The 115343-nt window shown below is 42.3% G+C and carries 92 protein-coding genes and 1 tRNA gene (1 of these 93 running past the window's edge); 32 read left to right on the top strand and 61 right to left on the bottom strand.

The window, feature by feature from the left end:
• The 4 genes from purU to rbfA form a co-directional block, all read right to left on the bottom strand.
• Window positions 1-393: the start of a formyltetrahydrofolate deformylase gene (gene purU, locus G9Q97_RS00475; protein ID WP_166142067.1), read on the bottom strand. The gene continues 462 nt to the left of window position 1, outside the view; the window shows 393 of its 855 coding nt (coding positions 1-393); it begins with the start codon at window positions 391-393; the stop codon falls past the left edge of the window.
• 45 nt (window positions 394-438) lie between these two features.
• On the bottom strand, window positions 439-3375 hold the full coding sequence (locus G9Q97_RS00470) for a DEAD/DEAH box helicase (RefSeq protein WP_166142065.1): 2937 nt from the start codon (window positions 3373-3375) through the stop codon (window positions 439-441).
• Between the two features lie 110 nt (window positions 3376-3485).
• Window positions 3486-4709 (bottom strand): FtsX-like permease family protein, encoded by a 1224-nt coding sequence (locus tag G9Q97_RS00465; RefSeq protein ID WP_166142063.1) that lies wholly within the window; start codon window positions 4707-4709, stop codon window positions 3486-3488.
• An 11-nt stretch (window positions 4710-4720) separates the two neighbouring features.
• Window positions 4721-5110, bottom strand: a complete 390-nt coding sequence (rbfA, locus tag G9Q97_RS00460; protein ID WP_166142061.1) for a 30S ribosome-binding factor RbfA — start codon at window positions 5108-5110, stop codon at window positions 4721-4723.
• A gap of 121 nt (window positions 5111-5231) precedes the next feature.
• Here rbfA and G9Q97_RS00455 point away from each other — a divergent pair, with 121 nt between their 5' ends.
• The gene (locus tag G9Q97_RS00455) at window positions 5232-6596 is read left to right on the top strand and encodes a hypothetical protein (RefSeq protein WP_166142059.1); all 1365 of its coding nucleotides are present in this window, start codon (window positions 5232-5234) and stop codon (window positions 6594-6596) included.
• Window positions 6597-6635: 39 nt separating this feature from the next.
• Here the strand turns inward: G9Q97_RS00455 and rpiB are convergent, their stop codons facing one another.
• From rpiB to G9Q97_RS00430, 5 genes are all read right to left on the bottom strand, one after another.
• Window positions 6636-7070, bottom strand: a complete 435-nt coding sequence (gene rpiB, locus G9Q97_RS00450) for a ribose 5-phosphate isomerase B (RefSeq protein ID WP_166142057.1) — start codon at window positions 7068-7070, stop codon at window positions 6636-6638.
• Between the two features lie 10 nt (window positions 7071-7080).
• Complete coding sequence (gene tatC, locus G9Q97_RS00445) at window positions 7081-7926, bottom strand: twin-arginine translocase subunit TatC (protein ID WP_166142055.1); 846 nt, start codon at window positions 7924-7926, stop codon at window positions 7081-7083.
• A gap of 11 nt (window positions 7927-7937) precedes the next feature.
• Window positions 7938-9206, bottom strand: a complete 1269-nt coding sequence (locus G9Q97_RS00440) for a serine hydroxymethyltransferase (RefSeq protein ID WP_166142053.1) — start codon at window positions 9204-9206, stop codon at window positions 7938-7940.
• Between the two features lie 223 nt (window positions 9207-9429).
• Complete coding sequence (locus G9Q97_RS00435) at window positions 9430-11700, bottom strand: TonB-dependent receptor (RefSeq protein ID WP_166142051.1); 2271 nt, start codon at window positions 11698-11700, stop codon at window positions 9430-9432.
• A gap of 98 nt (window positions 11701-11798) precedes the next feature.
• Window positions 11799-12176 (bottom strand): hypothetical protein, encoded by a 378-nt coding sequence (locus G9Q97_RS00430; RefSeq protein ID WP_166142049.1) that lies wholly within the window; start codon window positions 12174-12176, stop codon window positions 11799-11801.
• A gap of 157 nt (window positions 12177-12333) precedes the next feature.
• Between G9Q97_RS00430 and G9Q97_RS00425 the strand changes: the two genes are divergently transcribed.
• Both G9Q97_RS00425 and G9Q97_RS00420 read left to right on the top strand, forming a co-directional pair.
• Complete coding sequence (locus G9Q97_RS00425) at window positions 12334-12705, top strand: UDP-glucuronosyltransferase (protein ID WP_166142047.1); 372 nt, start codon at window positions 12334-12336, stop codon at window positions 12703-12705.
• A 72-nt stretch (window positions 12706-12777) separates the two neighbouring features.
• A complete protein-coding gene (locus G9Q97_RS00420; protein WP_166142045.1) occupies window positions 12778-13701 on the top strand; it encodes an AEC family transporter in 924 nt (307 codons plus the stop codon).
• Window positions 13702-13703: 2 nt separating this feature from the next.
• Here G9Q97_RS00420 and G9Q97_RS00415 read toward each other — a convergent pair whose 3' ends face one another.
• The 13 genes from G9Q97_RS00415 to G9Q97_RS00355 form a co-directional block, all read right to left on the bottom strand.
• On the bottom strand, window positions 13704-16706 hold the full coding sequence (locus tag G9Q97_RS00415) for an AsmA-like C-terminal region-containing protein (RefSeq protein ID WP_166142043.1): 3003 nt from the start codon (window positions 16704-16706) through the stop codon (window positions 13704-13706).
• Between the two features lie 155 nt (window positions 16707-16861).
• Window positions 16862-17470, bottom strand: coding sequence for an NADPH-dependent F420 reductase (locus tag G9Q97_RS00410; protein WP_166142040.1), 609 nt, complete (start codon window positions 17468-17470; stop codon window positions 16862-16864).
• Window positions 17471-17692: 222 nt separating this feature from the next.
• Window positions 17693-18487, bottom strand: a complete 795-nt coding sequence (locus G9Q97_RS00405; RefSeq protein ID WP_166142038.1) for an inositol monophosphatase family protein — start codon at window positions 18485-18487, stop codon at window positions 17693-17695.
• Window positions 18488-18489: 2 nt separating this feature from the next.
• The gene (rsmI, locus tag G9Q97_RS00400) at window positions 18490-19176 is read right to left on the bottom strand and encodes a 16S rRNA (cytidine(1402)-2'-O)-methyltransferase (RefSeq protein WP_166142036.1); all 687 of its coding nucleotides are present in this window, start codon (window positions 19174-19176) and stop codon (window positions 18490-18492) included.
• On the bottom strand, window positions 19176-19406 hold the full coding sequence (locus G9Q97_RS00395) for a 4a-hydroxytetrahydrobiopterin dehydratase (RefSeq protein WP_166142035.1): 231 nt from the start codon (window positions 19404-19406) through the stop codon (window positions 19176-19178). The genes rsmI and G9Q97_RS00395 overlap by 1 nt, the downstream gene beginning before the upstream one ends.
• Window positions 19407-19418: 12 nt before the next feature.
• A complete protein-coding gene (locus G9Q97_RS00390) occupies window positions 19419-19685 on the bottom strand; it encodes a DUF493 family protein (RefSeq protein ID WP_166142033.1) in 267 nt (88 codons plus the stop codon).
• 100 nt (window positions 19686-19785) lie between these two features.
• The gene (locus tag G9Q97_RS00385) at window positions 19786-21900 is read right to left on the bottom strand and encodes a SurA N-terminal domain-containing protein (RefSeq protein WP_166142031.1); all 2115 of its coding nucleotides are present in this window, start codon (window positions 21898-21900) and stop codon (window positions 19786-19788) included.
• A 94-nt stretch (window positions 21901-21994) separates the two neighbouring features.
• On the bottom strand, window positions 21995-23254 hold the full coding sequence (locus G9Q97_RS00380; protein ID WP_166142029.1) for a hemolysin family protein: 1260 nt from the start codon (window positions 23252-23254) through the stop codon (window positions 21995-21997).
• Window positions 23254-23466 carry a hypothetical protein gene (locus G9Q97_RS00375; RefSeq protein WP_166142027.1) on the bottom strand — a complete coding sequence of 71 codons (213 nt, stop codon included), beginning with the start codon at window positions 23464-23466 and terminating at the stop codon, window positions 23254-23256. Before G9Q97_RS00375 ends, G9Q97_RS00380 begins: the two co-directional genes overlap by 1 nt.
• 9 nt (window positions 23467-23475) lie before the next feature.
• The gene (lptC, locus tag G9Q97_RS00370; RefSeq protein WP_166142025.1) at window positions 23476-24042 is read right to left on the bottom strand and encodes an LPS export ABC transporter periplasmic protein LptC; all 567 of its coding nucleotides are present in this window, start codon (window positions 24040-24042) and stop codon (window positions 23476-23478) included.
• 238 nt (window positions 24043-24280) lie between these two features.
• Entirely contained in the window at window positions 24281-25585 is a 1305-nt protein-coding gene (locus G9Q97_RS00365; protein WP_166142023.1) for a hypothetical protein, read from the bottom strand.
• An 11-nt stretch (window positions 25586-25596) separates the two neighbouring features.
• Window positions 25597-26886, bottom strand: a complete 1290-nt coding sequence (locus tag G9Q97_RS00360) for a hypothetical protein (protein WP_166142021.1) — start codon at window positions 26884-26886, stop codon at window positions 25597-25599.
• A complete protein-coding gene (locus G9Q97_RS00355; protein WP_166142019.1) occupies window positions 26873-27607 on the bottom strand; it encodes a type III pantothenate kinase in 735 nt (244 codons plus the stop codon). The genes G9Q97_RS00360 and G9Q97_RS00355 overlap by 14 nt, the downstream gene beginning before the upstream one ends.
• Before the next feature lie 103 nt (window positions 27608-27710).
• Between G9Q97_RS00355 and G9Q97_RS00350 the strand changes: the two genes are divergently transcribed.
• The 3 genes from G9Q97_RS00350 to G9Q97_RS00340 all read left to right on the top strand — a co-directional run bounded on the left by G9Q97_RS00350 (window position 27711) and on the right by G9Q97_RS00340 (window position 31758).
• Entirely contained in the window at window positions 27711-28799 is a 1089-nt protein-coding gene (locus G9Q97_RS00350; RefSeq protein ID WP_166142017.1) for an anhydro-N-acetylmuramic acid kinase, read from the top strand.
• Window positions 28800-28824: 25 nt separating this feature from the next.
• A complete protein-coding gene (locus G9Q97_RS00345) occupies window positions 28825-30051 on the top strand; it encodes a Glu/Leu/Phe/Val dehydrogenase (protein WP_166142015.1) in 1227 nt (408 codons plus the stop codon).
• Window positions 30052-30231: 180 nt separating this feature from the next.
• Entirely contained in the window at window positions 30232-31758 is a 1527-nt protein-coding gene (locus G9Q97_RS00340) for a sodium:proton antiporter (protein ID WP_166142013.1), read from the top strand.
• A 97-nt stretch (window positions 31759-31855) separates the two neighbouring features.
• Here the strand turns inward: G9Q97_RS00340 and G9Q97_RS00335 are convergent, their stop codons facing one another.
• Both G9Q97_RS00335 and gpmI read right to left on the bottom strand, forming a co-directional pair.
• Window positions 31856-32428: a carbon storage regulator gene (locus G9Q97_RS00335; RefSeq protein ID WP_166142011.1), complete on the bottom strand. Its 573-nt coding sequence runs from the start codon at window positions 32426-32428 to the stop codon at window positions 31856-31858.
• 5 nt (window positions 32429-32433) lie between these two features.
• Window positions 32434-33960, bottom strand: a complete 1527-nt coding sequence (gpmI, locus tag G9Q97_RS00330) for a 2,3-bisphosphoglycerate-independent phosphoglycerate mutase (RefSeq protein ID WP_166142009.1) — start codon at window positions 33958-33960, stop codon at window positions 32434-32436.
• 244 nt (window positions 33961-34204) lie between these two features.
• Here gpmI and G9Q97_RS00325 point away from each other — a divergent pair, with 244 nt between their 5' ends.
• Complete coding sequence (locus tag G9Q97_RS00325) at window positions 34205-34606, top strand: DUF4783 domain-containing protein (protein WP_166142007.1); 402 nt, start codon at window positions 34205-34207, stop codon at window positions 34604-34606.
• 43 nt (window positions 34607-34649) lie between these two features.
• Window positions 34650-35528 (top strand): carboxylating nicotinate-nucleotide diphosphorylase, encoded by an 879-nt coding sequence (gene nadC, locus G9Q97_RS00320; RefSeq protein WP_166142005.1) that lies wholly within the window; start codon window positions 34650-34652, stop codon window positions 35526-35528.
• Here nadC and G9Q97_RS00315 read toward each other — a convergent pair.
• From G9Q97_RS00315 to G9Q97_RS00270, 8 genes are all read right to left on the bottom strand, one after another.
• Window positions 35485-37296 carry an ABC transporter ATP-binding protein gene (locus G9Q97_RS00315; protein WP_166142003.1) on the bottom strand — a complete coding sequence of 604 codons (1812 nt, stop codon included), beginning with the start codon at window positions 37294-37296 and terminating at the stop codon, window positions 35485-35487. The two genes, nadC and G9Q97_RS00315, sit on opposite strands and share 44 nt — an antisense overlap.
• A 38-nt stretch (window positions 37297-37334) precedes the next feature.
• Entirely contained in the window at window positions 37335-37670 is a 336-nt protein-coding gene (locus tag G9Q97_RS00310) for a DUF6787 family protein (protein WP_166142001.1), read from the bottom strand.
• A gap of 4 nt (window positions 37671-37674) precedes the next feature.
• Window positions 37675-39000: an aspartate kinase gene (locus G9Q97_RS00305; protein WP_166141999.1), complete on the bottom strand. Its 1326-nt coding sequence runs from the start codon at window positions 38998-39000 to the stop codon at window positions 37675-37677.
• 45 nt (window positions 39001-39045) lie between these two features.
• Window positions 39046-39522, bottom strand: a complete 477-nt coding sequence (ribH, locus tag G9Q97_RS00300) for a 6,7-dimethyl-8-ribityllumazine synthase (RefSeq protein WP_166141997.1) — start codon at window positions 39520-39522, stop codon at window positions 39046-39048.
• A gap of 75 nt (window positions 39523-39597) precedes the next feature.
• A complete protein-coding gene (locus G9Q97_RS00295; protein ID WP_166143418.1) occupies window positions 39598-40317 on the bottom strand; it encodes a tetratricopeptide repeat protein in 720 nt (239 codons plus the stop codon).
• 458 nt (window positions 40318-40775) lie between these two features.
• Window positions 40776-41174: a hypothetical protein gene (locus tag G9Q97_RS00290; RefSeq protein ID WP_166141995.1), complete on the bottom strand. Its 399-nt coding sequence runs from the start codon at window positions 41172-41174 to the stop codon at window positions 40776-40778.
• Entirely contained in the window at window positions 41164-45432 is a 4269-nt protein-coding gene (locus G9Q97_RS24920; protein WP_187357692.1) for a DUF7149 domain-containing protein, read from the bottom strand. Before G9Q97_RS24920 ends, G9Q97_RS00290 begins: the two co-directional genes overlap by 11 nt.
• Window positions 45433-45670: 238 nt before the next feature.
• Window positions 45671-47074 carry an alkaline phosphatase PhoX gene (locus tag G9Q97_RS00270; protein ID WP_166141993.1) on the bottom strand — a complete coding sequence of 468 codons (1404 nt, stop codon included), beginning with the start codon at window positions 47072-47074 and terminating at the stop codon, window positions 45671-45673.
• A gap of 748 nt (window positions 47075-47822) precedes the next feature.
• Here G9Q97_RS00270 and G9Q97_RS00265 point away from each other — a divergent pair.
• Together G9Q97_RS00265 and G9Q97_RS00260 are read left to right on the top strand one after the other, a co-directional pair.
• A complete protein-coding gene (locus tag G9Q97_RS00265; protein WP_166141991.1) occupies window positions 47823-48107 on the top strand; it encodes a hypothetical protein in 285 nt (94 codons plus the stop codon).
• Window positions 48108-48178: 71 nt separating this feature from the next.
• Entirely contained in the window at window positions 48179-48445 is a 267-nt protein-coding gene (locus tag G9Q97_RS00260; protein WP_073092592.1) for a hypothetical protein, read from the top strand.
• Between the two features lie 323 nt (window positions 48446-48768).
• Here the strand turns inward: G9Q97_RS00260 and G9Q97_RS00255 are convergent, their stop codons facing one another.
• Window positions 48769-49608 (bottom strand): endonuclease/exonuclease/phosphatase family protein, encoded by an 840-nt coding sequence (locus G9Q97_RS00255; RefSeq protein ID WP_166141989.1) that lies wholly within the window; start codon window positions 49606-49608, stop codon window positions 48769-48771.
• A 284-nt stretch (window positions 49609-49892) separates the two neighbouring features.
• Between G9Q97_RS00255 and G9Q97_RS00250 the strand changes: the two genes are divergently transcribed.
• Window positions 49893-51215 (top strand): ion transporter, encoded by a 1323-nt coding sequence (locus tag G9Q97_RS00250; protein ID WP_166141987.1) that lies wholly within the window; start codon window positions 49893-49895, stop codon window positions 51213-51215.
• Window positions 51216-51266: 51 nt separating this feature from the next.
• A complete protein-coding gene (locus tag G9Q97_RS00245; protein ID WP_166141985.1) occupies window positions 51267-52193 on the top strand; it encodes an SGNH/GDSL hydrolase family protein in 927 nt (308 codons plus the stop codon).
• A 44-nt stretch (window positions 52194-52237) separates the two neighbouring features.
• Here G9Q97_RS00245 and selD read toward each other — a convergent pair whose 3' ends face one another.
• The 11 genes from selD to G9Q97_RS00190 form a co-directional block, all read right to left on the bottom strand.
• Entirely contained in the window at window positions 52238-53272 is a 1035-nt protein-coding gene (gene selD, locus G9Q97_RS00240) for a selenide, water dikinase SelD (protein ID WP_166143414.1), read from the bottom strand.
• A 16-nt stretch (window positions 53273-53288) separates the two neighbouring features.
• Window positions 53289-54299 carry a tRNA 2-selenouridine(34) synthase MnmH gene (gene mnmH / locus G9Q97_RS00235; RefSeq protein WP_166141983.1) on the bottom strand — a complete coding sequence of 337 codons (1011 nt, stop codon included), beginning with the start codon at window positions 54297-54299 and terminating at the stop codon, window positions 53289-53291.
• 175 nt (window positions 54300-54474) lie between these two features.
• Window positions 54475-55350 carry an ATP synthase F1 subunit gamma gene (gene atpG, locus G9Q97_RS00230; protein ID WP_166141981.1) on the bottom strand — a complete coding sequence of 292 codons (876 nt, stop codon included), beginning with the start codon at window positions 55348-55350 and terminating at the stop codon, window positions 54475-54477.
• Between the two features lie 45 nt (window positions 55351-55395).
• On the bottom strand, window positions 55396-56976 hold the full coding sequence (gene atpA / locus G9Q97_RS00225) for a F0F1 ATP synthase subunit alpha (protein WP_166141979.1): 1581 nt from the start codon (window positions 56974-56976) through the stop codon (window positions 55396-55398).
• A gap of 36 nt (window positions 56977-57012) precedes the next feature.
• Window positions 57013-57573 carry an ATP synthase F1 subunit delta gene (atpH, locus tag G9Q97_RS00220; RefSeq protein ID WP_166141977.1) on the bottom strand — a complete coding sequence of 187 codons (561 nt, stop codon included), beginning with the start codon at window positions 57571-57573 and terminating at the stop codon, window positions 57013-57015.
• A 10-nt stretch (window positions 57574-57583) separates the two neighbouring features.
• A complete protein-coding gene (locus G9Q97_RS00215; RefSeq protein WP_166141976.1) occupies window positions 57584-58078 on the bottom strand; it encodes a F0F1 ATP synthase subunit B in 495 nt (164 codons plus the stop codon).
• Between the two features lie 82 nt (window positions 58079-58160).
• Window positions 58161-58418 (bottom strand): ATP synthase F0 subunit C, encoded by a 258-nt coding sequence (gene atpE / locus G9Q97_RS00210; protein WP_010854327.1) that lies wholly within the window; start codon window positions 58416-58418, stop codon window positions 58161-58163.
• A 42-nt stretch (window positions 58419-58460) separates the two neighbouring features.
• The gene (atpB, locus tag G9Q97_RS00205) at window positions 58461-59483 is read right to left on the bottom strand and encodes a F0F1 ATP synthase subunit A (protein WP_166141974.1); all 1023 of its coding nucleotides are present in this window, start codon (window positions 59481-59483) and stop codon (window positions 58461-58463) included.
• Between the two features lie 448 nt (window positions 59484-59931).
• Window positions 59932-60165: an AtpZ/AtpI family protein gene (locus G9Q97_RS00200; protein ID WP_166141972.1), complete on the bottom strand. Its 234-nt coding sequence runs from the start codon at window positions 60163-60165 to the stop codon at window positions 59932-59934.
• A complete protein-coding gene (locus G9Q97_RS00195; RefSeq protein WP_073092631.1) occupies window positions 60131-60550 on the bottom strand; it encodes a bactofilin family protein in 420 nt (139 codons plus the stop codon). The genes G9Q97_RS00200 and G9Q97_RS00195 overlap by 35 nt, the downstream gene beginning before the upstream one ends.
• Before the next feature lie 2 nt (window positions 60551-60552).
• Complete coding sequence (locus G9Q97_RS00190; RefSeq protein ID WP_166141970.1) at window positions 60553-61431, bottom strand: M23 family metallopeptidase; 879 nt, start codon at window positions 61429-61431, stop codon at window positions 60553-60555.
• Window positions 61432-61541: 110 nt separating this feature from the next.
• On the opposite strand from G9Q97_RS00190, the gene porW reads away from it, so the two are divergent.
• The 3 genes from porW to uvrC all read left to right on the top strand — a co-directional run bounded on the left by porW (window position 61542) and on the right by uvrC (window position 68360).
• A complete protein-coding gene (gene porW / locus G9Q97_RS00185) occupies window positions 61542-64181 on the top strand; it encodes a type IX secretion system periplasmic lipoprotein PorW/SprE (protein ID WP_166141968.1) in 2640 nt (879 codons plus the stop codon).
• 8 nt (window positions 64182-64189) lie between these two features.
• Window positions 64190-66502, top strand: coding sequence for a penicillin-binding protein 1A (locus G9Q97_RS00180; RefSeq protein ID WP_166141966.1), 2313 nt, complete (start codon window positions 64190-64192; stop codon window positions 66500-66502).
• Between the two features lie 64 nt (window positions 66503-66566).
• On the top strand, window positions 66567-68360 hold the full coding sequence (gene uvrC / locus G9Q97_RS00175; protein ID WP_166143412.1) for an excinuclease ABC subunit UvrC: 1794 nt from the start codon (window positions 66567-66569) through the stop codon (window positions 68358-68360).
• A gap of 54 nt (window positions 68361-68414) precedes the next feature.
• Here the strand turns inward: uvrC and porN are convergent, their stop codons facing one another.
• From porN to G9Q97_RS00130, 9 genes are all read right to left on the bottom strand, one after another.
• Window positions 68415-69239 (bottom strand): type IX secretion system ring subunit PorN/GldN, encoded by an 825-nt coding sequence (gene porN, locus G9Q97_RS00170; RefSeq protein ID WP_166141964.1) that lies wholly within the window; start codon window positions 69237-69239, stop codon window positions 68415-68417.
• Window positions 69240-69285: 46 nt separating this feature from the next.
• Entirely contained in the window at window positions 69286-70887 is a 1602-nt protein-coding gene (gene porM, locus G9Q97_RS00165; RefSeq protein WP_166141962.1) for a type IX secretion system motor protein PorM/GldM, read from the bottom strand.
• A gap of 53 nt (window positions 70888-70940) precedes the next feature.
• A complete protein-coding gene (gene porL / locus G9Q97_RS00160; protein WP_166141960.1) occupies window positions 70941-71744 on the bottom strand; it encodes a type IX secretion system motor protein PorL/GldL in 804 nt (267 codons plus the stop codon).
• 61 nt (window positions 71745-71805) lie between these two features.
• A complete protein-coding gene (porK, locus tag G9Q97_RS00155) occupies window positions 71806-72900 on the bottom strand; it encodes a T9SS ring complex lipoprotein PorK/GldK (protein ID WP_166141958.1) in 1095 nt (364 codons plus the stop codon).
• A gap of 114 nt (window positions 72901-73014) precedes the next feature.
• Window positions 73015-73989 (bottom strand): PorP/SprF family type IX secretion system membrane protein, encoded by a 975-nt coding sequence (locus tag G9Q97_RS00150; protein WP_166141956.1) that lies wholly within the window; start codon window positions 73987-73989, stop codon window positions 73015-73017.
• A gap of 77 nt (window positions 73990-74066) precedes the next feature.
• Entirely contained in the window at window positions 74067-74840 is a 774-nt protein-coding gene (locus G9Q97_RS00145) for a uroporphyrinogen-III synthase (RefSeq protein ID WP_166141954.1), read from the bottom strand.
• Between the two features lie 16 nt (window positions 74841-74856).
• The gene (locus G9Q97_RS00140) at window positions 74857-75972 is read right to left on the bottom strand and encodes a DUF4271 domain-containing protein (protein WP_166141952.1); all 1116 of its coding nucleotides are present in this window, start codon (window positions 75970-75972) and stop codon (window positions 74857-74859) included.
• Window positions 75972-77621: a BamA/TamA family outer membrane protein gene (locus tag G9Q97_RS00135; protein WP_317168714.1), complete on the bottom strand. Its 1650-nt coding sequence runs from the start codon at window positions 77619-77621 to the stop codon at window positions 75972-75974. Before G9Q97_RS00135 ends, G9Q97_RS00140 begins: the two co-directional genes overlap by 1 nt.
• A gap of 83 nt (window positions 77622-77704) precedes the next feature.
• Window positions 77705-78616: an SMP-30/gluconolactonase/LRE family protein gene (locus G9Q97_RS00130; protein WP_394352957.1), complete on the bottom strand. Its 912-nt coding sequence runs from the start codon at window positions 78614-78616 to the stop codon at window positions 77705-77707.
• A 141-nt stretch (window positions 78617-78757) separates the two neighbouring features.
• Between G9Q97_RS00130 and hemW the strand changes: the two genes are divergently transcribed.
• Together hemW and G9Q97_RS00120 are read left to right on the top strand one after the other, a co-directional pair.
• Window positions 78758-79882, top strand: a complete 1125-nt coding sequence (hemW, locus tag G9Q97_RS00125) for a radical SAM family heme chaperone HemW (protein ID WP_166141950.1) — start codon at window positions 78758-78760, stop codon at window positions 79880-79882.
• 19 nt (window positions 79883-79901) lie between these two features.
• Window positions 79902-80219 carry a DUF721 domain-containing protein gene (locus tag G9Q97_RS00120; RefSeq protein WP_317168710.1) on the top strand — a complete coding sequence of 106 codons (318 nt, stop codon included), beginning with the start codon at window positions 79902-79904 and terminating at the stop codon, window positions 80217-80219.
• Between the two features lie 82 nt (window positions 80220-80301).
• Here the strand turns inward: G9Q97_RS00120 and G9Q97_RS00115 are convergent, their stop codons facing one another.
• On the bottom strand, window positions 80302-81753 hold the full coding sequence (locus G9Q97_RS00115; protein WP_166141948.1) for an aldehyde dehydrogenase (NADP(+)): 1452 nt from the start codon (window positions 81751-81753) through the stop codon (window positions 80302-80304).
• A gap of 229 nt (window positions 81754-81982) precedes the next feature.
• On the opposite strand from G9Q97_RS00115, the gene G9Q97_RS00110 reads away from it, so the two are divergent.
• The 6 genes from G9Q97_RS00110 (at window position 81983) to G9Q97_RS00085 (ending at window position 92039) form a co-directional block, all read left to right on the top strand.
• Complete coding sequence (locus tag G9Q97_RS00110) at window positions 81983-82513, top strand: GNAT family N-acetyltransferase (protein WP_166141947.1); 531 nt, start codon at window positions 81983-81985, stop codon at window positions 82511-82513.
• A gap of 544 nt (window positions 82514-83057) precedes the next feature.
• Window positions 83058-86324: a SusC/RagA family TonB-linked outer membrane protein gene (locus G9Q97_RS00105; RefSeq protein ID WP_166141945.1), complete on the top strand. Its 3267-nt coding sequence runs from the start codon at window positions 83058-83060 to the stop codon at window positions 86322-86324.
• Between the two features lie 45 nt (window positions 86325-86369).
• A complete protein-coding gene (locus G9Q97_RS00100; protein ID WP_166141944.1) occupies window positions 86370-88391 on the top strand; it encodes a RagB/SusD family nutrient uptake outer membrane protein in 2022 nt (673 codons plus the stop codon).
• A 98-nt stretch (window positions 88392-88489) separates the two neighbouring features.
• Window positions 88490-89833 (top strand): Gfo/Idh/MocA family protein, encoded by a 1344-nt coding sequence (locus G9Q97_RS00095; protein WP_166141942.1) that lies wholly within the window; start codon window positions 88490-88492, stop codon window positions 89831-89833.
• Between the two features lie 258 nt (window positions 89834-90091).
• On the top strand, window positions 90092-91135 hold the full coding sequence (locus G9Q97_RS00090; RefSeq protein WP_166141940.1) for a DUF6807 domain-containing protein: 1044 nt from the start codon (window positions 90092-90094) through the stop codon (window positions 91133-91135).
• Window positions 91136-91160: 25 nt separating this feature from the next.
• A complete protein-coding gene (locus tag G9Q97_RS00085; protein WP_166141938.1) occupies window positions 91161-92039 on the top strand; it encodes a sugar phosphate isomerase/epimerase family protein in 879 nt (292 codons plus the stop codon).
• A 121-nt stretch (window positions 92040-92160) separates the two neighbouring features.
• Here the strand turns inward: G9Q97_RS00085 and G9Q97_RS00080 are convergent, their stop codons facing one another.
• A complete protein-coding gene (locus tag G9Q97_RS00080; protein ID WP_166141936.1) occupies window positions 92161-93417 on the bottom strand; it encodes a dipeptidase in 1257 nt (418 codons plus the stop codon).
• A gap of 166 nt (window positions 93418-93583) precedes the next feature.
• Here G9Q97_RS00080 and G9Q97_RS00075 point away from each other — a divergent pair, with 166 nt between their 5' ends.
• Both G9Q97_RS00075 and G9Q97_RS00070 read left to right on the top strand, forming a co-directional pair.
• Entirely contained in the window at window positions 93584-94489 is a 906-nt protein-coding gene (locus tag G9Q97_RS00075) for a YncE family protein (protein WP_166141934.1), read from the top strand.
• Between the two features lie 189 nt (window positions 94490-94678).
• Window positions 94679-95680: an acyl-ACP desaturase gene (locus G9Q97_RS00070; protein WP_166141932.1), complete on the top strand. Its 1002-nt coding sequence runs from the start codon at window positions 94679-94681 to the stop codon at window positions 95678-95680.
• A 384-nt stretch (window positions 95681-96064) separates the two neighbouring features.
• Here the strand turns inward: G9Q97_RS00070 and recQ are convergent, their stop codons facing one another.
• The 4 genes from recQ to rho form a co-directional block, all read right to left on the bottom strand.
• Complete coding sequence (recQ, locus tag G9Q97_RS00065; protein ID WP_246255300.1) at window positions 96065-98224, bottom strand: DNA helicase RecQ; 2160 nt, start codon at window positions 98222-98224, stop codon at window positions 96065-96067.
• A gap of 53 nt (window positions 98225-98277) precedes the next feature.
• Complete coding sequence (locus tag G9Q97_RS00060; protein WP_166141928.1) at window positions 98278-99744, bottom strand: T9SS type A sorting domain-containing protein; 1467 nt, start codon at window positions 99742-99744, stop codon at window positions 98278-98280.
• A gap of 246 nt (window positions 99745-99990) precedes the next feature.
• On the bottom strand, window positions 99991-101706 hold the full coding sequence (locus G9Q97_RS00055) for a fibronectin type III domain-containing protein (RefSeq protein ID WP_166141926.1): 1716 nt from the start codon (window positions 101704-101706) through the stop codon (window positions 99991-99993).
• A 220-nt stretch (window positions 101707-101926) separates the two neighbouring features.
• On the bottom strand, window positions 101927-103726 hold the full coding sequence (gene rho, locus G9Q97_RS00050) for a transcription termination factor Rho (RefSeq protein WP_166141924.1): 1800 nt from the start codon (window positions 103724-103726) through the stop codon (window positions 101927-101929).
• A gap of 275 nt (window positions 103727-104001) precedes the next feature.
• On the opposite strand from rho, the gene G9Q97_RS00045 reads away from it, so the two are divergent.
• Window positions 104002-105096, top strand: a complete 1095-nt coding sequence (locus tag G9Q97_RS00045; RefSeq protein WP_166141922.1) for an AI-2E family transporter — start codon at window positions 104002-104004, stop codon at window positions 105094-105096.
• Window positions 105097-105100: 4 nt separating this feature from the next.
• Here G9Q97_RS00045 and G9Q97_RS00040 read toward each other — a convergent pair.
• A tRNA-Leu gene (locus tag G9Q97_RS00040) sits at window positions 105101-105182 on the bottom strand.
• Between the two features lie 462 nt (window positions 105183-105644).
• On the bottom strand, window positions 105645-106607 hold the full coding sequence (locus G9Q97_RS00035; RefSeq protein WP_166141920.1) for a glycoside hydrolase family 43 protein: 963 nt from the start codon (window positions 106605-106607) through the stop codon (window positions 105645-105647).
• A 325-nt stretch (window positions 106608-106932) separates the two neighbouring features.
• On the opposite strand from G9Q97_RS00035, the gene G9Q97_RS00030 reads away from it, so the two are divergent.
• From G9Q97_RS00030 to G9Q97_RS00005, 6 genes are all read left to right on the top strand, one after another.
• Window positions 106933-110034 (top strand): SusC/RagA family TonB-linked outer membrane protein, encoded by a 3102-nt coding sequence (locus G9Q97_RS00030; protein WP_166141918.1) that lies wholly within the window; start codon window positions 106933-106935, stop codon window positions 110032-110034.
• Between the two features lie 28 nt (window positions 110035-110062).
• Window positions 110063-111568 (top strand): RagB/SusD family nutrient uptake outer membrane protein, encoded by a 1506-nt coding sequence (locus G9Q97_RS00025; protein ID WP_166141915.1) that lies wholly within the window; start codon window positions 110063-110065, stop codon window positions 111566-111568.
• Window positions 111569-111724: 156 nt separating this feature from the next.
• A complete protein-coding gene (locus G9Q97_RS00020; protein ID WP_166141913.1) occupies window positions 111725-112765 on the top strand; it encodes a ThuA domain-containing protein in 1041 nt (346 codons plus the stop codon).
• A gap of 44 nt (window positions 112766-112809) precedes the next feature.
• Complete coding sequence (locus tag G9Q97_RS00015; protein ID WP_166141911.1) at window positions 112810-113661, top strand: sugar phosphate isomerase/epimerase family protein; 852 nt, start codon at window positions 112810-112812, stop codon at window positions 113659-113661.
• A 47-nt stretch (window positions 113662-113708) separates the two neighbouring features.
• Window positions 113709-114533, top strand: coding sequence for a sugar phosphate isomerase/epimerase family protein (locus G9Q97_RS00010; RefSeq protein ID WP_246255298.1), 825 nt, complete (start codon window positions 113709-113711; stop codon window positions 114531-114533).
• A 3-nt stretch (window positions 114534-114536) separates the two neighbouring features.
• On the top strand, window positions 114537-115340 hold the full coding sequence (locus G9Q97_RS00005; RefSeq protein ID WP_166141909.1) for an alpha/beta fold hydrolase: 804 nt from the start codon (window positions 114537-114539) through the stop codon (window positions 115338-115340).
• Window positions 115341-115343 lie beyond the last annotated feature (3 nt).

Below are 115343 nucleotides of genomic sequence, written 5' to 3'. Positions count from 1 at the left end.
GACTATAGGTTCAAGGTCTGCATGATTTGATATGACGAGTGGTATCTCCACATCAAATTGTCCGGAATAATACCTGCTCAGGATATCAAACAGACAGTGTGACAATTTGGAAACAAACAATGCCATCCTCGGCTTTGGGAAATTAAAGAATAGGGAATAATCCATTTCAAACCTTTCACCCACCTGTCTGCCAAAAACATCAAGGATATGATCCTTTGGAATATCAAAGGAATCAAGCTCCCATTCGGCCCGCATAAAAAAATCTCCCAGTTCCTCATCGATGTACTGGTCTATAGCCAGAATATTTCCATTGTTTTCGTAGAGAAATTGGGAAACGGCTGCAACAATGCCTTTACTGTCTTTGCATTGTATGATAAGAATAGCTGTATGCATGCGTTAACTTACTTCGATTGTGAACTAATTACCTGAAAACTTCTATCAGGCAAGCAGGGCAGAAATGTCTTCCTGACTGAGACTTTTGATAAAGCTTTCTTCTGTGCTGATCAGTTCCCCTGCCAATGCCATTTTCCTCTCCTGTAGTGCCATGATCTTTTCTTCCACAGTATTTCTGGTAATGAATTTGTAAATGATTACTTTATTTTGCTGGCCAATCCGGTGTGCCCTGTCTATGGCTTGTGTTTCTACTGCAGGATTCCACCAGGGATCCAGCAGAAATACATATTCTGCCTGTGTCAGGTTAAGACCTACCCCACCTGCTTTTAAAGAGATGAGGAAAACCTGAATGGAGGGATCCTCCTGAAAAGCATTGACCTGAGCCTGCCGGTCTTTGGTAGCCCCATCCAGATAGGCAAATGGAATTTGTTCCTCCTGTAAAAATGATTTTACTATACCCAAATGCCTGACAAACTGGCTAAAAATCAAGACTTTGTGCCCTTCACTAACAGTGGACTTTATCATATGGGTGATGTCTTCCAATTTTCCGGAATCGCCAGAATAATTTTCATCAGCCATTTTTGGATGATTGGCCATTTGCCTAAGTTGCATCAAACCCCTTAGTAGGGTCAGTGATTTTTGTGACATTCCCGGCAGGGCCATTTCATTCATGATTTTTTCCCGGTAATAGCCTTTGACTTCCTCATAGGCCGTTTCCTGGGCATCAGTCATGGTGGAATACTGCACATTGATCACCTTTTCAGGAAGATCTGTAGCTACCTGAGACTTTAACCTCCTTAAAATAAAGGGTTTGATCAATACATTCAATTTAAGGATTTTATCCTTATCGTTTTTCTTTTCTATTGGCAATAAAAACTGTTTCTTAAAAGCTGCTTGTCCACCCAAAAGCCCCCTGTTGATAAAATTCATTTGTGACCAGAGATCCATTGTGCCATTTTCAACAGGAGTACCTGTAAGGATCAGTTTATGCTTGCTTTTCAGCTGTACGACTGCCTTTGAAATAATGCTATCGGGATTTTTGATGGCCTGGGATTCATCCAGTATAATGTAGTTGAAATAAAATTCTTTCAATACATCAATATCCAGACGGGTTATGCCGTACGAAGTCAAAATCAGGTCATATTGTCCAAATTGTGTGCAATCTTTTACCCTTTGTGTACCTGTATAAATTAAAATTTTAAGCTTTGGCGTAAATTTCCTGGCTTCAAGTTCCCAATTATAAATCAATGAAGTAGGCATTACCAACAGCGAAGTAGTCCCTTCGGATCTTTCTTTCTCCATGGCAAGCAATGCCAGTGTCTGCACCGTCTTTCCCAGACCCATGTCATCTGCCAGACAACCTCCGAAATTGTATTCATTCAAAAACCGCATCCAATTGTACCCTGCCTTTTGGTAGGGCCTGAGTTTTCCCTTGAAATAATCGGATAATTGGTAGTCATCAATAGTAGAAAAATCCTTTAGTTTCTGTAACCTTTCACTTAAGGATAGTTGAATCAGATTGCCCTTTTCAAGTTCCTGAGCCAGGGCAATGTGGTGCTTCTTCAGCTTAAAATTACCAATCTCCGACTCGCCTTCTTCCATAAAGGAAAATATCTCTCCATAATTGACAAACCAGGATTTGGGAATGATGGCAATTTCATGGTTTGGAAGCTCAATCTCGGTTTTACCTTTCATGAGCATTTTCCTGAATTTTAAAAAAGGAATTTCAACATCACCAAACATGACAGTAGCCTCAACATCAAACCAATCGATCTTTTCCTTGATGCTAACATTAATCTTGGCAGCACCGATGAAATATTTTTTACCCTTTTCATTGCTGGTCTGTTGAATCCTGACTCCAAGATCATCCAATTCCGGCCTGTGGTTGATGATCCAGTCGTAGGCGTCCCTTTTTTTCATGGAATGCCTGCCATACTTTACAGGTAACCCGTTGTTCTTCAGCAAATCCCCGTAAAACCGCTCTTTGGGCAAGTCTCTAACCACCTTGTAAAAAGTATAGTCATCCCCATTTTTTTCCAGTTCAACATTGCTCGGTCTGGCCTGATCGGCACGGAAGGTAAAATCTCCATAATTAAACCGGAGGTCAAAAACCATTTTTTCCTCTTCCTCATCTGCGATCTCTTTTCCAAACATATCCACCGTGGGATTACCCGGTAAATCTCCCAAAAAAAGTACAGGTTGTGGGTTTGATCGCTCTACTTTTATTTCAAAGCCCTTGGCAAAAACATCAAAGGATGCCACAAGCTGGGTAACAAATTTCTTGTAATACGATTCCTCAACTTTTTTGGGTATTACTATGAATTTTTTATTCAGGAAAGGCATTAATTTTTTTCCATCCACATCTTTCTCAAAGCTAAAAAGACGTGACTCTACAACCAACCAGGCTGGTTGATGACAAATCAAATAACTGCCTTTGTACTGCCATTCCAGCTTTTCATTCTGGTATTTTAAGGTGGGGAAATAATGGGTATTTTCCTCATTTCTTCGAAAATGAAACAACACTGAAGCCTTTTCGGGCATAATGGAGATTTCCTTCCAAACAGGATTACCATCATTACCCATTTCAAAAAGTCTTTTGTGCTTGATTTTTTCCAAAATTTGAGACCTGGTCAGTTCAAGTCGGCCTTCTATGAGTTTTTGGATTTCCTTATTGGCCTGTGTAGGATTTGCATCATCAAACACCTTCCTCAAAAATTCCTTGGGCTTATGATTTTTAGTATTAAACTTTTTGACAACAGCCTCTTGCTGCATACTGTCCATCAGCCGGATCAATTCAAAATCCGTTTCGTCTATCTTTTCCTTAAATTCGCCCGCATTTTGATAAGAAATATTTTGGTAGGCAAATGACAACCTTCCTTTTTCATCCAATTGAATAGCAAAAGATTCAAAAAGAATGCCCAAAAACTCATGACTAAACAAGGAGTATACGATTTCAAATGGCTTATCAGAAGCTACTTTCATTTAAACATTTTTTGAACAAAGTCGAAATTATTGTTTGCTGTTTTTGAAATTGGCAGTTTGCAAATTACAGAAATATTTAAAAAAAATAAACAAATCCTACACTTATTCCCCTATAAATGCATGGTAGTTTTCACCTTTGAAGCAATTAAGGCTGGTCTGTAAGAGGCAATGAGGGTGATGACTACCACACTTAGACTGGTATAAAGAAAATCCGTCCAACGCATTTTTACAGGATAGGCATCTACAATAGAAGAAGTAACACCCAATGAAACCAATCCGTAACTGTCCTGTACCCAACAGATAAGAAATCCCAGCAACAAGCCTATTAAAGCACCGGAAAATGCGATAATTGCGCCTTCTTTTAAATAAATGGATCTGATAAACTTTTGGGTCCCCCCCATGGCCATTAGCACTGCTATGTCTTTCTTCTTTTCGATAGCCAGCATGCTCAAAGAAAAAAATATATTAAAAGAGGCAACCGCCAAAATAAAAGTTAGGGTAAGAAATACAAATAATTTTTCCAACCTGATGGTCATCAGCAGACTTGCATGTTGCTCGTTGCTGTCATTGACCAAAAATTCTTCTCCCAAATGATTCCGGAGATTTGATTTTACGTTATCGATGGAAAATCCATCGGCTACTTTTATTTCAAGGGCCGATCTCTTGTTACCATACTCTAATAGGTCCGCCGCAAAATCCAGAGGAACAATCAGGTATTCATCATCATATTGTTTTTCTATGCTGAAAATGCCAGCAGGTTGAATGACACTTCTATTGTACATGCTGCTGGGATCAATACTTCCGGCTCTTGGTTCTTTTGGATAAAAAACCTGCATCAATTCAAAATCATCATCCAAATCCAGTAACAAAAAATAAGAAAGGCCGCGACCTAAAATAGCCTGGGGACGATCCCCCTCTCCCAAACTCATGTCACCGGAAAAATATCCTTTTTCAAAACGATTCTGCTCAAGGAAATTCTCAGAAACCCCTTTTAAGGTGGCTACTACCTGATGCTCCCCATACCTCACCAAGGCATTGTCCTCGATCACTTCTGTCAAAATCTCAACACCATCCATACTGCTTATCTCAGACAGAAAATCATCATTGACCTCAAATGATTTTCCCATGACTGGCATTACCTTTAGGTCCGCATCAAATGAAGCATATAAGCCCTTGATAAGGCCTTCAAGACCATTAAAAACCGATAATACCACCACCAATGCCATGGTGCCTACTGCCACCCCAACCATCGAGATTCTGGATAGAACAGTAATGAAGTTTTTTTTCTCTTTACTTCTAAAGTATCTGGTCGCTATGAAATAAGAAAGGTTCAAATGATTTTTAACTAGTCATTAATCTCATCATCGGATTCATCCTCATCCGCATCTTCCGGAATATCCAATTTGGAAATCACTTCATCCATATGCTGGGCATAGGCGGCAGATTCATCCAGGTAAAAAACCAGCTCAGGAATAATCCTCACAGATTTACCAATCCTATTTCCCAGAAACTTCCTAATCTGTCCCTTGTTGTCATTGATCCTGGAAAAAAGTGCATCGTTATCGGCCAATAAAAAACTGAGGTTTACCTTGGCTACCCCCAGATCAGGGCTTATCAAAACCCTGGTCACGGTTACCATAGCCTTACCTACCAATGGCTTTCCTTCGCGTTGAAATATTTCCCCCAACTCTTTTTGAATCAATTTGGAATATTTTTGCTGTCTCTTACTTTCCATTTTAAAATATTTATTACTAGCAAATTTAGTGAAATATCCGGGTAACCTTTAATTTCGTATATTGAGTTTTAAACAAATACTAATCTTGCTGGAATTTTTCAAATTAAATGATCCATTGCGGATGATCGGAATCTTTTTCCTTTTCATTTTATTCCGCATTCCTTATTACCTGATGGATATTCCCATCACCCAACCTGAACTGCTTTGGCAATTATTGGGAGAAAGGCTCGCCGCCGGGAATTTGCATTTTGTTGATACCATTGACAGTACCGGTCCCTTTTCTGCTTGGATCTACGGATTAAACCATATATTATTCGGTAATTCTCTCACTTCATTTTCCATCATCTCCTTTTTGCTCATTTTGTTTCAGGTCTTTTATATCAATGAATTGCTGATCAGAATCAATGCCTATGAAGAGGCCAACTACCTTCCTGCCTTTATCATGGTCATTCTGTACCAGCTGTCCTTCGATTTCATGACCTTATCCCCCGCATTGATGGGAAACACCTTTATCCTATTGGCACTAGGGCAACTGCTCCGGCTGACTGCCATTAATGCTAACCCTGTTCCTTCTATTTTGTTGATGGGAATTTGGGGAGGAGTTGCTTTCTGTTTTCATTTTTCTTACCTGGCACTGCTTCCTTTCCTCATCCTGACAGGCCTATTGGTAAACGGTTTTTCTTTTCAGCAATTGAATCTTTTGCTGGCCTCATACCTTTTGCCAATCGCTTTTTGTGCTGTTTATTATTTTTGGAAAGATAGTTTATCCGAATTTTTCCACTTGTATGTTATTTTGGGACTGAAGATAGACCGACTTTATCATGTGGAGATAAAAGACCTGCTATACATTTTTTCGCTACCATTGGCCCTGGCACTGATCGGTTATTTTTCAAATAACCTGACACACCGCATGAATGTGAACCAACAAAAACAAAATCAATTGTTTTTGTTCTTTTTGCTTTTCAATATAAGTGCATTTTTCCTAATGGAAAGGATCAGCCCCTACCAGTTTATTACCATTATTCCGGCGATTACATACTTCACCACACACCTGTTTACCATTAGCAGCAAGCGAATGGTCCGGCAGACAATAGCTTATGGTTTTCTTTTGATTATTCCTTTTATTGGCTATAGCTGGGTTTTTTACCAAAAAAACGAGACTTCCTTTAAACGATACAAAATCGATCTATCTGAAAGCCCTTCCATTCCGGAAGAAACCGCAGTGATGGTTCTGGGAAACAATCAAAACATATATTATCAATCCAAAGTAGCAAGTCCCTATCTGAATTTCAGGCTAACCCGCATATATTTTGACGGAATGAGCGAAATGGAAAGAAAAGTAAGGATTTATCAGGACCTCAAAAAAGAATCACCCGAACTGATCATAGACGAAGAAAAGCTCTTCGAGCAATGGATCAGAGACATTCCCTTTTTCGAATCCCATTACCAGCAGGATGGTCCCGGACATTACAGAAAAATCAGGTAAATCAGGTACAGTAATCATCAGAAACCAGAGATCGGGAGCTCAACAAGGTATTTTGTTGACCCTCCTGGCATGCCTGCCACCCTCAAAAGCAGTGTCCAGGAAAATGCCGGCCATTTTTTCTGCCAATTCAAAGGACACAAACCTTGCGGGAATGGCGATCAGGTTGGCATCATTGTGTTGCCTGGCCAATGCCGCAAGTTCTTCGTTCCAACAAATCGCCGCCCGGATTTCCTGATGCTTATTCGCAGTAATGGCCACACCGTTGCCACTGCCACAAATGATTATTCCCCGAAAAAATTCACCGGAAACTACAGCCTGGCATAATGGGTGTACATAATCGGGATAATCTACCGATTCATCGGTAAAAGGCCCGAAATCCTTGACCTCATATCCTTTACCTTCCAATATTTTAATCAGATCCTGTTTGTAGGCAAACCCTGCGTGGTCTCCCCCGATGGCTATTTTCTTTGACATCACTTATGCATTAAAATCCGTTCTCTAAATCTTCTTTTCTACGCTTTTTCTCCAATCTTTTGGCAATGATGATTCCTGCCTCATAGAGCACCAATATGGGCATGGCTATAAGAATCTGGCTGATTACATCTGGAGGGGTAATCAATGCCGACAAAACCAGAATCACCACTATAGCATGTCTTCTGTAAGTCTTCAGCATCAACGAGGAAACCAAACCTGCCTGAGTAAGAAAATAGATGACAATGGGCAACTGAAACATCACCGCTGATGCCAAAACCAACATGGCCAAAGTGGACACATAGGAGGTAATGTCAAATTCATTGGCAATGGAGGGATCCAATTGGTAATTGGACAGGAAATTAATAGAAAGGGGAGAAAGTATATAATAACCGAACGCTGCTCCAAGAAAAAACAAAAGACTGACAAAAAAAACAGCGCCGCGAGCAGCATTTTTTTCCTTGTCATACAGGCCCGGACTGATAAACCGCCATACTTCCCAAAAAACGTAGGGAAAAGCTGCAATCAATCCCACCACCAGACTAGAGGTGATGTGCATGGAAAACTGACCTGTCATCTGACGGCTTTGGATAATAAAAGGCAATTTTTCAATACAAAGTGCCGGCAGGGAGAAAAAATCCGAGACCTGACACAACACCCTGTAGGTGATGAAGTCGATTTTGGAGGGACCCAGGATTACCTGGCCAAAAACGAAGCTCTTGGAAAGAAATGCCAAAACCATGAATACAAGTATGGCAGAAATGGAACGCAGTAAATGCCAGCGAAGTTGTTCCAAATGGTCCAAAAAGGACATTCCGTTATCTTCTTCCTCTTCTTCTTTGTATTGATCAAGTGCCACTTAATTCTTATTTAGTATAAAGGAAATTGAACCATCCACTCATTAACCGATGCTTTGACATCCTTCAAAGCAGCATCATCTTCATGATGCATTAACGATTGATCTATCAATTCCACAATTTTTTTCATATCGGCTTCCTTCAACCCTCTGGTTGTCACAGCCGCTGTGCCTATCCGCATGCCTGAAGTTACGAAGGGAGATTTGGTATCAAAAGGTACCATGTTTTTGTTAATGGTAATATCCACTTTACCCAAGGTCTCCTCCGCAATTTTACCTGTCAGGTTTTTATTTCTTAGGTCAATCAACATCAGATGGTTATCTGTTCCTCCTGATATCAACTGATACCCTTTTTGTACGAAAGCCTCAGCCATTTCAGCGGCATTTTTCTTCACCTGCAATACATATTGCATGTATTCATCAGAAAGTGCTTCCTGAAAGGCAATGGCCTTTGCAGCAATGATGTGCTCCAGTGGCCCTCCCTGTGTGCCCGGAAATACTCCTGAGTCCAGAATAGATGACATTTTCCTTAACTCTCCTTTTGGGGTTTTGATGCCAAATGGGTTGGGAAAATCCTCCCGCATCAATATCAATCCTCCACGGGGGCCCCTTAATGTCTTATGCGTGGTAGTTGTGACTACATGACAATACTCCAGAGGATCATTCAATAAGCCCCTGGCTATCAATCCAGATGGGTGAGAGATATCAGCCAATAAAATCGCTCCAACCTGATCTGCCACTGACCGAAGCCTTTCATAGTCCCAGTCTCTACTGTAAGCAGAAGCACCACAGATGATTAATTTGGGTTTGACTTCCAGGGCTTTTTTCTCAACTTTATCATAGTCTATAAGCCCGGTTGATTCTTCCACGCCATAAAAGTGTGGTTCATATAATTTTCCGGAAAAATTTACTGGAGAACCATGGGTAAGGTGTCCGCCGTGCGAAAGGTCAAATCCCAAAATAGCATCACCTGCATTCAGACAGGCTAAAAACACGGCAGCATTGGCCTGAGCTCCAGAATGGGGCTGTACATTGGCCCATGTGGCCCCAAAAAGCTCTTTTGCCCTGTCTATGGCTATTTGCTCAATGCTATCAACTACCTCGCAGCCTCCGTAATACCTTTTTCCCGGAAGTCCTTCGGCATACTTATTGGTCAGCACACTGCCAGCTGCCTCCATTACTTGTTTACTTGTGAAATTTTCTGAGGCGATCAGCTCTATTCCTCTCTTTTGGCGGTCTTCTTCCTTTGCGATCAGGTCAAATATCAGTTGATCTCTTTTCATGTAATGATCTTGTCATTTTAGCGCTGCAAACCTCAGCCAAATGCGGTAAGGTCTGGCATATGCAAACAGGTTTAATTCAAATTCGAATGCCAAAATTACTTCTAAACTATCTATAATCCAATTGTCTTTTCATTTTGATTGGTATTAAAATCAATAATTATATTCCTCCCCCATTAGATGGAAGGAGAATTGAAATTTAGCTTATGCTTCCCTAATTTTCAGGTCAAAATTTAAACTGAAGGTTCAAAGAGATGTTTCTGCCTATTTGATTTATACCGAAGGGTCTGTATAAGGACATATGGTCCAGATAGTTGGTGTTCAATACATTATTTGCTGATACAAATACATTCATCTCCTGTTGCCAAATTTGGAAGCCACTTCCCAAATGAACACCCATAAGGTAATACCCAGGGGTGGCATCCTCCAGTGGCGCAGGACGGTTTTGATCCAATACCAAACTTCCTGTCAGGTTTATATAGGGATTCAATAACTTCCCTATGCTATTTAAACTTACATTCAGGTCCTGATTCCAGCGAAAAGCTGGTATATAGGGCAGGTAAGACTGATCAGACTGCCTCCTGCCTATGACGATACTGTAAGAAGTGTTTCCGGTAAGCCAGGGAACTGCCGCAGGATGAAGTTCCAGAAAAGCCTCTCCCCCAAACAGTCTGGCATTGTCCTGCTCAAAACTCCAAACGGTCAAGTCCCCCACTTTTTCGTTGGTGGGAGCAAAATAAATATAATTGTTAACCACATTGTAAAAACCCTCCAATGACAAGGAGAAATCGTCAGACCTGTACCTGATTCCCAGATCGGATTGTATGTTCTGCTCCCGTTCAAAACCTGCACTTCCCCGCTCAAATCTTGCTGTCCCGGGATGGGGGCCATTGGAATAAAGCTCCGCCAAATCAGGAGCCCGGAAGCCTGAAGCTACATTTAACCTAAACCTCCATTTATCAGAGGGCCTGAAAGTAGCGCCTCCACTTGCCGTCAATCCATCAAAAGACCTGCTGAGCATCCGATCCTCTGGTAAACCAGGCAGTTCAAAACCATAATCAATAAAATTGGCTCCGCTGGCATCGGCAGTGACCTTGCGGTAATCATACCGGATACCACCCTGCAAAACCCATTTGGCATTGGCATAATTGATCAGGGCATAGGCCGAACGGTCATCTTTTGTCGCATCAGGAATCAATATTTCTGCAGCATTTACATCATTATTGGTATTCAGGTAAAATCCCTGTATGCCGAATATGGTTTCGGTATCCTGATTAAGGGACTTATAGTACTTGATATCGTACATGAAATTGGTCTGCCTGAGCCCCAGGTCTACCTGGTCAAAATCCTCCTCTGTCTCCTCCCTGAAATTCCAATGGTATCCAAAAGTCGCCTTTATTTTATCTTCTCCCAGAAATAAATTGGTTTCCGAATTGAGGAAGTGATCAGCAACCTGCTGAAATGGCAATTGAGGACTTCTGTCATTGCGGCTGGTAACCAATATTTCCTGGTTGTTTTCGTCCAAAATACCCAATTCCTGTTTCAGATAAGTGTACCTCAACCGGGTATCTCCCCAATTTTTTCGAATTCCCAAACCTGCTTTGATGTTTTCGGTGTTGAATCGGGTATTTCCTACCGTCTTCCCTGAGCCATCCAAATAGTCTGCATGGGACTCGGCTGCTCCTCTGACAGACCAGAAAAACCCTTTTTCTCCTGCTCCTTTAACTCCTGTCTCGAGGCGTCGGCCCAGGGAATTGCCATACATGCGGAGATTCACATCTCCGGCTATTTCGCCTGAAGCCGCATCAGGGTCTTCTATAAGGTTAACTACTCCAGCCATGGCTCCTGAACCGTAAATGATGGATGCCGGCCCTTTGATGATTTCTACACCAGAAAGACCAGTCTCCGTCAGTCCCAAGCCATGGTCTGCTCCCCATTGCTGGTTTTCGAACCTGGCTCCCTGGTAAACAGACAAAACCCGGCTAAAGGACAATCCCCTTATAACCGGTTTGCTGATACCTGGACCTAAAGATACCTCGCTAACTCCAGGTGTTTTGGCCAAAGCTGTCATCAGACTGGGTGCAGGATTCTTTAAAATAGCTCCCCTGTTAACTTTTTCAATTGAAATAGGGGAACTTTCTCTACCCATCACATACACTCCGGACACCACCACTTCATCTACAGTGGTCGTTGCAGACTCCATAGCCATTACAAGGGGATCCTCTTGCCTGGAAGGATTTACCTTGGACAATTCGGTAGCATATCCCAGGAAGGAAAACTGAAAAGTAAGGCTCCTGGACGGAAGATTACCCACCGAAAACCAGCCCTGTTCATCAGAAACGGTCCCCCTGCTTAATTCTGGAATAAAAACGGTAACCCCGGGTAAAGGCAAATTGGTTTCAGCATCCTTGATAGTACCGGAAACGGCATTATTTTGCCCCTGAACAGTGGAAAGGCCAATGGAAAGGCCTACCATCAGGGATAGTATAATTTTCATGTTTTTTGTTTTGTGAATTAAAGAATGAACCACCCCCAAAATCGCTTTCCGCTAGGGATAGCCTTTAAAAGGTGAGTCCTGACATGCCCTAACCAATATCAGGGCATAGAAGAAATGGAAAAAAACAATGGAGGACCTCTAAGAGATAACTTTTCCCTGATCTGAAGACCAGGACTTTCAAGAAGGATAAACGGACTGGGAACCTCAAATACCCCGCTTACTTCAGCAATAAAACCCCAGATTTCCGGAACAAAGAATTGGGCATGGGTAAGCATGTCCAACAGGATGAGCTCATTTTCTGAATGCTCCCTGTTTTGCTCCTCTTCTTCAGATAAAAAAGGATGTGCATGCCTGATGGTTTCCCCGGTTTCCAGATCATGCTCGTGGTAAAAAACCACACTATTGAGAAGCATCAGATGAACCAGGACCAATAGTCCAAAGCTTACAGGGGGCAATATTTTTCTGATAAATCTCAATGTATCCAGTGCTAATGCCCAAATTTAAACAATATTACCTGACTGAACAACAAAAATGAAAGATATGTCTTATATTTTATTTAGTCTTGACTAACTTTTAACTTGAAATGATTTTTCATTTCGGATTAGCTGGTAAATCTCCTATATTTGTCACAAGATGAATTTCGATTACAAACCGGAAACATACTTTAACGGAACAGGAGCAAGTTCACTTTTGGTCAAACTAACCTACCCGGAAAGTCAATGGGGAGAAGAAATCTGTATTTTTGCCACTGCACTAGATGGTGAAATTTTCTTCGAAATCATTGACTTTTACGGAAATGAATACAAAACCAAGCCAGAATACAGCGATGGACCCCTTCCCCTTCAAGAACTTATTTTGCTGGTAGAGTCCCTTGAAGTAGATCCTGAATCAGAAATGGGCAATATCAATCAAACATTGAAGGGAATCCCTGTTGCCGAAAGCAAATTGTATCCTGAACTGAAGGCTTATTTCAATCAAAAAAGAGCTCATTTTGGATACATCTGATTTTCCAGCCTTTTTTAACCTGTAGTGGGTATTTCCTGCGCATTCATCTAATTTTGGAACCTATATCTACCCATGGCCAACATACTACTTGTTATCATTTCTATTTTGGTGGGCATCTCACTGCAAAGGATCCGGGAGTTTCCCACTGATGCCCCCAAAGCCCTTAATGCTTACTTGATTTATGTGGTGCTGCCTGCCGTTTCCCTGCTCCATATTTCCAAACTGGAGCTCAGCTTTTCCCTACTTTTGCCCATTTCTGTAGCCTGGATTGTTTTTTCCCTAAGCTGGTTACTTTTTGGTTACCTGGGAAAAAAATTTGACTGGAAAAGAAATACCATTGGTTGCCTGATCATATGTGGGGGCCTATCCAATACAGGATTTGTTGGTTATCCTATCATAGAAGCAATTTATGGCATTGAGGGCTTGAAAATTGCTGTTTTGGTAGATCAGCCGGGATCATTTCTGGTGGTTAGCAGTCTGGCCATCATTGTGGCTTCCATCTATGGTGAAGAAAAAATGCGTAAAAGAGATATTTCTAAGAAAATGCTGCTTTTCCCACCCTTCTTATTTTTTATTTTGGCCTTGTTGCTCAACCTGCTTCAAGTGGAGATCAGGGGAATAGTAGAACATGTTCTGAGGAGTTTTTCTGCTACCCTTACACCGATAGCATTGATCGCTGTAGGGCTGCAAATCAAAATCAGGCCTCAAGATATCAGAGACAATTTCCTTTGGTTTGGTTTAGCGCATAAACTGTTTCTGATTCCCCTGGTGATTTTTCTGATCTATTTCTGGATACTTGGGGGTACTCCTGGGCAAAACCTTATTTTTAAGGTAAGTGTCATGGAAGCTGGCATGGCTTCCATGATTACCTCATCCATCATCGCAACTAACTTTAACCTCAGGCCAAAACTTGCTTCGCTCCTGGTAGGCATAGGCATACCCCTGTCATTTTTTACTTTGGCAGGCTGGTATTACCTATTGGAATATCTTCGATAAGATTATTCCGGGTTTGATTTTTCTGGTTCAGCTGTTTTCTTCCTGTTGGTAAACCCTTTTAACAAGTTTTTAACTTCATCCACTGCTTTTTCCTTAGATGATTCAATTAGTTTTTCCGCTTCCTTTTCCACACTATCCCTGGCCACACGAGCCTTCTCACTGATTTCCTGTTTCAGGCTATCTTCCTTGGCTTTAAATTCAGCAGCAATTTGTTCCTGAACATTTTCCTTTTCATTGGTCAACCTGTTTTTCAAGGTATTTGCAAGGTAGCTTTCCAAATTATCAGCAGAGGCCAGGCTTACCTGAGGTTTATTGTAACTACCCCCAACATTGAAAGCCAGTGGAATGGTTGTATTGGAAAGGTCTGTTCCTAAAGCTCCAGATACAAGGTTGTTGATTTGCGAACCGAATTTATTGGCTGGAACATCTACTGCCACCAGATAGTTGATTCTACCATCGAAACCGGTACTTCCCTGAATCCTTGTAGGGTAATCCCAAAGTTGTAACTCAAAGGGGGCGATATTCAACATCCCATCGACGATTTCAGCGCTGATATTCAAGGGTTTCAATCGCAGGGTGGCAGCATCGTTCAGTTTGGTAATGCTGGTAATCCCCTGAATAAGAGGACTATCCCTGATGGCTGTTTCGGCAAGTCGAATGAGGCCTTTTCCATCCAGGCTAGACAATACCGGCATCATATCCTGACCCAATAACCCGGAAAATGAAAACTTCGTTGAAAAATTACCGGTAACATGTTGTGCAATGGGCGCGAATGCCCGAACCGTTACAAATGACTGGAAAGCCTCCTGAACCCCCAGGCTGCTAATGTCCAGTGTCATATCAAAGGAAGGGTGCAGGATATCTCTGGTAGTGTAAGAACCATCAAAAGCAAGAGATCCACCAAGAGTTTTTGTCTTGAATCCTTCCAATCGCAGTACAGCATCTTTAAGGTGCATGCTCCCGCTGGCATCTTCAAGGGTAAGGTTGTCATAGGTAATACGATCCGCTTCTACTTTCATCCTAAAATCAATATTGGCTGGTAATGCCACCAATTCCAGGGATGTAGTATCTGCATCAGCATCTTCCGAATCCGTCATCCACTCATTGACATTGAAATTGCTGGAATAAAGGTTGAGATCACCTTTCAATTCCTGTCCGGCTTCACCCAGAAGGTAAGCCATGTAATTGGACAAGGTCCCATTGGCCTGGACCGGGCTTTTCCCAAATCTGGCATCCATGGAAGAAAGCTGGATGGCCTGTGGACCAAACTCAGTACTGGCTTCATGAATGCGTATTCCCTGGGGATACTCCGGATCTGCAAAGTAAAAATCACTTACTTTCAATTCACCACTTGTGGCCAATTGATTAAACCGTTTCTTTTCAATCGCCTCATAACTTCCACTTGCGTCTATATCAGCCTGGATTCTTCCCTCCAAAACCATTTCCTCCAGAGGTAAAATAGAAGCAATCTTTCCCAAATCTAAAGCACCATGAATAGAAAAATCATAATTCAATGCTTCCAAATTATCGATTAAAAGTTTCCCTGTTATGGTCTCCTCCTCCAATTCAAATCCAAAAGAAGACACATTCACTGTCAGATCCTTCATCTGACCGGTTTTATTCAAGGCCATGGCCTTCACATTTATATTATTCAGGGGTGCTGGATAGGCATTGCTTTTGATAAATCCATCACTAAGAGAAACTTCAGCATCTATTTTTGGAATTTCCCCCGAAAGGGTATCATACCTCCCAGCTGCATCAACATCAATGGCCAACCTACCTTTTAACTCCATGTCTTCCAAAGGAAAAATAGCTGTCATCTCTAACAGGTCCAATGTTCCCTTAAGCTTGGCATCCATCTCATAGTTGACAAGGTCTTTGAGCATAAAACTACCAATGAAAGGCTGGTTTCCAAATTCCAGGGAAAATTTAGAGAGATTAATAGATGTATAATCCAGATTACCTGATTCATTGAGTACCGTCAAATCCATGTTGACATGCTGCACGGGTCTGGGAAGTTCCGGGTATTGAAACATGCCATCATCGATGTTAAGGTTAAACTGGAAGGCCGGAAAGGAACTCTCGTTGTACACTCCCTTGACCATTCCGGAAAAATCCATTTCTCCCGAAGTATTTAAATCCTGAAAAGATTCGGAGTAAATCCCAGGGACCAAAGACAGCACACTCCTGAAATCATTGTTATCGCCATTAAAACGAACGTCTACTTCTATATCGTCAGCGGGCATGGCCAAAAATCCATCCACTCCAAAACCAAATTCATTGAGAGTAAGATTAGCATCCTTGGCTGCAAACCGCATCTCATTCAAGTCCACATTGATTTTCGAATCAATGGTCATCTTCTTCTTTGTGAGGTATTCAATACCTTCGTAGCTGAGGTTGACAATATTTCCCCCACCGCTCAGGTCCAGGTCGTAGACATCTGTGGTGAGCTCACCACTACCCTCCAGGTTCATCTCTGACAAAACCATTATATAATCCAGGCTGCGGTCATCATAGATAAAATTCAGGTTGCGGACCTCAATCAAATCAATACCCAACTGAAAAGCGGAAGGAGTGGGTTCCTCTACTTCCTCCTCTTCAGTTTCAAACATGATGTCATAATTGGCCATTCCGTCTTCCAGCACCTTGACATAAATTTCACCATCCAGCAGGTGAAGGCCTTTCAGACTGGGGTTGTCATCAAAAATCACAGACCAGATATCCAGGTCAACCTGCATTCTTCCCAGATGGACCAGTGTGTCATTTTGGAATGGCGGGTTCCCTTTGATTCCAAATTCACCCATACCGGCTGTCAATTGCGGGAAATTCTTAAAAACACTCAGACTGAGCATATCACGATCATAATAGACCTGTGCGTTTACAGTCTTCGCCAGTTCCTGGTCCAATTTGTTAAAAATCTCATCCTTAAATAAATAAGGAACTGCCGCCAGTACCACCATCAGAATGGCAAATACGGCAATAACGATAAACAAAAGCTTTTTCATAAATGGAGAATTTTCTAAAAATTACAATACGTAATCACTTTGATATATACGCATTTCTACCAATAAGGTATACGGAATTATTTATCACAAAAACGATACCGATCACATGCAGGAAATTGGTACAGGCTAAAAAATTACGATAAAATTCAATAATATCAAACTGACATCAGTCTAAAATGGCAGTCCCCGGATTTGGCCATCGAAATTTCCTTACTGAGGTGGTAAACCGCCTCGAGGAGACAGGCATTTTTAATCATTCCCGCATCAATGGCTTTAAAACCTATCAGCTCAATGAGCTTCTTTAACAGTTGCTTGTCATTGGTGTTATCCCCACAAAAATAAGTTTCCTTAATCAATTCTAAAGGATCTGATTTAGGGTAATCTAATCCTAAATTATTAAAAGCTTTAAAAATTCTTTGATATCCTGTTTTTTCCCTGATATAGGTAGTATTACATTCCAGACTTTCATCATGCACCCCATTGGTACTGTCAATGTACAACTTATCCGGGGAACCGTATTGTTTCAGGTAATCACAAACAACGGGTAAAAACTCATTCTCACAGCAAATGATCACCACATCGGAAGCTGATATGGCATCCGCATAATTCAAAACATAGTGGTTTTGCATCTTGAGTATTTTCCACTCCACTTTTCTGGTACTAAAACCTTCTCTCACACCAAAAACCACATCCATTCCTCTGCCGATAAATTTATTACCCAAATTGGTCGCCAGGTTCGTACCACCTAAAATTCCTATATTCATCTTGATATATTGTTAAACTGATAAGCAGCAATCAACAATTTCTTTCAGTCTTAGCTGGGATAGACCTGGGTGATCAGCTTGTTAAATTGTCTGCTCTTATAAGTAAATGAAAGCTAATCAATTATAGTGAAAATACAAATTATTTTTTCACAGGCGAAATATTTTTTTTCAAATTACCTTTTTTGCATTTAATCACAATATTATATAGTCAAATATTTCTTCCTAAAATGCAAAATGCTCATGAACGGCATCCAGCAGCTCTTTATGAACTTTTCCGTTGCTCGCCAGTATTTGTCGTCCGAAAATAAAATCACTACCTCCCTTTAAATCCGTTACTTTTCCTCCGGCCTGTTGGACGATCAGGGTCCCTGCAGCAACATCATAGGATTGTAAATTGTATTCCAGATAGCCTTCCACCCTACCACAGGCTACATAGCAAAGATCAACTGCAGCCGAACCCAGCCGCCTTAATCCATGGCTGTTTTGAAGGAAAAACTTTAGTAAGTCTAAATACTTGTCGGTTTTCCCTCCAGCATCATAGGGGAATCCGGTAGCCACCAGGCTATTACCCAGGTGAACTGACTTACTAACCCCGATGGGTCTACCATTACAAGTGGAAACGGATCCTTTGTACGCGACAAAACACTCGTCAAGATTGATCTCGTAAACCACTCCCACCAGAATTTCGTTGCGATTTGCCAGCGCAATGGAAACTGCATACACAGGAATACCATGTACAAAATTGGTGGTGCCATCCAGGGGATCTACAATCCAGGTCAGTTCTTTGCCAGAATCAGTCTTAGTGCCTTCCTCGGTAATGAAACCAGCATGTGGTAAAATTTTACTTAACCCCCGAACTATCAATTCTTCAGCCCCTTTATCTACGTAGGAGACCAAATCGTTAAAGCCTTTTTGCTCCACTTTATCCCTATTGAAAGTCGCTCCCTCTTCCCGAATAAAAGCTCCGGCTTGCCGGGCAAGTTCCGCAACATTTTGACTGATCTTTTCTAAATCCATATTTATTCTTTTCCGGCAACAGTAAGTACTATCTCCCCTTTTAAAGTGTGCTCCTGATAGTAATTTAACAACTCAATAAGACTTCCCCTGACATTTTCTTCATGCAATTTTGTGATTTCTCGGCTCACACAGGCCTGCCTTTCGGGACCAAAGGCTTCTGATAGCTGTTGCAGGGTTTTCAACAGGCGATAAGGGGATTCATAAAAGACCATGGTCCGGCTTTCCGATATCAAAGATTCAATTCTGGTTTTTCTGCCTTTTTTATGCGGCAAAAAACCCTCAAATACAAATCGATCGTTTGGTAGACCGGAATTGACGAGTGCAGGGATAATGGCTGTGGCCCCGGGTAAACTACAAATTCCGAAACCAGCAGCAATACTTTCTCTTACGAGTAAAAACCCGGGATCTGAAATACCAGGTGTGCCTGCATCGGTTACCAATGCGAAAACCATACCGTCCGACATCCTATCCAAAATACGGGAAACATTTTTATGTTCGTTATGGATGTGATAGCTTTCCAATGGACGCCTGATGTCAAAATGTTTGAGCAATTTTCCTGAAGTCCTGGTATCTTCCGCCAATATGACATCTGCTTCTTTCAATACATCCAGGGCCCGTAAAGTAATGTCTTTCAGGTTTCCTATTGGAGTGGGAACCAAATACAAACTAATGGAGGAAACCTCATCCATCAATTCAACTCTTCAATGGCTTTTGCCAATTTCCTGTCCTTCTCGGTGATGGTATTCCCCTTATCGTGCGTGGTCAATTCAATGTCTACTTTATTGTACACATTGCTCCAATTAGGGTGATGACCATGGGCTTCTGCCAAAAAGGCTACCCTTGTCATAAAGGCAAATGCCTCTGTAAAATCTTTAAATTCAAAAGTTTGCTTCAATTTATTATTCTCTTCTTTCCACATAAATAGGTATTTTTAAAGTGATATGACACCTTCAATTTTTGCTGCCTTTTCGTACACATCAATGATGGATTGACTATCAGGCATCATGGCCTTGATGGTGGCACTGACGTAATTACCTTTAGATGAAGTCTTTATCTTCATTTCATTATTGGGCAGCAATGCGGCAATTTCACTTTCCTTGCCATTGGGCACAATAAATTTAAACATGTACAAAGCAGGAAAACTATTTTGATCTTCCAGCCTTTCTTTAAATGCCACGGTGTCAAAGTTCTTTTCCATATATTTTTTAACCAAAATTTAGTAAAATTAAATCCCTGAAAACGAAAAAATCCCATTCTTTATAAGAATGGGATTCCATTAAGGGCATATTAAGGGCAGATCAAAAGAATTTATATCGGTAATCCTTAACACCTGCAAGTTCTTCCATCGCCATCATGATCATGTATGAAGTTCTCTGAGAAGCATTGTTGGTAATTTCGTTTTGATAACGGGTGTAATCTGCAATTTCAGGGGCTGGAATAATACTGTTGAGTTCGGCTACAATCACTCCTATATCCTCCTGAATGGGCTTTGTCATTTCACCTGATTCCTGCAGGCCAAAAATGGCTCCAACAGCTTTGGGTGCAAACCCTACTCCTGGCAATGTGCTGGCATTCAGCCGCAAATCTGCTGTGGAACCGATGGAAGCATCAGGAAATGCTTCCTGCATGGCCTCTAATGTTTCCATGCCTTCAATTTTTTCTTTTATGTAGGCAGCTTTTTTGTCGTTTTTAAGTTCTTGGGTAGCCTGGGCCTTGATGTCAGGATTATTGATGCTGCCATCACCTTCCTCTGTCTTATTGGATAACAAAGCTACCACATAGGCATCCTCGAGTTCAAAAACCCTGGAAACCTTTCCAACAGATGCGTCATTAAATGCCCAACGTACAATTTCCCTTGCCCCGCTAAGGTTGTTCAGGGTTCTGGATGTAGGTCCTACATTACTTGCCGATAAAATAGTATAGCCTTCTTTTTCGGCATTTGCCTCAAATGTAGATGGGTTGGAGGAGTTTGCCGCAAAATAATCAGCATTTCTAAATACATCATTCCTGGTTATATCACTGGCAATTAATTCCAATTCAAGTATGGCAACTTTTTGCGTTAGCGTCTGCTGAAGCTCGGTCACTTTAATGATATGGTATCCATACTCTGTTTCTACCAATCTGTTGATAACCCCGGTGGAATTGGCAGAAAAAACAGCATCCGCAAATTCTGTCACAAAATCATCCTTAAAAAACCAACCCAAATCACCGCCACGCTGGGAAGTAGCATCCTGCCCATATTGCGCTGCTGCCACCTCGAAGTTGCCGGTCTCATTGACTTCTGCCAGGACATCCAGGGCCTGTTGCCTTACCTGTTCCTTGTCTTCATCCGTCATACCTTCTGTGCTTAACAAAATATGACTTGCCCGCATACGGGGATCCCCCTCAAATTTATCCGTTATCTTATAAGCCACATAACTGGACGAATTGCTTAAAAAAGGACCATACACCACCCCTTCTTCAGGTTCATCTACATTGTTGGTGAAATTCTGTGGAAGTGGGTCTCCTGGATTTACAGTAATAAAGGGGTTCAGGGCTTCGGAGTTTCTTACAACGAAAGAAGAATCGCTATTGGTCTCCTTAAGCTCCGCAATCAACCCGTTGATCTGGTCCAATGCAGCTGCAGAATCCTCCGCACTGGGGTGAAGTGGAAACCGCACATACCTCAACCCTCTGCTCTCAGTAACTTTGAACTTTTCTTGGTTTTTGCTGATATAAGTCCTGATTTCAGCATCATTTATCTGAACCAGCGAATCGGATACCGAGTAGTAAGGTATGTGAATATGCCTGACATCAGCTATGGTATTTGCGCTTTTATGTTGAAGTTTTGCTTCTGCATTTGTAGCATATTCTGAAACAGCCAACATATTGTCGTATTTGATCCTGAGCCTGGAGTCAGCAAACATTTTTTCCTGCTGGGCCCAAAAGGCCTGTTGCTGGGGATCTGCGTTTTCCAGGGACTGCAGAAAGGTAATCAACTGCTCCCGGTCAAATTCTCCTGTCTGGGGATTGGTCAGCTGACGTCTCAGTTCTCCAATGATGTTTTTACCCTGGACCATATCCACCAGCTCATCATCTGACACCTGCATACCCAGTTCTTCGTACTGTGTCGCAAAGATCTTTTCAACGATAAGGGCCTGCCAGGCCTGGTCCCTGATACTAGACAAATCGCTTTCTGACGGATTTCTCCCTGTATTCTGCTGAAACCTCATTTTGGTTTGTTCAATTCGCTGAACATATTCATCATAGGATATGTCTTCACCGGCAATTTCTCCCACAGTGGTCCGGTCGGATCCCAAAATCATGGAATTCGGACCCAGAATATCTCCTCCTACTAAAAAGAAAATCAGTCCTACTGCAATAACACCGATCGCAAGACCTGTCCTTTGTCTAATTTGTTTTATTAATGCCATTCTCCTGTTTTTTGAAGTGTCGCAAAATAATTACATATAGCGGTAAATTCAAAATATTACCGCATCTATAAATCAAGTATTTCCACAACACGGGTTAATCTATGTTAATTTTGATGGTATCTATCCGGTGATCCTGCTTGGACACCACGGTAAAAGTAAAAGGCCCATAACTTACAGACTCCCCTTTTTGGGGAATACTCTCCGTGAGCGACAAAATAAACCCGGCCAAAGTCTCAAATTCTCCTTCCGGCAAATTCCATTCATATTTTTCGTTGATATAATCAATTTCATGCCTGGCACTTAACAGGTATTCATTATTTGATACCTTTTGTTCAATCAGATCATCATTATCGTACTCATCCTCGATTTCACCAAAGATCTCCTCAATGATGTCTTCCATGCTTACTATGCCGCTTGTGCCTCCAAATTCATCCACTACCAAGGCAAGACTTTTTCTTTCCTTAATGAACTGGACCAACAGCTCATTGGCAAGTGCAGATTCAGGTACGATGATTATTGGCGTAAGGATATCCTCAATGGTTTTAGGCTTTTTAAAAAGCTCAAGGTGGTGACAATATCCAATAACATCATCAATCGTCTCTTTGTAAATGATGATTTTGGAATGGCCGCTCTCCACAAAAACCTCTTTTAGTTCTGGGATGTTATCCTCCACTTCCACTGCGACAATGTCCGTTCGGGGCACCATACATTCCCTGACTTTAACTTTTTTAAAGTCTACCGCATTGTCAAAAATCTTTGCATCAATGTCCACGTCTTCCCCTTTGGGGTCAAGGTAATTCTGAATGAAACGGTTTAAATCCGTAATGGTAAAAGCTGGCTTCTCCTCATTGTATTCCAATTTGAGTACCTTTACAATGACAAATTTGGAAAGACCCACTACTACCCAAACAATGGGGTACAGGATATAATAAATCACCGCAAAAGGGAACGAAAAAAAGGCAAGCAGACTGTTAGGGTTGAGGATGAAAATACTTTTGGGAATAAATTCAGCGGTAATAAGTACCACAAGGGTAGACACCACGGTTTGTACAATCATTACCCCTGCCTCGGTATTCAATGAATCCGGCAGCAAAAACCCGATAGGAGGACCCAGTAAATAGGCCATAAAAATCCCGTAAAGTACCAGGCTGATGGTATTTCCCATCAAAGTGGTTCCAATGAACTGACCTGGATTCTGGATAAAATTGGATAATATTTTACCGGAAATTTTACCTTGCTTGCTTTGCAATTCTATGTGCAGCCTATTCGCTGAAACAAAGGCTATTTCCATTCCGGAAAAAAGTGCCGAAAAGAACAAACTGACCAACACCATCAATAAATATTGATCTCCCATCAGTTCTTATTCCTTTTTTTACTTCCGGATTTTTGTTGATTTTTGGCTGATTCTTCCACCTTGTTTTTACGGTACATGTGCCAAAACAGCAAGACGACTGCAAACATAAACAGAGGATAGGAGGCCATGATACCAGCTTTCATGGTAAGGTGCGCCCCAATGACCACTAAAGCTGCCGCCAAAGCCAATAAAATGGTACTCGTGATTTTCATAAATCTGAATTAAAGGACATTTTCAATTCTTCCTGTCACCTTTTTAAATTTATAATCATTAAAACCCTCATCTGCTTCCATTCCTGTACCTTTGATGGTTCTGTCGGGTTCTTCCACGGTTACAAATTTATCGGTATAAATTTTTTTCTTTGCGCGATCCCAAAAGAGTTCTTCGGAAGACAATTTTTGCTCCTTCAATATATTGTGGACCTGCACATCTCCCTCACCCCGGTAGAGGTTGTTTTTACGGTCATAATAGCCTCTGTCGGCCCGTATCGTCGTGCTTAGGGTGCCATCCTTCTCAAAGAAATGAATCACAATCCCCTCTGGAAATTCATTATCACCATTCCTGAATTCAAGTTGCTTATCTGCCATCAATTTTGTCCTTACCAGAGCAGAGTCGCTGTGAAGCAATTCCATTTGGTGGCTGGTCCTTATAGGACCTTCATAGGTTTCCAACTGGCTTTTATCCACGTCTTCCCTACAGGAAACTATTCCAGCCAAAATCAAAGGCAATAACAATCCATAGTACCCCCTAAAGAAAAAACTGAAGGAATATGAAAATTTAATTTTCATATTTCCGATAATGCGGTTCAAAATACGCGATACCATAATCTTGATACAAAGGTAAGTACAATTTTTATAGTAATGCCTTCTTTAACCAAGCAATACTGTATCAATTGACGAATGATGGGCAATAAGGTTTGTTTTCTATCCCAAAAACCCTTTTGGATTCCGTTATTCGGAAACAAAAAAGGCGGTAAATCTACCGCCTTTCTTTTAGTGTACCCTGATCAGTCAGGCTTTCATCGTATCAATCTCTTGTAGCCAGTGTAACAGTCTGTCCAACCCAACAACCTGTGTTGATGGTATCACCTACCTGATATCCCTCGGTAAACAATTCCTCTTTAGATGGGAACCTGGCTTTTGCATTAGCCATACCTTCATTGTTACCTGCTCTGGCATATTCGTTGTATGCGGCAATGTATATGGAATAATCCTTCACCCGACTTTCACCACCTTTACATTCATTGGAAGAGGACATGATCAATCCTGCGATAAAGGAATGTGCGTCTGCCTCGCGCTCCCCATTCATCTCTGCAGCTTTCAAAGCAGAGGAACGGGCCTGGCTTTTTCTGCCTAGGTTTGCGTGTACTTTGGCCATGTCCCAATGAATTTCAGCTTTCTGCTCATCGGTTTCTGCAAGGGTAAGTGCTTTTTCGAAAAGCTCTCCTGCCTTGGCATATTCTGAATTTTGCATATAACGCATTCCCCTGACCTGAGAAGTGCTGAAAGTAGGACTGTCATTATCGATGGTCTCCAGGGCGGCCAGAAAAATATCACTGCTGGTACATTTCTCCTTAATGGAATACTGGAAAATTTGTTTTGCCAATTTCAAATTGGTGGGGTCTGCCTTTAGCTTGGGCCCCATATTATTTTCTATAAAATCACAGTCGATAATTTCCATGGCAGCAAGCAACTGCTCCAATGTAGATTTGGATCTGGATACATCTGTTCCTGCAGCCTCATCTTCATCCAATTTGCTGGTGATAAATTCGTATTTTTCGATGATTTCTTCAGGAGTGTAGGCTTTATTGTAAGCAAAATTTCTGTAAACCGCATCAAAATAAGCTGCATTGAGCGAAGATGGCTCCAATTTACCATGAATATCGATGGTTCTTTCAAAAAGATCTACCGCAATGTTTACTTTGTCTTTGTTACCTTTGTAATACTTGTAGGCATAATAAGCTTTATTGGCAATCCAATTGGCCTCATTGTCATACAATTCTTTCCTCAAATCATAAATCGTCAATACAGAATCCTGATAGACACTTATTTTGGCTTCATCGGATGCTTTTTCGGCAGCTCCTTCGTAGACTTTTACACCATTGATGTAAAGCGCCTCATTTAAATCCGGAGCGTTGACCAACAGCCAATGTAAAGGTCCTTTGGCTTTCAAAAACTCTTCAGCTTTTAAATAGTCATTGTAGGCTGCATTGTACTCTCTGGCTTTGGCTTCCATTTCTGTGTCTGCAGGCCAATTCCAACCTTCCTGTGCCTGTACCAATCCTACAAGTAGGAAGGACAAACATCCGATAATTGCCGATTTAATTTTCATGTTTGTCAACATCATTCAAATACTTTTTTGTAAAACCAACTGTTGTCATTTATTGATATCCCTAAAGAAACTTTAAAATAATTTTCTCTAACTAATCCATCGTTTACTGTTCCTCTTGTTCCTACCTTAACTGCCAAATTCAATAACGATAAACTATATATCGGAAGAGAAGTACCAAAATTAATGCCAATATCATCAATCTGGTTTTGGTTCAGCAGATAGGGCAATCTTTCATATTCAATTCCAGCCCTAAAGGTAGACCTGCTCAGCATACTCTCCAAAGAGAAGGCGTCGGGAATGTATTGCCCTCCCAATGATAGTTTGTAGGCATTTCCAAGGTTGCTTTGACTGGCATTAAAACCCCTGTAATCAGAAAAGTCCTGAAACTGCGCTTCAACACCTATAGCAAATTTATTAATTTTTTCATAAGTTACACCATAACCTATCTTATTAGGCAAGAAAATACTTCCGGAAACGTCATCCGAAATCACATCCCCGGGTGAATTGGGAATGCTAGCTTGGCCCGATTCTCCCATTTTTGCAAATTCTTTTCCACTAATATCACCAAAAATATGATAAATGGCACCTAAATTAAGGTATTTCTGTTCGCCAAGTTGCTGGGCATAGTAAATACTTCCCTTAAAGGTAACATCACTGAAGGTCAGTCTTTCATAATATTCAGATGAAATGCCTATGCCGTTTAAGTCCTCATCAAGTAAATCCAGTTGATTGGTTCTGATCGTTGAGCCGAAGGTATATGCACCCTCTACACCCAGACTCAAATTTTTGTATACCTGAAATCCACCCTGAAGATACACCTGGCTCAACCCCCCTTTCCCTTCTATCCTATTTTGGGAGACCAGGGAGGTATTGGTTACCGGTGAATTGACGGTAATGTTATAATCTACTCCAGTAAGTTGATTTAAGCCCAATCCCAGAGTAAACTTCCTTGGAATGACGGGAAAGGACATGGCAACATAGCTGAGACCCCCTCCGTCCAATACTTCTGAATTGGACTCGGTGGCTGCAGACAGTTGGTTGTAATTGAAGGCTGCCTGAAAACTGTAAGCGCCATTTTTAACAGAAATGGCTGGGTTCACATGGTTTACACTATAACTGTTCCCAAAACTTATGCCCATTCCTCCCATACCCTGATTCTGGGTGAGGCCGGAATTATTGAAAACACCTACCCCCAGGGAACTGTAGGTTGATGAAGTGAATTGAGCAAAACTATGGGTAGAAATGGCAATAAAACCCAGGAACAACCCGAGTGTGGCCAAAATTAATTTATTTTTCGACATTGTATGTTAATATTCTGTCCAATCCGTACAGGACCAAATTGGGGATTACAAATATGTGGTCTTTTATTAAGCTTTCAAAGATTTCGGCATCTCCTCCACAAATAAAGACATAAACTTGGCCGAAAGCTTCCTGGTAATACCTGATGTATGCGCTCATTTCTCCCGCCACACCGTGGAAAATACCGGACTGCATGCAGCTTACAGTATCCCTCCCTGTAATTGGAATATTTTCTCCAGTTGTCAGGTGCACCAGGGGCAGCCTGGCCGTAAACTCATGCATGGATCTGGCTCTTAAAGATACTCCTGGAGATATTGCCCCTCCCTGATACTTGTTTTCTCCATCCAGAAAATCATAAGTGATGCAGGTTCCAAGATCTATACATAAAACCGGTCCCTTGTTTTTCAAGGCCCTACCGCCTACTACCGCCGCCAGCCTGTCCAGGCCCAGGCTCCCGGGACTGGCATACGCATTGAAAATGGGCAAAGGTGTATTATGGTCGAAAAAAAGAAAAGGAATGTTGAATATTTCTTTCAGCTCATTTTCATTCCATTTTACAGAGACCATGATCACCTGCTCACCTACTTTTGGTCTAAAATATGCCTGGAAAGACAATAAATCAGTAAAGGATTTGGTTTCCAACAATTTACCATTGAGGAATACACCGCTTTTGATCCTGGTATTTCCGATGTCTATTGCCCAATGCCTTAAATTCTTTTCCATTTCTTTTCAAAAACCACTTCAAAATTAGTCAATTTACCTTGGAGGCTGCTGAATGAAATGTTATTTTTAAGTTTAGAAAGACCTTTTTAACAAACTTTAACCCATGGATGAACCAAAGTGGTATGAAGTGGTCGGGCTCATGTCCGGTACTTCAGGTGACGGGCTGGATCTTGCTTTCTGTAAGTTTTGGAAAAATGACGCCTGGTCTTTTGAGATCCAAAAAGCAACGACCATCCCTTTTCCGGAAAAGCTTGAGCAATCCCTCAAGTCGGCACACCTTTTGGATGCAGCTTCCCTTGAAATTTTAGACATTGAATTTGGTACCTGGATGGGGAATAAGGTGAAAGTTGTATGTGATTCCAGTGGCCTTCAGCCATCAGCTATTGCTTCCCATGGACATACCGTGTTTCACCAACCCAGTAAGGGAATGACCAAACAAATCGGAGATGGTTTTGCTTTGTGGCAATCATCGGGAATTCCTGTGATTAACGATTTTAGAAAATTGGACGTGATCCTTGGGGGCCAGGGAGCGCCTTTGGTGCCCGTAGGGGATGAATTGCTTTTCCCAAATTATGATTATGCACTCAATTTGGGAGGCATAGCCAATATTTCTATGGAGGTTGACAAGCAAAGAAAAGCCTTTGACACCTGCCCCTTCAATCTTTTGTTCAATTATTTTGCCCAAAAGGCCGGCAAAGCTTTTGATGCCAATGGAGACCTTGCCAGAACGGGAAAGGTCAGTGCTGAGCTGCTTGCTGCACTGGAAAAGCTCCCCTACTACAGGCTTTCAGGGGCAAGATCATTGGGAAGAGAGGACATAGAAAAAGATTTTATACCTACCCTCGAAAGTGTGGATACCTCAGTTCCTGATACCCTGGCGACCTTGTCGGAACATTTTGCAAGATGCATATCGGAAATCCTGTTGCAACAAAAAAACACAGGCGATCAAAAAAAATTGCTCGTAACCGGGGGTGGGGCATATAATACTTTTTTCATTGAAAACCTTTCTGCAAAAATCCAGCCTCGGATCGAGGTAAGCCTTCCTGAAAACCAAATCATAGACTTTAAAGAAGCACTCGTATTTGCATTTCTGGGGGTATTGAGATGGAGAGGAGAAAACAATTGCCTGGCTTCGGTTACTGCTGCTTCCAGAGACAGCAGCGGAGGCACCATGTACGGGTTTTTTTCCTGAATAATAAATCTAAACCAATAAATTTATGAGAGAACTGCTTAAAAAATTTGAAAATCAGCAGCCCGAAATTGTTTTTGAATGGAGTGATAGCGAATCGGAGGCGGAAGGATGGCTGGTGATCAATTCGCTTAGAGGGGGTGCCGCCGGAGGGGACACCCGCATGAAAAAAGGGTTGGAAAAAAAGGATGTCATCCAACTCGCCAAAAATACAGCCATAAAATATACTATTTCTGGCCCCCAAATCGGAGGGGCAAAGGCAGGCATTAACTTCGACCCGGAAGACCCCAGGAAAGAGGAAGTGCTCAAAAGGTGGTTCAAAGTCGTTTCGCCCATCTTAAAAAGCTATTTCGGAACCAGTGCAGGCATAAATATCGATGAAGACCAAGAATTGATTCCCTTGACCGAAAGTTTTGGCCTTTGGCATCCACAGGAGGGCGTTGTTGATGCGCATTTCAAAGCCGAAGAACCCAAAAAAATCAGGAAAATTGGGCAGTTGAGATATGGCTTATCTAAAATCATTGAAAACCCCGAATTTTCTCCTTCGCCTACCTTCAGGATTCGCACCAGCCTTATGATCACCGGATATGGACTTGCCCAGACAGTCATCCATTATTACAAACTTTGGGGTGGTTCTCTGGAAGGAAAAAAAGCCATCATTCAGGGCTGGGGCAATGTCGGATCGGCTGCGGCTTTTTTTCTTTCCAGGGCCGGCGTGAAAATTGTCGGCATCATTTCCCTGGAAGGAGGCATTATAGACAAAAATGGCCTTGATCCTGATGACATCATTAAATTGTATGTGAACAAGGACAAAAACAAGTTAATTAGTAGAAAACTCATTCCATTTGAAACCGCCAACAAAACCATTTGGGATTTATCTGCAGATATTTTCGTGCCAGCAGCCAAATCCAGGCTAATCACCAAGCCTCAATTGGAAACAATGATTGCCGGAGGATTGGAATTGATTGCCAGCGGCGCTAATTTCCCCTTTGCCGAAAATGATATTTTCATGGGACCTGTCAGTACAATGGCTGATGATCAGCTATCTTTGATTCCAGATTTTATTTCCAATGTAGGTATTGCGAGAATGGCTGCCTACCTGATGTCAGAAAAAGCACAGTTGACCGATGAGGCTATTTTTCAGGATGTGAGTAAAACCATTTTCAAGGCACTAAAAAAATGTCACGAAACCAATCCAAATAAGACCCAAATTGCCCGAACAGCATTGGAATTAGCCCTTGCAAAGCTGCAATAAATACCTATATGACATAAAGCGGTCAAAAAATCAGGATATTTTTTGACCGCTCCCAAGAATTTATTTGGTACCTAATACACAAAATAGCTAGTTTAGGGGAATTTTATTTCAACCAACTGTTTTTTCAACACACTTGAAAAGACCTGACTTAATCATTCTTCGAACAATAATATCAAGTGAATGAAGAAATATTTTGCTTCATGGCTCCTTATATTAGGCCTGCTAACAACCGGAGCCATAAGCTTCACTCATGCCCAGTCATTTACCTCTCAAGGATTTATAGCTCAGACAGACGAACAGGTAGAACCTTCCCGGGAAACAGAAGATTCGCCTCAATCTGTACTTGAACCGGCACATGAAGATACACATGGCCATGCTCCGGGATGGTTGGTTATACCATTTGTAGTCCTGCTATTAATGATAGCCACCGGGCCATTGTTTTACGAGCATTTCTGGCACCACAACTATCCAAAAATAGCTGTCAGTCTGGCGATAATAGTGGTGCTATACTATCTTTTTGTACTGCATAATGTACACAATCCGGTGCATGCACTGGCCGAATACATACAGTTCATTGCCCTGCTCGCATCCTTGTTTATCGCTTCCGGAGGAATATTGATCCAGGTGGATAAAAAATCAACACCCATAGCCAATGTACTCCTCCTGCTGATCGGGGCGCTTATATCCAACCTTATCGGTACCACCGGCGCATCCATGTTGCTGATCAGGCCCTTTATCCGATTGAATAAGAACAACATACAGCCCTATCACATCATTTTCTTTATTTTTATGGTCAGTAATGTAGGTGGCTCCTTAACACCCATTGGAGACCCCCCCCTTTTCCTGGGTTTTCTTAAGGGTGTTCCCTTTTTCTGGACCCTTGAGCACAACTGGCCTGCCTGGATCCTTGCACTGACCATCTTATCTGTGATATTTTATTTTGTCGACAGAAAATTTGGTAAAAACGGTGCACAAGAAGCACTGGAGGAAGAAAATCATTTCACCAATAAAATTTCTCTTACCGGCACCAAAAATTTCTTTTGGTTACTGCTGATCATCATATCTGTATTTTTGGACCCCAATGTACTGGAATGGGTTCCTGCCATTCATTATGATGGTCAGAAATTCAGTTTTATAAGAGAAACGATCATGTTTTCAGTTGCCTATTTCTCTTTTAGGTTTGCGGACAAAAAAGCCCTTCAGGGAAATGAATTCAATTTTGAGCCAATTAGGGAGGTTGCCTTTATCTTTATTGGCATATTTGGTACCATGATGCCTGCGCTTGAGCTTGTAGGTACCTTCGCCCAATCCGAGGAAGGAGCGGCCATGATCACTTATAATAGCCTCTACTGGGGAACCGGATTACTGTCAGGATTCCTGGACAATGCTCCAACTTATTTGAATTTTCTGGCAGCAGCCATGGCCTCTCAGGGTGCCGACATCAATATTATTCAACATGTGAAGGATTTTGCCCTGGACAATTATGTGGAGTCTTCCTTTGAGCTGATGGCCATCTCCATCGCTTCGGTGTTTTTTGGGGCCATGACTTATATTGGAAATGGTCCAAATTTTATGGTGAAGTCCATTGCTGAGCAGAGTGGGATCAAGATGCCTTCCTTCTTTGGATATATCCTGAGATTTTCCATTCCTATTTTACTTCCCATTCTATTGATCACCTGGCTGGTCTTTTTTGCCTTTGCCGGGTAGCTTGGTCTGTTCGGAATTTGCTATATGATCTTATGCATTCAGCATCCGGGAAATCGGTGTACATTCAGTCCAACACGGCAGTTTAAACACCAATCGTTTACTCTGCTATATCAGCTTGAACTTCCAGGCTGGTTCCCGCTAAAAACCAGACCTTTTGAATGCCTTCCATGCTGTAAGAAGAAAGGTTCTCATTTTCATCAAATGCCAACTCCCCATACACTTCTGAGTGGTAAAAAAGGTTGTCCTTGATCGCTACAACACCAATTTCACTAACCTTTCCACCTTTTTTGACAACTTTGATCTCCCGGATATTATTTTTCTCTCCGGGTTTCAGGGAATGAATCAGCATTTGACCTTCTTCTTTGGTCAGGTAGGCTGATGCCAAGGCCGCCTTATTGATGTCAGCCTGAAAAAAGAAATCCAATTCCTTCCTCCAGGTTGCGGTATCGGGAATAAATTTTACCCGCTCTTCTTCTTCATTAAACCGAATCGTTTTGATCACCTCATCTCCAGAACTGTTTTCAATCTTTTGCTCCAGAAAATCTGTTAAAGGAAAATAGGCATCGATCTGAGTAGGGTTGGAAAAGGGCACCTGCTCTTCCTTGTTACAGGAAACACCTGAACAAATTGCCACGAAAACCCAAAAAAAACCTTTCAGAGCGCTTTTCATGGTGCTCAACTTTTCAGTAGCACATCCCCGGTCATTTCTGAAGGCTTATCTATACCAATCAACTGAAGAATAGTTGGTGCCAAATCTCCCAATTTACCATCATTTACCTCAAGTCTGTCATGTTTGTCCACCATGATACAAGGTACCAGATTAGTGGTATGTGCAGTATTGGGCGTGCCATCGGGGTTGATCATGCAGTCACTGTTTCCGTGATCGGCAATGACAATAATGGTATAATCATTCTCCAAAGCCTTCTCTATGACAGAGGAGGCGCATTCATCCACTGCCTCACAGGCTTTTACTGCCGCTTCAAAAACACCGGTATGTCCTACCATATCCGCATTGGCAAAGTTAAGACAAATAAAATCCGCCTCCTTTTTGGGTAGTTCCTGGTTGATTTTTTTGGCTATTTCATGAGCAGACATTTCTGGTTGCAAATCGTAGGTAGCCACTTTCGGAGAATTGCAAAGTATCCTGTTTTCTCCTTCAAAAGGCTTTTCCCTGCCCCCTGAAAAAAAGAAAGTCACATGGGGATATTTTTCCGTCTCGGCGATCCTGATTTGTTTTTTACCATGCTTTTCCAATATCTCGCCCAAGGTATTTCTCAAATTGTCTTTTTCGAAAACAACAGCGATATCCTTGAAATTTTCATCATAAAGTGAAAAAGTAATGTAGTTTAGCTTCAGCTTTTTCATGTTATAATCCGGAAAATCCTTTTGGGTAAGCACTTCGGTGATTTCCCTTCCACGGTCCGTCCTGAAATTAAAACAAATCACCGTGTCTCCCTCAGCTATGGTGGCGAGGGGTTTCCCTTCATCGTCCACCTGAATTATGGGGCGGATAAACTCGTCTGTAACTCCATTTGCATAGGATTTTCTTAAAGCCGATAGCATGTCCTTGGATTTCTCGCCCTCTCCATTTACCATGGCATCGTAAGCCAATTTTACTCTTTCCCATCTCTTATCCCTGTCCATGGCATAATACCTACCCACGATGGAAGCTAATTTTCCGACGGAACCTTCGCAATGGTTTTTTAAGTCTTCCAAAAATCTTACCCCACTTTTGGGGTCGGTATCCCTTCCATCAGTAAAAGCGTGGATAAAAACATCTTCCATTCCGTTGGCTTTCGCAGCATCACAAAGGCCTTTTAGGTGGTAAAGATGCGCATGAACACCTCCATCAGATACCAGGCCTATCAAATGGACTTTTTTGCCATCCCGCAAGGCATCGGCAAAAGCTTTTTTCAGCACAGGGTGTTGGTTCAGATCACCTTCCTTTACGGCTTTATTTATTTTAACCAAATCCTGGTAAACAACCCTTCCTGCACCGATATTCATGTGCCCAACTTCAGAATTCCCCATTTGACCCTCTGGCAGCCCAACAGCCAGACCTGATGCATCCAACCGTGAATGGGGATATTTTTCATACAGGCTGTCGATAAATGGGGTTTTGGCTTTATCAATCGCAGAAACTTCGGGGGTTTGGGCAATACCCCATCCATCGAGTATCATTAATAAAACTTTTTTATTCATGGCTTTCTATATTGGTTACAATCAAACAAAAATTCCGGTAGCTTCCTGAACATTGGTTCCGGTCATCCTCATGGAATAAACATCCCTTGGATTTCATTGCCCCGCAAATATAAGATAATAATACTTAGGGCTTGGTAAATTAAGCAATAATCTCCGCTGTAGGACTGCCCAATGGTATCCTGAAAGACGCTCTACTATTACCATAAAAATATATATTTGGCCTGAAATTTGTAAGCTCCAGGATATGTTGCGTTTAATCCCCATTTTTATATTGTTTCTGACGTTTTTTTCCTTCGTAGCTTCAGAGAGTATGGCCCAGAAGGAAAATTCCGTCCTTAAAACAGCCTTCCAGGAGGGTTCTTTCAAAGATATATCCAGATTCTTTGATGATAGGGTAGAAATAAGTCTTGACAATGACAAAGGGGACTATTCCAGGAGCCAGGCAGAAATTGTTCTCAGAGATTTTTTTAGAAATAATCCAGTAGAAAATTTTGAACTGCAGCAAGAGGGGCAAACAGCCAATCACTTGTCCTACCTGATTGGTACTTACCATTCTTTAAAAATGTCTTACAGGGTACTCATCAGGGGTAAAATAATGGACAATACCGATTTCTTAATTTATAGTTTGGGCTTTATCCGGCAGTAAAATTTTCTAACCTCTTGAGAATATTTCTTACTTTTGGGGTACCATGCAAGACTATATTAACCAAGAAAGTTTACAAAAATTCTTACAGGCATCTTTTCTCGAAGATATTGGAGAAGGAGACCATACCACCCTGGCAGCAGTGCCTGCCGGACAGCTGGGGTCAGCGAATCTTTTAATCAAAGAAGCAGGGGTAATTGCCGGCCTTGAGTTGGCCAAAACAATATTTCATTACCACGATCCGGACCTTCAGGTTCGCTTGTTCCTAAAAGATGGTCAATCTGTAAAAGCAGGTGATATTGGTCTGCTGGTTTCCGGTAAAGCCGCTTCTATTTTGACAACAGAGCGGTTGGTCCTGAATTGCATGCAACGCATGAGTGGGATTGCCACCAAGACAAAGGAATTGAATGATCTCATCGCACATACAGGTGCCAAGCTATTGGATACCCGAAAAACCACTCCTAATTTCCGCATGTTGGAAAAATGGGCCGTGGCAATAGGTGGAGGAAAAAACCATCGGTTTGCATTGTATGATATGATCATGCTCAAGGACAACCACATTGATTTTGCGGGAGGCATTTCCAAGGCCATAAAATCCACCCATGCCTATTTAAAAAAGAAAGGGCTCCATTTGAAAATTGAGATCGAAACCCGGAGTTTGGAAGAGGTTCAGGAAGTATTGGATACCGGAGGGGTGGATATCATCATGCTCGACAATATGGATCCTCAAACCATGGAAAAAGCGGTTAAAATGATCGCCGGTCAGTATGATACCGAAGCCTCCGGAGGAATTGATGAAACCAACATTGTGTCTGTGGCAGAATCAGGGGTTGATTATATTTCTGTAGGGGCTCTTACCCATCAGGTGAAAAGCATGGATATCAGTCTAAAGGCTTTGAGGAAGCATCCGCAAACTGCAAGTTGACCAGATTGGCATAATGCCCATCAGGCAGGGCAGAAAGTTCTTCATGATTGCCTTCCTCTATAATTTTCCCAGCTTTGAGCACATATATGCGATCGACCTTTCTAATGGTGGCCAATCGGTGGGCAATGATAATGGTGGTTCGCCCTTTCATTAATTGGTCCAGGGCTTCCTGAACCAGGGCTTCTGAAGCAGCATCCAATGATGAAGTGGCTTCATCCAACACCAAAATGGCGGGATCCTTTAATATTGCCCTGGCAATAGCGATTCTTTGTCGCTGGCCACCTGAAAGTTTGATCCCTCTTTCTCCCACAAGTGTATCCAATCCTTCAGGAAAACTTTGGATAAACTCCCATGCATTGGCCTGGGTAGCTGCTGCGATAATCTCATCTTCACTGGCACCTGGTTTGGCATAGCGGATATTTTCCCTGATACTTCCTCCGAAAAGCAAAACCTCCTGAGGGACAATGCCAATGTTTTTCCTAAGTTTTTGCGGATCCCAATGACTGATGGATTGGCCATCCAGTAAAATATCCCCTTTGCTTAACGCATAAAACTTGAGCAATAATTGGATGATCGTAGATTTTCCTGCACCACTGTGACCTGCCAGGGCCACCTTTTCACCGGGAGCGATAGAAAAATTTATCCCATCCAAAACCCGGTATTCAGGACGTGTGGGATAGTGAAAAACGACTTCCTCAAAAGAAATGGCACCTGCCACATTCCGCTCCTCCTGAGAGGATTCATATTCCTCCGTTTCCTCATCCAGGATTTCCAGCACCCTCTCAGAGGAACCTATGGCTTTCTGGACCTGCCCATAGATATCACCTAAGCCGGCAATCGAACCACCTATAAACGTCGTATACAAAACAAAGGATACCAGATCCCCAACACTCATTTCCCCTGCACTGACCAAAGTGGCACCATACCAGATAACCGCCACAATGCCTCCAAAAAGTGCAAAAATGATAAAAGAGATAAAAGCACCTCTGAAACCGGCCGCCTTTAAGGCCACCTCTACCACTTTGTTCAGGCGGGAGCGATAACGCCTGGATTCGTATGCTTCTCCTGTAAAGGATTTGACCGTGACTATGGATTGAAGAGTTTCTTCCACGATCACATTGGCCGCAGCCAATTCATCCTGGGTAGTCTTGGATAACTTACGTATAAACCTGCCAAAAACCATGGCTATGATCACCAGCACCGGAATGGTAATCAGCATAAATAATGTAAGCCGTGGCGTGGTATAAAAAAGGAATGCAATACCCACCAAAAGCGTGATGACCTGTCGCAACAATTCTGCCAGGGTAATGGAAAAAGTGTCCTGAAGCATGGACACATCCGAAGTGATCCTGCTGATCAGTTCCCCCGTTCTCCTTTTATCAAAAAAAGTCATTGGCAACTGCAGCAGTCGCTCGTACAGTGCTACCCTGATATCCCGCATGGACCTCTCGCTGACCTGGGCAAATAGCCACACGCGAAAAAATGAAAATATACTTTGTACCAGCAGGATGCCCAAAAGGATGAAAGCAATACCGTTGATATCATTGAGAATCCACTCTTTACCTGAAGCTGCATCGATGAGCTTTCCCGCTACATAAGGGAAAGTCAATAACATCAGACTGGAAAAAAACAGAAAAACCATTCCCGCAATAAATGATACCTTGTAGGGAAGGGCAAACCTGAAAATACCTGATAATTTAGCCAGGTTTTTTTTATTCAATTTTCTTTTTTCCGACTCATCCAGGGGTAAACCTCTTTGTTTGGCCATGTTTTGCTTTGCATTCAAAAGGTGAACAACCGTATGCTTTATTTCTTCGCTTTTTGCGAGAACAATCTCCCCATACGGCGAATAAATTGTTTTTCTTTTTCCCAAAAGAAAGAAAACTGCCCGAAAAGAAATCCGTAGACCAGCAGAAATATTTGGTACAATGGGAGTACCAGCAATAAATAAATGACTGTTTTTATAAAACCTCCCCCAGTGGTATCTACTCCCAGGAAATCAAATATGGGCTTCTTTACGAACAGTATTGTAAATCCGGTACAGGAAAAAACCAGCAATACCAGCACAACCTGCCACAGGCTCTTAAGCTTCCATTTGACCTTAAGCCGTTCCAGAAATCCGGGCTTACTTTCCTTTGGCATTTGCTTATTCAAAATCGAATAATCTCTGATTCAGACTTTGCAATACCCTTTCCTTCTGCTTTCCATCAATAAGCAAAGAAACATTGTGCCTGCTCCCTCCATAAGAAACCATGCGCAAGGGAATCTGTTCCAAACTGTCCATTATTTTATTCAAAACCCCTTTTTCCTCCATGATGTTATTCCCCACGATACAAATGATGGACAGGTGATGGTCTACTTCCACTTTTCCCAATTTCTGCAATTCAGCGGTGATTTCCTTTAAATGGGAAACATCATCCATGGTCAGGGAAATGGCCACCTCAGAGGTAGTTATCATGTCTATGGCCGTGCGGTACTTTTCAAATATTTCAAACACCTTTCTCAGAAAGCCATAGGCCAGAAGCATCCTGCTGGATTTGATTTTTAAAGCCGTAATACCATCCTTGCCAGCGATTGCTTTTACCCCAACCGTTCCATCTCCGCCACCGGTGATGGTAGTACCAGGAGCATCGGGTTCCATGGTATTGAGGAGTTTTACAGGAACATTGTGCAATTGGGCAGGCCAAATAGATGCTGGATGGAGGATTTTTGCACCAAAATAAGCCAGTTCGGCTGCTTCATCAAATGACAAATGGGCGATGGCCCGGGTCTGTTCCACAATTCGGGGATCATTGTTATGCATGCCGTCAATATCTGTCCAGATTTCCACCACGCTTGCTGAGGTGGCAGCCCCTATCAAAGAAGCGGTATAATCACTCCCGCCTCTTTTAAGATTATCTACTTCATTTCGGTGGTTCTTACAAATATATCCCTGAGTGATAAAAATACTATCTTCAGGATATCTGGTCAAAATGGCCTCCAGCCTTTGCCTGATTTTGGAAAGTTCAGGCTCATCATTTTCATCAATGCTCATAAATTCGAGTGCAGGAAGGAAAACGGCTGGAATCTCCAGTTCCTGCAACAAGGTATAAAACAGCTTGGTGGACAATAATTCCCCCTGAGCCAGGATATCCTTGTTGATGGCCTCATTAAAAGAAATCTTTAAAATAATGGTCAAAAATTCGAAATGCTCCTTGATGATCTGGGCAGCTTTGGCTCTTCCCGCTTTCGATGTCAGCAATTCCAGGTAAAAATTATTGTAATGCTCATTGAGGGCATCAATTTTTTGTTTGGCCAGTTCCTTTTTTCCCTCAGCCAAAGCTTCCCCTATACCTACAAGGGCATTGGTCGTTCCGGACAGTGCCGACAATACCACAATTTTCTTGTCATCATCAGCAGTAATCAATTCCTTGACCTGATGCATTCTTTCCGGTCTTCCTACGGAAGTACCTCCGAATTTCATGATTTTCATAAGAAAAAACAGTTTAAAATTTCTTGATGGATGGGATATTCCCGCTTAAAATCCAAGCATTTTGATGGCCGTAATGGCCGCTTCATCTCCTTTATTCCCATGCTTTCCTCCAGCCCTGTCCAAAGCCTGCTGTTGGTTTTCCGGAGTCAATACCCCAAATATTACCGGTTTGTCGTATTTCAAACCTACCTGTGTAATGCCATGGGCAACGGCATCACATATAAAATCGAAATGGCGCGTTTCGCCCTGTATCACACATCCCAGGCAGATCACAGCATCTATCTGCTCCATCTTGGCCAGCCACTGAGCACCTAATGGCAATTCAAAGGAACCAGGAACGTTTTTTCTGTAAATGTTTTTCTCTTTGGCACCATACCGCAGCAATGTTTCCAGGGCAGCACCATACAGGGATTCGGTAATTTCATCATTCCACTCAGATACTACCAAGGCAAATTTCTTGTCGCTGATATCCTGTATGTTATTTTCCGAATGTTGACTGAGGTTTTTTAAGGATGTAGCCATATTTACAAAATTTTCATAAAAAAAGAGTAAAACCAAAATCGGCCTTACTCTTCTTTATCAATGATCAGATTCATATCAATTAGAAGCGAGGCCTTCCAGCCTTGCCTTATGTTTCCGCGCTTCGGTGTATTCGTAGGAGTCCGGGTACTTGGATTCAATTTCCCCATAGGTGGCTATGGCTTCTTGCAGGTTTCCAGCTTCTTCGTAGGCAATGGCCAATTTAAACAAATACTTCGGTGTGAAATATTTATTTGTCTTGTAGTCTGAGGCTCTCTGGTAAGACCTGATGGCCTCTTCCTGATTACCCAATTCCATGTAAGCATCCCCTGTAAGTGAGTATGCCTGAGCCTGAACAAAGAAATCCGATGCGGAAAAATTTTCGAGGTGATCCAGGGCGTTTTGGTATTCTCCTTGAGAAAGGTAGATTGATCCGGTGTAAAAATGGGACAGGTTGGCGGCGGCAGTTCCTCCGTATTCGTCAATTATATCCAGAAAACCGGGCTGTACGCCATCTCCGTTAAGCGCAAAATCCAGACTATCCTGTTCATAATAATAAACGGCCTGAAACATTTCCCCCTGGGCCTTTTCATTCTGGTTGGCCTTATGTATTTGGTAACCGACGATACCGGCAATGATCAATATCATCAGGCCAATGATGCCTCCTACCAATTTGGTGTTTTCCTTTACAAACGCTTCTCCTCTTCCCAAACGGGTAGCTATCGCCTCCGGATTTTCCAGAAGTTCGTTTGATGTATCAGGTGCTGCTTTTCCCTTTCTGGTCTTTTGCTTCGCCATCATTTTAAAATTTGAGTGGCAAATATAGATGATGTTTTAATCAATAACAAAAGTATTCTGTAATCAAAAGCGGAAAAGCATAACTTTAACAAACAGAAACTCAGGGAATGGAATTGGACAAATCATTTGCCATTCTGAATCAAAAATAATCAGTGCTCTAGTATCATGTAGGCAAAGCAAGTTTTACTCCGGGTTTATCATAGTTCTTGATGAAGTCCAATTGTGCTAAATTCGCTACCATTTGTACAACTTCAACAGGCAATACCTTGACCCCTGTAATGACCCAAACTTGTTTACAAGTCTCGTTAACGGAAAAAGCCCTTTCTCAAAAACTTTTCACCTGATTTTTCGCTGTCCTCATTATTTTAATTTCCTCTTCTTTCAAATCAAATAGTATGTCAATCATTATTCTATTCATTTACAATTTGCAAGAAGATTCGGTTAGTACTTTTTGGCTTTTACCTGATTTGCACCGGTAAATACTTCTGAAATAGTTTTTTCAGTTGGGGTTTCCTGGCTCTCTTTTCCAAATCAGCAATACTTTTTACATCGGTAAAGGTTGAAAACAATAAGAGTATGGGTTTTAATTCGTACCAATTGTACTCATTTTGCCAATCATAAAAATGATCCACCTGCTGGTTAAATAGACCATTGAGAAAATATCGGATTTTAGGATCTGAGACATTGAAACTATACCTGGCAAGTTTTACTTTAAAACTGATGTTGGTTATAGAAGAATCATCCCATTTGCCTGACCTTAAATAGCTCAACTCCTCTTTAAAGCGATTTTTAAAGTAGGGGTAATACTCCGGAAACAAAAGTTTTTCCAAATCCGATAAGATTATTTTATGTTCCATCACCTTCAATCATTTTAATTTCTTCTTCTGTTAAATTGTAAAGCTGGTAGACTAAATGGTCTATTTGGTTTTCTAAATCAGTAGTGTCTGCTGCTTGATTCCGTTCTTTTAGGTGGATAATTTCTGAGACATTTGATATGATTTGATTTGATAATAAAATCTCAAATTCACTTTGTGGAACTACAATCGGAAAGGCTTTCAAATCTCCTACACAAACCCTAGGAAAAGATTTTGATTGAATTTTATTCGAACTGTTACTGAAAATGAATGACAATAGAGTTGAATTTAGAATTCCGCAAAGTAGTTTCATCGAATATTCTACATCTGCTTTTGGACTTACATTTAGAATTGTTTTATAGTTACAGAATGTTTCCTCCAAATATGAGGCTTGAATTTGATATGGCTTCTTACCTGTAACTTCCCTGATCAGTATACGACCACCCGTTAACCAATCCATACTTCGATAATCATGGAGCCAGCTTCCATATTTAATCCATTTACCTTTAATTCTTTCGAAATGATATCTACCAACATCACTTCCTGCGAGTTCTTCTAAATATTCATCACTAAGTTTTTCTTCTGCATGAAATACTCTGTTTTTAATCTGTTCTGGGCTATGTTTACTACTATTATATGCTTGACAACCTAAAGATGCCCGAGCAATTTCTTCCAACTTCGGGTATTGAGTTTTAATCTTCGAAATAAATTTCCCAACAGGAGTTAAACTTCTTATGTCTATTATAAAATTCTCTTTAGAAAGGAAAACTTCTTGCTTTCCGTATAAAGGTTCAATTTCAAAATTTTGATCAAAGTCCGATACTCTATTGAATTTTATAGAATGAGAACCGCTTAGATTTTGCTTCGATGCGGTTAGAATCTGAGTGTAAACATCAGCCTCATCAAAAACTGGAAAATCAAAATGTATAACTCTCTGAATTAAATAATATTCTAGAACAAATTTTCTAAGATTTTCCGTGAATTTTTGTGTCATCCATGTACTCGGAATAATGAATGAAAACTCAGAATTATCTTTCAAAAGAGAAAAAGATTTTTCTAAAAATAGATGAAACAAATCAGGTTTGTACTGTGAAACTTTAAAATTGGTAGAATAGTAGCTTCGATCTGACTCTGAAAAGCTATTTAGATCAACTAACTTGTATGGCGGATTCCCAATAACCACATCAAAGCCCACAAAATCTCCATCATCATTCAGCACTTCGGGAAATTCAAAACGCCATTCAAAGGCATTATCAAATATTTTGTTGTTTTCAATCTCTTCTAATTCTTTAGAAAGCTTGTTTATTTCATCTTCAATTTTCCGGATTCTCTCCTTCCTGATTTTATTGAGCTTTTTGTCCTTACTATATTCCTCATCCGGTTCAAACAGCATTAAGCCAAAGCCACCTCTCCCTTTTCCTGTAAGCAGAAAAAGCTCATGTCCTAATTTTGTAAGTTTTTTTTTGATGGGATGATTTTTGGCTATTTCACTTTTGAAATCAAATTTGATATCAGCGATCAGCCGTTCCATTTCTCTTTTCTGCTCCTTGTTTTCCGCATTTCGATAGGTGTCAACCGCTATTCGGTAGCTATCTATCGTCCACTTACTTTTCTTCAAAGCCTGCTTCATGTCGGCATCAATGTCAAAACGACTGACCAAAGAGTTGCCGCACTTGATGTTGATGTCAATATTGGGAAGCGTTTCGAGGGCTCTTAGACCTGTCAGGTTTTGAAAACCTGACAGGTCTTCTCTTTTATAATAAGCACTTTTTAAAAGCTCAATCCACAAACGCAAACGGCAAATTTTTACGGAATTCGGGTTAATGTCCACACCGAAAAGGCAACGTTCAATAATGGTTTGTTTTTCGTGAAAGAGTGTTTCTTGTATTCGCTGGCTTTCCTTGCTATTGGGATTGTAGTCAAAAAGTTCTCCTTCTTCGTCCGTGACAATGAGTTCGTCATTGACCACCTCCACCTGATATTCTTTAAGGCGTTTGCCTTCCCGGTCCTGCAGGATTTTCAAATCATTCTTTACTGCAATCATTTCATTGAGGGCGGAAACCAAAAAGTGTCCTGAACCCACAGCAGGGTCGCAAATTTTCAGACTGTTTACAATATCATTGGCTTCCTTGTAGGAAAAAATCCCACCAGGTCCAATGAGGTCATATACATCATCCAGGTTTTCCACCCTCACCCCAAAATCCCCTCTCCCAGAGGGCGAGGGGACTTTCTCCACCTGGCTATTGCTATTGGCGATGGGACGCTTTAGGTTGGAAGTTGTATCCAAAATTTTCTGTATTACCTTTTCTGTCTCAAAAAGAACCTCCTGATTTGAAAATCTTAGGACAGTGAGCCCCAATTCACTTAATTCGTAAGTCCTGCCTTCGTCATATTCTTTTTGATCTTCATCATCGTGATGATCCACATCAATTTCGACTACCAACCTTTTTTCTGCACAATAAAAATCCAATATAAACTTATCATCAACGGGATGCTGCCTCCTAAACTTCAGTCCACTCAACTTTCTATTTCTTAGAATTTCCCAAAGAAAAGCCTCTGCTTGGGTAGCCTCTTTTCGATTGCTCCTCGCAAACTCCAAAATCTTCGGATCTACCTTTTTCCCCTGTAGTTCAATTTTACCTTCCCCCCTCTTACTATTGGGAGATGGATTTGCGCTGAGGTTTTTTTGACCTGAATGGAAGGAACCAACTGCCTCTTTGAATTTGTGGACGACCGCTCTGCGAATGGTTTCACGGCACATATACATGGTGATGAAACCCGGCGTAAAAAACGAACCGTCTTTGTACCCGTTGATTTTCTCGAAAATCAACCCGAGAACAGCGGCATTGATGAGTGATTTGTTTTCTTCCTGAATTTCTTCTGAGCCTTCACTGCTGAAATCGTAAGCATTCAGAAATTCAAAAAGGTATTGAAGGGTGGTTAAACTTCCCGTTCTTTTCTTCCCTTGCTCGTTTTTCAGCACGGTTGACGAAAGGATAGGAATGGTTTTATCATCCCTCAGGTTGCTGATAAAAATGGTGTCCTGCTCAATTTCGGTTGGCTCAAAGAGAGAAGAGTTGAGATAGGGAACTTTCTCAAAAACCTTGATCACATCCTCATTTCTCTCCTCATACTTCCGTGCCAATACCTGAAAAAACAAGCTGTTCAGGTCGTCATAGTTTTTGATTTTGTCAAGGTTGAGAAACGAATACGATTTATCTCCTTTGTGATAGCTGATGAGTTGGGCTTCCATCAATTTTAAGAAGAGGATTCTGTTGATCCAGGTGATGGATAATTCGAGCCCTACATTAAAAAGCTTTTCCTGTTGGGTGTTTCCAAATTGGCTTTGTCGTTCCAAACGGCTGATTTTATCCAAACTGTCAAGTTGAATAATGGCGTTTTCAAGGATAGTTCCCGTGTGTCGTTCATCTGGTTTGCTCCTTTCAATTAGCTTCTTACCGCCTACTTTTGTTTCAGTCAATCCGATTATATGCAGCAACTCGCTGTAAAAACGCTTGTCAAGGCTGTTGCTATCGTTGGTAAATGGAAGTTTTAAAAGATGTTCCGGTGATAAAAGTTTGAATAAAGCAATCAATTTATTGTCGTCCGCCTTATCATCGTTTCGAAGCGGCTTTTGATATTCCTGCAAATTGAAGTAGGTATATTCAATTTCAATTTTGATTTCTGCGATAAATGGCTCGGCAATTTGCTTGTAGAAAAAGTCGGTTTTGGTGTCCGCTAATCGACCGCCTTCAAAGTCGTTGAATTGTTTTACAAGCTTTTTGTTCTGAGCAAAAAGTCTGTCAAAAGTAGTTGCGTCAAAAATGAACCATTCATTGATGTTTGTGATAATCAAATGCCTGGTTTCAAGATTGTTTTGTGTAATTCTTTCTCTTAGATAATAAAGCACCAATTCCTGAAAGGCCTTCGCATTTAGCTTTTCAGTTGTCACCATCTCGCTTTTATTGGTCGGCTTCTTCGCTTCAATGATAACTCCAACTGTGCTTTTTGCCTTGTCTCCGTTATGAATTACAAGGTCGTTTCGTCCTTTGGTATTAATGAAATGGTTCTGCTTGTAATAGGTATCCTTTAAAAAGTCTGAAACCAGGTTCTTATGAAACTCTTCCGATTCTGTATCATTGATCCTGTCGAGTAGCTGGATAAGATTTGTTTTGAAACCTTCGATTTCAGTCCTGTTGGGTTTTACTTTCAAAAAGGCTTTGTTCAGTGCCTTCCTTGGTTTCAGCCTGTTTAATTCCATTTAACGCTACGTCTTTTTTCCTATCGGTTAATTTACCTTTTTCTGTTCATTATTCCGTCCACAGGTTTGCAAAAATAAGCAGGCTTACCGAAAAATCGGAAGTGCTTTTTGGTTTATGAATGGATAAAACTAAATGCACCTCTTCGAAATTGGGCTTCTTTAAATATTGTCCAGCCTAAAATAAAAATGACCGGAACGTGGCCGCCCCGGTCTTTCATCTTTTTAAAAAGCCTATAGGTCAACTTTTCCAGGGCCCGGTAATGGCCAGCGTAATTCCAGGACCCTGAATATTGACAAAGTAGGTTTTGCCGGATGGAGAAAACACTCCTCCTGCCAATTCGGAAGCATAACCTACATTCTCTGCCAGATGGTACAACTCGCCTTTTGGGGTAATGCCCACTAAAAACGGATGTTTGTGATCTTCACACAAAATGACATCCCCCCAGGGAGCCACAGCCAGGTTGTCGCAGTTTTTCAGGATCTCCCGATCATTGGGTTCGGCAAATAGCGTCAATTCTCCAGGTGCCTTTTCCTCTTCCGGACTACCTTCCCACTTGCTCGGCGCATATCTGAAAACCTGACCTGCTCCGATTTTGCCACCATTTGTGCAGGCAAAATAAACTTCCTTATCTCCCCACCAGATACCTTCACCTCTTGCAAAAACAGCGGCTCCTTTGTCAAAGCCCTGGAATCTCAGGTCATCCTCTGGTGACTCAACGTTTTCAATATCTATCCAGGAAACCTTTTTGGCTTCCATTAGGGGAAATTCAGGGCCTTCACTATCCTCCCAATTCCTGGTGTCCCGGCTTTTTTCTCCCAGAATGGCCAGGGCTTGTAATTTACCCCCCTTGTTTAATTTCCCGGGACTCTTGGGGACATACCGGTAAAATATTCCATCTCCCCTATCCTCTGTTAAGTAAACCACTCCCGAAGCCGGATCAATGGCCACAGCCTCATGGTTAAATCTTCCCATGGCTTTGATAGGATTGGGAACAGCTCTGCTAATCTCCTCGGTAGCCGGCACTTCAAATACGTACCCATGATCCATTTCTAACCGGTCTTCATAATCTCCCTTCTTAAGGGTGCTCTCCTCACAAGTCAACCAGGACCCCCAGGGCGTAATACCCCCCGCACAATTCCTCACTGTTCCCGCAAGGCTAAGAAATTGCTTTTCCATTTTTCCGGTGCCCTCATCATATATAAAGGTTGTGGTGCCCCCTAATGCAGGTAAAATCCCCTTCCCGAAATCATAAAAATCTTTTCTATTTACTTTATCCAATAACTCATAGTTAGCACCAAAGCCTGAATGTTGCAAAGCATCCGGGCTTATCTCGTGGTTTCGGACCACGATTACTTTTCCATTCTTTCCCTGAAAAGCCCCCATACCATCAGCTACACCCGGCAAGGTAAGGCCATCATCCATGGCATCACCTGCCTGGCTGATAATTTTATAGGAAAAGCCTTCAGGCAAATTGATTATACCTTCCGGATCCTTTTTTAATGGACCATAACCCAAAGTAGCCTTGCTGGATGTGCGAGAAAAGGCAGGATTCATGAATTGATACAAGCCCATAAAGCCAATAGTGGCCATTCCTGAGGCTTTGATAAAATTTCTTCTGGAATCTTTTGCTGTATGCTTCATATTGATTAGATAGTTATTGCAGTTTATAGTACTTAAAAAAGCCAAATCATACCTTTGTTAAAGGTAAAAACCAACTTTTGAATGGCAGTTTATTCAAATTTAGAAACAAATCCTATCCTTTCTACTTTAGCGGTGGTTAGGAAATGATCAATTTTTGCCGGCATCCTTAATGCCTTCTTCAAAATTTCATAAAACACGATTGGATTACCGCCAAATAGGTATGTCTGAAAACATCCTATCCGGTAAAAGCTGATTGCTGACTTTCCAAATCGGAATTTTATTACCCATACCGGGCTGGTGGAAGTGCCCACCTCCTATACCTTGTCTGACAAAACCAAAACTTTCTGACAATAGTAGCATCCGGCTACCATCGTGATGATCCTTTTCTTCTGCCTATTTCAAAAGAGAAAAACCTGTAGGGCTGATCCTTAATGGAGTAGGAAATTTGAGTAGAAACAATTTCAGTAAAAAATATTTCATTTTTTTTTCAAATTAAAAATCAGTCAAAATCGGCCAAAATTTCAAAAAAATAGGGTTTTTTATTTTTAGACCATTAAAAGTGTATTTTAAATTCGGTAAAATGTTTTTTGTTTTAAAATTTTTATATACCTTAGCATCATCAAACAGCGATAAAGACAAAGAAGAGAAAAGGACAAACAGCTAAAAAGATTCTTCTACCTTCTTAAAATTCCGGGTAACAGCGGATAGTCTAAAAATAAAATATTCTTTCATATAAATAAACAGCATCATGTTAAAGTACACTTACGAAACAGCAGAGAGGGAATTGAAAACCTGGGTAGATCCCGAAAATGGATCCCTTAACATCCAAATTGGAAATGAGACTGTAAACATTCCCCACCAAATCGGAGCGGAAATGGTTGGCGTAATCCGTCAGAAACAAACCATCTTTCAGGAAATAGAAAGAAAGAAAAACAGCTCCTGGAGCAAATTCATGGAGTCGCTTGCCGGTCAGAAAAATGACAACAACGGCTATCACACTACATTAAAAGACCGGAAGTACAAGGCAGCCTAAACAGCTTCTGCCTTGACCATTTTGGTCCCTATTTTCTTTATCCATTTATTTTTATCTAAAAAAACAGCAAGATGTTAAAGTACACATTTGAAACCAATACCCATGAGTTAAAAACCTGGGTAGATCCTAACAATGGCAATCTAAACATTCAGATCGGAGATGAAACCGTTAACATTCCTCATGAAACAGGAATGGAATTGATAGCCGTAATCCGTCAGAAGCAGGTCATGTACCGCGAAGTTGACCGCAAACGTCTCAGCTCCTGGAGCAAATTCATGGAGATGATCTCAGGAGATGATAAAAACAATATTTGGAGTTCTTCTGTATCAGAAAATTAATCGATAACAAATTACAGGTTCCTTCCTGTTGGTGAAGTTGAGTTGGCTGGTGGGGTTGAAATGAGCCGTAGGGTAAGACAGGACAGGGAGGAACAATTTTTTAGGTTGATTCTTTAATAAACGTCGATTGGAGGTTGGTATTTTTTATCCAGGAGAATAGACGGTCTGATTGGTCTGGTTTATGGGATCAGGCATTGGCCTGACCCATCAGTAACCAAAAGGATAGATTTGATTTTCCGGACAGGTATTTTTTAATCTGGAAAAAGAAAAACAGGCGGTAACCCTTTGGTTGCTGCCTGTTTTTCTTTTAGGTGTTTTGGCCTTTACCAATTAACAACAGCCATCACGGGGAAATGATCTGAAGGGAAACGGCTGTGATAGGTATCGGTCAATATCCCGTACTTTTGAACGTTTATTTTTTCACTGACAAAAATATGATCAATGATCCTTTCGGTGCTGGTGGTGATATCGAAACTGTTGGTGGTACCATTATTGGCATACACAATTTCGGCGGCGTCAAAGGTATCCTTCATACCGGGTGCCGTCCTTAGCAGCTGATATGCCTCTGTTTCCTGACCCACATTAAAATCCCCGGTAAGGATTACGGGTAAAGATTCCGTATTGATTTCCTCAATTTTTTCCAGAATCAGCCGCGCAGACTGGTTCCTGGCTTCCACTCCCCTATGGTCAAAATGGGTATTAAAAACATAAAAGGTTTGACCGGCATTGACTGAGGTAATTTTGGCCCAGGTACAGATCCGGGGCAGGGCTGCGTCCCAACCCTTGTTGGGGTGATCCGTTTCGGGTGCCAGCCAGAAGGTGTCTGATTCCTGCACTTTGAATTTTGTCCTGTTATAAAAAATGGCTGTGTATTCTCCTTCCTCAGCACCATCATCACGGCCAACACCTACAAAATCATGGTCAGGAAGCCTTACATCCAGATCGTTTACCTGGTGAGACAGGCCTTCCTGAATACCAAAAATATCAAATTCATGAAAAAGGATAAGGTTGGCTACTACATCTTTTCTATTGTCCCAGGTATGGGGATCATCATTCGGATTATCATAGCGAATATTGAAGGTAGCTACTGTTAAGGGATCGGATTGGGCAAGGGCCCAATTGCAGCATATTGCTGCCAAAAGAAGGCTTATATATAATTTCATGATTCCAGGTTATTATTGATTTTATGATTTGTGTAATTTTAAAAGGACAAAAAAAGCCCCGGAATTAATTCCGGAGCCAAAATTTAAAGGCATTTTGATTACCTTACCTCTTAACCATTGCGTTTTTTCTCTTCTACCTTGGCCTTCTTTTCCGCTCTTTTTTCCATCATGCTTTTGGCAGGTTTCTTTTTATCGGACTTTTTTTCTCCCTTATCTTTACTCATGGCTTTGCTATTTTAATCAAAATGTAGTCAGATTTTCTGTCAAAACCTATAGTTACAGGCATGATTTTTTACTCCTTCATCCAAAAATTTATAGCCGGAGTAGGTAATCCTCCAGGAAGGCAGCAACCTGGTCCGGCGAAAAAGCCGCCCTCATGCTGCAGAGGTCCAAAAAAAGGGGTGCCTAAAAGGATTATTCGTACCATTTTGGTAAGCATGGTAGAGGGCTTATCTTTGTCGCTCAAACAATTGTTATTTATGAATCAGGAGCCAAAGGACAAGAAATCTTCCCTTTTTGCAGCCATTGAACGCTGCGAAAATCCATATATTCTGGCCCAGATTGAGGCTTTACTGATCAAAGCAGACATGCTCAAGCCCATAGGTGAATTGGCCAAAAGTTATCCCTTTTTGCTCCAACTCCAATCTACTCGGGACCTTTCTCTCAAAACAAGACTCAAACATAAAAACCTGAATAAACTGACCCGGTATCAGGAATGGACTGCTGCCCCTGGTTTTTATCTCAGCTTGCTGATGTTATTGATTACTGCTGCCATTATCAATAATTTTTCCTTTGACGAACAGGGTTTCCAGATCAATCCCTTTATAGGAAAATTGGCCATAGCTTATGCTTGCATTTGGTTGATATACCTGTTGGATTTTTGTATAATACTTTATCTTTCCGTACGGACAAAGTCAAAAATTGCCCAAAGTGCTTTTATCCCCAAGTTGCTCACCCTGTTGTTTCCACCTTTGGGAATCGGTTTAAGACATATGGAGGAGCCGGAAAAAACCTGGCTCCCCTACCACCATTGGTCCAAATGCAATGAGGGTTTATTCAACCGGCTCAAACAGCAATTTTCCATTCCGATGATCGTCATCGCCTTGTTGATCATTCCCGTATTGCTGATAGAGTGGCAATTTTATGAGCAGGTGGAAAGCTGGCTTCGTACCGATTTATCTTTTGTGCTGGACATGGTGCAGGGTTTTATCTGGCTGGCTTTTGCTTTTGAATTTATCCTGCTCATTTCCATTTCCGATGACAAATTCACTTATATCAAGAAAAACTGGATAGACCTGCTCATCATATTGTTGCCATTTGTATCCTTTGTACGTACCCTGAGAATCGTGAAAGTGGCCAGACTTTCCCATTTGGCCAGGGGGTATAAGCTCCGGGCATTACTCATGAAAGCACGGCAAGGGTTGATCTTTGCCAGTTTTTTTTATCGTTTGCTGGCCATAAAACCTGATTTCCAACTCAAAAAGCTGAAAAAAAAGCTGGACCAAAACAGAACAGAAAGGGAAATCATTGAAGAGGATCTGGTGAAACTTTCTATCTGGCTTCGTCAAAAAAAGCAGCCAGGTAAACCCAGTGGTGCTGACATATAAAACCTGGCATTTTTTTTATATATTGGTTTATATTTCAAAGAAAAATCCTCCATGTATCACTTCTCCTTGCTCACCTTGTTGTTTGGCTTGCTGTTTTCTCCCCTCAAAGCTCAGGAGGCATATGTCATTCCCCCTTCTGCTAAAAAGATATTGTTTTTGGGCAACAGCATTACCTATGGGGGAAGCTATGTGAGTTATGTGGAAAGCTACCTGAGGTTAACCTATCCGGAAAGAACCTGGGATTTTATCAATGTAGGTTTACCCAGTGAAACGGTATCCGGACTTTCTGAAGAAGGGCATGCCGGAGGAAAATTTCCCAGGCCAGATTTGCATGAACGGTTGGAAAGAATTCTCACAGCGGTAAAGCCAGACCTGATTTTTTCCTGCTATGGTATGAATGATGGCATTTACCTGCCTTTTGACGAGGGTCGTTTTGAGGCCTACAAGAAAGGGCAGGAAAAACTTCATCAAAAAACCGAAAATCGGGGAATCCCCATAATTCACCTGACTCCACCTGTATATGATGAAAGAAAGGGAGCCGCCTATGCCAATACATTGGCCATCTATGCCTCCTGGTTGATGAGTAAGAAGTATACGCAAAACTGGATGGTAATCGACCTGCATTGGCCCATGCGGAAATTCCTGGAAGACAAACGAGATACCCACCCGGATTTTGTGCTTGCAGCAGATGGAATCCACCCGGGAGATCAGGGACATTGGATCATGGCCAAAAGCTTATTAAAAGGATTGGGAGAACAAGAGAACCTGGACACTGACTTACCGGAGCCCGCCTTCAGAAAATTCCCCCAAGGCCTGCAAATCCTGGCATTGGTGGAAGAAAAACAACGTATTTCAAAAGATGCCTGGATCAGCCACATTGGGCATGAGCGTCCAGGAATGAAGGAGGGTGTTCCTTTGCCCGCTGCACAATCCAGATCAGCAGAAATTATTGCAGCAATGGAGCAGATACTGAAATAAGGCTGCAACAAAAAGCCATACAATGACCTGGCATCAGGAAGTTTTTATTCACTACTTACCAGCCAATCCCCCATTTCCACCATTTCACCAAATGGCTTCAGCAGGAAACCTTCATCTGCCATTTTATTTTCAAACTCCCTGGTAAATGCGGGATCTACTGCCATTAATAGTCCTCCGCTGGTTTGGGGATCAGCCAAAATCAGGCGGTCGCCAGGTAATTTTGTCCGGATTCCTTTGCCATAACTTTCCCAATTGCGGTGGGTACCACCCGGGATACATTCCAATTCCAGGTATTTGGGTACAAAATCAAATACAGGAACTTTTGCCAACTCAATTTTAGCGGAAAGCTTACTCCCCCTGCACATCTCGCTCAAATGTCCGCCCAATCCAAAGCCGGTAACATCCGTCATGGCATGTACCTCAGGCCAGGCAGCTGCTTTTACCCCTACCTCATTCAAGCTCAGCATGGCCCTTTTGGCTGCCAACACATCTTCTTCATTGGCCAGACCTTTCTTTTCTGCTGTAGTAACCAGGCCTACCCCCAGGGATTTGGTCAAATAGAGCCGATCTCCCTTTTTGGCAGTATTGTTCCTTTTTACCTGATCAACAGCCACCTTTCCGGTCACCGCCAGGCCAAATATGGGTTCCGGGGCATCGATACTATGCCCACCGGCCAGGGGAATACCTGCTTTATGGCAAACGGATCTTCCTCCATCCAGAACCCTAGCTGCCACATCTGCCGAAAGTCTGGCGATGGGCCAACCCAATATGGCAATGGCCATTAATGGCCGCCCGCCCATGGCATAGATATCGCTCAGGGCATTGGTGGCTGCAATGGCTCCAAAATCGAATGGATCATCTACAATGGGCATAAAAAAATCCGTGGTGCTGACAATTCCTGTGACACCATCCAGATCAAAAACAGCGGCATCATCACTTTCTTCGTTACCGACCAGCAAGCCTGGAAATTCTATTTTTGCAGCCTGCCCATGTCCCAGGATTTGTTCCAGAACTGCGGGCGCTATTTTGCAGCCACAACCTGCACCATGACTGTATTGGGTTAACCTGACAGCATCCATTTTTTTGTTCATTGAATTAATGATTGATTAGTTTTTTGGCCATCTCCCGAAGGTCTGCAATAGTTAAGTGAAACTCGCCAACAATCTGAGATGCTTTCTTTTGAATTCCCGTTTTATAGGCTTTGTCATAGTAAGTCAAAATGATCGCTGCCGCCTCCTCCAATTTTCCGGATTGAATTTTTTCAACAGCCTCCCTGCTTGATTCCTGGCCCAATCGCTTTGAAATCTGCCAGGTGGCCTGCACCAGATTCTCCCTGGGAATTTTCCCATAGGATTCAACCAAAACTGCTATACGCTCTTCTTTGGGCAACATAACCAGATAATGGGGAGAAAGTTGCATCTTTCTGTACAAGGGTTCAATCAACTTTACCTTACCAATAGAAAAAGACTCATCTTCAAGCCATATGGGTTGACTTTGGTCCAGTTGAAGAAATGCCTCAAACAAGTCATTTTGAAATTGTTCTGTTGAGGGCTGTCCGGAACTCAGTTGATACCCAAAGCTGGAGCCCTGGTGATTGGCCAGCTTTTCCAGATCCACTACCTGAGCTCCCAGAGATTGCATTTCATGCAATAAACTGGTTTTCATGGAGCCGGTGGCACCCGACAGGATTTTTAAAGCCGGAGGGGCGTCAAAATAATCCAGGAGAGCATTTCTAAAGGCTTTGTACCCTCCCTGAAGCAATTGTATGTTAAAACCATAAAGCTCCAAAAGCCAGGCCATGCTTTGGGAGCGCATTCCTCCCCGCCAGCAGTGCATTAGCAAGCTTGTGGATCCAAGTGCTTCCGCCTTTTCAATAAAACCCGTCATTTTCGGCCCTATCATCTCCAGGCCTGTCTTGATGGCTTTTTTCTTATTTTCCTGCTTATAAATGGTGCCAATAGTTGCCCTCTCCTCATTATTAAAAAGCGGAAAGCTGACCGATCCAGGGATATGACCTGAAAGAAATTCAGCAGGTGAACGCGTATCCAAAACAGGAATGGCCTCCTTTTTTAATTTCAAAAATTCCTGTACACCGACTACCTTCATGTGAAAATAACTAATGCCTCTCTATATTCCTGTTCAACCCAACGGTTTGGAAAAAGAAATTTCAGATGAATGTAAGCATAATTTAGCCAAGCGCGCAATCAACTATTATGGGTTCTAACAAAAAGACCGGTTGATTCAATCAACCGGCCCCCATTATGTATTGGCAAAGCCTAGTTTAATTTCCTTCAAGTGCATTTGCACCTGCCACAATTTCAAGGATTTCATTGGTAATAGCCGCCTGTCTTGTCCTGTTGTATACTAATTTCAGTTCTTTGAGCAATTCAGCAGCATTGTCTGTTGCTTTACTCATGGCCGTCATCCTGGCACCATGCTCAGAGGCATTGCTGTCCAAAATGGCTTTATAAAATTGAATTTTGAGTGAGTTGGGAACCAGTTCTTTGATAATATATTCTCTAGAAGGCTCTACTATATATTCCTGGCTGCTTTGATTGGCCCCTTCTTCCGATTCCAACTTGGCAATAGGCAAAAACTGTTCCTGGACTACCAGTTGGGTAGCAACATTCTTAAATTCATTATAGACAAGTTGAACCTGATCGTAGGTGCCATTGACAAAAGCATTCATCACTTCTTCAGCCGCTTTTTTTACCGGCTCAAAGGAGACATCTTCAAATAATTGATAATGGTCACTTATAATCGGAAAATCCTTTTTCTTAAAGAAGTCAAATGCTTTTTTTCCAATAGGCATGATGGTCACCTGCTTTCCCTCATATTTTTCCTGAATGGACAGCATGGAAGCCTTAAGGATGTTGGAATTGAAGGCACCACACAGCCCCTTGTCTGAGGTTATGGCAACGATCAAAACTTTAGACACCGGCCGTTCCCTGGCATAAATGATGTCAGTACTTCCTTCAGCTCCTGAAGAAATGTTGTTCAGGATGGCAGAAAGTTTTTGGGAGTATGGACGCATTTGTGTGATCTTGTCCTGTGCCCTCCTCAACTTTGCAGCAGCCACCATTTTCATTGCTTTGGTAATCTGCTGGGTAGAACTTACCGAGTTGATCCTTTCCTTTACTTCCTTTAGGTTTGCCATGATTTAATTTGCTCCTCTGTAAATACCTTTAAACCGATATATACTTTATTTAGCCGAATATTTTGGTGCAAGTTCAGCCACTGCTTTTTTCAATAATTCTCCGGTTGTATCCAAATCACCTTTACTGATAGCCGTCAATGCTTCGGGATATTGTGCCGTGATAAGATTATAAAAATCCTTTTCGAATGCACGCACTTTGTCTACAGGAATACTATCCAGTAATCCTTTCGTAGAGGCAAAGATAATGGCTACCTGAAGTTCTACCTTTACAGGTGAATACTGGCCTTGTTTCAGTATTTCCTGGTTTCTTCTTCCTCTTTCTATGGTCCTTTTGGTAGTTGGGTCCAAATCAGAGCCAAATTTTGAAAAGGCTTCCAATTCCCTGAATTGCGCCTGATCCAACTTGAGGGTACCGGCCACTTTTTTCATGGATTTGATTTGGGCATTTCCTCCTACCCTGGATACGGATATTCCCACGTTGATAGCGGGACGGATTCCAGCGTTAAAGAGGTTTGTTTCCAAAAATATTTGCCCATCTGTAATAGAAATCACATTGGTAGGAATATAGGCAGAAACATCACCTGCCTGGGTCTCAATAATTGGGAGTGCAGTCAGGGAACCACCACCTTTTACCAAGGGGGCCAAAGATGGGGGCAAATCATTCATTTGCCTGGCAATTTCATCAGAGGCATTGATTTTCGCCGCTCTTTCCAACAATCTGGAGTGAAGGTAAAATACGTCTCCAGGATAAGCTTCCCTTCCAGGAGGCCTTCTCAACAATAGGGACACTTCACGGTAAGCAACTGCCTGCTTGGAGAGGTCATCATATACTACAAGTGCAGGTTTTCCGGTATCCCGGAAAAATTCCCCAATGGCAGCACCTGTAAATGGCGCAAAGAACTGCATAGGTGCAGGATCTGCAGCAGATGCACTTACAATAACCGTATAAGGAAGAGCGCCTCCCTTTTCCAGCGAAGCTACTACATTGGCCACTGTTGAGGCCTTTTGTCCGATAGCTACGTATATACAAAAAACGGGTTCTCCTTTATCGTAAAATTCCTTTTGGTTTAGGATGGTATCAATGGCAACCGCTGTCTTACCAGTCTGTCTGTCACCAATGATCAATTCCCTTTGTCCTCTTCCGATTGGAATCATGGCATCAATGGACTTGATACCTGTCTGAAGAGGCTCATTAACAGGTTGCCTGTAAATTACACCGGGGGCTTTCCTTTCCAAAGGCATTTCGTAAAGTTTCCCTTCCAAAGGACCTTTACCATCAATCGGAGTGCCCAGGGTGTCTACCACCCTACCCAGCATGCCTTCTCCTGCTTTGATGGAGGCAATCCTCTTGGTTCTTTTGACAATATCACCTTCCCGAACGGATTTGGCATCTCCAAATAATACTGCCCCTACATTGTCTTCTTCCAGATTCAGCACCATGGCCTTCAATCCGTTTTCAAACTCAATCAACTCACCGGCCTGTGCCTTGGAAAGCCCATAGATACGGGCCACACCATCACCAACCTGGAGTACAGTACCTACTTCTTCTAATTCCGCTTGGGTCCTGGCACCAGAAAGTTGCTCTTTTATAATTGCCGAAACTTCATCAGGTCTTACATCTGCCATTATTGTATAGGATTATTTTTTATTACAGCTAAAATTCTAATATTTCTTTTCGTAGAGGTTCTGAGTAAATCCCAGGCGCAACTGTTGCAACTTACTTTTGATGGATTCATCAAGTTGCCGGTCTTCTATTCTCAGGATAAACCCACCGATCAGTTTGGGATCGATCTTCTCTATTAATTCTACTTTATCTTTACCGGAAACTTCCTTTACAATGTCCTTCAAAGCTTTTCGAAGGGCATCATCCAATTGAATGGTGGCCACCACATCTGCTTTTTGAATACCATGATGTTCATTGTACAAGCGATGAAAACCTCTGCCCATTTCTGGCAAGATTCCCTCTCTGCCTTTTTTACTTACAAGGTCAAAAAACTTCAAAATCAAGGGAGATGCCTGCTTTCCTGCAAGGGAATGAATCACTTTTAACTTGTGCTCTGAGGAAATCACCGGGCTTTGAATGGCATCCAAAAATTCGGGGCTTTCATCGGCGTATTGCAACATGCGCAACATGTCTCCGTGCACTTGTTCCAGTTCATTATTTTCTACCGCCAGTTCCAACAATGCTTTTGCGTAACGGGAGGCAACTCTGTATGCAGACATTCGCTATTGATTAATTTAATTTGATATCTTTCACAAAATCCTCAACCAATTTTTTCTGGGAAGCTTCGCTGGATAGGTTTTGTCTCAATAATTTTTCAGCAATCAGCAGCGACAACTCCGCAACCTGAATTTTCACGTCAGTCAGGGCAGCCTGCTTCTCCGTTTCAATAACGGCTTTGGCCTCTTCTATCATTTTGGCTCCTGCTTTGGAGGCTTCTCCTTTGGCATCTTCCATCAATTTGGCAGCATACTCATTGGCTGATTTAAGGATCTCATCCCTCTCAATTCGGGCTTCCTGCAGCAGTTTTTCATTTTCCGCTACCAAATTAGCCATTTCCAACTTGGCCTTTTCGGCTTCATTCAGGGAGGCTTCTATGGCCCCATCCCTTTCCTCTAGTGCGGCAAGGATGGGTTTCCAGGCAAACTTTGCCAGAAGAAAAAACAAAATGGCAAAACCCAAAGTTTGCCAGATAATCAAACCTAAATCAGGACTAATCAGATCCATGGTGTATGTTGTTTATGCTAAATATCAATTTGTTCAAATGTAAAGAGCAGACCGGCCAAATGCCGGTCCACTTTACTTAAATTTAGAAAGTAAGGTTGCCATTAAGTGCAATCAGCAGACATACTACTACTGCAAACAAGGAAACCACTTCAATAAGGGCAGCGATGATCAACATTGCAGTCTGGATTTTTCCAGCAGCCTCAGGCTGACGCGCAATGCCTTCCATGGCTTGTCCACCGATTCTACCAATACCCAGACCTGCGCCTATCGCTACAATTCCGGCACCGATGCCAGCACCCATAAGTGCAAAACCGGCAGTCAATAATAAAGAAGTCAACATACTCGTTTTTTATTTAATTAAATTGAACAAAGAAATTTACGATCAATGCTCATGTCCATGGTCAGCTACTGCTGCACCAATGTACATGGCGGAAAACAGGGTAAATACATAAGCCTGAATCGTTGCTACCAACAGTTCTATCACATTGATAAACACCACCATCAAGGTAGAAGCAACACCAACGGCATAAGATTCAAATACAAATATCAACCCTATAAAACTCAAAATGACAATATGACCCGCTGTAATGGCTACAAAAAGCCGGACAGTGAGGGCAAAAGGTTTGGTAAACAAACCGATTATTTCAACAGGTACAATGATCAGCAATAAGGGTAAAGGAACCCCAGGTGTGGCTACCACATGTTTCCAGTAAGCTTTATTGCCATTAAAATTCGTGACAAAGAAAGTAATCATAGCCAGCGTTACCGTCACGGCAATGTTACCGGTCAGGTTTGCAGCGCCTGGCAACAAACCCAAAAGGTTACCTATCCATATAAAAAAGAAAAGGGATAGTAAATAGGGAGTGAATTTTTTGTACCGGGGACCAATATTGGGTAAGGCGATTTCATCCCTTACAAAAACCACAATAGGTTCTACAAACGAGGCAATTCCTCTTGGCGCCCTATTGGGATGCTTTTTGTAATGGCTGGAGGCAGACAGCATCAGGTACAGTGTAACTATCAAAACCAAAAACAGCATGGCCACATTCTTCGTAATACTCAAATCCACAAAAGACCTGCTTTCGTCGACTGCCTGTAGCTTATCATGCTCATCTATGTAATAACCGTTGTGTTCTACCCCGAAATGATGGGTCTCCGGGTCTACAAATGATGATGAAGAGTAAAATTCAAAGCCCCTGTCCGAAGAATAAATAATGACGGGAAGAGACAGGGTAATATGAGTATGCCCAACAGTAGCAAAATGCCATTCATGGGAATCTTTAATATGGTGCATGATGAAACTTGTCTTGTCTTCATCTTCACCTGATGCAGCCACTGCTACACCTGAAAAAGTCAGTAAAATCACTGACAATAAGAAACTTAACCTGATTATTTTGCTGAACATCAAAATATTTTTTATCGCCTATTTCGAATGAAGGCGCAAATTAGCTATTAAGCTGTAGATATCAAACAATAAATACAACAAATAAATGATAAAGAAATCAACAACAAACCAAAGTAAATTTTCATCTCCTTGCCATAAAATCAAAAAAACGAAGCCAATACTACCAAGCAACCTGATTACTGTGACCCCCAAAATGACAGATACAGCATTAAATATTTCCAGCTTCATCAGCTTTACGGCCAAAAACCCAATCATCGCCGTAAGAAGAGTAAAGAAAGTCAGCATGGCCCAAATTTTTTGATGCCACCAGGGTCCTGGAAATAATATTTTCAGGACACCTGTTAGAAGAAACAGGGCCAGGGAAAACAAAATCAACTTAACAACCATTTGAGGAATGGGGAGCTTCACTATCGTGGATGATTATTTACAGCATTCTGATAAAAACGGTTCATTTTTTTTCATCAGATTGCAGGGATTTGAAAAGTTGGTAAAATGCAATGAAAATGGATAAGAAACATCCAATTAACAAATAAAGCGGAAAACTCATCCCGCTTTTCAAATGAAGCCGGTATCCCAAATAGGTGCCTAAACCAATAATGGCACACATTTGAAAAGCCAGACCAAAATACTTTACATAATTAGGTGGGTCAGTTTGAGGAGAGCTGTTTTTTGGGGTTGGCATGATCCCGTTCCAATTTTAATTGGTTGTTGTTTCCCATATTACATTTTCCGTTGAACTCAGCTCCATTTTCGATGATCAGTTTTTTGGTGAAAATATCTCCAAAAATAAGTGCTGATTTTTTGAGGAAGAGTGATTCTTCACAGTGAATGTTCCCATTTACCTGTCCGGATATCTCCACATCTGCAGCTTTCACATCTCCGTTAACCTTTGCGGATTCACCGATGATGATCTTTTGCTGGGAATCAAGAGAACCTTCTACAGTACCCTCTACACGGATATTTCCCTGAGAACCTATATTTCCAACGATCACTGTTCCTACCGCCACCAGATTGCTGGAGGTCACCAATTCATTGGTATTTCTTCTGTCATCAGAATTTTTTGCCATATCTAGTCAAATGTTATAAACTCTTGCGGGTCAAGCGGATTTCCCTTATACCACAATTCCAGGTGCAGGTGTTGCCCCGTAGTCTGCTCTCCGGTGTTCCCAATTATGGATAATATCTCCCCTCCCCTGATGGGATCACCAACAGATTTCAATATTACAGAATTATGTTTGTAAATCGAAATCAATTCGTTTGAATGCTGCACCCCAACTACATAACCGGTCTCAAGGGTCCAGTTTGCGAAAATCACTGTTCCATCTGCCACAGCTTTTACCGGCTCGTCCTCTCCTGCGACCACATCTACACCAAAGTGCGCCTCTGCTGAAGAATACCCACTGGTGACAACCCCTTTTACCGGAGGGAAAAAATAATTATCCGTGAATGATCCACTGCTAATCCTTCCAAAATTAGCTTCTTCCAGTGGCAGGGACTCGAATTCTCTCACAATTTTTTGTGTGGCTTCACTACTTTTAAAAAGGTCGATTTCACTTCTATTTACCTGCTCCCTTTCTGCAGTATCTTCATTTGATGCTGTTTCGACCTGATCCATTTCTTCTTCCCCGGAGATTACCATCTGGATATTTCTTACATATTGGTCTTTGGCTTCCACTTCCATGATAAGGGAATCTATCGTTTCTGATAAGGAATGTATCTTGACCATATTTTCGGTTTCAATATAAACCGGATCAAACCACCTGGCCAATAAAGACTTTGACAAAAACAGGGCAGCTACAAAACAAGCCATAAAAACCAAAACGAATAATAAACCCACCCTGATTTTTGTAATGTTGAAAGAAGTGATCACAGAAAAATCCTCCTCCTTTCTGATCACAATCAGAAATTTGGTCTCAATCCAATCATTAATTTTCTGTTTTAAGCTCAACGCGCTACTCTTTTAAATTTATTTATTTTACAAAAATAGAATTAAATTCCTTTCGTTTAAGTTTTTGTTACAAAAGAACTAATTTGGTCCCGATTTCAAATTCCAAACCATTGCAGAAAAATATCCTGTTTTTCCTATTTCCAATCTTTTTGGTGCTGAGTCTTTTTTCGTGTTCATCGCAAAAAAACTCCTTTACCAACCGCCTTTATCATAACACAACGGCCAGGTTCAATGCCTATTATTATGCCAACGAAAAAATTTTGGAACTTGAAGGTAAAATAAGGGAGGAATACCAGGAAGATTACTCTCAGGTTTTACCGGTGTTTTACCCCATAGATAGCAGTACCATTGAAGCCAATGAAGCGCTCCTGGAGGAAGCGAGAGAAATGGCATCAAAAGCCATAGATTGGCACAAAATAAGCAAGTGGGTGGATCCTTCCTATTTTCTTATTGGTAAGGTAGATTATTACAAAGGTCAATTTGAAGAAGCACAGAACACTTTTAAATACCTGAATGTCAACAGTGAGCAAGATGAAGTCCGCCATGAAGCACTGATCCAATTGCTGAAAAGTTTCGTTGATCTTGGCCAGTTTGAAGATGCAAATTTCGTCATTGACTACCTCTCCAAAGAAACCAGCATTAGCAGGGAGAACAAAAAATTTCTCTACAAAACCCTGGCCTATTATTACGAAACGAGGGGGGAGACCGACATGATCGTACCCTCCATATTTAAAGCTTTGGAATTAAGTAATGACAAGGCCGAAATTTCCCGAATGCATTTTATGCTTGGCCAAATGTACCAAAATGCCGGTTTGGATGCATTTGCCTATGAATATTACCAAAAAGCACTAACCGGGAGCCCCAATTATGAAAGGACATTCTTCGCCCAACTGTATTCTCAGCAAGTTGCCGAACTTGAAAAGAGTAAAGACCTAAAAAGGGTCAGAGATTACTATGATGAGCTTTATAAAGACAACAAAAATGTAGATTTCAGGGATGTGATTCTCTTCGAAAAGGGGAGGTTTGAAAAAAAACAAGGAAATCTGGAAGAGGCTATCCGCCTCTATTCCCTCGCAGTAAAGGAACCGGGAGAAAATGAAAGGCAAAAAGGTTATATCTACCAGGAATTGTCAGAGATATATCTCCACGAAAAAGAAGATTTCCTCAAAACCAAATATTACCTGGACAGTGCCCTGGAAAAGTTCAAAGAGACAGACCGAAACTACGCCGATCTCGCTTCAAAAAAGGAAGTTTTTGACCAGTATGCAAAAAATTACGAACTGCTGACCAGGAATGACAGCCTGATCCGGTTGAGCCGCCTAAGCCCTGAAGAACAAGAAAAATTTGTTTCCAATTATCTGGAAAAAGAAGAAGAAAGGTTGATTTTGGAAGCAGAGTTGGCCAATAAAAAGGAAAATACCGGCATATTTGAAAACCTCCTGGCTTTTGGCGGAGCCGGTGGAAGCGCTACCTCCTCTTTCTACTGGGATAATCCAACAGCCATACAGCGAGGGGCATTGGAATTTAACAGGGTCTGGGGAAACCGGCCCTTAACTGACAATTGGAGGAGGAGCAACAGAAGTTTCCAGGATAATGAAGCCTCCGAATCATTTAGCCCCCAAATACGCGAAACTGAAGAAGCTCCAGAGGACTCCCTGGCTTCCACCCCAATAAGTACGCTACCGGACAAGGCCAGTTTATTGAGTCAAATTCCCAATGAACCGGAGACCAGGGAAATGATGGAGGCTGAAATGGAAGATGCTTATTTTAACCTGGGTAAATTATTGTATTTTGATCTCAAACAACCTGAGAAAGCCATCGGCTACCTGGAAAAATTAATTCAGGAATTTCCTCAAACGCCCAAGAAGCCTGAGGCTTATTATACCCTATACCTGGCTTCCCAGGAACTCAATACCAACCCGCAAATATATTTTGAATTACTCAATGCGGAATTCCCAAATTCCCAGTTTACCAAGTCCATCAACAATCCGGATCAGGTTTCCGGATCCCAGGCCAATATTGAATCTGGTGAAAATTACAAAGAGGCCTATGTTTATTTCCAGAACAGGGAATATGCCACAGCCAGAAGCATAATCAGGGAAACCTTAAACCGATATCCTTTAACAAAAAATACGGACCGATTATTGCTGCTGGACATTATGATTTCCGGAAAATTGGAATCATTGGAATTATACAAAGAACGCCTTCAAGGATACCTCCAACAAGCCAAGGACGAAAAACTGCTGGATTTTGCAGAAGAGCTATTGAAAGCAGTGAGTGGGGATCGTGAAAACGACATAGACAATGAACCTGAAGAAAGCGAGGATGATGCCATGTCTACAGAGGTAAATGAGGAAGATCCTGCTGACTCATTATCCAATTCACCCTACCAGGAAAATAAAGGGCAAACCCACATATTTATATTGCCAATGGATGCGGACCTGGCTGAAAATGTGGGAGATCTAACTGCAGCACTGGAAAGTTTTCATGCTGAAAATTACCCCAATCAAAGGTTGCGAACGGGTACCATTGCCATCAGTAGGGAATTAAGTATCCTTATTATCAGCCCCTTTCCAAATGCGGCTAAATCTATGGAGTATAAAGATGCCTTTTTAAATAGTTTTAACATAGATTCCTTACCTGAAGAAATAAAAAATAGTAGTTTTGTAATTTCTATTGAAAATTTTCAACAACTCAATAAAAGGAAAGACATAGATGAATACCGGTCTTTCTATGAGAATGCTTATTGATAATTCATATGAGTAAAAATACAAAAAATACCTCTTCCCCCCTATATCAAAAAATCATCAAATACATGTGGCTTGTATTTGGGTTAGGCCTGGTTGGTTTTATGATATTTGTGTTGGCGGTAAATGCCAATTTTCTGGGGCTATTTGGAGAAATGCCTGATTTTGAATCTCTCGAAAATCCGGATAGTGAGGTAGCTTCAGAACTTTATTCAGCAGATGGAGTCCTTTTGGGAAAATATTATCGCGAAAACAGATCTCCGGTAAATTATAATGAACTTTCCCAAAATCTTATAAACGCATTGATTGCAACGGAAGACGTGCGATTTGAGGATCATTCGGGTATAGACCCGAGAGGTTTATCGAGGGTTTTGGTAAAAACCCTACTTTTGGGGCAAAGCGGAGCTGGTGGAGGAAGCACACTCAGTCAGCAAACCGCTAAAAACCTTTTTAAAACCCGGACGCAGGCCTCCCAGGGATTATTGAGTAATATTCCAATTTTGAGGATGATAATCATCAAAACCAAAGAATGGATCGTTGCAGCCAAGCTTGAAAGGGCTTATACGAAGGATGAATTGCTAACCATGTATCTGAATACCTCAGATTTTGGCAGCAATGCATTTGGGATCAAAACAGCAGCAAGTATTTTTTTTAACAAAGACCCGAGAAATCTGAATATTCAGGAAGCCGCTACTTTAGTAGGTTTATTTAAAGCACCTTCCTACTACAGCCCTGTTTACAATCCTGAAAATTCAACCCGAAGGAGAAATACGGTTCTTTCGCAGATGAATAAATACGGTTACATCTCCCAATCCCAATACGATAGCATATCAAATTTGCCCATAGAACTGGATTATAATGTTGAAAGCCACAATGAGGGTCTAGCCACCTACTTCAGGGAGGTGGTAAAGGCAGACCTGATCCAGTGGACAAAAGAAAACCTGCGAGCAGACGGCAGCAACTATGACCTGTTCGGAGATGGACTGCGGATATTTACTACTATCGACAGCCGCCTTCAGAAATATGCAGAAGAGGCAGTAGGAGAACACATGCCCGAACTTCAGCAAAAATTCAGGGAAGAAATGGGAAACAGGGATCCCTGGATTGACAGCAATCGCAGACCCATAGAAGGATTTATAGAAAATGCCGTAAAAAGAACCGATGCTTATAGAAATCTCAAATCAAGGTACGGCGATGACCAGGATAGCATTGATTTTAAGCTCAACCAAAAAAAGAAAATGAGAATCTTCTCCTACGAAAAGGGAGAAATTGATACCATGATGAGTACCATGGATTCGCTGCGTTATTATAAGAAATTTCTCCAGGCAGGCTTCGTTTCCATGGATCCACACACGGGTCATATCAAAGCCTGGGTGGGAGGAACCAACCATAAATATTTCAAATACGATCACGTAAAGCAGGGCAAGAGACAACCCGGCTCAACTTTCAAGCCCTTTGTCTATGCCGCTGCAATAGAAAATGGCTATGGCCCATGCTACACCGTCATCGACCAGCCTGTAGAAATCAATATCCCCAACCAGCCAACCTGGAGGCCAGATAATGCCGATGGAAAATTTACCTACGAGCGAATGACCATCAGGTCAGCCATGTCACAATCAGTCAATTCCATCACAGCATATATGATGAAAAAACTGACTCCAAGTGTGGTGGTAGAAACAGCCCACCGGGTAGGTATCAATAGTGAATTGGAAGCCGTCCCGGCTTTGGCCCTGGGCACGGTAGACGTTTCCATTATGGAAATGGTAGGGGCCTTTAGTACTTTTGTAAACAAAGGAGAACACATCACCCCCATTTATATTGATCGCATAGAAGATAAAAATGGAAATGTACTGCACCAGTTTATTCCCAGAAAAAGACCTGCCATGAGCGAAGAGCATGCCTATATTATGGTATACATGCTTCGGGGAGGTACGGAAGAAGAAGGAGGAACCAGTCAGGGACTACCCTGGCATCTCCGGGACGAAGGAAATGAAATTGGTGGGAAGACAGGCACCACTCAAAATGCCTCGGACGGTTGGTACATGGGTATCACCAAAGACCTGGTAAGCGGGGTTTGGGTAGGCGGAGATGACCGTGCCATACATTTCAGAAGCTGGATCAATGGTCAGGGATCGAGAACAGCCAGGCCGATTTGGTCTAAATTTATGACCAAAGTTTATGAAGATGAATCTTTGGATATAACCAAAGGTCCGTTTCCCAAGCCCGAAAGGCCCCTGAGTGTTGAAATTGACTGTTCCGAATATGACCTGAAGCAGGATGTTTACCAGGAATTTGATTATGATGCCACAAGTACGGATTTTTAATCCCCTTTCATGGAAACGTCATTTCCTGGGAGTCGACCAATAATTTCTTGTCTTTATGGACGACATGCTTTCCCCTTCTTACCTTCCAAGCGAATACCAGCAACTACCTGATCTACCGGGAGTCTACCGGTACTATAACAAGGAAGGCTTATTGATTTATGTAGGAAAGGCAAAAAATCTTAAAAAAAGGGTTGGAAGCTATTTCAATAAAAATGCGGGAATCAATCAAAAAACCCGCAGGATGGTCAAGGAAATCCAGAAAATAGAATTCACCATAGTCAATTCTGAATTTGATGCCCTGCTTCTGGAAAACAACCTCATCAAAAAATCCCAGCCCAAGTACAATGTCTTGTTAAAGGACGACAAAACTTATCCCTATTTACTGCTTACCAAAGAACCTTTCCCCAGAATCTACCCAACAAGACGGGTAATCCCTTCCAAAGGGACCTACTTTGGCCCATTTGCCAGCGTAAAGGCAATGAATAATGTTCTGGATTTGATACTATCTCTATTTACCATTAGAACTTGCAAACTGGACCTTTCAGCGGAAAAAATAAAGGCTTCTAATTACAAAATCTGTCTGGAATATCACCTGGGAAACTGCAAAGGGCCATGCGAAGGACTTCAGGATGAATCCAATTACTTGAAGGATATAGAGCAAGCGAGGAATATCCTGAAAGGAAACCTGAGTTTGCCCAAAACCCATTTTAAGGAATCCATGCAAGCGGCAGCATCCGCTTTGGACTTTGAAAAGGCTCAATTGTATAAGGAAAAATTTGAGCTGCTCGAAAAATACCAGGCCAAATCCCTGGTGATCAACCCTAATGTCGACAGCCTGGATGTTTTTTCCATTGTCAGTGAAGAAAAATATGCTTTCGTCAATTACCTGCGCATAAAAAACGGAGCCATCACCCTGAGTAAAACCGTAGAGTTAAAAAAGAAACTGGATGAACCCGATCAGGAGTTGTTATTAACCGCCATTGTGAGACTTAGGGATCAATTTCAAAGTGATGCCAAAGAGGTACTTGTAAACCTTGAATTTGAGGACAGCCCGGATGGATTGCAACTATCCCTTCCAAAAATCGGGGACAAAAGAAAATTAATAGATTTAAGCCTGAAAAATGCCCTTTATTATAAAAAGGAAAAAGCTTTGCTGGCAGGAGAAACAAAAAATAAAAAAAACCGGGTACTGCTTCAATTACAAAAAGACCTTTCCCTGACAGAGCTACCCTATCACATAGAGTGCTTCGACAATTCAAATATTCAGGGAAGTAACCCCGTTGCCAGCATGGTATGCTTTAAAGACGGCAAACCCAGTAAAAAAGAATACCGGCACTATCACATCAAAACGGTAACCGGACCCAATGATTTTGCCAGCATGGAGGAAGTAGTGCTCAGGAGGTATAAAAGAATCCTTAATGATGGCTTTTCCCTTCCCAATTTGATCGTCATAGATGGTGGAAAGGGACAATTATCATCAGCCGTTGCTGCGCTGAAATCCCTGGACATCTATAAAAAGGTACCCATCATTGGGATCGCCAAGCGCCTGGAAGAGATTTATTTTCCCGGAGATCATTACCCCATTTTTATTGACAAAAAGTCTGAATCCTTAAGGCTGATACAACGCATCAGAGACGAAGCCCATCGATTTGCCATTACCTTTCACCGTAACCTACGGAGCAAAGGGGCTCTGGGCACTCAGTTGACCACCATAGAAGGCATTGGAGAAAATACTGCCAACAAACTACTGAGCCACTTCAAGTCAATTAAAAACATTGAAAAAGCCACATTGGAAGACCTTTCCGATCAAGTTGGTAAAGACAAAGCCAGTAAAATTTTTAACAGGCTTCACTCATAAAAAAAAAAGCCCTGTTAAGGGCTGTTTTTTTTTTACAAAAGAAATGGCTCTAAATTACCATTCCCAAAGATTGTTTTCCCATTCAAGCAGGTCGTATTCAAATTCAAGCGAATTCAAATAAGCCTGAAGTTCCGGATTCGGGTTATCCGCATCGACCATATCTACTATCAAGGCATTGTCCGGATTGGTGTATTTCCTGACTACAGACCTGAATAACCTCAAATCGAAAGCCTGGCTGTAAGGCAAGTGCTTGGATGTATTTTGAAAGTTTAGCCATTGCCCTTTTTCCACATCATCAAAATAATTGTAAAAGTCCTTAAACCGAATAAAAGCAATTGACTTTTGCCCTACGTTGGCGTTGGTTTCAGAAGGCATGACCAATTCCAGGTATTTTACGTCAAATTTAACTTCTGACCTGTGCTTGTCAAATACAAAATCCTCTTTGAAATCCAGGTAATAGATATCTTTTACGAATACGCTGTCTCCGTTTTCAGCCGTCAGAAAATTGGTTTGAAATTCACTAATGGATAGAGGTTCGGTAAACTCCTCATCAGCAAAAATTTCAAATGCATTTTCATTCACAATGGCATCATAGATGTTCATCATGATACCATCGGATTTCAGACCTCCGGTTCCATAGAGGGGAAGATTGAATTTTTCCCTCAGATCTATCCTTCTCCATACGCCCACCTGGTACATTTTATCATCTTCCCGTATGGGCAGAACCGAATAAACGGTGTCCATATCGAAACCTGAGTCCCCTACCTGCATGTTGGGATTTTGTGTATTGGTATTTTGAGAAAACCCGGGCATGGCCAGAAAAATCCCTGCTAGCAATAGCAGCATAAGCTTCAGACCTAAATTTCTTGATTCCATCATGTTTTCTTTTATTTAGTGTGTCTATAACGACTTATATTTTAGAATATTATCTAATAGAGATCGGATAGACTTCATTTACAGTACTTTTAATCTTATTACCCCTAAAATTGGTTCTGGTAACCTCACGCGCAATCACTACAAGTTTATCTCCACTTTGCGCCTGGGCCAGTAAATTTCTCACAGCCACATTCTGTCCGGTGATGTTTACACTTTCCCTGGGCACGTCATTTCTTACCAGCCTGACCTCCCCGCCAGTAACCTCAAAGTTGGCATCTCTGGACATGGTCCGGCCAAAAGTAGGTTCCGGTATGGCCCTGATTTGAAGATTGGTTAAACTACTGGCAGCAACGGGATTTTGTAAGTCAATCTGAGTATCTCCGGTAAATGGTCTGATTGTAGGAGCAGGAACAGGCTTGATGTCGTAATCCACTGTTCCAATTCTATTTCCACCACTGGACACCCCAATATTCACCGTTCCGGAAGCAACCGGAATTATGGTCACATCCGAAGGTCTGGATCCTTTGATGGCCTGACCTCCGGAAACGGAAAACTCAGGTGCATAGGAATTGCCAAGGGCAGGTACTTCAATGACCAGATCATTTGCGCATTCCGCATACAATTGGTTGACGACCTCAGAACTTACTTTGATAACAGGCTGCGCCACGAAATACTCATATTCAATATTGAAAACACTATCCTGTCCGCCTATGGGAACTGTAATTTCACCGCTTAAAGTTCTTGGAGCAAGTCCCCTGTCATCGTAATTGGAGGCTGGTGCGACGGGAAATTCAATTTTCCCAAAACCACCTTCCACAGGCACTTCCCGGCCGTCCGCCGTCATTTTAAGCTCTGTGGAAGAGGAGGAAGATGCCAAAAACATCTCAGCTTCAAAGGTAGTGCCTGCTGCCACCACATTTGAATTGGCAGCAATTCTGGCTTTCAGGTTATCCGCCTCGAAGATAAATGAACCCAAAGAATTGGTAATGGCCGTTAATGCCTCACTTTCAATGTTCAAAACTTCATTTTGATGCTGACTGATAATAGCCAAAACCGCGCCTATGGGAGACTTTACATAATTAAGGTTAACATAATCCTTGTAATTGACATCAACGTCATTTTTAAAAAGATCAATTTCGGAGGCATCTTTTGCGATTTTCTCAAATGAAAGCTGAATGTTCAGATCTGCCAGCATCTGAGTCAATTCCTCAGGAAAAGCATTCAATCTTTCCTGCATCTCATACCCTAACCGGTTGTTGTTAAAAATATTTCCCGGTATGTCCGTGTTTTTTAGTGCTGAAGTTTTAAAATTTCCTTCATCATTGATCGCATTGGACTGCTCTATTACCGCAGTTTTCGCTTCTTCAAGATACCTGTAAAGATCTGCGCTTTTGGCCCGTATCTCTTCGGCGGCCGCAACCTTTGGGACATCCAGGGGATTGTTTCCTTGCTGCTCTACTGTAGAAGAAATGATATTCACCGAAAACTGATTTTTCTGAATATAATTCTTGGAAGTTCTTTCCAGACCATCGTTGATCAAGATAAATTTCTGAAGGATCTGATTACTTACCTGAAGTGCCAACAGAGCTGTCAGTACCAGGTACATCATCCCGATCATCCGCTGTCTTGGTGTTTCTTTACCACCCGCCATAAGCTAAATTATAGTTATATAGTATAAAATAATAAGAACTGATAAGTAACGATTTAACCTTTCATTGCTGAAAGCATGCCTCCGTAAACTTTATTTAGGGAATTGACATTCTGGTTAAGTTTCGCCAGTTCGGTTTTAAAAGTTTCTGTTTCTTTGCCGGCCTCTGCAATACCTTCCATCGCAGCCGTCACGTTGGAGTAAAATTTACTAATGGTTTTTGCATGCATATTCGAGTCCTTCAATTCCTCTTCATACACATTATTCAATGCAGACAGATTTCTGGTCACATTGACAATCTGGTCTCTGTATGCCTTCGCATCTTGAGATGCAGAAGACATTTCTGATAAAGCACTTGCAGTCTTGCTGTATGAATCGTTGATATCCACCAGGGATTTTGAGGCTTTCTTTACGTTTTCAGCGTATTCATTGGTAGCAACTGTGGCATCTGACAAAGTACCCAGTTTTTCGGTAGTGCTCGCAAGATGTTGCATACCCTTACCCAGGCTTTCCAACAACTCGGGACCAATTTTAGCTTTTTCCAATAACTGATCCATTTTTTGTGAAGTCTGATCAGTACTTGTCCTTGCCGCTCTTGGAGGTGTAGCACCTGCATTGGCTCCGGCCAATTCAGGATATACTTTGGTCCAGTCCAATTCTTCATTTTTTGGTTCGAAGGCAGATAAAAAGAAAATGAGTGCCTCGGTAGTTAAACCTACCCCAATCATTAAAGAAGCAAAGGGCCAATCCAAAATCTTAAACATGGCTCCCAGAATAACGACAGCTGCTCCAATGCCATAAATCTTAGGCATGATCGAACCATAAAACTTATAAGCGAAAGTGTTTTTTTCTGTTGACATAATTTTTAAAAAACTTTAAATATGAATGGAATATTATTTACAATTGGGTGATCAGGTGATTTTATCTTCTGCTTCTTTTATTGGACTTCACTTCCATGCTTCCAGACCGTCCAATATAAGTCATGGCAGTACGGAAACCTATGTGTGCCGTTTGTACATATTGGTATTCGTAATTTCTGGCACTGGTCTCCAAAAAGTGAGCCACATCTTTCCATGAACCTCCTCTAACAACTTTTTTTGTTTCGGTCGTGTCTTTATAGGTTGGGTTCATATCCCAAATCAAAGCATTTGCAGCTGGATTATAGGCATCCTCTACCCATTCTGACACGTTACCAGCCATATTATACAGGCCAAATCCATTGGGTGCAAAGGCATCCACAGGGGCAGTGTAGGCAAACCCATCATCAATGTAATTGCCACGCCCTGGCTTGAAATTGGCCATCAGACATCCTCTTCTGTTTTTCAGATAAGGTCCTCCCCAGGGATACTTGGCGATTTCTTTTCCTCCTTTGGCAGCGTATTCCCATTCCGCTTCGAATGGAAGCCTGAACCGGGGCATATCGAATTCGGATTCATCATTGGCATTCATGTGATACGTTTTCCATTCACAGAATTGTTTCGCCTGGTCCCAACTGATACCTACAACAGGATAATCGTCAAAGGCCGGATGATCAAAATAATATTCCATCAAAGGATCTCCATAATGATGGGTGAAACTTGAAGACCATACGGTGGTATCCGGAAGTAACTCTTCCAAAACAAATTCCGGTGCATCTTTCTGGGTGGTAGGCGTACCGAGCGCCAGGTCTCCCATACGAACCGCATCCAGAAATTGCCTATACTTGTTATTGGACACCTCATGCTTATCCATAAAAAATTCTGATATCGTGACCTGCTTATTCATGGAGGACATACTCAAGGCGATATCTTCATCTGCCTGCCCGATCCAGAATGTTCCTGCTTTTACGGGAGCCATTTCAAATGGTAAGGCTTGTTGCCAGCCTGAACGCTTGGGCACGCCCGTTACTTCACCTCTTCTGTTAAGTTTTTCACTTGAAGTGCCTTTGTTTCCAAAAAGACCACAACCTTGAAGTAGTGTCATTATTACCAACCCCAAAATGAGGGGGAAAAAGCGCCGATTCATTTTTTTAAACATAAATGACATTAAATTAACTACATTCATTTTCAACCATTTAAACGAACAACCAATTCGAAATTTAACAGATTTTATCAGAAAAACACAAGGAATTTTTCAATAAAGTTTAAATCCTTAAAACCTAAATCTAGGTGTTCTCTGAATCACCCTTTCAATTTGTCTGGTTACCTGGGGTAAATTATACGTCAACATAAACTCATGGGAGGAGGGAGATTTTGCTTCCAAGCCACCCACTACCAAATCAAATGCGTAACCCAGCCTGAGGGAGTTATCTTTTAACAGACTATAACCTAATAGTACCGATGCCGATTCCTCTCCCCTGTAAGCCAGCCCCAAACTAATTTTATTATTGTACGAGCCTATAACGCTGAAGTCATAGGAAAAATTATTTAGGGATACTGATTTTACCAATATACTGGGTTCAACTGTGAATTGCGCAAAAGTGTTTATTCTATATCCTGCCAAAAAGTAATTGTGATTTTCAAGTCTGTTGGCCAAACTGCCATCTCCAAAATCAAATCCTGGTTCATTCAGGTTTCTACTGCTCAAACCCAGATAAAAACTTCCACGGTCATATAGTATCCCTGCTGTTAAGTTGGGGTGAACCTGATTTTCATTTCCCCCAGAGGGAATATTGGGGTCGGGGTTCACCGGTAGAAATTCATCATATCGAATGGTGCTGGAAAAAAAGCCGCCTGAAGCACCCATACTTAATACACCCCTACCTAAGGTTAAATGATAAGCCAGGGATAAATTTATTTCCTGATTGTTAAATGGTCCGATTTCATCGTTTACAGCTACCAAGCCAAATCCTACCGGAATATTTTTCAACCTTCCCGAGGCTGACAGCAACTGGGTCGTAGGAGCCCCGCCGGCTCCCGTACTGGTAGTATAGTCCAGCCATTGACTGCGGTGCAAGGCAGAAATTGAATAACCAGCATCCTTTCCGGCAAAAGCAGGGTTATAAAATAGACCATTGTACATGTATTGGGTAAACTGCGCATCTTGCTGACCAAATACTGAAGGACTAACCAACAGAAATGCAAGGCAAAAAAACACACAGGTTAACAGGTAGGATTTGATGGTCATGTGTAAAAGACATTTTGCAATTGAAAATCTATTCTACACATTTAAACTGAATTTTCCTGAAAAAAGATTAAAAGATATCAGATTTTATTTGCTTTTTTTATGTAAAGTTCCAAAGCTCCCGTCATACTTGGTGCATTTGGAAGGGGTGCCTCAATATCCAAAATCAAGCCTTCTTCTTTTACGGCTTGTGAGGTAGTGGGACCGAAAGCAGCGATTCTCGTCTTTCCTTGCTCGAAATCAGGGAAATTGCTAAAAAGGGACTTAATGCCGGAGGGACTGTAAAACGCCAAAATATCATATTTGATGTCTTTCAAATCGGACAGGTCCGCAGCTACTGTATGATAAATGATAGCCTCTGTAAAGGCAATGTTGTTCTCATTTAAATAATTGGGAATATCTTCCTTCCTGATATCCGAACAGGGAAATAAATATTTTTCAGATTTATGTTTCTTAAAGAAATCAAAAAGATCTGCCGCAGTGCGGTTCCCCACAAACAACTTTCTTTTCCGGATAACAATATATTTTTGAAGATAATGTGCTGTTTGTTCCGAAATACAAAAGTACTTCATGTCAGCAGGCATCTCAACTTTCAACTCTTGACAAATACCAAAAAAGTGGTCTATTGCATTTCTGCTGGTAAAAATTACCGCAGTATGTTTTAAAATTTCAATCTTTTGTTTTCTAAAATCTTTAATGGACACTGGCTCCACCTGAATGAATGGTCTGAAGTCAATTTTAATCTTGTACTTTTCAGCCAACTGAAAGTATGGAGACCGCTCGTCGGAAGGTTTTGGCTGAGATACCAAAATGCTTCTAACCCGGTTTAATCTGTCTTTTGTTGATTGCGTCATTTTATTTTTTTTTCCTTTACCCTAGGAGAAATTTACAAATCACCAAAAAGGGGATCAATTCAGAGGTGCAAAGGTATGAAAATAAATGATAATTATTAAAACCATTTTTTTTGTACAACCATATGGATAAGCCTATAATACCCAGAGAATATACCGTAAGAAAGGAAATGAACAGCCACCAGACATACGTACTTCCAGACAGCAAATTGTTAGAATACACCACCACTGTAAGCCCAATCAAAACCAATAACCCAAAACCGCTGACTTTTAGCAAATAAAAAAAGTGGGGAAGAGCTATTTTTTCCAGTTCAAATATATACGTATTGATGCCCAACCAAATAAATTTCAGAAAGGTAATCCCGGTTAATGAAAGCGTAAATGCCAACCAAACGAAAACCATCATTTCAATATCATTTTCCAGAGATAACCCAAAAAAATCAATGCCAAAGACATGTAAGCCCAAAATCCCCATCAGTGCCATGCCCATATTGATCAAAATCAAATAAAATAACAGCTCTGCCGAGTAAATTTTAGAAAAACTAACAGATTCCCACAGGTCTTCAAAAGAAAATATGGCAATTGGATTCCAGAAAAGCCCGAAAATAGATGGAAAAAGCACCCTGAACAAGGCAAGAAAAAATAAAATAGCCAATACAATGGTAAAAAAGAAATCTTTGAACCTATCCCTGCTTCTTTTATTGTCTGCCGATTGGTCCTGGACTTGGCCTGGGCTGGAATCCGCATCAAAAAAACCTTTCCTAACTGAAAAATCCTTTGGATCAATCCCCTTCTTAAACGCGGAAATTTTTAGCTCACCAACTTTCCCAATCCTCGATTCCAATTCCTGATTTGAAATAAACAGCAGGGTGTCATTGGTAACTACCTGCCATAATTCTTCTTCAATAAATAATGCTGCACCTTCAGGAAGCCTGATCCTCCATTCCGCTGTTGAAAATTGTCGGGTATCTACCCAAACATATACCGCATCATTTGGGGTAAACACACCCTTTTCCGAAGAAAGCTTTATTTCAGGATCGTAATTGGACAAAACCTGCGAAATAGCTTGTTTCGGGAAAGCCAGCATCCAAAGGGTGCTAGCCACAATCAAAAAAAACCTGTGTTCCTTTTTCATTAAAAACGTCCCGTAAAACCAAAATGAATTCTCGAATAATTAAAACCCAGAGGCTGGTTGGCGGCCTTTCCCAAAGCATAGACGAAATTAAAAATACCTCCGGCTGTTTCCAAACTTAATCCTCCACCAAAAGAAAACGGCCAATCTCTTGCCTGCCGGCTTACCTGCTCCTCCAACATGCCAAAGTCCATAAACAAAAGAAAATACGAATAGTTTCCGAAGTAATACCGGGGTTCTACGTTCAAATAAACATATCGATTGGTGAAGAAGAAATTTTCATTGAAGCCCCTGATGGTTTGCAGGCCTCCCAATCTGAACAAATCATTGAGCAATAAATTGGAATTGTTTAATTCCCCCGCACCTAAGGACAAGCGGGAGCTGAAATACTGCTTCCATTTCAGAAAATAATCAACCTTACCCTGAATATAGTATTGAAGTGAGTTTTTTTCGATCCCCGAATACAAGTCTGCCGAAATCCCCGTATTTTCTTTAATGATTTTATTGCCAATCCCAAAAGTTAAATTGCTTCTCCACCCGGATTTCGGTACGATCAGGTCATCCACATTGGTGTAATGCAAAACAGCTCCGTAATTGTTGTACCTGAAATCTGCCACTTCAGGCAACTCAGTAGCATTTTCATACCTGCTCACACTCAACAAGTCGCCTGCCTGCCACTTCCCGAAAAAATCAATGTAGGTATGTGCTGCCATTTGGTAACCCACCTTAAAAGTAAAATCCCGGTTTAAAAAGGTGGTATCCTCTTTCAAAAATGAAAAAGCGCCACTGATGTCTAGCCGGGAACCGAGAATATAAGGTTCCCGGGCCTCCAGTCGGAGGTTTTGGGAGTATTGGGTTAACCTTTGCCAATTAAGCAGGTAATCCCTTCCCTTCCCGGATACATTATATAGCTGCAAGTCAAATTGTCCGGTGACCAACCACTTGCTGGCTTCAATTTCATTGGGTAGCAGGCCTATGATCCCATCAATTGCATTCATTCTCTGGTCATTTACCGGCAAATATACGGTGGCCTGCTCGTTTTGAAAGGACAATTCCGGACTTCCGGCCAGGCTAACATAAGGCACATTATTTTTGAGCAAATCCATAACCTGATTTACTTTTTTTTGGGAAAAAGGCTCACCGGGCAAAATGCCGGTTTTTCTGGCCAGATAAAGTGGTTGGGATTTTGAATTCCCTGTGATTTGTAAGGTATCAAAACGGATCAGGGGTCCTTTATCCATAAACAGGGCCGCCGAAACCTGCCCGTTTTCGATATTGATACTGTCTAATTTAACTGATATAAAAGGGAACCCCTTATTCTGTCCTGTTTCCAGGATCTCTTCCATCAATTGTTGAACCCTTTGAAACTGAAAAGGGCTGTCTTTTCCGATATAGGCTCCGGCATTGATTGAAGCCGATATCCAGGGTTCCAGGTTTCCGTTTCTTAGTTGAATCCATTTATACTGTTTGCCGCTATTCAGACGCAGAAGTACTTTTTTTTCTGAAATGAATAAAAGTTTGCTTTCCATGTTTAAATATCCCTCCCGCTGCAGCGAATCAATCACGTTTGCGGAAAAGCTTTGAATGGCCAGGCTATCCGAAAAATTAAATTCCAATATTTCACTTTCTGCTTTGCCCCGGGACAATTCCACGGTCAATACATAATCCCGTTCTTGCGCAAAGCAATAGCAGCAAATAAAAAAAAACTGTAAAACAAAAATTGATTTATACCAGCTTACCAAACACCCCTTACTTTCATTGGAAAGGTATACACGGAACCCATGGCCGTTATGAACAAGGTTTTTCTGTCTCCAGCACCAAAACATACATTTGCAGTCCACTTTTCTTCTACAGGAATATGCCCTATCTTATCTCCTTTACTATTAAATATGGTCACCCCATCACCTGTCAGATACACATTCCCCCTGTTATCCAGGGTCATGCCATCTGAACCCATTTCCACAAATAAACGCCTGTTGGTCAGGTATCCATCTTCCTCAATGTCATATATGTACGTTTTATCAGCTCCTATATCGGCTACATAGAGGTTTTTCCCATCCGGTGTGCCGACCAATCCATTGGGTTTTACCAGATTATCGTCCACCCTGAAAAATTGTAATCCATCATTACTCAGGTAGTACAAATGCTCCCCGTCCTGCTGCATTTCAGGATCTCTCTCCCAATAATCCCTTTTGTACAAAGGGTCTGTCAGGTAAATTCCACCCCTGGGATTGATCCATAAATCGTTTGGACCATTCAGTTTTTTCCCTTTAAAGTTTTCAATAAGCACCTCTGGATTACCCTCTTTATCAAAAGACCACAACTCATTTTCCAGGTCTGCACATGCGATCAAATCCCCGTCCCGGTTGAAATACAGTCCGTTTGACCTTCCTGCATCCTCCGAAAAAACAGTGATCTCTCCTGTTGAAAATTTCCACCTGTAGATTTTGTTGTTGGGTTGATCGGTAAAAAAAACGTTTCCCTCCCTGTCCACTGCAGGACCTTCAGTAAAGCCATACCCTTCTCCTACCTTTTCCAAGACGGCATTCTTTTGAACCAAACTTTTTTTAATATCCATTTGGGCCAAAGTAAGGTGTGACAAAAGTAAAAACACCATCAAAATTGGCAGTACTGATTTGGACAACATCATTTTCTACGGGTTTTGGGAATGATCGATCATTTGGATCCAAAATTAACTCAATTATCGCCAAATCCTAAAATGCCTGATCAATAATCTTTAGATTTGCACTGGTAAAGCATCCCGATTTTCAACTTCCAAATCTTTGTTATGGCAGGTATTTACATACACATTCCTTTTTGCTTGCAGGCCTGTCATTATTGCGATTTTCATTTCAGTACAAACAGAAGCCATGCATCAGAAATGGTCAGCATGATCTGCCGTGAGCTGGAACTGAGAAAGCATTATTTATCCGAAAGCGGACCCATTCACACCATCTATTTCGGTGGGGGAACCCCCTCTCTGCTGCCTGCTGAGCAAATCGCAAAAATTTACGACAGCATTCAAACGCATTTTGATTGCGAGCTTCAGGAAACCAGTTTAGAGGCCAACCCCGATGATTTAACTGATGAAAAATTAGATGCATGGCTAGCGCTTGGCGTTGATCGGTTAAGTATCGGCATACAAAGTTTTAACGATGATGTTTTAAAATTCTATAACAGATCCCATAATGCGAAAGAATCACTGCTGGCCATAGACAAGGCACGAAAAGCCGGCTTCCAATCTTTATCCATGGACCTGATATATGGCTTTCCCCATACCGACCACAGCATTTGGCAAAATGACCTGTCCCAAACCCTGGCACTGGCTCCCAACCATATCAGCTCCTACTGCCTGACCATAGAGCCACAAACAGCATTGGGAGTTTGGGAAAAAAAAGGAAAATTTAAAGCAGCCTCAGAAGATTTTCAGGCCGAACAATTCGAAATACTTCAAGGTAAGCTGGAAAAAGCTGGTTACCTGCAGTATGAAATCTCCAATTTCGCCCGAAACAATGCTTTTTCAATGCACAACAGCAATTACTGGAAAGGTATCCCCTATTTGGGCATTGGTCCGGGTGCCCATTCATTTGACGGAAATCACAGGGGATACAATGTTTCGAATAACATGGTCTATATCCGGAAACTCAAAGAAAACCAACTTCCATACCAGAAGGAGACGTTATCAGCAGACGAACAGATCAATGAGTACCTGCTCACTTCCATGCGGACAATCTGGGGAATCGATAACGCCTATTTAGTGAATAAATTTGGATGGAATCTATTCAAAGAACGAGAAAACACCCTCTCCGACATGCAAAGGCAGGGCTTGATTCTTGTTGAAAATCAATCCGTCAGCTTAAGCAGAAAAGGGAAACTTTTGGCAGATTACCTGGCTTCAAAATTATTTATCTAATGAATCATGCTACCTTTATATGATGAAAAAATATCCGACTGGCACCCAAAGAACAAGCAATACCTCCCCGTTAAAAGAGGTTTTTGAAGAGCTTTTGGAAGCTTATAAGCTCAAGGATACGTATTCGGAGAAAACGGTCATTCAAGAGTGGGGAGCACTCATGGGCAAAACCGTGGCCTCCCGGACCCAAAGTCTATCTATCAGAAAGAAAGTCCTGTATGCTAAAATCAGTTCAGGACCCCTTAAAAAGGAAATGATCATGAACAAATCTAAAATCATGTCATTGATTGCCGAAAAATATGGTAAAGATGTGGTAGAAGACATCGTATTCCTGTAAATAAAAAAGCGGGATAAACTTTCTTTATCCCGCTTCCTTTCTTAATGGTGTTTGATTTTCTCTTTTTTTACCTCCAATCCGATCAGTAACTTACCCATGCTCCATCCACCTTCCGGAGTATTCCCATGGGATTGCCTTCTTTTAAAGCATCGGGCCAGATACTCTCCGGCATATCCTGATAGGCCACCGGTCTGGCAAATCGTTTGATGGCATAGGTTCCCACAGAAGTACTTCTGCTGTCCGTAGTAGCGGGAAACGGCCCCCCATGCTGCATGGCATGGCCAACCTCTACCCCAGTAGGCACTCCTTTGAATAGCAGTCGACCGCACTTTTCCTCCAAAAGATGGAGCAATGCAGTCCTGTTTTTCAATTCTTCTTCCTCCGCCCAAATCGTACAGGTAAGTTGTCCCTTCAAATTTTCCACCAGGGCCTGCAGTTGGTCTTCCTGCTCATAAACCACTATGATGCCGAAGGGTCCAAAGACTTCTTCCTGAAAAGCTTCATCACTCAGCCAATCTGATGCTTTGACTTTTGCCAGGGCCACATTTCCGGTAAGCACATCTGTCTCCTCTGAATCCAGTAACCATGTCAGTTTTTTGGATTGGGAAAGTGCTTCCAGCGCCTGATAATAGGTGTGACAGATTCCTTCGTGCAGCATGGGTGCTCCTGCTACCTCCTTTAAGCTGTCCACCACCGCAGCAGAAAAAGCCTCTTCATGAGATTTGGGAATAAAAATAAGACCGGGATTGGTGCAAAATTGCCCCACACCCAGACTCAGTGAGGAAGCGTAGGCAGCAGCAGCTGACTCAATTTGCTTTGAAAGGTACCCTTCCAGCACAAATATGGGATTGACACTTCCCATTTCAGCAAATACCGGAATTGGGTTTTCTCTTGCATTACAAGTATCGAAGAGTGCCTTCCCCCCTCTGAATGATCCCGTAAATGCCACAGCTTTGGCCAAAGGATGCGCAACCATTTCCTGCCCTGTATCAATTCCTCCTTCTACATGTTGAAAAGTCCCCTTCGGCAAACCGCTGATTCTAACGGCATTTTTAATCGCTTCAGCCACCATTCGGGAAGTTTCCGGATGAGCAGGATGGGCTTTGTAAATGACAGGGCATCCCGCAGCAAGGGCGGAAACGGTATCCCCTCCGGCAGTAGAAAACGCAAGTGGAAAATTGCTTGCCCCAAACACAACTACCGTACCCAGGGCTTTTAGCATTCTCCTGATATCCGGCTTGGGAGCAGGTTTTCTATCAGGGTCCGGATGATCGATGGTGGCTTCTACCCAGCTTCCTTCATCCACCAATTGAGCAAAAAGCCTGATCTGCCCCAGGGTCCTGCCTAATTCACCGGTAATTCTTCCCTCCGGGAGATGGGATTCTCTGGAGGCAGATGGTATTAAATCATCCCTTATTGCCTCTATTTGTTTGGCCATTTCCTCCAGGAAACCGGCGATTTTATTCTTATCCAAAGTTTTTAATGTCAAAAATGCCTTTTGAGCATCCTGAAAATTGATGTCTATCTGACTCATGTGCGTATTTTATGTTTTATGGGTTAATGCTGATTAAAAGGATTTGCCGTTTAGTCATTCATTCATTGTTCAAGTTAAATGATATTCGGCGTAGTCGCAAAAAATACAGCCAGATTACCCCATTTCCTACCAACTTTTGCCTGATCAATTAAAAAATTCAGTGCTTCTTTTTTATATTTAAACCGGTAAATGCCAATGCACATACGTTTTTGAAAAAAGTCCCGAGTCCATGCTTTCCCTGAAAAACCCTTCCTTTCCGGAGATACATATCAACAATCATTTTGAACCCGGAGATATTGGTGCTATCATTGAACTCCACGGGAGGCTGTACCATGCCAACTTCGGATTCGGTTTGGGATTTGAGCAATACGTTGCCCATACCTTTGCTGAATTTGTTTGTCACTTTCAGGAAGGAAAAGACCAGATCTGGATCGCCAAAGCAAACGGCCACATCAAAGGTTGCATCGCGCTGATCGACAGGGGCAACAAAACAGCCCAACTGCGGTATTTTATCACCACAGCTGATTACAGGGGAAGGGGCCTGGGAAAACTGCTTTTCGATTTTTTCATGCAACACATCAGGGCGCATCTCTACCAAAAAGTTTATTTATGGACCACCGAAAACTTAAAGGCTGCCGCCCACCTTTATGTACAGGAAGGCTTTTACCTTGCCGAACAAAGGGAATCCGATACTTTTGGCATTCCTTTAATAGAACAAAAATACCATTGGGAACTACCAGAACCGGATAACACAAAATAAAAAATCCAATAGGATAGTCTGGGAAAAATCAGAGACATAATTTTTTCCGCAAACCATATATGTGGGAATTAAGCACTAAACAGGTACTGGCTGTCTGTTTAATAGACACCAAATCGAAGTTCATCAAATTTAACTATAGTTGTTTATTGGTTTTTAGCACAGATGATTATTCTATAATTGTTTTTAATAAAAAATTATGTTTTAAGCAGCTCAAATAAAAGGGAGATTTTTTAAAAATAACCGGAATTATTTTTTTGGCTTGCCATTTTTTTCTATAATTAAACCTCTAAAAAAATGTTAAAAGAAAAATACCCCATTCAAAAGGTAATATTAATTTAAGAACGGCAGTCGATTTTGCTTTGATACAATAGTGCAATCGATTCCGCAAACTAAAAAAAGTGGAAGCTTATAACCTCAATTATCACCCAAAAAAGGCTTAAAACATTCACATGACGTAAACCTAAAATAGCCTATGTAACACGATGGTAAGTCTGTAACTAACTTTGATAGTTACTTATCCAATTAATTAAACCCAAATTTTATTATGAAAAGAAAATTACCTTCTTGCTGGACGGCAACTTCTAAGTTTGCAGTAGCAGCAATTGTGTTTAGTTTGTTTTCCGAAAGCCTGTTGGCCGGGGACAGCTACATGAACAAAAACAGGAGTGGATTTGAAAGCAACCTTCTTTCAAAGGTATCCAAACTTACTTTGGATAGAGAAATCGTAAACGAACCATTTGATGTCACTGTCAGTGGTACGGTTACCGATAGTAATGGTGAACCTATTCCCGGAGCTACCGTTTCTGTTCCGGGCACTTCCATCGGTACCGCTACGGACATCGATGGAAATTACAGCATCACCGTTCCTGATGGTGCTTCCATTGTATTCTCCTTTATAGGGTTTGAGAGTCAAACCATTGCAGTCAACAACCAATCCACCATCGACGTGGAGCTGGTAGAAAGTGCCCAGGCACTGGATGAAGTAGTGGTTGTGGGTTATGGAACTCAAAAGAAAAAGGACCTGACCGGTGCCGTCGTCAACGTGCAGGCAGAGGAAGTAATGAAATACAAACCGACCAGTGTTTCGGAAATATTGCGAACCACTGTTCCTGGTTTGAGTGTGGGCTATGCGACAAATGCACGAAATGTGCCTGAATTTAACGTAAGAGGTGATAACTCTATGAAAGCCGACCTGGACGGAGATGGTGATAGAGAAGAAGAAAGGGCAGCAAACCGACCCTTGATTGTATTGGACGGGGTAATTTTCCAGGGTGACCTGGCAGAGATCAATCCAAACACCATTGAAAGTGTGGATGTGCTGAAGGATGCCAGTGCAGCAGCCGTATACGGTTCGCAAGCCACCAACGGTGTGGTAATCTTCACCACGAAAAAAGGCCAATACGGAAAGCCACAAATCACCTTTAGCTCCAGGGTTGGACTGGTCACTGGTGCCAGAAGGCAGCAAACCTACAAAGGCGGAGATGAAGTGCTGAACTGGTTAACTGACATGAACGAAACCATTACAAACTCCATCACGGAACCCTGGACTCGTTTCAGAGACTATAACGACATTGATCCCCAGTACCAGGACGATTGGTTGGCAGCCAATGGTATTCCCGGTGAAACAGATCCGGAAGCCATCCGAATGGCCAGGGTAAATAATTTTGGTTTCTGGGATATAGAATTGGAAAACTACAGAAACGGTGTCACTTACGACTGGCAGGACTTTCTGTTCCACACCGGAGTCAGACAAGATTACGACCTTAGTGTTTCCGGAAGAAACGAACGCGTTTCCTACTATTATTCACTGGGATATAGTGATAGGGAATCGGTTCAATTGGGTGAAACCTTTGAAACAATTACTTCTCGTTTAAACCTGGATGTAAACTTGGGCGAATTTATAAGTATTGGTACCAACACCCAATTCACTTTTCAGAATGAAGGCCAGGAAGCTATTGACAATGGTGGTTACCGGGTGTATTCTCCCTATGACCAACCCTGGGCCAATGGAGCCCCAAGAACACGGGAAAACCTAAACGATCAGGCTGCGGGTTCAAATATCAGCAATCCTTATCAGGATCCTTCCTGGAACACCCGAAGCCATACCCGGTTTATGGTAAATCCAACGCTATATGCCCAGGTTACTCTTCCTTATGGATTCAGTTTACGAACAGATTATACGCCACGATTTGATGTAAGGAAAAGGTTTGATTTTGATGAGAAAGGCAATCCGCAGCGAGCGGTAGACCGGGCCGAAAGAAGGTACAACGATTCCTTCAGGTGGCAGTCCAACACCATATTGAATTGGGACAAGAGTTTCGGAGAACACAGATTGAGTTTCACCGGTCTGTACAATACCGAAAAAAATCAGTTTTGGGAAACCAGGGCAATTACCAACAACTTTTCGCCTACTTCCGGCCTTGGATATCATGCGGTACAGTTGGGTTTGAATCCTACCATGTCTTCCTATGACGAAGTAAATTCGAGAACAGGTTTATTGGGCAGGGTCACCTATGCCTACAGTGACAAGTATAATTTTTCAGCCTCTCTACGGAGAGATGGGTTTTCCCGATTTGGAATAGAGAACATATTGGGTAACTTCCCGTCTGTATCCGCAGCCTGGACCATTTCCAATGAGGATTTCATGCCGGAAGGTGCAGCACTTAGTTATCTGAAATTGCGATTGAGCTATGGAGTGAATGGCAACAGTAGTGGTTTGGAAGATTACAATGCCTATGCGCAGCTTAGCAATAGCCTTTACCTCAACTACGACGGTGGCTATTTCCCTGCTCCGAGAACAGAGATTACCCGGATCGCCAATCCATTTCTGTCCTGGGAAAGAAACGCCTCCTTCAACATTGGTATCGACTATGGTTTCTTTAATGACCGGGTGAGCGGTTCACTCGACATGTACCAATCCGAGACCAGAGATCTTTTGCTGGATCAGAAATTACCAGACCTGACCGGTTTTGGCTCTGTAAAAACCAATGTGGGAAATCTGCAAAACAGAGGTTTTGATCTGGGTATCAGATCCATCAATATCACCAGAAATGATTTCACCTGGACCAGTAATTTCAATGTAACCTATGCGGTAAATAAAATCACTACTCTGGGCAATGCGCCCATTCCGATGACCGATTCTCAGGGCAATATGATCGAAAGAGAGCCCGATGACCTGCAAAACGGTTGGTTTATTGGAGAAAACAAAGACATCATTTGGGACTGGGAACTCGATGGTGTATACCAAACAGATGAAGCAGATGAAGCTGCAGAGTATGGACTATTTCCAGGTGATTTCCGTTTTGTGGATCAAGACGGAGACGGAGATATTGATGTAGATGACAGGGTATTCCTTGGTCTTCGGCAAAACCCCTGGTACATTACCTTCAGAAACGATTTTGAATGGAAAGGATTTGATTTTGGTCTGGTATTTCTGGCCAAGATGGGCTGGAAGGGAGGCACACAGGAGCCCTTCAATAATTCTCAGCAGTATATCAAAAACCACAACTGGTACACCATTCCGTACTGGACTCCGCTGAACGGACAAAACAATTTTGCCCGTATCAACTCGATCAACCTGGGTGGTGGCAACGCCTGGTTGAACCGCGATTACCTGCGCTTGCAGAATATTAGTGTTGGTTACAACCTCCCAGCCAGTATTCTGGACAAGTTGAATGCTACCCGCCTGAGGCTGGCGTTGAACATCGAAAATGCGGCGGTATTTACTCCCTGGGAAAGAAGTCTGGGTGATCCGGAGTCAGCACGGGAAATGCCTCGTACATATTCTTTGAGTTTGGACTTCACTTTCTAGGTCCAGGACAGAGACAATTAAATGTTAACCAGAATCGAATTAAAGATGAAAAACACACATATATTTAAAGAAATCGGCTTATCGTTGCTCCTCCTGGCATCCGTATCTTGTTCAGAGGAATTTTTGGACCAAAAACCATTGTCCTTCCTTAGCCCGGAAAACACCTACCGGGATGCAGCAGGTTTACAAACCGCATTAGATGCAGCTTTACAGGGTGTAATGTCACAATGGAACGGAGATACCCGGGAGTTGATGTTCAACAGCAACATGAGTGATGCCTCTGTGGTTTCTGCTACGGATAAGCCTGATGCTTTTGTGGATTTGCGCACCTATGCCACGCCCACCAATTCACGGAACAACGATGCCGGACGTGCACGCTCCTTTTATGCGGACAATTACAACCACATCAAAAAGGCCAACACGGTGATCGACTATATCGATCTACCAGAATGGCCGGATGGGGTAAACGATGCAGAGAGAAATCACTTGCTGGGATCTGCCTATTTCCTGCGAGCCTTTTTCTACATGCAACTCACCATGGATTTTGGCAATGTGGCTTTCCCTTTAAATGTGGTATCGGAGGCCCGAAGGGACTTCAAAGCATTTAATATGCAGGGGATCTGGGACCAGATGATTACGGATCTGGAGTATGCAGTAGAGCATGTAAAACCCAAAAGCCAATTACCCATTGGGCAGGCTCCCAAAGATGCGGTCCGTATTCTATTGGCCAAATATTACATGCTAAACGAACGCTTTGCCGATGCAGAGCAATTGATGGACGATGTGATCAATGGCGGGGAGTCCCAGCTATTCACAGATGACATGATCCCTTCCGGTGTGACCGAGGTGGAAGTAGCCAATACCAATAATCCAAATACCGGAAACCCATTGCCAGGAAGGTCTGGCTATGCTCCTGCTGATGCAGTGAATTACCTGCACATGGACCAGGGAGCACAGAAAACTTCTAATCCAGAGGGCATCTGGTTGGTGGTCAATGAACCCTTTATTTTAGGAACACAAGGTAGATCCGCCAGGATTAGGGCATGGGGGCCTAACTTTGTCAGTACCAATCTGGGGGTATGGGAACCAGGAACTACCCGCATCGGTACCGATGTACAGCAGTCTACCTCTGATGAGCGGGGCCGGATGATGAAAAAATGGGGTAGAAGTCAGGGCTTTGCCCGTCCAACCAATTATTCTCAGTATGACATCTGGAATTTCAAGGGAACATGGGACGAGCAGGACTACCGACACAAGGACCTGAACTGGTTTGAAATGGAGGACATATTGTATGACAATCCCTCCCTCCAGGAAGACGGTAGCCCCTATTACATGCAGCCGCTTCGCTTGTATGATGACAACGGCAACCTGACCTGCCAGGACACCATCCGTTGCTGGTACGGGTATCCAAGGTACAAGTTCTATTCAGTAAATCAGGAAGACCGCCCTGATCGTCAGGATGGCGGTAAAATGGACATGTATATCATGCGTATTGCCGAAGCGTATCTGGTAAGGGCCGAAGCCCGCTTCTGGCAGGATAACCTTGCAGGCGCAGCTGAGGACATCAATACCATTCGTCAGCGCGCCAATGCCATCCACATGTATACCATAGCCGATATGCAGACTGAAGGCATAGGTGCTGTGCTTGATGAGCGAAACAGGGAATTATTTGGTGAAGAATACCGGCACGATGAGCTGGTCAGAATCTCTGTCATTCTAGCCAAAACAGGCAAAATGGCCTACAATGGCAAGACCTACTCGATCTCCGGAAACGACATTGAAGAATCCCTTTCGGCCAATAGTTTTTACTATGACCGCATGATGGAGAAAAACAATTTCTTCCGGGACGAAGTACCATGGGCGACCTACAACACCACGAAGTACACCATGGATCCGCACCATGTTTTCTGGCCGGTATACCAGCCCTACCTGGTAGGTAACGTAGAAGCTACCTTAAACCAAACCACGGGTTATAATGGTGCAGAAGACAACATTGAGCCCCTGAATCATGTGGTGCAGCCTGCGGGCGCACCCAATGAAGATCCCATGCGGGCCATAGGAGAGTAATGCCGATCATATAAAAAATTCACCCGAAGGCATGTGCAGTCGGGTGAATTTTTTAATTTACACGTAATATTTAATTATAAACTCAAATACAGCATATTATGAATAATGATTCATCCAGAAGATCATTTATTAAAAAGTCAGCCATAGCGGGATCAGCGGCCATCGTCGCTCCTACCATTGTGTCTTCAAGTGTTTTTGGTGCCAATGACCGCATCAATGCGGCAGTATTAGGCGTAAACGGGAGAGGCAAAAACCATATCCAAAGCCTGATGAACCAGGAAAATGTACAGGTTACAACCCTGGTGGATCCGGACATGAACCTGCTTAAGGAAAGGCAGAAATCTTTCAAGGAAAAATACAATAAAGACGTTGCTTTGGAGCAAGACATGCGACGGACCTTTGAGGACCCGGATATTGATGTGATCAGTATCGCTGCCCCAAACCACTGGCATGCATTGGCCACCATCTGGGCCTGTCAGGCCGGCAAAGATGTTTACGTGGAAAAACCCGGCTCCCACAATATCTGGGAAGGTCGCAAAATGGTTGAGGCCGCTCACAAGTACGACCGCATTGTGCAACATGGTGTTCAACTGCGCAGTTCTCCAGCCGTCAGGGAAGCCATCGAATTGATGCGGGATGGATATATCGGCAATGTGTACATGGCCCGTGGGATCGTATTCAGATGGAGGCCCAGTATCGGCGATCAGGGTTTTGCACCTGTACCGGAAGGCATAGATTACGATATGTGGACCGGACCAGCCCCCAAGCGGCCATTTTCCCGAAATCTGGTGCATTACAACTGGCACTGGCACTGGGATTATGGCAATGGGGATGTGGGCAACCAAGGCATTCACGAAACGGATTTGTGCATGTGGGGACTGGACGTGGGTCTGCCTACCAAAATCACTTCCATGGGAGGTAAATTCCTTTGGAATGATGCCAAGGAAGTTCCGGAAGTGCTCACCTCGGTTTACAATTATCCCGAGGAGAATAAAATCATCCAATTTGAAGTAAGGCCCTGGTGCACCAATGAAGAAGGTGGAGCCACAGTAGGCAATATCTTCTATGGAGACAAAGGATACATTGTGGTAGACGGTTACGATAAATACAAATCCTTCCTGGGCCAGGACAGGACTCCAGGCAAATCAGGGGACGATGGAGGAGAATCCGGAACAGGAATGGACAGGGGTGCCGGGGGTACCGATGGACATTTTGCCAATTTCATCGAAGCTGTGAGAAAACATGACAAAACCATCCTCAATGGTCCTGTTGAAACCGCCCACCTTTCTTCCGGTCTGGCCCATTTGGGAAATATTGCCTATAAACTGGAACGCGTCCTGACATTCAACCCTCAGTCTGAAACATTTGTCAATGATGATGAAGCAGACCAAATGCTTACCCGCAATTACAGAAAAGGTTTTGAGGTGCCTGAAAGGGTCTGATGATCAAGCGTAATTATGGATCCTAAACCGGATCCTTTTATACACCTGCCAGGCCCATATCACCTGGCAGGTGTTATCTTCAGTGAAAATTCAATGTTAAATCAGCCGTTTAAAACAATCAAAGGATGAAATCGAGCATGACCCAGGCAACACACAGAGGGAGAATTATTAAGCATGCGACCTGCCTGCCGGTAGGCAGGGATTCCACCCCGATAAATCGGGGCAAGTTATGACAGCTAAAAAACAAATTATAAGCAGATGAAATATAGCGCAATCATATTGATCATGGTAATGAGTAGCAGCACCTTACTTTTTGCTCAGAAAAAAAGCAAAGAAAAAATCGAATTACAGGTAAATGAGGCCGAGAAGAAAGTGGATGTCATGGTAGGTGGGGAGCATTTTACTTCCTATATATACCCCGATAATATCATGAAACCTGTATTGTGGCCGGTCATGTCTCCGGGAGGAAACATGGTTACCCGAAGCTACCCTTTAATCAATAAGGAAGGAGACCGAACCGACCATCCCCATCATGTGGGTATTTGGCTCAATTACGGTGATGTGAACGGTCTAGACTTTTGGAATAATTCTGAAGCCATTCCTGCTGAAAGAAAAGATGGATATGGAACAATCTTTCATCAATCCGTTGAAAAAGCCAAAGGAGGAAATGGTAAAGCTGTGCTGGAAACCAATTCTCTCTGGAAGGGACCGGACAATACTACCTTATTGGAAGAAGAAACTTCCTTTAAATTTAGCGCAACGGAAGACATGCGCATTATTGACCGTACCACTAAATTGACTGCGGCCGTTGAGGAGGTGGATTTTACAGACAACAAAGAAGGAATGTTTGCCATCCGGGTAAGTCGTGAATTGGAACTACCCACAGACAAACCCACCGAGTTGGTAGATTCTCATGGCGTAAAAACCCGTGTGGAGAAAATGGACAATACTTATGTGAAGGGAGATTACAGGAGTTCGGAAGGCATAGAAGGTGGAGATGTATGGGGAACCAGAGGGCGCTGGATGAAACTTTCCAGTGAAATCAAAGGGGAGCCCGTTTCCCTGGTAATCATAGATCACCCAGACAATGCCGGCTATCCTACTTATTGGCATGCCAGAGATTATGGACTTTTCTCAGCAAACACTCTTGGGCAAAAAGCTTTGTCTGGTGGCGAAAATGAGTTGAATTTTAGTCTCGAAAATGGGGAAACAGCTACATTCAAATACAGGTTTGTGGTGGCCTCAGCAGATCTTTCCGATGCGGAAATCAATGAATTGGCTGATGAGTACGCCAAACAATAAATCAGCCCCAATTAAACATACCATTATGGATAACCATCAATCTAGAAGAGGTTTTCTCCAAAAAAGCATGGCCGCCGGATTGGGACTTGCTTTATGGAACCCAGCCCTTTCTTCCGCTTTTGCCCAAAATTCCAATATGCAGCTCGGTCTGGTCACCTACCAGTGGGGCAAGGACTGGGAATTGCCCGAACTAATAGCTAATTGTGAAGAAACCGGCCTGCTGGGAGTCGAACTGCGTACCGAACATGCCCATGGGGTAGAGACCAGCCTTTCTGCCAGGCAACGCAGGGAGGTAAAAAAGCGATTTGCCGATAGCCCTGTTACCTGTCTGGGCTATGGTTCGAATTTTGTCTACCACTATACCGATCAGGCAGAGGTTCGCCAAAATATAGAAGGTACCAAGGAATACCTTAAGTTATGCAAGGATATTGGTTCCACCGGAATAAAGGTAAAACCAAATGGTCTGCCAGAAGGAGTTCCAAAAGAAAAAACCATTGCGCAGATCGCTGCCTCCTTTAACGAAGTAGGCAAATATGCAAGCGACCTGGGCCAACTGGTTCGGGTGGAAGTACACGGAAAACTTACCCAGCAGCTGCCCAACATGAAGGCGATCTTTGATCAGGTAACCGAGGATAGCGTAAAAGTTTGCTGGAACTGTAATGACCAGGATTTGTTGCCACCGGGACTTGAGGCAAACTTTAACTCCGTCAAAAAATGGTTTGGAGATACAGTCCATATCCGTGAACTCAATGAAGGTGACTATCCTTACCAGGAGCTAATGAAGCTATTTACAGAAATGAATTATAAGGGTTGGATTTTACTGGAAGCGCGGACTTCTCCGGAAGACCGGATCGCAGCGATGAAAGAACAATTGCGTTTATTCAATGTCATGACAAGGGCTTAATCGTCGTTAAATGATACCTATTCATCACAAAAAGCCAACAGAAATTATTTTCCGTTGGCTTTTTGTGTGTATGGCCAAAATACCAATGCAGTTGTGAAAGTGAAAGGAAAAATACCCCAAATCAGGCAGATGCTTTGGCAAAATCCTCCACGGCCTTCCAAACCCTGAATACATTTTTATAGCAAAACTTCTCAATATCTTCCTTGCTGTATCCCCTTTTCAGCAGTTCGGCTATTAGATTGGGATACATGGATACATCTTTCAAACCTGTAGGGAGGGTATCACCCACACCGTCAAAATCCGAGCCGAAACCCAGGTGATCGATACCCACCAGGCCTACGATATGGTCAAAATGGTCCGCAACCCTTTGAACAGAGGGAAAAGGATTGTTTTCTGCTACATAAGCCGATATGTATTCCTGTGCTTCAGGATCATTCCTGCTAAGTTCATTCTCTGCCAACCAGTTGATGATATGCTCCCTGGCAGCGTCATTTCCCTCCCGAAAATCCTGATCGATAAAACTACCTCCAAAATTGATCATAATAACTCCATCATTCTCAGCAAGTTTTTTGATCATTTCATCTCCCATATTCCTTTCAAAACCAGGGGTAAAATGCCTGGCCGAAGAATGGGAAGCAATTACCGGCACCTGGCTAACTTCCATTACATCATAAAACGTATCGTCCGAAACGTGTGAAATATCAACCATGATACCTACCCGGTTCATTTCTTTTACTACCTCCACGCCAAATTCGCTCAGACCTCCGTGGGTATAGGTCGTGTCATAAGAAGAGTCACCAATTAAATTATCCTTTCCGTGGGTTAAGGTGATGTACCTGATACCCCTTTCATAAAAGTACCTTATGTTATCAAGATTATCCTCGATGGGAGCCCCATTTTCCATTCCCATAGGCAGGGATATCTTACCAGCTTCAAAATTCTCCTCGATTTCATCGGGTCCGTATGCCAGGCCGAATTTATCAGGCCAGGTAGTAGTCAGTCTCTCTGTCATTAAAATAAGGGAATCCGCCAGGGCTTTTGCCCCTCCCATTTCCTGATATCGGGAAGGGATATAGATGGACATGAAAGGTGCATCAAGCCCCCCTTCTTTGGATCTGGGAAAATCAAAATTACCTCCTTCAGTCCTTTCCGCAACGTTTAATATCTCCCGCTGCAAGGTAAAGCCCCCAACTTTCATTCTGTAGGGTAAATCCACATGACCATCTACCATGATCGTATTTTTTGCTAAATCTGTCGCTATTTCCATTAATTCTTCTTCTGAAAGCTGAGAATAATCCATGGATTCTTCTGTACCATTTCCACAAGAAATCGCCAAAAAAGCAAAACCAAGTAGTAAAATAACCGTAAAATGTTTCATTTTCTGTAATTTTTGTCGTTAGTAGTTGTGAATTAAATAAATCAAGAACCAAATATAATGATCTTTCGGATCATAACTACCGTACTAAAAACTCATTTTCTGGTGAAAATTACGCATTCCACAAAAAAAATAGCGAAATTTGATATTGAATCTAAAAACTACAACCATGAAGTCTTCAAAAACACCCTCAACGATTACAATATGGACGCTATCCCTGATACTTTCAATTTTTTGGAGTTGCGGACCTGCCAATTCCGATAAGGAAAGTGAAAATGAAATGGTCGAAGAAGAACTTTCCAGCTCCACCAGTCCAGGTTTGGACCTGCTGTGGGAAACCAGCCCTGACCTGACAACCAATGAGTCTGTTCATTATGAGGAAAGCGATGGACAGATTTATGTGGCCAATATAGAAGGTGGGCCTGACGAGAAAGATGGGGTTGGTTCTATTTCAAAACTCAATACGGAAGGAGAAATCCTGGAACGAGACTGGGTAAGCGGACTAAACGCGCCAAAAGGAATGGCTGTCAAAGGAGATTATTTGTATGTCACCGATATCGATCGCTTGCTTGAAATTGAACTGGCCACCGGTGAAACCAGCAATACCTACGAGATCGACGGGGCTGTTTTTCTGAACGATGCAGCAACCGATGGAGAAAAGGTGTATTTTTCAGACATGAGGACCAATAAGATCCATTACCTGGAAGATGGGGCCATTCATACATTTGCTGAAGAACAAAATAGCATCAATGGACTCCGTGTGGGAAATGGAAATACCCTGTATGGCTTGGATGCCGAAGGATTGAAACAATATGAACCGGACGGCAGTTTTCAGATCATTAATGCTGAAGTTACTGGTGGTGATGGATTAATAGTCCTTGATGAAAGCACCTTCATAGCCAGCAAATGGGGAGGGGAGGTCTTTCTTATCCAGGATGGAACCGCTACCAAAATACTTGATACCACAGAGGAGGAGTCAAATACAGCTGACATCGGGTTTATTCCAGGTGAGGATATCGTCCTGGTTCCGACTTTCTTTAAGAACAAAGTAGTGGCATACAAATTATCTTATTGAGAGAATTTTCGAATTTTATTATAATATTGAATGAATATTTCAATGCATTCGTTATAGGAGTATAGGATGTTAGGTGTCCTGATAAAAAATTATTATTTTAAATTTTAAGGACATTGTAGTTAATTTGCAGAAAGATGTAGTGTTTGGTGATAACAAACATATGGGCATCACAAAGCGAGAGCATAGTTTATGAATAAGTCAGAAAATATCAATTACGAATTGGAAAAGAATGCTGAAGTCATCAACCAAATAGATGACTTTGTGACGGAAACAGTAGGAACTACCCTTATGGATCCTGATGATTGCTGGCAGCCAACTGATTTTCTTCCGGACATGTCTCAGCCAGATGCATTGGATCAGGTTCGGTTGCTGCGTGAACGGGCTGCAGGTATTCCAGACACCCTCATCACCTCATTAGTGGGTAACATGATCACAGAAGAGGCATTGCCCAGCTACCAAACTTATTTCAATATGTTGGCTGGGGTAAATGATGAAGGATCTCTGACCAGTGAAAGGGGTTGGGTAAAATGGACCAAAGCCTGGACTGCAGAGGAAAACCGACATGGTGACCTGTTAAATAAATACCTGTACCTCTCCGGAAGGGCTGATATGAGGAAGGTAGAGCAAACCATTCATCGATTAATTTACAACGGGTTTGATCCCAGATCGGAGAAAGATCCCTACCAGGCGATCATTTATACGTCTTTTCAGGAAAGGGCGACCAAGATTTCACATGTCAACACCGGTAAGCTGGCCGATAAGGCAGGAGACACCGTATTAGGTAAAATATGCAAACAAATTGCCGGGGATGAAGCCAGGCATGAAAAGGCATACAAAAGTTTCATGTCTGAAATATTCAAGATAGATCCCAGTGGTGCCATGTTGGCTTTTGAGAAAATGATGCGGAAACAAATTGTTATGCCAGCGGTATTAATGGGAGAAGGAGGTAAAAACCCTACCATCTTTGACCAGTTTTCTGCCATTACCCAAAAAGTGGGGATTTATACCGGTTGGGATTATGCCCGAATCATTGACCATTTGGTGAAACTGTGGCAGGTGGAGACGGCAACGGGTTTAAATGATGTTGCCGCTAAAGCGCAAGAATATTTGGCTGGATTATCTGCCCGCTATTCCCGTCTGGCAGACAGAATGAAAACTCCTGATGAAATCAGCCTCGCATGGTTAAAATAAAAAAGGGCCAAAAAATAGAAATAAAATTGCCCTTTTAGAACTTTGCAAAATTAAAGCTTAAAAAGTTGCTTAATCACCCATAACAAAGGTAGGTGATGCACCAACTAAAAAAAATACCCCGTTCGGGGTATTTTTTTTACATTTTACGCTAAATGATTAATTGACAATCAGATACGATATCTATTATCCCGGATTCGTTCTATGATTCCCTAAAGAGCAGGACAAACGGTCATCAGGTACCCTCATTGGCTGGCTTTAAAGTAGGAAAGGGTTTATCAGCCTATATTAAAAGGGATTCTCCCAGCGTTCTGGTCCCAATAAACCCGTCTAAGAATAATAGCTTCCTTACGGATTGCAATTAGTTGGAACCTGGTTTTTTACGCTTTATTCTGAAGCAACTGGATGGATCAAAGCTAACCTGAGTTGAAAATAGCTGTATTTCTCGCCAAAATGTTCTTTTAAAGGTTTAAGCTTTTCTACCTGAAGGGATTCTCTTGCAGATTTTATTTCTTCAATAACTCTATCCGTCAACAAAGCAGTTACTTTTATCTTACCGGAAGCTGCCAGATCAATAATATGTCCTTCCACAGTGCTTATGGCAAAGCCTCTTTTTTGAGCAATCTGAGATACAGAAAGACCTTCTTTAAAATATTCCAGGGTTTCCAATACAGACGATGAGGTACCTTTATTTAAAGGCTTCTTTACGATTGGCTTCTTTTCCTTCACTATCCCGTTTTCACTCATGTGATTCCGAATCACCTGTAAAAAAGAATCCCCATATTTTTCCAGTTTTTGTTGACCCACCCCACTGATTTTTATCAATTCATAATCGGATTCCGGATAATAGCGGGTCATTTCCACCAAAGTGGCATCTGAAAAAATAATATAGGGGGGCACATCCTGCTTTCTGGCCAGACTTGATCTGAGAGACTTCAGGGCAGCAAGCAATGTTTCATCTATTTCAGTCTTCTGAATACCCTGGAAGAAATCATCCCCGTCCATAGACAACAGGAATTTTTGCTTCTTTTTTAGCTTTTCCCAGGCCTGAGGTGACAGACTTAAAACAGGCCTTAGGGGATCCTCCTGAATCAGGTACCCCTCGGTGACCAATTGGTGGCCTAGCATTTTCCAAAAATCCGCAGGTTTGTCTTTGCCGATCCCGTATACAGAAAGCTCCTTTTGTTTCTCAGTTACTTTGGTAGATTGTGAGCCCCGCAATACCATGATGACATGTCCCAAGCCAAACTTTTGTTCTAATCGAACCACTGCGGAAAGCAGCATTTGGGCATAGGTAGTCACATCTACTTTGCTTCCTTTTTGAAAGCAAATATCACAATTGCCACAATCTTCGGGATAGTCCTCTCCAAAGTATTGCAGTAAAAATTTCCTGCGGCACTTTTTGGTTTGACAAAAACGAACCATGGTATCCAATTTGGATTTCATGTTCCTTACATAATCCAGATTGTCCGAATTTGAAATCATTCGCCCCAGGGTAATGCTGTCTCCAAAACTATAAAAAAGCAAGGCTTCACTGGGGAGGCCATCCCTTCCTGCACGGCCCGTTTCCTGATAATAACTTTCGATATTCTGGGGCATATTGGTATGTACCACAAAACGGACATTGGATTTGTCTATCCCCATTCCAAAGGCAATGGTGGCGACAATTATCTTCACCTCATCTTTGATGAATTTTTCCTGATTTTCCTGTCTGGTGGCCCTCTCCAAGCCTGCGTGGTAGGGAAGAGCTGAAAAGCCATTCGCATTGAGCTTGTCTGCCGTGTCTTCTACTGATTTTCGGGACAAACAATAAACAATACCGGAATCATTGGGATGTATGCGGAGGAAATCTACCAGTTTGCCAAAGGCATCCGACCGCAAGGAAACCCTGTAGGTAATGTTTGGCCTGTCAAAGGATGAAATAAACCACTGGGGCTGATTCAGAAACAACCTTTTGGCAATGTCCTTTCTGGTATCCTTATCAGCGGTCGCCGTGAGCGCCAAAAAAGTAGTTTCCGGAAAAGATTTTCTTATTTCCCCTAAGCGCAGGTATTCCGGCCTGAAATCATGCCCCCATTGGGATACGCAGTGGGCTTCATCCACGGCTACCAGTGACAATTCGATTTTTTTAAGCATCTCCACCAGGGGATATGCACCGCCATAAAGTTTTTCCGGTGCCACATACAAAAGCTTAATCTGCCCCTTAAAAACCTGCTCCGAAATAAACCTTTGCTCACTGATATCCTGGGTAGAATTCAAAAAAGCCGCGGGAATTCCCAATTGATTCATGGCGTCTACCTGGTCCTTCATCAAGGCGATCAAAGGCGAAAGCACCAATGTCAGTCCGGGAAAAATCATGGCGGGAATCTGAAAGCATACGGATTTGCCAGCCCCGGTAGGCATCAGTGCAATGCAGTCTTTCTTTTCCAGCACAGATTGAATGATAGCTTCCTGGTTACCTCTGAATGAATGATAACCATAAAAATTTTTCAGTACTTCCAGTGGTTCCATGTAAGGTCTTGGTAAATTGAAAAATATCCAGAACATGAATTTACCACAAATTCAAAAAAATTCAAATATCCCCTTCCGGTAAAGAAAGTTTACTTCTTAAGGACTTTAAGGATTTGACTTTCACTTCCCCATCTTAAATGTATAAAATACAGTCCGGGAGCTAAGGAATTGAAACTGGCTGACAACTCGAGGTTAAGGCTTTCCAGATTTCTGTTTTTAAAGGAGACCACCTCTCCGAAGGGACCGAAAAGGATCATTTCAATGGGTTCACCACTGTATTTTTCCTGATTCAAAATGGATATTCTACCCTCCCCTCCCCTGTTGGGGTTGGGATAAATTCTCCATGTCAAATTTTCCTTACCCGTGCCGGGAATATCCAGGGCCAATACCTCTCCAATAAATTCAGTATCCCCACTTTGCCCTACCTGCAGCAGGCGGTAATAAATCCTGGTTTCAAAAAGCGGTAGCTGTTCATCCCAAAATTCATATTTGCGTATTTCAGTGGTACCACCCTCTCCAGGTATCCTATCGAGGGAATTAAAAAAGTCAGGGCTACCAACAGCCCTTTCTATGATAAAATGCCTGAAATCCTCTTCACTTGCCGTGCTCCAGCTTAGTTTGGCCTTCCTTTGAGCTGCATAATATTCAACTTGCTGATCCAGCAAGGATACGGGTAGAACACTGCAAGGAAAGAATTTGCCTTCATCAATTTCCTGGGCTTTTCCGCCCTCGGTTGGAGTAGGAAATTCTCCACAAACATATATTTTGGAATTATCATCTGCAATAATGGTGGCACTGCCATCCACCAGTACATCTCTCCCCACATATACTTCACTTGTACCTCCTATGCTGATCTTGGTATCTCCCCTGATATCTATGTCGTTGTCAATATATACCTGTGAATTTCCAAACGTATTGAATTGATGCAACCTTCCCCCAGTTACCAATAAACTTTCGGTTCGGAAAAAACCAGCCGCATTGATCACAGAGGAATTCCCTGAGTATTCAGTTGGCCCCTCACTGGTAATTGCCCCTCCCTCCAAAACATTCAGAACAGCCCTGTTTTCAATTACGATGGTGGCCACTGTCAGCATCCCCGAGCCGTCACCTCCTAAATTAAGAACTGTTGGGTCATTTGTTCCTCCCTGCGAAATAATTAAGGCCTCAGAAACACGCATCTCGGAATTTCCTTCTAAAAGAAAATCGATGATTTCTTGACCTTCAATGGTCAAATTGCCATCAATGGTGAGTTCAGCATCTGCCCCCAACTGCAATGAAGTAAGAGTACCTCCCAATTCGACATCTCCATCAATTGCCAAATTATGGTTGATGATAACATGTACCTCACATCCTGAAGGAGCAAAGGGAGGCCAGTCCCCGTTTTCAGTACAATTTGCCGGCACATCTAGCAGTGTTTTGTTCCAACAATTCCCATCCTCCCAGGTACCAGAACAGTCTACAGCCAAAGGGGTATATTCATATACCTGAGCGTTGGATCGCTTGAGGGGCAATGCAAGACACAGCAAGAGCAAAAGAGTGGCGAGGTAACCGGGCATGAATATCAACAGAGCGGGTTGTTTGAAATACAATTTTATGCATTACGTAACCCACGAAAGTAAGTGATATTTCCAGCTTTTGCAACGAAATCATGATATTAAATACATTTTTATTTAATTAAATTACGTTTTTATATATTTAAAATTGAATTAAGTTTTATTTTGATCGGAAGCTTATCATTGAACGTACACCAAAAATCCTGAAATTGCCTGTCAATCAATGCTTTTTGCTAGAAATGCTGAAGCTTACAACCTGACGACCTTGATACGATAAACTTCTTCTTCAAAGGCCAATTCCAGTACACAAACTCCTTTTACTGCCTCCCTGATTCTACTTTGTAACCATTGATCCAACTCCATCCCTACTTCACCCTCAAAAGTAGCCTCGCTTGTGGTTTGCAGAAATCTGGCCTTCACTGTGCCTGAAACTGAACCGCTTAACAGTTTAACCTTTAAGGATGTCCCATCAGATGGGTTTGGATAAGCCGACCATTCAATTTTCTCAGCAGTCTCTCTATGTACCCTGCTGCCTACTACATCACTGACAGTGGAATTTCCATTAAAATCAACCTGCCTAATCCTGTAATAAACCATCCCGGAAAACAAGATTTGCTGGTTGTCCTCGAAAGTATACCGGGTTTCAGCATTGGTCCAGCCAGCTGCTGTGACTTCACCGATTTTTTCAAATGAATCAATTCCCCCAAGCGATCTTTCGATTTCATAATGACTGTTTGCTTCTTCCTTTGAGGTTTTCCACTCCAACTTGATGATTTCATCTTCTGCCAAAAAAAGTTCAAATGATTTCCAGACTACAGGTAAGGCAAAGCATCCCTGCCCGTAAAAGGAATTGTTTTTCAAATTTACATGAGAGGAATTAGCCTTGGTCGAATTGGGATAATCACATAAGTAAATGGATCCATTATTTTTTCCGTTAATCCTTGCTCCGTTTGAGGCATTAAGCTTTCCGCCTACGGAAATATCCGTGTTATTTGAAACATTGATGGTGCCGTTGGTCATGATCACATCATTTTGGATGATACCGCTGGCAAAGTTGCTGAGTTCAATTGTAGCCCCACCACTCATGGTTAGGTTTTCCTCAAAGGTAAATCCGGAATTATTTTCGGCAGAAATACCCCCACCATTGGTCATGCTCACGTCACCCGAAAACAATCCTGAAGCCGTATTTTTAAAGTTTATTTGCCCACTTTGTCCTGTAGAACTTGTGCCATTTACCTGTATCCTGCTACTTCCGAGCATGTTCAATGTCCCGTTTTGGATCAATAAATCCCCGCTGACATTAAATTTTCCGGAGTTTGATGAGGCATTAATGGTGCCTCCGGAGGTAAAAGTAAGGTCATTTGTTTCAAAATCACCTTCCAGATTCAAGGTGGCTTTGCTTTTTAATATGGTCTCATCCTTCACTATCAAAGTCCCCCCTTCAGCGATGGTAATCTTGGGTTGGTTATCGCCAACGATCAACCTGTCTACTATTAATCTGGCGTTTTTGGGGACAATGATTTCAACTCCCCGGTTAATATCAAAACTACCATTTACCCTTAATTCCGCCCCTTCTTCCAATTCAATTATAGGCAAGGACCCACCACCATTAATGGTCAGGTCGCCTTCAAACAACAAACTTCCACCTGCAGTAATCCTGATACCAGAAAACATCCCGCTTCCGAACCCAGATGCATTGCCATTGTATACCACATCATGACCAATAACCACATTTACCACGCAACCCCAATTCTTAGAAATTGGCGGCTGGCCCTGACTGATGTTGTCATACTGCCCACAATTGGTATTGTTTGTCCAGGTCTGATTATCCTTCCAGGCACCATCTTTACTACTGGTGAAATCCTGTCCGGAAAGGAAATGCACATTGATGAAGAACATCAATAAGAAAAGTACCGAAACACGCTCGGAGGAAAATTGAAATACTGAATCAAAAATGGCTGTCATTGCTGTCTTATTAAGTTAACAGCATAAAATTATCAGGTTAACTACAGCCTAAGGAAATTAATCGTCCAATCAGTGGATTACTCCGGCAGGAAGGGTGAAAATGAAGGTAAAAAAAATTTTTGATATTCACTATTTTGTATTTCAAATATATTTTTTTGCTATCAAAAAATAAAAAAACCCGGTTTCCCGGGTTTTTTTATTCTAGATTGAGGAGATATTACTATCCATTCATACTGATCAAAAATTCAGCATTGTCTCTGGTTCCTTTCATTCTTTGCAGTAAGAACTCCATGGCTTCCTGAGAAGTCATGTCAGACATAATTTTCCGTAGGATCCAAATCCGCTGCATTTCCTCTTTGTCCATGAGCAAGTCCTCTCTTCTGGTACCAGATCCTGGAACATCGATAGCAGGATATATCCTCCTGTTGGATAACTTTCTGTCCAGGGATAGCTCCATGTTTCCTGTGCCCTTGAATTCTTCAAAAATTACTTCATCCATTTTTGACCCGGTTTCTACAAGGGCGGTGGCAATGATAGTAAGAGAGCCTCCGTTTTCTACATTCCTTGCTGCGCCAAAGAAACGCTTTGGTTTGTGCAGTGCGTTGGCATCCACCCCCCCTGATAATATTTTACCTGAAGAAGGTACCACTGTATTGTAGGCTCTGGCCAAACGGGTAATGGAGTCCAGCAAAATGACCACATCGTGCCCACACTCTACCATTCTTTTTGCTTTTTCCAAAACCAAAGCCGCTACCTTTACATGCCTTTCGGCTTGCTCATCAAAAGTAGAAGATATCACTTCAGCTTTAACCGACCGGGCCATATCCGTTACCTCCTCGGGCCGCTCATCGATTAGTAGGATCATGAGGTGTACTTCCGGGTGGTTTTCGGCAATGGCATTGGCTATTTTTTGCAACAACACGGTTTTACCGGTCTTAGGTTGAGCTACTATCATCCCTCTTTGCCCTTTTCCTATTGGGGCAAACAGATCAACAATTCTGGTGGAATAATTATCAGCTTTGGTAGTCAGGCTAAACCTTTCTTCTGGAAATAATGGTGTGAGGTATTCGAAAGGGATCCTGTCCCTGATCTCATCCGTGGTCTTGCCATTTACAGTACCTACTTTCAAGAGGGCAAAGTATTTTTCACCTTCTTTGGGTGGTCGGATCTGGCCCTGGATATTGTCTCCTGTTTTAAGCCCAAAAAGTTTGATTTGGGAAGGCGAAACATAAATATCATCAGGAGAGGCCAGGTAGTTATAGTCCAAAGACCTTAAAAATCCATAACCATCCGACATGATCTCAAGCACTCCGGAATTTTCTATTATCCCGTCAAAATCCTTTATGGTAACAGATGGCTTCCTTTTGGGTGTATATTGCTGCTCCTGATTAGGCTGCTCATCTGAATCTCTGCTGGCATTCCTTTTTTTAGAAAAATCGGGTTCGTTGGAGGGGGAAGTATGCGCTTCGTTTCCTGATTTGATTTCATCCAAATCTACCACCGCCCTGCGCCTCGGCCTGAAACTCCTTCCTTTTTCATCCTCACCCTTATTAGAGGCCTTGTTTCCGCTTTCTTCAACCTTCCTGTTATCATCTTGCTTTTTATTCTCCTCGGCCTTCTTGTTACTTTGTTTGTTTTTTGGCTTCTTATCCTGGCCTTCGTTCTTTCTTGGAAGGGGTTTGGGAGATTTTTCGGCAGGTTTTTCCTCCTTCTCTTTTTCTACTTTGGAATCTTCTTTAGGTAGTTCGGTCACATTTTGCCGCTTAAATTTGGGCTTTTCCTCCATAGAAGCAGAACTTTCGGTTTTCTCTCCAGACCCTTCCTGATCTCCTACCTCCGCTTCTACTTTGGAAGGTTTCTTTTTAGGAAGAGACTTTTCCGGTGTGATGGCCTGTTGGTCCAAAATGGCATAAACCAAATCCTCCTTTTTTAAAGATTTAAAATTCTTAACCCCCAACTCCTCGGCTATCTCTTTTAGTTCAGACAATAGTCTGATTCTTAATTCTTCTATGTTATACATAAAAAACGTGTGAATGTAATTCTAGACTGTGTAAATGATGAAATGGTATGTATCTTGATTGGTATAAAAAGGTATACAGACAATACGGAAATCCCCAGGATGGTGATTTTCTGCTTCTTTGATAGTACAATATTACATCAAACGCTAATAATACGCAAATTTTTATGAAATTGTTATTAAAATAGTGAAATTCAGGCATGCCAACTTAATTACTAAATGAATTTTAATCCCTTTTCGTATAGCTGTATTTTACCTTTATTAATCCTGGACATTGTATGACACCCTATCGGCTCCACCCTATACAGTTAATCGCTTATAGCTTTCTTTCGATTGCCCTTTTTCTTTGGCTAATGCAGGTTGGGGCTTTTATCCTGGTACCGCTGATCTGGGGAGTTTTTTTCGCTTTTGCCCTATACCCTATCAGCAATTGGCTGGAAAACAATAGATTCCCAAGAGGACTGGCCATTGCCAGCAGCCTTGTTCTGGTCAGTATTATCGGTGCCGCCATCTTCTACCTGCTGATCAATCAAATGATCCTTTTGATTGCTGATATACCTGAAATCGGAACAAAATTGAACGAAAAATTGATGGATTTTTGGCAACAAATTGAAACCAATTTGGGCATCACTGTTTTTAATGATTCGGAAAAAACACCTTCTCTGGATTGGCTGCCCCTGGGCAACCTGAACAATACCATTTTCAGTACCGGAAAATCACTTACCCTGATCGGGATTATTCCCTTATTCGTGTTTCTATTACTCTACTACAAAGATTTTTTTATCGAGTTTCTGCTGAAGGCTTCCTCCAGGCAAAACGAGGCCATCCTTAAATGGGTATCTGATTCAGGACAAGTTATTCATGCCTACCTGATCGGAATGGTGAAAGTCACTTTCCTCGTGGCCGTCATGGCAGGCATATATTTTCACTTCATTGGCATCAAATATTACCTGCTCTTTGCGCTATTTATTGCCATCATGAACCTTATACCTTATATAGGAGTAATCATCAGTTCAATACTTGTGATATTTTATGTTTTTCTAACCTCAGATTCATTCCTTTTACCCATTTTAACCTTAGTCGTACTTTGGGGCATACAATTGTTGGAAAACAACCTGATAACGCCATTGGTGGTGGGTTCAAAAGTAAAGGTTAATGTATTGGCGGTGGTATTGGCCATTTTAATCGGGGGGGGTATCTGGGGCATTTCCGGAATGATTCTATTTATTCCTTTGATAGGAATACTAAAAATAACTTTTGATAGAATACCGGAACTACAGCCATATGGATACCTGCTTGGAGATAAATTTCCGGTTTTGGAAAAAAATGAAAACTTTATCCGACTATTGAGAAAAAAATGGTCGAAAAAATAAAATGTGCGCACGAAAGGATTCGAACCTTCACACCCGAAGGCGCTGCCACCTGAAGACAGTGCGTCTACCAATTTCGCCACGTGCGCATTTGAATGCAAAAATGAGAAATAAAATCTTTCTCAGCAAAGAAAAAGCCATTTATTCATCTCAAACCCCGATATTAATTTCTTCTTAGGAGAGCATTTCAAAGCAACACTTTCATTTACAATGCTTTCCTAACTGATAGGTTAAGACCTGTCCGGTGGATATTTTTTTGGCAAGTACGCAAAGTTTTGCCTGTATCCAGCATTATTCTATTTAAGCGGGTTTTAATGCTGAAAAAATCACCTTTTCACCCATTCTTCATCAATGAAAACTGCCTTTTCACCTGGTCTGTTGTTAAAGCTCGAATGAAGGGAAGAGTGAAAGTGGATTTTTAGACAGGCCAAGGCACAAAATACGCGCATAGCCACGACTAGCTTAGGCTATATAAAGGACTGAAATGGCTCTAAAGAGGCACCGAATTACTGCTGGGTTTTGACCTGAAAGAACAGGCAGGCCATGTAAGCTTACCTTTCGAAGGGTAATTGATCAAAAAACCGCTTCTCAACTTTAAAAATCGTTCCATGCCGGCTATCTGGGGGAAAGCTGATTCGATCAGATATATCCGTCCAGTTTTGAAGGTCTGAAGACATAACCGCACCCATCTTTTTTTCCATATATTTATCAAAATAGACCACCCAGTAATCCCCAACTTTGGCAACTGTGGGTCCCTCTGCCCAATAAGAACCGGTAATGGGCGAACCTGCAGCTCCATAGGGCCCATCCGGTTTTTCAGCCCTGGCAATCCGGATATTTTTCCGGGGTGGCTCTTTGGTCTCATCCTTCACAAAAAGCAGGTATTCACCTGCGATTTTCTGAATAGTTCCATCAATTACATTAAAACCAGGCTCATAAAATAATTTGGTGTCGGAAAATTCCTTGAAATCTTTGGTGGTAACATAGTATTGCCTGTGATTATACCCATCATCTTCCTGAGATTGTGTTTCAGGATAAAGCCCCCGGATGGTCGTGGACCAGTAAATGATGAAAATCTCTTCATCCTTATCATAAAACACCTCAGGAGCCCAGGTATTTCTGGCACCTTCCTCATGCTCCATTACTGGTATAAATTCCTGCGCTGACCAGTTTACCAAATCATCTGAAAAAGCATATCCCAAACCTTTTTCATTCCAACTTACTGTCCAAACCATATGAAAGCGTCCGTCTTCGTCTTGGATGATACATGGATCCCGCATCAGTTTATCGCCTCCTGCAGTAGGTGTAAGTATCGGCTCTCCCTCTTCCAATGCCTTAAAATGGTAGCCATCGACGGAATAGGCCAGGTGAAGACCGTCCTCCCCATTGCCGGTAAAATAGGAAAAAAGGTATACTTCCTCCTTTGCCTGATACGCAGTAGATGAACAGCCAAAAAAGGAACCCAAACATCCCAGAATCATCAAGCAGGGGAAGATACTTTTTTTACAGACCATTATATTCTATTTGATAATTTTTAGGAAAGCAAGGATCAAATATAACAAATAATTGATACCTATTCTGAAGCAGGTATCAGTTTCAGTCAACTCTTGGACAGGATTCCACCTATACGCTGAAAATTAAAATTAATCAGCTTTATTTCCCTTTAATAAAATATCCATCGCATTAAGTGGGTGATGTCGACACAATATCTCTATAAGCAGGATAGTACAGGATAGAATATTTTAAATTAATTGTGTAATTTATCTTAATTATATGAGAAATATTTAAATCATATAATCTTTTACTTATTTAATTAATTAATCAATAAACCTTAAAATTATGCAAAAAGTTTTCCTAAAAAAAATCAAATACAGCTTGGCTGTATTTGGTCTGTCCCTGCTAATTCTCAGCGGGCAGACAATGGCTCAAGGAGACAGGACGATCTCCGGAGTAGTCAAATCACAAGAAGATCAGGAACTTATACCCGGTGTATCGGTATTGGTCAAGGGTACCACCAGAGGGACGGTAACGGATATTGATGGTGAATTTAGTTTGGAAGTATCCAATGGTGAAATCTTAGTAACCAGCTTCATAGGCTATGAAACTAAAGAAGTTACCATTCAGGAGGGGATGAACAATTTGGAAATCCTGCTCAACTCGTCCTTTTCCGACCTTTCGGAAGTAGTGGTGGTCGGGTATGGTACCCAGAAAAAATCAGACCTTACCGGAGCTGTGGGTTCTGTAAGCAGCGAAGCCTTGCAGGAAAGGCCTTCTGCTTCATTGAACCAAGCCCTGTCGGGTAGGATTCAGGGCGTAAATGTTACCGTAAACTCCGGCCGGCCAGGAGGAAGGGCCAATATCAGAATCCGGGGAAATACATCGGTTAGTATTGCCAATGACCCCTTGTATGTGATCGATGGGGTGATTATACATGCGGCAGGTTTGGCCAATGGAAGCACACCGATAGATTACATCAACCCAAATGACATCGCTTCGGTAGAAGTCTTAAAAGATGCCTCTGCCACTGCGATTTATGGTGCAAGAGGCGCCAATGGCGTGATTTTGGTCACTACAAAAAGGGGTAGTAACTCCGGGGGAATGATCACATTTGATACGGATGTCAGTGTAGGCGTATTACCTAAAAAGATCCCTTTGTTAAATTCAGAAGAGTTTTTAATGGTAGAAGATATTGCCTACCAAAATGCCCAAAAATACGATCCAAACGGTTGGGCAAACGGAATTTATCGGGACCCCCAACTTAAAAGGACCAACCCCTTGTTATTTGATGCCAATGGAAACCCACTTCATGATACTGATTGGCAGGACGAATCATTTCGCCAGGCGGTAACCCAAAATTACCAATTGGGATTGACAGGAGGTAACGAAAAGGACTCCTACGGTATCTATGTGAATCATAGAAATGAAGAGGGTTTGATGCGGGGCTCTTACCTTAAAAGATATGCAGGCAGATTTGTATTCGACAGCCAGATCAAGGATTGGGTTAAAATAGGTGGAACTTTAAGCTATACGGACCAGAAAGAAAGTCAGGTAGATCCCTTGGGAGCCGGGGGAATCATTGCCATGCGGCAAGTGCTGGAAGCCCTTCCCATCATCCCGGTGAAGTATGCCGATGGCAGCTGGGCAGGCAATGAAGATTATCCAGGCATGGAAGGTGGCAACAACCCACTTCATGTGGTGGAAGACCGGGTGTATATGGTCAATACCCAGACCATGTTAGGAAATTTATATGCCAACTTTAGCCTGGCTGAAGGATTGGAATTGCGCTCCGTTCTGGCCACCAATATTATCAACCAAAGGGTAGATTATTATGGCGGACGGATGTTGAATTATATCGCCAGAAACCAGGGGGGAGATGCCTCAGTCATGAATGACAGGCTAAACTCCTGGCAATTTGAGAATTACCTGACCTATAACAAAGCCATTGACGAAAACCAGTCTATCAATGCATTACTGGGTTTGTCCTGGCAGCATGTCGATAGGTTTAACAGTACGGCAAGGTCCCAGAATTTTCAGGACGATTATTTTAAATTCAACAACCTGGGTGCAGGTGCCAATGTATTTCAAACCCTTTCCGGAACATCCGCATATGGCTTGAATTCCTATTTTGGACGATTCAACTACAACCTGAAAGAAAAATACCTGCTTACATTTACCGGAAGAATTGACGGCTCCTCAAAATTTGGTGAAGCCAACCGATATGCCGTTTTCCCTTCGGCCGCACTGGCGTGGAGGGTATCTGAGGAGGACTTTCTTAAGGATAGCCGAACCGTTTCCAATTTAAAATTAAGGGCCAGTTATGGTGTAACCGGCAACTCTGAAATTGCTGCCTACCAGGCTTTGGCCGGCATGGGTAATTATACGGTTATTTTCAACAATTCAAGGTCTATAGGATTGGGCATCAACAGGCTGGCCAACCCCGATCTGAGGTGGGAAAAAACCTTCCAGACGGATGTGGGCCTGGAATTGGGTTTATTCAATAACCGGTTGACATTTGAACTTGATCTCTATAGAAAACTCACGGAAGACATGTTGCTCAATGCACCAGTCCCTTCCAGTAGTGGCTACACCCAGGTGACCCGAAATATAGGCAGCATGGAAAACAAAGGAGTTGAATTTGCATTGAACTCTGTAAACATGGTCAATAAAGACTTCAAATGGGATACCCACTTCAATATTTCCATCAACCGAAACAAGGTGTTGGAACTGACCGGTGGAGCAGATATCTTTTCCGGGTCTACCATTATCAGGGAAGGTGAGCCTGTAGGTTCTTTCTTTGGCTTTGTCCACCTGGGAACCTGGGATACGGATGAGGCAGATCTGGCCGCCCAATACCTGAAACTACCCGGAGACATCAAATATGAAGATGTAAACGGTGACGGTGCCATCAATGACAACGACCGGGTCATCATCGGACAGGGTATTCCCAAAGGATTCGGAACCTTGATGAATACTTTCCAATACAAGAACTTCGAGCTGATGGTCGACCTTCAATTTATGTATGGAAACAATGTACTGTGGAGAAGCAAGCATTCGGCCGAAGACAGGCAGGGCATCGCCAATAGTTTCCGTACCGTATTGAATGCCTGGACCCCGGACAACCAAAACACCAATATTGCCCAACTGAGGCCCTTAACGGCCGGGTACAATACCTTTAATGATTCGGACAGGGCACAGGAAGGCTCATTTTTGAGAGGACGAAATTTACTATTTGCTTATACTTTCGAGCCCGGACTGATCCAAAGGATCAAATTGAATCGATTGAGGGCCTTTGTTTCTGTTCAGAACTTCTTCCTGAACACCAAATTCCAGGGGTATGACCCTGAAGTGTCCACCTCAGGATCTCCATTTGACCAGGGGGTAGATTTATATGCGTACCCCAAGCCAAGGGTTTTTATGCTGGGAGTAAACATTGCCCTTTAATCAGTAAATCTTAGAAAAAATGAACAACATGAAAAAACATATCATAAAATTAAGCCGTGTGTTGGTCATCGGATTACTGATGACCACTGCCTGGGGATGTAATGAATTTCTGGAAGAAACAGACAAGTCCAACTTCACCCTGGAAAACTATTTTACCAGGCCCGAACACGCCACCAGTGTGGTAAATTCCATATATGAAAGCTTACAGCCTGTCATGTCAAGTGGTTTTGGTGGTGGCCCCTGGATGATGCTGGAATTTGCTACCGGTCTGGCCAATACAGAGTTGGGTCAGGCCCAAAACAGTCTTTTTGTCCGGAACCTGATCAACAATTCAGATAACGGATATGGACAAACCTACTGGACCAGTTCTTACAGGGGTATTGCCAATGCCAACCTGGCCATTGAAAAAATACCTGAAATAGAAATGGACAATACGGCACAAACCCGCTTACTGGGGGAAGCACGCTTTTTCAGGGCCTTTTACTATTTTAACCTGATAAGGATATTCGGAAATATTCCCTTGATCACTTCCTCGATTGATTTGACAAGCCCGGAGCTGTATCCGGACCCTGCATCCACCGAGGCGGTTTACAATCAGATTGTGGCAGACCTTGAGGTAGCTGAGAACTCAGGACTTCCCTGGAGAGATGCAAGTGGAAGGGTATCCATGGGAGCCGTGAAATCACTCATGTCCGATGTTTACCTGACTATGGCCGGCTACCCCCTACAGGGAGGCAGCCAGTATTATCAACTTGCAGCCGAAAAAGCAAATGATGTCATCCAATCGGGTGTTTTTGAATTGTTTGACTCCTACGAACAACTCCATTCTGTGGAAGACAAAAACCTTGGGGAACATATTTTCATGATCCAATATGCCGCCTTTACGGTTCCTTCATCCTGGCAGGTCTCCATCATCCCCTACAACAGAGGAATCTCTGCCTACAGCGCAGAAACAGGTGGTATTTTCGCTAACCAGGAATTTGTGGAGTCCTTTGAACCAGGGGACAAAAGAGCGGAGGAAAAGGAATTTTTCTATACAGAGTACAGCCTGGAATCCGATAGAAGCACCACCATGGAATTGGGAGACTACTATATATGGAAACATTTTGACGAAGTAGCCCAGCTCAGTACTACCAGCAGTGGTATGAACTGGCCTGTTTACAGGTATGCAGAAATACTTCTCAACTATGCCGAAGCTGTCAATGAGGTGAACGGCCCTACAGAGGAAGCTTATGAGGCAGTAAATCTGATCAGAAGAAGGGCCAATCTTCCTGACCTGGAAAACTTAAGTCAGCAGGATTTCAGAGAAGCCGTCTGGAGGGAGAAATGGGTGGAACTTTGTTTTGAAAATAAAACATGGTACGATATGGTTAGGTTGAGGAAGGCATTTAATGTCAATACCCGGGAGTTTGAAGACTATGTTGGCCATGAGTTTTCCTATGGACCCACACTCAAAGAAAGGGAACTCTTATTCCCCATTCCCACCGCAGAAATTAGAAACAATGATAAACTAAGTCAAAATCCCGGTTACTGATCGGGATAAGCATAACATTTGTTAATAGAAGGGGTTGAACCGGGTTATGGATACCGGTTTGCCCCTTTTATCCATTTTTTGTAACATCGGCAACCATTCCTTAAGGATAGTTCAAAACAATTTGCTTAAATTCAATTCGAATAAAAAAAATCCCCTATGACAACACCCTATTATTGTTCCAAATTAAGGACTTTACCCAACCTGCTACTTGTCTTCGTTTTTGCTTTGAGCTATACACTGGCCGAAGCCCAGGAAGAAAAATTAATGTTGCATTTTGAAGGACAAGATGGCCCCGGAAAAGGCAAAAAAATAGTCCTTATCAGTGGAGATGATGAATACAGATCCGAAGAGGGCCTTCCCATGCTGGCCAAGATCCTATCGACCCACCATGGATTTTCAACTACGGTATTGTTCCCCATTAACCCTGAAAACCAGGAGGTGGTACCTAACCACAACAGCAATATCCCTGGTATGGAAGCCCTTGAAGATGCCGATCTGGCCATCATTCTTCTTCGTTTCAGAGAATTGCCGGACGAGCAAATGAAATATTTTGATGATTACCTCAGGGCCGGCAAGCCATTGATCGCCTTGCGGACTTCTACTCATGCTTTTAATTACAGCAAGGATAGCCAAAGCCCTTATGCCAAATACCATTGGCAGAGTAAGGTGCCTGGCTGGGAAAAAGGTTTTGGCAGGAAAATCCTGGGGGAAACCTGGGTGGCCCACCATGGTAACCACGGCAAAGAGGGTACCCGGGCCATGATGGACGGGCTTCAGGTTGCGAACAAAAACCCGATTTTGAACGGAGTTACTGATATCTGGGCTGCCTCTGATGTCTATACAGTTACCCATCTCGGAGATGATGCCACCGTACTCATACACGGTGCCTCCACTTCCGGAATGAATCCTGATGCCCCTATTAACTGGGAAAAATCCCTGATGCCGGTTGCCTGGACCAAATCCTATAACTTAGAAGGCGGTAAAAAAGGAAGGGTCTTTGCGAGCACCATGGGGGCTTCGGTAGACTTAATGAGCGAGGATTTGCGCCGATTGATCATCAATGCCGCCTATTGGGGTCTGGATATGGAACCTTTGATTCCCGAAGAAGCGGTGGTGGAGATAGTAGGTAACTACCAACCTACCATGTTTGGTTTTGATAATTTCCGAAAAGGGATGAAAGTAACAGATTTTGAATAAATATCTGGATTTGACAATCAGTTTAAACCCACAATTAATAAAAAATGAATAAAATAGGATTTAACGTCCTGGCATGGTCTGCCGTGGTTTCGGACGATTTAAAACCCATCATCGAACGTTTAAAAACCATCGGATATGACGGTGTGGAATTCTTTGTAGGCTCTCCGGATGACAAGGCCTACCAGGAGATAGGTGCATTTACTGCAAAAACCGGTCTGGAAACCACCACTGTGTTTGTTTTGGGTCCTGATGAAAACCCCATCGACCCCGATGCCAAAATCAGGGCAAAGGCATTGGACAAAATCAAGTGGACCATTGACCGATCCCATGATTTGGGAGCCAAAGTTATTTGCGGTCCTTTTCACTCGGCCTTTTCCACTTTTGCCCAAAGATCGCCTACGGAAGACGAATATAACTGGAGTGCAGAAGTTTTGAATCAGGCAGGGGATTATGCCGGCCAGGCAGGCATTACCCTTACCCCGGAAGCCCTGAACCGGTTCGAATGTTACCTGTGTAACACCATGGACCAACTCCTCCACCTGGTCAAAAAAGTATCTCACCCCAATGTGAAGGCCATGTTTGATACCCATCATGCCAATATCGAAGAAAAAAAGCTGGGAGATGCCCTTAGAAAAGTATCCCCATACCTGGGCCATGTCCATATCAGCGAAAACGACAGGGGCACCCCAGGTTCCGGGCATATCCCCTGGGATGACACCTTCGCCACACTGGCAGAAATTAACTTCAAAGGATGGCTGACCATCGAAGGTTTTACCCGAAATGACCCTGATTTTGCCAATTCCATCGGGGTTTGGAGGGAATTTTCCCAACCCTGGGAAATGGCCGAAAACGGATACAAATTCATTAGAGAAATGGGCGCAAAACACGGTCTTTGATCCATTCATTTTCTAAAAAAATTCAAAACAAAACTTAAAAACATTTCATGGATAATTTACCCTTTCGCTTTGGTGCAGAAGTATACACCTGGTTTATGAGTAACAACGGGGAAACCTATAAAGGCCAATTGGGTCACATGATAGAGGTCATCTCCAAAGCCGGATTTAAAGGCATTCAGCCCATCTTTACCTGGATGGGGCCCCTGGCAGATGCAGATCTGTTGGAGAAAAAACTTAAAGAGGAAAACATTGATCTGGCGGCAGTTGCCCTGGCACTGGACTGGAATGGCAGCAAGGAAACGGATGAGGAAAAAAGAATTGCGGATGAAGCGATAAAATTGCTGGGAAGATTCCCTGGTTCTGTATTATGTACCGTTCAGATCCCTACAGGAAGGCACGACCTTACCCAAAGGAGAAAAAATCTGATTGATATTGTCAATACCGTATCAGCCAGAGCCACAGATAAGGGAGTAGTAAGCAGCTTCCATCCAAATTCCCCGCATAGTTCTATTACCAGAACAGCTGAAGATTACCAGGTGATACTGGAAGGACTTGATCCCAAGGTAACCGGTTGGTGTCCGGATGTAGGCCATATCATCAATGGGGGAATGGATCCCCTTGAAAAAATGAAAACTTACCGCTCCCTTATCAATCATGTCCACTATAAGGACTGGGACGGAAATCCGGAATTTACGCTTATGGGAAATGGTAAGGTAGATTTTACCAGTATCACCCAATGGCTCAAAGACGAAAAGTTCGATGGTTGGATCATCTGTGAAGATGAAGGACAGGAGGCTCTGGAGGATCCAGATTTTGTCACCCTGCATGATGGCAAATGGGTATACGAATCACTCATTCCAAAACTTAAATAAGCCATGCCAACCATCCAAAGCAATGGAATAAATCTTTATTATGAAGAAAGAGGTGAAGGGGAACCCTTACTTCTGATCATGGGCATTACCGCTCCGGGAGCTGTTTGGGAAAAACATGTCGCTCACTGGCAACAATCCTTCCGCTGCATTCTGGTGGACAATAGGGGGGTGGGATCTTCTGATAAACCACCTGGTCCCTATAGTTCTGCCCAAATGGCAGATGATTGTGCAGGCCTGCTCCAACATTTGGGCATAACCAGGGCACGGGTAGCCGGTGTCTCTATGGGAAGTATTATTGCCCAACAACTGGCCATTCGCCACCCGGATAAGGTAAGGTCAATGGTGCTCATGTGCCCATGGGCAAGGTGCGATAACACGGCAAAAGATATTTTCAGGCATATGGTGGATTGTAAGGCCAGGTTAAGGCCAGAGGAATTTACCGTTTATGTGCAGCTGTTGATTTTTTCGAAAAGCTCCTTTGATGATCCGGAAAACTACAATGGAATGTTAGCAGACAGGGAAAATGCAGCCCTAGACCCTAATCCTCAGCCCCTGATAGGGCTGGAAGGACAGGCGGAAGCATGCATCCACCATGACGTATTGGAACAACTTTCCAGTATAAACCAAGCAGTCCTAGTCGTTGGTGGGGAAAAAGATGCCTTTACACCGACATGGATGACCAAAGAAGTAGCGGCCGCCATTCCCCATTCCCAACTGCACATTTACCCCAATAGTGGGCATGCCTTTCATTGGGAAAATCTGGATGATTTTAACCAAAGGGTAAACCAATGGTTGATTGAAAATTAATGA

The sequence above is a fragment of the Cyclobacterium plantarum genome, from assembly GCF_011290685.1.
Taxonomy (GTDB): domain Bacteria; phylum Bacteroidota; class Bacteroidia; order Cytophagales; family Cyclobacteriaceae; genus Cyclobacterium; species Cyclobacterium plantarum.
The sequence above is the reverse complement of the archived record's forward strand: the minus strand, read 5'-3'. Positions and strand labels throughout refer to the sequence as shown.

What these genes read in the sequence shown, in the direction of transcription:
- G9Q97_RS00470 (WP_166142065.1), bottom strand. Translation starts at nt 3,375, where the DNA reads ATGAAAGTAGCTTCTGATAAGCCATTTGAAATCGTATACTCCTTGTTT.
- rbfA (WP_166142061.1), bottom strand. Translation starts at nt 5,110, where the DNA reads ATGGAAAGTAAGAGACAGCAAAAATATTCCAAATTGATTCAAAAAGAG.
- G9Q97_RS00455 (WP_166142059.1), top strand. Translation starts at nt 5,232, where the DNA reads ATGATCGGAATCTTTTTCCTTTTCATTTTATTCCGCATTCCTTATTAC.
- rpiB (WP_166142057.1), bottom strand. Translation starts at nt 7,070, where the DNA reads ATGTCAAAGAAAATAGCCATCGGGGGAGACCACGCAGGGTTTGCCTAC.
- G9Q97_RS00440 (WP_166142053.1), bottom strand. Translation starts at nt 9,206, where the DNA reads ATGAAAAGAGATCAACTGATATTTGACCTGATCGCAAAGGAAGAAGAC.
- G9Q97_RS00435 (WP_166142051.1), bottom strand. Translation starts at nt 11,700, where the DNA reads ATGAAAATTATACTATCCCTGATGGTAGGCCTTTCCATTGGCCTTTCC.
- G9Q97_RS00425 (WP_166142047.1), top strand. Translation starts at nt 12,334, where the DNA reads ATGAATTTCGATTACAAACCGGAAACATACTTTAACGGAACAGGAGCA.
- G9Q97_RS00420 (WP_166142045.1), top strand. Translation starts at nt 12,778, where the DNA reads ATGGCCAACATACTACTTGTTATCATTTCTATTTTGGTGGGCATCTCA.
- G9Q97_RS00415 (WP_166142043.1), bottom strand. Translation starts at nt 16,706, where the DNA reads ATGAAAAAGCTTTTGTTTATCGTTATTGCCGTATTTGCCATTCTGATG.
- G9Q97_RS00410 (WP_166142040.1), bottom strand. Translation starts at nt 17,470, where the DNA reads ATGAATATAGGAATTTTAGGTGGTACGAACCTGGCGACCAATTTGGGT.
- G9Q97_RS00405 (WP_166142038.1), bottom strand. Translation starts at nt 18,487, where the DNA reads ATGGATTTAGAAAAGATCAGTCAAAATGTTGCGGAACTTGCCCGGCAA.
- rsmI (WP_166142036.1), bottom strand. Translation starts at nt 19,176, where the DNA reads ATGGATGAGGTTTCCTCCATTAGTTTGTATTTGGTTCCCACTCCAATA.
- G9Q97_RS00395 (WP_166142035.1), bottom strand. Translation starts at nt 19,406, where the DNA reads ATGTGGAAAGAAGAGAATAATAAATTGAAGCAAACTTTTGAATTTAAA.
- G9Q97_RS00390 (WP_166142033.1), bottom strand. Translation starts at nt 19,685, where the DNA reads ATGGAAAAGAACTTTGACACCGTGGCATTTAAAGAAAGGCTGGAAGAT.
- G9Q97_RS00385 (WP_166142031.1), bottom strand. Translation starts at nt 21,900, where the DNA reads ATGGCATTAATAAAACAAATTAGACAAAGGACAGGTCTTGCGATCGGT.
- G9Q97_RS00380 (WP_166142029.1), bottom strand. Translation starts at nt 23,254, where the DNA reads ATGGGAGATCAATATTTATTGATGGTGTTGGTCAGTTTGTTCTTTTCG.
- G9Q97_RS00375 (WP_166142027.1), bottom strand. Translation starts at nt 23,466, where the DNA reads ATGAAAATCACGAGTACCATTTTATTGGCTTTGGCGGCAGCTTTAGTG.
- lptC (WP_166142025.1), bottom strand. Translation starts at nt 24,042, where the DNA reads ATGAAAATTAAATTTTCATATTCCTTCAGTTTTTTCTTTAGGGGGTAC.
- G9Q97_RS00365 (WP_166142023.1), bottom strand. Translation starts at nt 25,585, where the DNA reads ATGAAAATTAAATCGGCAATTATCGGATGTTTGTCCTTCCTACTTGTA.
- G9Q97_RS00360 (WP_166142021.1), bottom strand. Translation starts at nt 26,886, where the DNA reads ATGTCGAAAAATAAATTAATTTTGGCCACACTCGGGTTGTTCCTGGGT.
- G9Q97_RS00355 (WP_166142019.1), bottom strand. Translation starts at nt 27,607, where the DNA reads ATGGAAAAGAATTTAAGGCATTGGGCAATAGACATCGGAAATACCAGG.
- G9Q97_RS00350 (WP_166142017.1), top strand. Translation starts at nt 27,711, where the DNA reads ATGGATGAACCAAAGTGGTATGAAGTGGTCGGGCTCATGTCCGGTACT.
- G9Q97_RS00345 (WP_166142015.1), top strand. Translation starts at nt 28,825, where the DNA reads ATGAGAGAACTGCTTAAAAAATTTGAAAATCAGCAGCCCGAAATTGTT.
- G9Q97_RS00340 (WP_166142013.1), top strand. Translation starts at nt 30,232, where the DNA reads ATGAAGAAATATTTTGCTTCATGGCTCCTTATATTAGGCCTGCTAACA.
- G9Q97_RS00335 (WP_166142011.1), bottom strand. Translation starts at nt 32,428, where the DNA reads ATGAAAAGCGCTCTGAAAGGTTTTTTTTGGGTTTTCGTGGCAATTTGT.
- gpmI (WP_166142009.1), bottom strand. Translation starts at nt 33,960, where the DNA reads ATGAATAAAAAAGTTTTATTAATGATACTCGATGGATGGGGTATTGCC.
- G9Q97_RS00325 (WP_166142007.1), top strand. Translation starts at nt 34,205, where the DNA reads ATGTTGCGTTTAATCCCCATTTTTATATTGTTTCTGACGTTTTTTTCC.
- nadC (WP_166142005.1), top strand. Translation starts at nt 34,650, where the DNA reads ATGCAAGACTATATTAACCAAGAAAGTTTACAAAAATTCTTACAGGCA.
- G9Q97_RS00315 (WP_166142003.1), bottom strand. Translation starts at nt 37,296, where the DNA reads ATGGCCAAACAAAGAGGTTTACCCCTGGATGAGTCGGAAAAAAGAAAA.
- G9Q97_RS00310 (WP_166142001.1), bottom strand. Translation starts at nt 37,670, where the DNA reads ATGCCAAAGGAAAGTAAGCCCGGATTTCTGGAACGGCTTAAGGTCAAA.
- G9Q97_RS00305 (WP_166141999.1), bottom strand. Translation starts at nt 39,000, where the DNA reads ATGAAAATCATGAAATTCGGAGGTACTTCCGTAGGAAGACCGGAAAGA.
- ribH (WP_166141997.1), bottom strand. Translation starts at nt 39,522, where the DNA reads ATGGCTACATCCTTAAAAAACCTCAGTCAACATTCGGAAAATAACATA.
- G9Q97_RS00295 (WP_166143418.1), bottom strand. Translation starts at nt 40,317, where the DNA reads ATGGCGAAGCAAAAGACCAGAAAGGGAAAAGCAGCACCTGATACATCA.
- G9Q97_RS00290 (WP_166141995.1), bottom strand. Translation starts at nt 41,174, where the DNA reads ATGGAACATAAAATAATCTTATCGGATTTGGAAAAACTTTTGTTTCCG.
- G9Q97_RS24920 (WP_187357692.1), bottom strand. Translation starts at nt 45,432, where the DNA reads ATGGAATTAAACAGGCTGAAACCAAGGAAGGCACTGAACAAAGCCTTT.
- G9Q97_RS00270 (WP_166141993.1), bottom strand. Translation starts at nt 47,074, where the DNA reads ATGAAGCATACAGCAAAAGATTCCAGAAGAAATTTTATCAAAGCCTCA.
- G9Q97_RS00265 (WP_166141991.1), top strand. Translation starts at nt 47,823, where the DNA reads ATGTTAAAGTACACTTACGAAACAGCAGAGAGGGAATTGAAAACCTGG.
- G9Q97_RS00260 (WP_073092592.1), top strand. Translation starts at nt 48,179, where the DNA reads ATGTTAAAGTACACATTTGAAACCAATACCCATGAGTTAAAAACCTGG.
- G9Q97_RS00255 (WP_166141989.1), bottom strand. Translation starts at nt 49,608, where the DNA reads ATGAAATTATATATAAGCCTTCTTTTGGCAGCAATATGCTGCAATTGG.
- G9Q97_RS00250 (WP_166141987.1), top strand. Translation starts at nt 49,893, where the DNA reads ATGATTTTTTACTCCTTCATCCAAAAATTTATAGCCGGAGTAGGTAAT.
- G9Q97_RS00245 (WP_166141985.1), top strand. Translation starts at nt 51,267, where the DNA reads ATGTATCACTTCTCCTTGCTCACCTTGTTGTTTGGCTTGCTGTTTTCT.
- selD (WP_166143414.1), bottom strand. Translation starts at nt 53,272, where the DNA reads ATGGATGCTGTCAGGTTAACCCAATACAGTCATGGTGCAGGTTGTGGC.
- mnmH (WP_166141983.1), bottom strand. Translation starts at nt 54,299, where the DNA reads ATGAAGGTAGTCGGTGTACAGGAATTTTTGAAATTAAAAAAGGAGGCC.
- atpG (WP_166141981.1), bottom strand. Translation starts at nt 55,350, where the DNA reads ATGGCAAACCTAAAGGAAGTAAAGGAAAGGATCAACTCGGTAAGTTCT.
- atpA (WP_166141979.1), bottom strand. Translation starts at nt 56,976, where the DNA reads ATGGCAGATGTAAGACCTGATGAAGTTTCGGCAATTATAAAAGAGCAA.
- atpH (WP_166141977.1), bottom strand. Translation starts at nt 57,573, where the DNA reads ATGTCTGCATACAGAGTTGCCTCCCGTTACGCAAAAGCATTGTTGGAA.
- G9Q97_RS00215 (WP_166141976.1), bottom strand. Translation starts at nt 58,078, where the DNA reads ATGGATCTGATTAGTCCTGATTTAGGTTTGATTATCTGGCAAACTTTG.
- atpE (WP_010854327.1), bottom strand. Translation starts at nt 58,418, where the DNA reads ATGTTGACTTCTTTATTATTGACTGCCGGTTTTGCACTTATGGGTGCT.
- atpB (WP_166141974.1), bottom strand. Translation starts at nt 59,483, where the DNA reads ATGTTCAGCAAAATAATCAGGTTAAGTTTCTTATTGTCAGTGATTTTA.
- G9Q97_RS00200 (WP_166141972.1), bottom strand. Translation starts at nt 60,165, where the DNA reads ATGCCAACCCCAAAAAACAGCTCTCCTCAAACTGACCCACCTAATTAT.
- G9Q97_RS00195 (WP_073092631.1), bottom strand. Translation starts at nt 60,550, where the DNA reads ATGGCAAAAAATTCTGATGACAGAAGAAATACCAATGAATTGGTGACC.
- G9Q97_RS00180 (WP_166141966.1), top strand. Translation starts at nt 64,190, where the DNA reads ATGAGTAAAAATACAAAAAATACCTCTTCCCCCCTATATCAAAAAATC.
- uvrC (WP_166143412.1), top strand. Translation starts at nt 66,567, where the DNA reads ATGCTTTCCCCTTCTTACCTTCCAAGCGAATACCAGCAACTACCTGAT.
- porN (WP_166141964.1), bottom strand. Translation starts at nt 69,239, where the DNA reads ATGATGGAATCAAGAAATTTAGGTCTGAAGCTTATGCTGCTATTGCTA.
- porM (WP_166141962.1), bottom strand. Translation starts at nt 70,887, where the DNA reads ATGGCGGGTGGTAAAGAAACACCAAGACAGCGGATGATCGGGATGATG.
- porL (WP_166141960.1), bottom strand. Translation starts at nt 71,744, where the DNA reads ATGTCAACAGAAAAAAACACTTTCGCTTATAAGTTTTATGGTTCGATC.
- porK (WP_166141958.1), bottom strand. Translation starts at nt 72,900, where the DNA reads ATGTTTAAAAAAATGAATCGGCGCTTTTTCCCCCTCATTTTGGGGTTG.
- G9Q97_RS00150 (WP_166141956.1), bottom strand. Translation starts at nt 73,989, where the DNA reads ATGACCATCAAATCCTACCTGTTAACCTGTGTGTTTTTTTGCCTTGCA.
- G9Q97_RS00145 (WP_166141954.1), bottom strand. Translation starts at nt 74,840, where the DNA reads ATGACGCAATCAACAAAAGACAGATTAAACCGGGTTAGAAGCATTTTG.
- G9Q97_RS00140 (WP_166141952.1), bottom strand. Translation starts at nt 75,972, where the DNA reads ATGAAAAAGGAACACAGGTTTTTTTTGATTGTGGCTAGCACCCTTTGG.
- G9Q97_RS00130 (WP_394352957.1), bottom strand. Translation starts at nt 78,616, where the DNA reads ATGTTGTCCAAATCAGTACTGCCAATTTTGATGGTGTTTTTACTTTTG.
- hemW (WP_166141950.1), top strand. Translation starts at nt 78,758, where the DNA reads ATGGCAGGTATTTACATACACATTCCTTTTTGCTTGCAGGCCTGTCAT.
- G9Q97_RS00120 (WP_317168710.1), top strand. Translation starts at nt 79,902, where the DNA reads ATGATGAAAAAATATCCGACTGGCACCCAAAGAACAAGCAATACCTCC.
- G9Q97_RS00115 (WP_166141948.1), bottom strand. Translation starts at nt 81,753, where the DNA reads ATGAGTCAGATAGACATCAATTTTCAGGATGCTCAAAAGGCATTTTTG.
- G9Q97_RS00110 (WP_166141947.1), top strand. Translation starts at nt 81,983, where the DNA reads ATGCTTTCCCTGAAAAACCCTTCCTTTCCGGAGATACATATCAACAAT.
- G9Q97_RS00105 (WP_166141945.1), top strand. Translation starts at nt 83,058, where the DNA reads ATGAAAAGAAAATTACCTTCTTGCTGGACGGCAACTTCTAAGTTTGCA.
- G9Q97_RS00100 (WP_166141944.1), top strand. Translation starts at nt 86,370, where the DNA reads ATGAAAAACACACATATATTTAAAGAAATCGGCTTATCGTTGCTCCTC.
- G9Q97_RS00095 (WP_166141942.1), top strand. Translation starts at nt 88,490, where the DNA reads ATGAATAATGATTCATCCAGAAGATCATTTATTAAAAAGTCAGCCATA.
- G9Q97_RS00090 (WP_166141940.1), top strand. Translation starts at nt 90,092, where the DNA reads ATGAAATATAGCGCAATCATATTGATCATGGTAATGAGTAGCAGCACC.
- G9Q97_RS00085 (WP_166141938.1), top strand. Translation starts at nt 91,161, where the DNA reads ATGGATAACCATCAATCTAGAAGAGGTTTTCTCCAAAAAAGCATGGCC.
- G9Q97_RS00080 (WP_166141936.1), bottom strand. Translation starts at nt 93,417, where the DNA reads ATGAAACATTTTACGGTTATTTTACTACTTGGTTTTGCTTTTTTGGCG.
- G9Q97_RS00075 (WP_166141934.1), top strand. Translation starts at nt 93,584, where the DNA reads ATGAAGTCTTCAAAAACACCCTCAACGATTACAATATGGACGCTATCC.
- G9Q97_RS00070 (WP_166141932.1), top strand. Translation starts at nt 94,679, where the DNA reads ATGAATAAGTCAGAAAATATCAATTACGAATTGGAAAAGAATGCTGAA.
- recQ (WP_246255300.1), bottom strand. Translation starts at nt 98,224, where the DNA reads ATGTTCTGGATATTTTTCAATTTACCAAGACCTTACATGGAACCACTG.
- G9Q97_RS00060 (WP_166141928.1), bottom strand. Translation starts at nt 99,744, where the DNA reads ATGCCCGGTTACCTCGCCACTCTTTTGCTCTTGCTGTGTCTTGCATTG.
- G9Q97_RS00055 (WP_166141926.1), bottom strand. Translation starts at nt 101,706, where the DNA reads ATGACAGCCATTTTTGATTCAGTATTTCAATTTTCCTCCGAGCGTGTT.
- rho (WP_166141924.1), bottom strand. Translation starts at nt 103,726, where the DNA reads ATGTATAACATAGAAGAATTAAGAATCAGACTATTGTCTGAACTAAAA.
- G9Q97_RS00045 (WP_166141922.1), top strand. Translation starts at nt 104,002, where the DNA reads ATGACACCCTATCGGCTCCACCCTATACAGTTAATCGCTTATAGCTTT.
- G9Q97_RS00035 (WP_166141920.1), bottom strand. Translation starts at nt 106,607, where the DNA reads ATGGTCTGTAAAAAAAGTATCTTCCCCTGCTTGATGATTCTGGGATGT.
- G9Q97_RS00030 (WP_166141918.1), top strand. Translation starts at nt 106,933, where the DNA reads ATGCAAAAAGTTTTCCTAAAAAAAATCAAATACAGCTTGGCTGTATTT.
- G9Q97_RS00025 (WP_166141915.1), top strand. Translation starts at nt 110,063, where the DNA reads ATGAAAAAACATATCATAAAATTAAGCCGTGTGTTGGTCATCGGATTA.
- G9Q97_RS00020 (WP_166141913.1), top strand. Translation starts at nt 111,725, where the DNA reads ATGACAACACCCTATTATTGTTCCAAATTAAGGACTTTACCCAACCTG.
- G9Q97_RS00015 (WP_166141911.1), top strand. Translation starts at nt 112,810, where the DNA reads ATGAATAAAATAGGATTTAACGTCCTGGCATGGTCTGCCGTGGTTTCG.
- G9Q97_RS00010 (WP_246255298.1), top strand. Translation starts at nt 113,709, where the DNA reads ATGGATAATTTACCCTTTCGCTTTGGTGCAGAAGTATACACCTGGTTT.
- G9Q97_RS00005 (WP_166141909.1), top strand. Translation starts at nt 114,537, where the DNA reads ATGCCAACCATCCAAAGCAATGGAATAAATCTTTATTATGAAGAAAGA.